This window comes from Streptomyces sp. NPDC012827 (assembly GCF_042900905.1).
In the GTDB taxonomy this organism is placed as follows: Bacteria; Actinomycetota; Actinomycetes; order Streptomycetales; family Streptomycetaceae; genus Streptomyces; species Streptomyces gulbargensis.
The window spans coordinates 112,073-223,201 of the sequence record NZ_JBIBBY010000011.1; the positions used below are offsets into that span (position 1 = coordinate 112,073).

Annotated in this window: 105 protein-coding genes, 1 tRNA gene and 1 pseudogene (1 of these 107 running past the window's edge); 57 read left to right on the plus strand and 50 right to left on the minus strand. The window is 73.9% G+C overall.

Annotated features, from left to right (window positions below; translation table 11 throughout):
- Nucleotides 1-474, plus strand: partial view of a tetratricopeptide repeat protein gene (locus ACFY60_RS23800; protein ID WP_388614956.1) — the final stretch only. The gene continues 2,781 nt to the left of window position 1, outside the view; the window shows 474 of its 3,255 coding nt (coding positions 2,782-3,255); its start codon lies off the left edge, out of view; it ends in the stop codon at nt 472-474.
- Nucleotides 475-697: 223 nt separating this feature from the next.
- Here ACFY60_RS23800 and ACFY60_RS23805 read toward each other — a convergent pair whose 3' ends face one another.
- Both ACFY60_RS23805 and ACFY60_RS23810 read right to left on the minus strand, forming a co-directional pair.
- Nucleotides 698-1,159: a GNAT family N-acetyltransferase gene (locus ACFY60_RS23805; protein ID WP_388615222.1), complete on the minus strand. Its 462-nt coding sequence runs from the start codon at nt 1,157-1,159 to the stop codon at nt 698-700.
- Nucleotides 1,160-1,362: 203 nt separating this feature from the next.
- Nucleotides 1,363-2,160, minus strand: a complete 798-nt coding sequence (locus ACFY60_RS23810) for a S1 family serine peptidase (RefSeq protein WP_388614953.1) — start codon at nt 2,158-2,160, stop codon at nt 1,363-1,365.
- A gap of 176 nt (nt 2,161-2,336) precedes the next feature.
- Here ACFY60_RS23810 and ACFY60_RS23815 point away from each other — a divergent pair, with 176 nt between their 5' ends.
- The 6 genes from ACFY60_RS23815 (at nt 2,337) to ACFY60_RS23840 (ending at nt 8,342) form a co-directional block, all read left to right on the plus strand.
- Nucleotides 2,337-3,173, plus strand: coding sequence for an inositol monophosphatase family protein (locus tag ACFY60_RS23815; protein ID WP_388614950.1), 837 nt, complete (start codon nt 2,337-2,339; stop codon nt 3,171-3,173).
- A 74-nt stretch (nt 3,174-3,247) separates the two neighbouring features.
- Nucleotides 3,248-4,660: a phytoene desaturase family protein gene (locus ACFY60_RS23820; RefSeq protein WP_388614947.1), complete on the plus strand. Its 1,413-nt coding sequence runs from the start codon at nt 3,248-3,250 to the stop codon at nt 4,658-4,660.
- 9 nt (nt 4,661-4,669) lie between these two features.
- Entirely contained in the window at nt 4,670-5,290 is a 621-nt protein-coding gene (locus ACFY60_RS23825; RefSeq protein WP_388614944.1) for an L-threonylcarbamoyladenylate synthase, read from the plus strand.
- 120 nt (nt 5,291-5,410) lie between these two features.
- Nucleotides 5,411-6,208 (plus strand): metallophosphoesterase, encoded by a 798-nt coding sequence (locus ACFY60_RS23830; protein ID WP_388615219.1) that lies wholly within the window; start codon nt 5,411-5,413, stop codon nt 6,206-6,208.
- An 88-nt stretch (nt 6,209-6,296) separates the two neighbouring features.
- Entirely contained in the window at nt 6,297-7,826 is a 1,530-nt protein-coding gene (locus ACFY60_RS23835; protein ID WP_388614942.1) for an AlkA N-terminal domain-containing protein, read from the plus strand.
- A gap of 9 nt (nt 7,827-7,835) precedes the next feature.
- On the plus strand, nt 7,836-8,342 hold the full coding sequence (locus ACFY60_RS23840; RefSeq protein ID WP_388614939.1) for a methylated-DNA--[protein]-cysteine S-methyltransferase: 507 nt from the start codon (nt 7,836-7,838) through the stop codon (nt 8,340-8,342).
- On the opposite strand, the gene ACFY60_RS23845 is transcribed toward ACFY60_RS23840, so the two are convergent.
- Nucleotides 8,339-9,055 (minus strand): NAD-dependent deacetylase, encoded by a 717-nt coding sequence (locus ACFY60_RS23845; protein ID WP_388614936.1) that lies wholly within the window; start codon nt 9,053-9,055, stop codon nt 8,339-8,341. The two genes, ACFY60_RS23840 and ACFY60_RS23845, sit on opposite strands and share 4 nt — an antisense overlap.
- A gap of 64 nt (nt 9,056-9,119) precedes the next feature.
- On the opposite strand from ACFY60_RS23845, the gene ACFY60_RS23850 reads away from it, so the two are divergent.
- Nucleotides 9,120-9,323: a DUF2191 domain-containing protein gene (locus tag ACFY60_RS23850; RefSeq protein ID WP_388614933.1), complete on the plus strand. Its 204-nt coding sequence runs from the start codon at nt 9,120-9,122 to the stop codon at nt 9,321-9,323.
- Between the two features lie 48 nt (nt 9,324-9,371).
- Here ACFY60_RS23850 and ACFY60_RS23855 read toward each other — a convergent pair whose 3' ends face one another.
- Nucleotides 9,372-9,872, minus strand: coding sequence for an NUDIX domain-containing protein (locus ACFY60_RS23855; RefSeq protein ID WP_388614931.1), 501 nt, complete (start codon nt 9,870-9,872; stop codon nt 9,372-9,374).
- Nucleotides 9,873-9,947: 75 nt separating this feature from the next.
- A complete protein-coding gene (locus ACFY60_RS23860) occupies nt 9,948-11,651 on the minus strand; it encodes a BCCT family transporter (protein ID WP_388614929.1) in 1,704 nt (567 codons plus the stop codon).
- A 112-nt stretch (nt 11,652-11,763) separates the two neighbouring features.
- Here ACFY60_RS23860 and ACFY60_RS23865 point away from each other — a divergent pair, with 112 nt between their 5' ends.
- On the plus strand, nt 11,764-12,915 hold the full coding sequence (locus ACFY60_RS23865; RefSeq protein WP_388614926.1) for a glycerate kinase: 1,152 nt from the start codon (nt 11,764-11,766) through the stop codon (nt 12,913-12,915).
- 64 nt (nt 12,916-12,979) lie between these two features.
- Here the strand turns inward: ACFY60_RS23865 and ACFY60_RS23870 are convergent, their stop codons facing one another.
- Entirely contained in the window at nt 12,980-13,366 is a 387-nt protein-coding gene (locus ACFY60_RS23870; protein WP_388614923.1) for a VOC family protein, read from the minus strand.
- A gap of 95 nt (nt 13,367-13,461) precedes the next feature.
- Nucleotides 13,462-14,661: a PucR family transcriptional regulator gene (locus ACFY60_RS23875; protein WP_388614921.1), complete on the minus strand. Its 1,200-nt coding sequence runs from the start codon at nt 14,659-14,661 to the stop codon at nt 13,462-13,464.
- Between the two features lie 207 nt (nt 14,662-14,868).
- On the opposite strand from ACFY60_RS23875, the gene ACFY60_RS23880 reads away from it, so the two are divergent.
- The 5 genes from ACFY60_RS23880 to ACFY60_RS23900 are packed head-to-tail and all read left to right on the plus strand — an operon-like array spanning nt 14,869 to nt 19,792.
- Nucleotides 14,869-15,726: an ABC transporter ATP-binding protein gene (locus tag ACFY60_RS23880; RefSeq protein ID WP_388614918.1), complete on the plus strand. Its 858-nt coding sequence runs from the start codon at nt 14,869-14,871 to the stop codon at nt 15,724-15,726.
- A complete protein-coding gene (locus ACFY60_RS23885; protein WP_388614916.1) occupies nt 15,723-16,580 on the plus strand; it encodes an ABC transporter ATP-binding protein in 858 nt (285 codons plus the stop codon). The genes ACFY60_RS23880 and ACFY60_RS23885 overlap by 4 nt, the downstream gene beginning before the upstream one ends.
- On the plus strand, nt 16,577-17,467 hold the full coding sequence (locus ACFY60_RS23890) for a branched-chain amino acid ABC transporter permease (RefSeq protein ID WP_388614913.1): 891 nt from the start codon (nt 16,577-16,579) through the stop codon (nt 17,465-17,467). The genes ACFY60_RS23885 and ACFY60_RS23890 overlap by 4 nt, the downstream gene beginning before the upstream one ends.
- On the plus strand, nt 17,460-18,527 hold the full coding sequence (locus ACFY60_RS23895; RefSeq protein ID WP_388614910.1) for a branched-chain amino acid ABC transporter permease: 1,068 nt from the start codon (nt 17,460-17,462) through the stop codon (nt 18,525-18,527). Before ACFY60_RS23890 ends, ACFY60_RS23895 begins: the two co-directional genes overlap by 8 nt.
- Nucleotides 18,524-19,792 carry an ABC transporter substrate-binding protein gene (locus tag ACFY60_RS23900; RefSeq protein WP_388614907.1) on the plus strand — a complete coding sequence of 423 codons (1,269 nt, stop codon included), beginning with the start codon at nt 18,524-18,526 and terminating at the stop codon, nt 19,790-19,792. Before ACFY60_RS23895 ends, ACFY60_RS23900 begins: the two co-directional genes overlap by 4 nt.
- A gap of 10 nt (nt 19,793-19,802) precedes the next feature.
- Here the strand turns inward: ACFY60_RS23900 and ACFY60_RS23905 are convergent, their stop codons facing one another.
- Nucleotides 19,803-20,639 (minus strand): NAD-dependent epimerase/dehydratase family protein, encoded by an 837-nt coding sequence (locus tag ACFY60_RS23905; protein ID WP_388614904.1) that lies wholly within the window; start codon nt 20,637-20,639, stop codon nt 19,803-19,805.
- A gap of 58 nt (nt 20,640-20,697) precedes the next feature.
- Between ACFY60_RS23905 and ACFY60_RS23910 the strand changes: the two genes are divergently transcribed.
- The gene (locus ACFY60_RS23910) at nt 20,698-21,705 is read left to right on the plus strand and encodes a GNAT family N-acetyltransferase (RefSeq protein ID WP_388614903.1); all 1,008 of its coding nucleotides are present in this window, start codon (nt 20,698-20,700) and stop codon (nt 21,703-21,705) included.
- Between the two features lie 71 nt (nt 21,706-21,776).
- On the opposite strand, the gene pssA is transcribed toward ACFY60_RS23910, so the two are convergent.
- From pssA to ACFY60_RS23955, 9 genes are all read right to left on the minus strand, one after another.
- Nucleotides 21,777-22,655: a CDP-diacylglycerol--serine O-phosphatidyltransferase gene (gene pssA / locus ACFY60_RS23915; RefSeq protein WP_388615216.1), complete on the minus strand. Its 879-nt coding sequence runs from the start codon at nt 22,653-22,655 to the stop codon at nt 21,777-21,779.
- Nucleotides 22,648-23,304, minus strand: a complete 657-nt coding sequence (locus ACFY60_RS23920) for a phosphatidylserine decarboxylase (protein ID WP_388614901.1) — start codon at nt 23,302-23,304, stop codon at nt 22,648-22,650. The genes pssA and ACFY60_RS23920 overlap by 8 nt, the downstream gene beginning before the upstream one ends.
- A gap of 170 nt (nt 23,305-23,474) precedes the next feature.
- The gene (locus ACFY60_RS23925) at nt 23,475-24,680 is read right to left on the minus strand and encodes an acyl-CoA dehydrogenase family protein (protein WP_309049888.1); all 1,206 of its coding nucleotides are present in this window, start codon (nt 24,678-24,680) and stop codon (nt 23,475-23,477) included.
- A 3-nt stretch (nt 24,681-24,683) separates the two neighbouring features.
- Nucleotides 24,684-25,196, minus strand: a complete 513-nt coding sequence (locus tag ACFY60_RS23930) for a MaoC family dehydratase (protein WP_086824721.1) — start codon at nt 25,194-25,196, stop codon at nt 24,684-24,686.
- A gap of 5 nt (nt 25,197-25,201) precedes the next feature.
- Nucleotides 25,202-26,176: an HpcH/HpaI aldolase/citrate lyase family protein gene (locus tag ACFY60_RS23935; protein WP_388614897.1), complete on the minus strand. Its 975-nt coding sequence runs from the start codon at nt 26,174-26,176 to the stop codon at nt 25,202-25,204.
- On the minus strand, nt 26,173-28,200 hold the full coding sequence (locus tag ACFY60_RS23940; RefSeq protein WP_388614894.1) for a protein meaA: 2,028 nt from the start codon (nt 28,198-28,200) through the stop codon (nt 26,173-26,175). The genes ACFY60_RS23935 and ACFY60_RS23940 overlap by 4 nt, the downstream gene beginning before the upstream one ends.
- Nucleotides 28,201-28,210: 10 nt before the next feature.
- The gene (gene ccrA, locus ACFY60_RS23945) at nt 28,211-29,548 is read right to left on the minus strand and encodes a crotonyl-CoA carboxylase/reductase (protein ID WP_388614892.1); all 1,338 of its coding nucleotides are present in this window, start codon (nt 29,546-29,548) and stop codon (nt 28,211-28,213) included.
- A 398-nt stretch (nt 29,549-29,946) separates the two neighbouring features.
- Nucleotides 29,947-30,771, minus strand: coding sequence for a TetR family transcriptional regulator (locus tag ACFY60_RS23950; protein ID WP_388614889.1), 825 nt, complete (start codon nt 30,769-30,771; stop codon nt 29,947-29,949).
- A gap of 112 nt (nt 30,772-30,883) precedes the next feature.
- On the minus strand, nt 30,884-32,665 hold the full coding sequence (locus ACFY60_RS23955) for a 3-hydroxyacyl-CoA dehydrogenase family protein (protein ID WP_388614886.1): 1,782 nt from the start codon (nt 32,663-32,665) through the stop codon (nt 30,884-30,886).
- Nucleotides 32,666-32,989: 324 nt separating this feature from the next.
- On the opposite strand from ACFY60_RS23955, the gene ACFY60_RS23960 reads away from it, so the two are divergent.
- Nucleotides 32,990-33,586 (plus strand): HEAT repeat domain-containing protein, encoded by a 597-nt coding sequence (locus ACFY60_RS23960; RefSeq protein ID WP_388614883.1) that lies wholly within the window; start codon nt 32,990-32,992, stop codon nt 33,584-33,586.
- Between the two features lie 19 nt (nt 33,587-33,605).
- Here ACFY60_RS23960 and ACFY60_RS23965 read toward each other — a convergent pair whose 3' ends face one another.
- From ACFY60_RS23965 to ACFY60_RS23975, 3 genes are all read right to left on the minus strand, one after another.
- Nucleotides 33,606-34,058 (minus strand): RidA family protein, encoded by a 453-nt coding sequence (locus ACFY60_RS23965; protein WP_388614880.1) that lies wholly within the window; start codon nt 34,056-34,058, stop codon nt 33,606-33,608.
- 119 nt (nt 34,059-34,177) lie between these two features.
- Nucleotides 34,178-35,887, minus strand: a complete 1,710-nt coding sequence (locus ACFY60_RS23970) for an alpha/beta hydrolase (protein WP_388614877.1) — start codon at nt 35,885-35,887, stop codon at nt 34,178-34,180.
- 81 nt (nt 35,888-35,968) lie between these two features.
- Nucleotides 35,969-37,012, minus strand: a complete 1,044-nt coding sequence (locus tag ACFY60_RS23975; protein ID WP_388614874.1) for an Rv2578c family radical SAM protein — start codon at nt 37,010-37,012, stop codon at nt 35,969-35,971.
- Between the two features lie 142 nt (nt 37,013-37,154).
- Between ACFY60_RS23975 and ACFY60_RS23980 the strand changes: the two genes are divergently transcribed.
- Together ACFY60_RS23980 and ACFY60_RS23985 are read left to right on the plus strand one after the other, a co-directional pair.
- Nucleotides 37,155-37,598 carry an SRPBCC family protein gene (locus tag ACFY60_RS23980; protein ID WP_388614871.1) on the plus strand — a complete coding sequence of 148 codons (444 nt, stop codon included), beginning with the start codon at nt 37,155-37,157 and terminating at the stop codon, nt 37,596-37,598.
- A gap of 268 nt (nt 37,599-37,866) precedes the next feature.
- Nucleotides 37,867-40,425, plus strand: a complete 2,559-nt coding sequence (locus ACFY60_RS23985; protein WP_388614867.1) for an MFS transporter — start codon at nt 37,867-37,869, stop codon at nt 40,423-40,425.
- A gap of 29 nt (nt 40,426-40,454) precedes the next feature.
- Here the strand turns inward: ACFY60_RS23985 and ACFY60_RS23990 are convergent, their stop codons facing one another.
- Nucleotides 40,455-41,669 carry a hypothetical protein gene (locus ACFY60_RS23990; RefSeq protein WP_388614864.1) on the minus strand — a complete coding sequence of 405 codons (1,215 nt, stop codon included), beginning with the start codon at nt 41,667-41,669 and terminating at the stop codon, nt 40,455-40,457.
- A 59-nt stretch (nt 41,670-41,728) separates the two neighbouring features.
- Between ACFY60_RS23990 and ACFY60_RS23995 the strand changes: the two genes are divergently transcribed.
- The 6 genes from ACFY60_RS23995 to ACFY60_RS24020 all read left to right on the plus strand — a co-directional run bounded on the left by ACFY60_RS23995 (nt 41,729) and on the right by ACFY60_RS24020 (nt 49,196).
- On the plus strand, nt 41,729-41,887 hold the full coding sequence (locus ACFY60_RS23995) for a hypothetical protein (protein WP_388614861.1): 159 nt from the start codon (nt 41,729-41,731) through the stop codon (nt 41,885-41,887).
- A 102-nt stretch (nt 41,888-41,989) separates the two neighbouring features.
- Entirely contained in the window at nt 41,990-42,823 is an 834-nt protein-coding gene (locus tag ACFY60_RS24000) for a M55 family metallopeptidase (protein ID WP_388614858.1), read from the plus strand.
- Nucleotides 42,816-44,150, plus strand: a complete 1,335-nt coding sequence (locus tag ACFY60_RS24005) for a M20/M25/M40 family metallo-hydrolase (protein ID WP_388614855.1) — start codon at nt 42,816-42,818, stop codon at nt 44,148-44,150. The genes ACFY60_RS24000 and ACFY60_RS24005 overlap by 8 nt, the downstream gene beginning before the upstream one ends.
- 100 nt (nt 44,151-44,250) lie before the next feature.
- Nucleotides 44,251-46,269 (plus strand): S9 family peptidase, encoded by a 2,019-nt coding sequence (locus ACFY60_RS24010; RefSeq protein ID WP_388615214.1) that lies wholly within the window; start codon nt 44,251-44,253, stop codon nt 46,267-46,269.
- Nucleotides 46,266-47,210 carry an LD-carboxypeptidase gene (locus ACFY60_RS24015; RefSeq protein ID WP_388614852.1) on the plus strand — a complete coding sequence of 315 codons (945 nt, stop codon included), beginning with the start codon at nt 46,266-46,268 and terminating at the stop codon, nt 47,208-47,210. The genes ACFY60_RS24010 and ACFY60_RS24015 overlap by 4 nt, the downstream gene beginning before the upstream one ends.
- Before the next feature lie 171 nt (nt 47,211-47,381).
- The gene (locus tag ACFY60_RS24020) at nt 47,382-49,196 is read left to right on the plus strand and encodes a CocE/NonD family hydrolase (RefSeq protein WP_388614849.1); all 1,815 of its coding nucleotides are present in this window, start codon (nt 47,382-47,384) and stop codon (nt 49,194-49,196) included.
- A gap of 76 nt (nt 49,197-49,272) precedes the next feature.
- On the opposite strand, the gene ACFY60_RS24025 is transcribed toward ACFY60_RS24020, so the two are convergent.
- On the minus strand, nt 49,273-50,361 hold the full coding sequence (locus tag ACFY60_RS24025) for an adenosine deaminase (protein WP_345284012.1): 1,089 nt from the start codon (nt 50,359-50,361) through the stop codon (nt 49,273-49,275).
- Between the two features lie 135 nt (nt 50,362-50,496).
- Nucleotides 50,497-51,255, minus strand: a complete 759-nt coding sequence (locus ACFY60_RS24030) for a GntR family transcriptional regulator (RefSeq protein ID WP_388614845.1) — start codon at nt 51,253-51,255, stop codon at nt 50,497-50,499.
- Nucleotides 51,256-51,372: 117 nt separating this feature from the next.
- On the opposite strand from ACFY60_RS24030, the gene ACFY60_RS24035 reads away from it, so the two are divergent.
- Nucleotides 51,373-51,918: a GNAT family N-acetyltransferase gene (locus tag ACFY60_RS24035; RefSeq protein ID WP_388614842.1), complete on the plus strand. Its 546-nt coding sequence runs from the start codon at nt 51,373-51,375 to the stop codon at nt 51,916-51,918.
- On the opposite strand, the gene ACFY60_RS24040 is transcribed toward ACFY60_RS24035, so the two are convergent.
- The 4 genes from ACFY60_RS24040 to ACFY60_RS24055 form a co-directional block, all read right to left on the minus strand.
- Nucleotides 51,902-52,234 carry a DUF6204 family protein gene (locus ACFY60_RS24040; protein ID WP_388614839.1) on the minus strand — a complete coding sequence of 111 codons (333 nt, stop codon included), beginning with the start codon at nt 52,232-52,234 and terminating at the stop codon, nt 51,902-51,904. The genes ACFY60_RS24035 and ACFY60_RS24040 overlap by 17 nt on opposite strands.
- 140 nt (nt 52,235-52,374) lie before the next feature.
- The gene (locus tag ACFY60_RS24045) at nt 52,375-53,211 is read right to left on the minus strand and encodes a class I SAM-dependent methyltransferase (RefSeq protein ID WP_388614836.1); all 837 of its coding nucleotides are present in this window, start codon (nt 53,209-53,211) and stop codon (nt 52,375-52,377) included.
- 93 nt (nt 53,212-53,304) lie between these two features.
- Entirely contained in the window at nt 53,305-53,823 is a 519-nt protein-coding gene (locus ACFY60_RS24050) for a GNAT family N-acetyltransferase (protein WP_388614833.1), read from the minus strand.
- Nucleotides 53,824-53,895: 72 nt separating this feature from the next.
- Nucleotides 53,896-55,050, minus strand: coding sequence for a serine hydrolase domain-containing protein (locus ACFY60_RS24055; protein WP_388614829.1), 1,155 nt, complete (start codon nt 55,048-55,050; stop codon nt 53,896-53,898).
- Between the two features lie 258 nt (nt 55,051-55,308).
- Here ACFY60_RS24055 and ACFY60_RS24060 point away from each other — a divergent pair, with 258 nt between their 5' ends.
- Both ACFY60_RS24060 and ACFY60_RS24065 read left to right on the plus strand, forming a co-directional pair.
- Nucleotides 55,309-56,541, plus strand: a complete 1,233-nt coding sequence (locus ACFY60_RS24060) for an aminotransferase class I/II-fold pyridoxal phosphate-dependent enzyme (RefSeq protein ID WP_388614826.1) — start codon at nt 55,309-55,311, stop codon at nt 56,539-56,541.
- Nucleotides 56,542-56,593: 52 nt separating this feature from the next.
- Entirely contained in the window at nt 56,594-57,652 is a 1,059-nt protein-coding gene (locus ACFY60_RS24065; protein ID WP_388614823.1) for an MBL fold metallo-hydrolase, read from the plus strand.
- Nucleotides 57,653-57,681: 29 nt separating this feature from the next.
- Here the strand turns inward: ACFY60_RS24065 and ACFY60_RS24070 are convergent, their stop codons facing one another.
- Nucleotides 57,682-58,314 carry a DedA family protein gene (locus tag ACFY60_RS24070; RefSeq protein ID WP_388614821.1) on the minus strand — a complete coding sequence of 211 codons (633 nt, stop codon included), beginning with the start codon at nt 58,312-58,314 and terminating at the stop codon, nt 57,682-57,684.
- A complete protein-coding gene (locus ACFY60_RS24075; protein ID WP_388614818.1) occupies nt 58,311-59,093 on the minus strand; it encodes an MBL fold metallo-hydrolase in 783 nt (260 codons plus the stop codon). Before ACFY60_RS24075 ends, ACFY60_RS24070 begins: the two co-directional genes overlap by 4 nt.
- Before the next feature lie 167 nt (nt 59,094-59,260).
- On the opposite strand from ACFY60_RS24075, the gene ACFY60_RS24080 reads away from it, so the two are divergent.
- The 4 genes from ACFY60_RS24080 to ACFY60_RS24095 all read left to right on the plus strand — a co-directional run bounded on the left by ACFY60_RS24080 (nt 59,261) and on the right by ACFY60_RS24095 (nt 63,975).
- Entirely contained in the window at nt 59,261-59,665 is a 405-nt protein-coding gene (locus ACFY60_RS24080) for a hypothetical protein (protein WP_309049728.1), read from the plus strand.
- A gap of 89 nt (nt 59,666-59,754) precedes the next feature.
- The gene (locus ACFY60_RS24085; protein WP_388614815.1) at nt 59,755-61,911 is read left to right on the plus strand and encodes an alkaline phosphatase family protein; all 2,157 of its coding nucleotides are present in this window, start codon (nt 59,755-59,757) and stop codon (nt 61,909-61,911) included.
- Nucleotides 61,912-61,975: 64 nt separating this feature from the next.
- Nucleotides 61,976-63,379, plus strand: coding sequence for an amino acid permease (locus ACFY60_RS24090; protein WP_388614812.1), 1,404 nt, complete (start codon nt 61,976-61,978; stop codon nt 63,377-63,379).
- 179 nt (nt 63,380-63,558) lie between these two features.
- Nucleotides 63,559-63,975 (plus strand): hypothetical protein, encoded by a 417-nt coding sequence (locus ACFY60_RS24095; protein WP_388614809.1) that lies wholly within the window; start codon nt 63,559-63,561, stop codon nt 63,973-63,975.
- Here ACFY60_RS24095 and ACFY60_RS24100 read toward each other — a convergent pair.
- Entirely contained in the window at nt 63,965-64,774 is an 810-nt protein-coding gene (locus tag ACFY60_RS24100) for a helix-turn-helix domain-containing protein (RefSeq protein ID WP_388614806.1), read from the minus strand. The two genes, ACFY60_RS24095 and ACFY60_RS24100, sit on opposite strands and share 11 nt — an antisense overlap.
- A gap of 91 nt (nt 64,775-64,865) precedes the next feature.
- Between ACFY60_RS24100 and ACFY60_RS24105 the strand changes: the two genes are divergently transcribed.
- The 4 genes from ACFY60_RS24105 to ACFY60_RS24120 all read left to right on the plus strand — a co-directional run bounded on the left by ACFY60_RS24105 (nt 64,866) and on the right by ACFY60_RS24120 (nt 68,738).
- Nucleotides 64,866-65,171: a 4a-hydroxytetrahydrobiopterin dehydratase gene (locus tag ACFY60_RS24105; RefSeq protein ID WP_388614803.1), complete on the plus strand. Its 306-nt coding sequence runs from the start codon at nt 64,866-64,868 to the stop codon at nt 65,169-65,171.
- A gap of 34 nt (nt 65,172-65,205) precedes the next feature.
- Complete coding sequence (locus ACFY60_RS24110; protein ID WP_388615211.1) at nt 65,206-65,940, plus strand: class I SAM-dependent methyltransferase; 735 nt, start codon at nt 65,206-65,208, stop codon at nt 65,938-65,940.
- A 173-nt stretch (nt 65,941-66,113) separates the two neighbouring features.
- Nucleotides 66,114-67,061, plus strand: coding sequence for a class I SAM-dependent methyltransferase (locus ACFY60_RS24115; protein WP_388614801.1), 948 nt, complete (start codon nt 66,114-66,116; stop codon nt 67,059-67,061).
- Nucleotides 67,062-67,529: 468 nt separating this feature from the next.
- Nucleotides 67,530-68,738, plus strand: a complete 1,209-nt coding sequence (locus tag ACFY60_RS24120; protein WP_388614799.1) for a cation:proton antiporter — start codon at nt 67,530-67,532, stop codon at nt 68,736-68,738.
- Nucleotides 68,739-68,799: 61 nt separating this feature from the next.
- On the opposite strand, the gene ACFY60_RS24125 is transcribed toward ACFY60_RS24120, so the two are convergent.
- From ACFY60_RS24125 to ACFY60_RS24135, 3 genes are all read right to left on the minus strand, one after another.
- Nucleotides 68,800-69,264 carry an RICIN domain-containing protein gene (locus ACFY60_RS24125; protein ID WP_388615208.1) on the minus strand — a complete coding sequence of 155 codons (465 nt, stop codon included), beginning with the start codon at nt 69,262-69,264 and terminating at the stop codon, nt 68,800-68,802.
- A gap of 176 nt (nt 69,265-69,440) precedes the next feature.
- Nucleotides 69,441-70,235, minus strand: a complete 795-nt coding sequence (locus ACFY60_RS24130; RefSeq protein ID WP_388615206.1) for an aldo/keto reductase — start codon at nt 70,233-70,235, stop codon at nt 69,441-69,443.
- A 196-nt stretch (nt 70,236-70,431) separates the two neighbouring features.
- Nucleotides 70,432-72,261, minus strand: a complete 1,830-nt coding sequence (locus ACFY60_RS24135; protein ID WP_388614798.1) for an AMP-dependent synthetase/ligase — start codon at nt 72,259-72,261, stop codon at nt 70,432-70,434.
- 429 nt (nt 72,262-72,690) lie between these two features.
- Here ACFY60_RS24135 and ACFY60_RS24140 point away from each other — a divergent pair, with 429 nt between their 5' ends.
- The 3 genes from ACFY60_RS24140 to ACFY60_RS24150 all read left to right on the plus strand — a co-directional run bounded on the left by ACFY60_RS24140 (nt 72,691) and on the right by ACFY60_RS24150 (nt 74,760).
- The gene (locus ACFY60_RS24140) at nt 72,691-73,725 is read left to right on the plus strand and encodes a bile acid:sodium symporter family protein (RefSeq protein ID WP_388615203.1); all 1,035 of its coding nucleotides are present in this window, start codon (nt 72,691-72,693) and stop codon (nt 73,723-73,725) included.
- A gap of 133 nt (nt 73,726-73,858) precedes the next feature.
- Nucleotides 73,859-74,380 carry an isochorismatase family protein gene (locus ACFY60_RS24145; RefSeq protein ID WP_388614795.1) on the plus strand — a complete coding sequence of 174 codons (522 nt, stop codon included), beginning with the start codon at nt 73,859-73,861 and terminating at the stop codon, nt 74,378-74,380.
- A complete protein-coding gene (locus ACFY60_RS24150; RefSeq protein WP_388614793.1) occupies nt 74,377-74,760 on the plus strand; it encodes a (2Fe-2S) ferredoxin domain-containing protein in 384 nt (127 codons plus the stop codon). The genes ACFY60_RS24145 and ACFY60_RS24150 overlap by 4 nt, the downstream gene beginning before the upstream one ends.
- Nucleotides 74,761-74,831: 71 nt before the next feature.
- On the opposite strand, the gene fdhD is transcribed toward ACFY60_RS24150, so the two are convergent.
- The gene (gene fdhD / locus ACFY60_RS24155) at nt 74,832-75,659 is read right to left on the minus strand and encodes a formate dehydrogenase accessory sulfurtransferase FdhD (protein ID WP_388614790.1); all 828 of its coding nucleotides are present in this window, start codon (nt 75,657-75,659) and stop codon (nt 74,832-74,834) included.
- 229 nt (nt 75,660-75,888) lie between these two features.
- Here fdhD and ACFY60_RS24160 point away from each other — a divergent pair, with 229 nt between their 5' ends.
- From ACFY60_RS24160 to ACFY60_RS24180, 5 genes are all read left to right on the plus strand, one after another.
- A complete protein-coding gene (locus tag ACFY60_RS24160; protein ID WP_388614787.1) occupies nt 75,889-76,833 on the plus strand; it encodes a beta-ketoacyl-ACP synthase III in 945 nt (314 codons plus the stop codon).
- A 145-nt stretch (nt 76,834-76,978) separates the two neighbouring features.
- Nucleotides 76,979-77,824 carry a hypothetical protein gene (locus ACFY60_RS24165; RefSeq protein ID WP_388614784.1) on the plus strand — a complete coding sequence of 282 codons (846 nt, stop codon included), beginning with the start codon at nt 76,979-76,981 and terminating at the stop codon, nt 77,822-77,824.
- Nucleotides 77,825-77,927: 103 nt separating this feature from the next.
- Nucleotides 77,928-78,611 (plus strand): class F sortase, encoded by a 684-nt coding sequence (locus tag ACFY60_RS24170; protein WP_388614781.1) that lies wholly within the window; start codon nt 77,928-77,930, stop codon nt 78,609-78,611.
- A 328-nt stretch (nt 78,612-78,939) separates the two neighbouring features.
- Nucleotides 78,940-79,027: transfer RNA gene (locus ACFY60_RS24175), tRNA-Leu, on the plus strand.
- A gap of 138 nt (nt 79,028-79,165) precedes the next feature.
- The gene (locus tag ACFY60_RS24180; RefSeq protein WP_388614779.1) at nt 79,166-79,831 is read left to right on the plus strand and encodes a hypothetical protein; all 666 of its coding nucleotides are present in this window, start codon (nt 79,166-79,168) and stop codon (nt 79,829-79,831) included.
- 12 nt (nt 79,832-79,843) lie between these two features.
- On the opposite strand, the pseudogene ACFY60_RS24185 reads toward ACFY60_RS24180, so the two are convergent.
- From ACFY60_RS24185 to ACFY60_RS24195, 3 genes and pseudogenes are all read right to left on the minus strand, one after another.
- A pseudogene (locus tag ACFY60_RS24185) lies at nt 79,844-80,553 on the minus strand (class I SAM-dependent methyltransferase).
- Nucleotides 80,554-80,562: 9 nt separating this feature from the next.
- Nucleotides 80,563-80,994, minus strand: coding sequence for a hypothetical protein (locus ACFY60_RS24190; protein WP_388614778.1), 432 nt, complete (start codon nt 80,992-80,994; stop codon nt 80,563-80,565).
- The gene (locus ACFY60_RS24195) at nt 80,988-81,419 is read right to left on the minus strand and encodes an ATP-binding protein (RefSeq protein WP_388615200.1); all 432 of its coding nucleotides are present in this window, start codon (nt 81,417-81,419) and stop codon (nt 80,988-80,990) included. Before ACFY60_RS24195 ends, ACFY60_RS24190 begins: the two co-directional genes overlap by 7 nt.
- Before the next feature lie 263 nt (nt 81,420-81,682).
- On the opposite strand from ACFY60_RS24195, the gene ACFY60_RS24200 reads away from it, so the two are divergent.
- The 3 genes from ACFY60_RS24200 to ACFY60_RS24210 all read left to right on the plus strand — a co-directional run bounded on the left by ACFY60_RS24200 (nt 81,683) and on the right by ACFY60_RS24210 (nt 83,683).
- On the plus strand, nt 81,683-82,555 hold the full coding sequence (locus tag ACFY60_RS24200; protein ID WP_388614776.1) for a helix-turn-helix domain-containing protein: 873 nt from the start codon (nt 81,683-81,685) through the stop codon (nt 82,553-82,555).
- Complete coding sequence (locus ACFY60_RS24205; RefSeq protein ID WP_030215754.1) at nt 82,556-82,792, plus strand: DUF397 domain-containing protein; 237 nt, start codon at nt 82,556-82,558, stop codon at nt 82,790-82,792. It begins immediately after the preceding gene.
- A gap of 72 nt (nt 82,793-82,864) precedes the next feature.
- Nucleotides 82,865-83,683 (plus strand): SAM-dependent methyltransferase, encoded by an 819-nt coding sequence (locus ACFY60_RS24210; RefSeq protein WP_388614774.1) that lies wholly within the window; start codon nt 82,865-82,867, stop codon nt 83,681-83,683.
- 61 nt (nt 83,684-83,744) lie between these two features.
- Here the strand turns inward: ACFY60_RS24210 and ACFY60_RS24215 are convergent, their stop codons facing one another.
- Entirely contained in the window at nt 83,745-85,640 is a 1,896-nt protein-coding gene (locus ACFY60_RS24215; protein WP_388614772.1) for a M64 family metallopeptidase, read from the minus strand.
- Nucleotides 85,641-85,751: 111 nt separating this feature from the next.
- A complete protein-coding gene (locus ACFY60_RS24220) occupies nt 85,752-87,098 on the minus strand; it encodes a 6-phospho-beta-glucosidase (RefSeq protein WP_388614770.1) in 1,347 nt (448 codons plus the stop codon).
- 113 nt (nt 87,099-87,211) lie between these two features.
- On the opposite strand from ACFY60_RS24220, the gene ACFY60_RS24225 reads away from it, so the two are divergent.
- Complete coding sequence (locus ACFY60_RS24225; protein WP_388614768.1) at nt 87,212-87,664, plus strand: YchJ family protein; 453 nt, start codon at nt 87,212-87,214, stop codon at nt 87,662-87,664.
- 106 nt (nt 87,665-87,770) lie between these two features.
- On the opposite strand, the gene ACFY60_RS24230 is transcribed toward ACFY60_RS24225, so the two are convergent.
- The 3 genes from ACFY60_RS24230 to ACFY60_RS24240 form a co-directional block, all read right to left on the minus strand.
- On the minus strand, nt 87,771-89,870 hold the full coding sequence (locus ACFY60_RS24230) for an MDR family MFS transporter (protein WP_388614766.1): 2,100 nt from the start codon (nt 89,868-89,870) through the stop codon (nt 87,771-87,773).
- Between the two features lie 114 nt (nt 89,871-89,984).
- A complete protein-coding gene (locus ACFY60_RS24235; protein WP_309053032.1) occupies nt 89,985-90,179 on the minus strand; it encodes a hypothetical protein in 195 nt (64 codons plus the stop codon).
- A gap of 498 nt (nt 90,180-90,677) precedes the next feature.
- Nucleotides 90,678-91,736, minus strand: coding sequence for an ATP-dependent DNA ligase (locus ACFY60_RS24240; protein WP_388614764.1), 1,059 nt, complete (start codon nt 91,734-91,736; stop codon nt 90,678-90,680).
- Nucleotides 91,737-91,788: 52 nt separating this feature from the next.
- Here ACFY60_RS24240 and ligD point away from each other — a divergent pair, with 52 nt between their 5' ends.
- Both ligD and ACFY60_RS24250 read left to right on the plus strand, forming a co-directional pair.
- Nucleotides 91,789-92,919: a non-homologous end-joining DNA ligase gene (ligD, locus tag ACFY60_RS24245; protein ID WP_388614763.1), complete on the plus strand. Its 1,131-nt coding sequence runs from the start codon at nt 91,789-91,791 to the stop codon at nt 92,917-92,919.
- A 121-nt stretch (nt 92,920-93,040) separates the two neighbouring features.
- On the plus strand, nt 93,041-93,952 hold the full coding sequence (locus ACFY60_RS24250) for an alpha/beta hydrolase (protein ID WP_388614760.1): 912 nt from the start codon (nt 93,041-93,043) through the stop codon (nt 93,950-93,952).
- Between the two features lie 104 nt (nt 93,953-94,056).
- Here ACFY60_RS24250 and ACFY60_RS24255 read toward each other — a convergent pair whose 3' ends face one another.
- Nucleotides 94,057-94,704 (minus strand): TetR/AcrR family transcriptional regulator, encoded by a 648-nt coding sequence (locus ACFY60_RS24255; RefSeq protein WP_388614758.1) that lies wholly within the window; start codon nt 94,702-94,704, stop codon nt 94,057-94,059.
- Nucleotides 94,705-94,830: 126 nt separating this feature from the next.
- Between ACFY60_RS24255 and ACFY60_RS24260 the strand changes: the two genes are divergently transcribed.
- On the plus strand, nt 94,831-95,088 hold the full coding sequence (locus ACFY60_RS24260) for a WhiB family transcriptional regulator (protein WP_388614755.1): 258 nt from the start codon (nt 94,831-94,833) through the stop codon (nt 95,086-95,088).
- Between the two features lie 62 nt (nt 95,089-95,150).
- On the opposite strand, the gene ACFY60_RS24265 is transcribed toward ACFY60_RS24260, so the two are convergent.
- The 3 genes from ACFY60_RS24265 to ACFY60_RS24275 form a co-directional block, all read right to left on the minus strand.
- Nucleotides 95,151-96,125 (minus strand): acyl-ACP desaturase, encoded by a 975-nt coding sequence (locus tag ACFY60_RS24265; protein ID WP_309054328.1) that lies wholly within the window; start codon nt 96,123-96,125, stop codon nt 95,151-95,153.
- Nucleotides 96,126-96,438: 313 nt separating this feature from the next.
- Nucleotides 96,439-98,085: an ABC-F family ATP-binding cassette domain-containing protein gene (locus ACFY60_RS24270; RefSeq protein WP_388614752.1), complete on the minus strand. Its 1,647-nt coding sequence runs from the start codon at nt 98,083-98,085 to the stop codon at nt 96,439-96,441.
- A 309-nt stretch (nt 98,086-98,394) separates the two neighbouring features.
- On the minus strand, nt 98,395-98,811 hold the full coding sequence (locus ACFY60_RS24275) for an SsgA family sporulation/cell division regulator (protein WP_388614750.1): 417 nt from the start codon (nt 98,809-98,811) through the stop codon (nt 98,395-98,397).
- A gap of 232 nt (nt 98,812-99,043) precedes the next feature.
- Here ACFY60_RS24275 and ACFY60_RS24280 point away from each other — a divergent pair, with 232 nt between their 5' ends.
- Nucleotides 99,044-100,144, plus strand: coding sequence for a WD40/YVTN/BNR-like repeat-containing protein (locus tag ACFY60_RS24280; RefSeq protein WP_388614747.1), 1,101 nt, complete (start codon nt 99,044-99,046; stop codon nt 100,142-100,144).
- On the opposite strand, the gene ACFY60_RS24285 is transcribed toward ACFY60_RS24280, so the two are convergent.
- Together ACFY60_RS24285 and ACFY60_RS24290 are read right to left on the minus strand one after the other, a co-directional pair.
- Nucleotides 100,141-101,124: an IS481 family transposase gene (locus tag ACFY60_RS24285; RefSeq protein ID WP_387793415.1), complete on the minus strand. Its 984-nt coding sequence runs from the start codon at nt 101,122-101,124 to the stop codon at nt 100,141-100,143. The two genes, ACFY60_RS24280 and ACFY60_RS24285, sit on opposite strands and share 4 nt — an antisense overlap.
- 190 nt (nt 101,125-101,314) lie before the next feature.
- The gene (locus ACFY60_RS24290; RefSeq protein ID WP_388616934.1) at nt 101,315-101,614 is read right to left on the minus strand and encodes a YciI family protein; all 300 of its coding nucleotides are present in this window, start codon (nt 101,612-101,614) and stop codon (nt 101,315-101,317) included.
- Between the two features lie 78 nt (nt 101,615-101,692).
- Between ACFY60_RS24290 and ACFY60_RS24295 the strand changes: the two genes are divergently transcribed.
- Both ACFY60_RS24295 and ACFY60_RS24300 read left to right on the plus strand, forming a co-directional pair.
- Nucleotides 101,693-102,397 carry an endonuclease V gene (locus ACFY60_RS24295; protein ID WP_388616937.1) on the plus strand — a complete coding sequence of 235 codons (705 nt, stop codon included), beginning with the start codon at nt 101,693-101,695 and terminating at the stop codon, nt 102,395-102,397.
- Nucleotides 102,398-102,401: 4 nt separating this feature from the next.
- Nucleotides 102,402-102,818 (plus strand): RidA family protein, encoded by a 417-nt coding sequence (locus tag ACFY60_RS24300; protein WP_388616939.1) that lies wholly within the window; start codon nt 102,402-102,404, stop codon nt 102,816-102,818.
- Nucleotides 102,819-102,917: 99 nt separating this feature from the next.
- On the opposite strand, the gene ACFY60_RS24305 is transcribed toward ACFY60_RS24300, so the two are convergent.
- Entirely contained in the window at nt 102,918-104,135 is a 1,218-nt protein-coding gene (locus ACFY60_RS24305; protein WP_389459349.1) for a saccharopine dehydrogenase family protein, read from the minus strand.
- A 400-nt stretch (nt 104,136-104,535) separates the two neighbouring features.
- On the opposite strand from ACFY60_RS24305, the gene ACFY60_RS24310 reads away from it, so the two are divergent.
- The 4 genes from ACFY60_RS24310 to ACFY60_RS24325 are packed head-to-tail and all read left to right on the plus strand — an operon-like array spanning nt 104,536 to nt 110,302.
- Entirely contained in the window at nt 104,536-105,681 is a 1,146-nt protein-coding gene (locus ACFY60_RS24310) for a CaiB/BaiF CoA transferase family protein (protein ID WP_388616945.1), read from the plus strand.
- Nucleotides 105,678-106,829, plus strand: coding sequence for an acyl-CoA dehydrogenase family protein (locus tag ACFY60_RS24315; RefSeq protein WP_388616948.1), 1,152 nt, complete (start codon nt 105,678-105,680; stop codon nt 106,827-106,829). The genes ACFY60_RS24310 and ACFY60_RS24315 overlap by 4 nt, the downstream gene beginning before the upstream one ends.
- A 45-nt stretch (nt 106,830-106,874) precedes the next feature.
- Complete coding sequence (locus ACFY60_RS24320) at nt 106,875-108,089, plus strand: acetyl-CoA C-acetyltransferase (RefSeq protein ID WP_388616951.1); 1,215 nt, start codon at nt 106,875-106,877, stop codon at nt 108,087-108,089.
- A 38-nt stretch (nt 108,090-108,127) separates the two neighbouring features.
- Nucleotides 108,128-110,302 carry a 3-hydroxyacyl-CoA dehydrogenase NAD-binding domain-containing protein gene (locus tag ACFY60_RS24325; protein WP_388616954.1) on the plus strand — a complete coding sequence of 725 codons (2,175 nt, stop codon included), beginning with the start codon at nt 108,128-108,130 and terminating at the stop codon, nt 110,300-110,302.
- Here the strand turns inward: ACFY60_RS24325 and ACFY60_RS24330 are convergent.
- Entirely contained in the window at nt 110,289-111,038 is a 750-nt protein-coding gene (locus tag ACFY60_RS24330) for a MerR family transcriptional regulator (RefSeq protein WP_388616957.1), read from the minus strand. The two genes, ACFY60_RS24325 and ACFY60_RS24330, sit on opposite strands and share 14 nt — an antisense overlap.
- Nucleotides 111,039-111,129: the final 91 nt, after the last annotated feature.

A 111,129-nucleotide genomic window follows, 5' to 3' on the forward strand; every position in this document is an offset into this window, starting at 1 on the left:
CAGGGCCCCTCCCACCCCGACACCCTCACCGTCCGCAACAGCCTCGCCGGATCGTACGGCGACACGGGCGATCTCCGCCGGGCCGTACGGCTCTACGAGGAGAACGCCACCGCGTGCGCGCGGGCCCTCGGCGACGATCACGCCCACACCCTCACCGCCCTCCACAATTTGGCCACCGCCCACGCCGGGGCGGGCGACTTCCACCGGGCCGTCCCCCTGCTCGGGCAGACCCTCGACCATCAGGAGAGGGTGCTGGGCCCGGCCCACCCCGACACGATCACCACCGGCCTGAGCATGGCGGGAGTCCTCCTGGAGGCCGGGATGAAGCGGGAGTCCCGCCGGCTGTACGAGGAGATCCTGACGACGTGTCTGCGCACGTACGGAGTCCAGCACCCCCTCACGCGCCGCGTGTACGCGCAGAGGGTGGCCGCCAGAAAGGCCGGGCGGAACCGGCGGAACCGGCGCACCCCCTAGGGGGAAGGCGGCTGACCCACGGCCGGCCTGACGGGCCCCTCGCTTCATGCTGCCGTACGTGACGAAGGAGAGCAGGACGAGCAGTCCCTCGCGCGCTACCTGCGCGAAGGGGCGGTCCTTGCTGCCGAAACCGCGCCGTGGCTACCAGGCACGAAAAACTCGCGGCCGGTACGGGGCGACCGGCCTCGTCACGGCCATCGACGAGCGGCTGTGACCGACCACGTCACGATGGCGCTGCGTAACAGCGGATGGCCACCGTCTGGTGCGGACTCCACTGCTGCTCGACCGTGGCCATCAGCTCCCAGCCCAGCCGCTCGTACAGGGCTGCCGCCGCGGTATCGGATGCGACGACGTCGAGCACCGGGTGCAGGCCACGACGCCGCGCTTCCTCCACTGCTCGGCCGATCAGCAGGGCACCGATCCGATGTCCCCTCGCCCGTGGGGCGACGAACAGCCTGCTGACCACGGCGGTCATACCCCGCGTCGTCCCGTTCCGCTCGCTCCACAACGTCGGGGCCACATCGTCTTCGCCGCCTTGCGACAAACTGACATGCCCGACCAGGCCGCCTTCGAGTTCGGCGACCCAGGAGCCCAGCAGGGGACCGTGTGACAGCCACTCGCCGGGCCGATCCGGCCAGTTCACCGGATAGCCGTCGCGCGCATGGACCTCCGCGAGGACCCGCACGCACTCCTCGACATCGCCCTCGGCCCTCTGCCGGACCCAGGGGCTCGGCCTCTCATCCGGCACCCCGGAACTCTCGATGTTCACTCGGGCATAGAAGCACAGGCCACGGAGTCACAACCAGTCACTTTTGATACAGGCCCCAGGGGACCGACGCCGCGCCTCCGGTGCGGGCGCCGAGGACGCGCGCCAGGTCCGGCCGGGCGTCAGGCGCTCGTCGCGCGCGCGATCCAGCCGAGGTGCGCGCGGACGCGGGTGTTCACGGCGGGCGTGCTGGTGGCGCAGCCCCGTCCGTACGAGACGAGGCCGACGAGAGTGGGGCGGCCGTCGCGGTCCCGGTGGACCAGCGGGCCGCCGGAGTCGTACACGCAGGCGTCCCGGCCCGGCGCGTAGGTGCAGATCTGGGCCGGTGTCAGGCCCGGAACGCCCCGCGCCGCGCACGTTTCGTTGTCCATCGTCTCCAGGGTCACGGTCCGCAGCACGGGGGAGGGGCCACCGCCGAACGAGGTCGTCCCCCAGCCGGCGACCTCGACCCGTGTCCGGTCGAAGGCGTCCGGCGCCGTGTGCGCCGGCAGCCGTACCGGGCGGACGCCCCGGTCGTGGCGGACCGGGCGGGTCAGCGTGATCACGGCGATGTCGTCGCGCTGGGTCTCCGGGTCGTACGCCGGGTGGCGCGCGAACCGGGCGGGCCGGGCGAGCACCGCGTACGGGGACTCCGTCCCGGTCTTCAGGTCGTGGTCGCCGAGCAGCACGGCGACCCGCCGGGGGTCACCGTAGGAACCGGTCAGGCAGTGCGCGGCCGTCAGGAGGTGGCGGTCGTCGACGAGCACCGCGCCGCAGAACGCCCGGCGTTCCTCGACGTCCACCAGCGCCGCGACGTACGGGTACGCGTGCGGCCGGGCCTCCCGGCCGCCGACGACGGCCCCCGCCGGGGCCGCGCCGAGCGGGGTGACGGTGAGGACCGCCCCCAGGAGTGAGGCCACGAGCCGTCCGGCCCCTCGCATGAGATCTCCCTACGGTCGACGCCGCATGTTCATGACGTCAACGAGACGCGGGGCGAGGGGTCACCCGTCCGTGGTTCTGGACTGATGTCCGGGGCGTCGCGCCCCGGGTGCCGGGAAGGACGGGGCCGGGCAAGGGCGCCATACCGGTTGTCGGTGGCCCGTGCTTAGCTGGACGCATGATCGAAGACTTCCTGGAGCACGTCCTCGCCGGCGGTACGACCGAGGTCGAGGAGGCGGTCCGCAAGGCGGCCGCCGCCGAGATCATGCCGCGCTTCCGGCAGCTCGCCACCCACGAGATCATCGAGAAGAACGGCCCGCACGACCTCGTCACGGTGGCGGACCGGGCGGCCGAGGCCGACCTGACCGCCTCGCTCACCGCGCTCCTGCCGGGCTCCGTCGTCGTCGGCGAGGAGGCCGTCCACGCCGACCCGGAGGTCTACGGGGCGCTGGCCGGGGACGCCCCCGTCTGGATCGTGGACCCCGTGGACGGCACCCGCCAGTTCGTCCACGGCGACCCGGCCTTCTGCACCCTCGTCGCCCTCGCGCGGCGCGGCGAGATCCTCGCCTCGTGGACCTTCGCGCCGGCCCTGGACGAGCTCGCGGTCGCGGTGCGCGGGCACGGCGCCACCCTCAACGGCCGGCGGATACGCTCCGGTTCGCCCGCCGCCGGTGCGGTCCTGGAGGTCGCCACCTCGCACCCCGACTACACCACCCCGGACCAGAAGCGGGCCCTCCTCGGACTCGACACCGACGGGGTGCGTCCGCGCCCCTGCGGCTCCGCCGGGCTCGAGTACCTGGCGGTGGCCCGGGGCGCGCTCGACGCGGTCGCCTTCTCCTGGGAGTACGCGTGGGACCACGCGGCCGGACTGCTGCTCGTCGCCGAGGCGGGCGGCGCGCACGCGACCCTCACCGGCGAGCCCTTCCGGATCGCCGGAGGCAACGCCCTGCCGTTCACGGCCGCCCGGGACGCGGCGACCGCCGAGCGGATCGGAGGGCTCCTCAGGGGTGCCTGAGGGGCGCGCGAGTCCCGGGAGCCCGCCGTCCTATCCTGAGAACCCTGGCCGCCGGCTGACGAAGGAGCCCGAAGGTGCCGTCGATGCTCGATGCCGTCGTCGTGGGGGCGGGGCCCAACGGACTGACCGCCGCCGTCGAACTCGCCCGCCGTGGCCACTCGGTCGCCGTCTTCGAGGCGAAGTCCACCGTCGGCGGCGGCTGCCGGACCGAGGAGCTCACCCTTCCCGGCTTCCGCCACGACCCGTGCGCCGCCGTGCACCCGCTGGGCGCCGGATCGCCGGTCTTCCGGACGATGCCGCTGGACCGGTACGGCCTGGAGTGGCTGCACCCCGAGCTGCCCATGGCCCACCCCTGGGACGACGGCACCGCCGCCGTCCTCGCCCGCTCCGTCGCCGAGACGGCCGCCTCCCTCGGTCCGCGTGACGCGGGCGCCTACCGGCGGCTCGTCACGCCCTTCCTCGCTCACTGGGACACCCTCGTACGGGACTTCATGCAGCTGCCGCTGACCGCGCTGCCCCGTGACCCGGTCGCCCTCGCCCGCTTCGGCCTCGCCGGACTGCCGCCGTCCACGTGGCTGATGCGCCGCTTCCGCGACGAGAAGGCCCGCGCGCTGTTCGCCGGACTCGTCGGCCACGTCATGGCCCCGCTCGGCGGACTCGCCACCGGAGCCGTCGGGCTGGTCTTCGCGCTCGCCGCCCACGCGGGCGGCTGGCCCCTGCCCCGGGGCGGCTCGCAGAGCATCTCCGACGCCCTCGCCGCGTATCTGAAGGACCTGGGCGGCGCCGTCCACACCGACTTCGAGGTCAAGCGCCTCGACGACCTGCCGCCCGCCCGCGCCTACGTCTTCGACACCTCGCCCACCGCCCTCGCCCGGATCGCCGGACTCGGCGGGTACTACGACCGCTACCGCTACGGCGCCGCCGCCTTCAAGATCGACTACGCGCTCGACGGTCCCGTGCCCTGGACCGCCGAGGCCCCGCGCCGCGCCGGCACGGTCCAGATCGGGCCCACCGCCGGCGAGATCGGCACCGCCCTGAACCAGGCCTCCTCCGGAACCGCCCCCGCCACCCCCTTCCTCATCACCGCGCAGCCCACCCTGGTCGACCCCGGCCGCGCGCCCGAGGGCAAGCACGTCTTCTGGGCCTACGGACACGTCCCGAACGGCTGGCGCGGCGACCTCACCGAGGCGATCGAGCGCCAGATCGAGCGCTTCGCCCCCGGCTTCCGCGACCGCGTCCTCGCCCGCGCCGTCGCCGCCCCGGCCGAACTCGCCGCCCGCAACGCCAACTACGTCGGCGGCGACATCGCCTGCGGCGCGGCCGGCGGCCTCCAGCTCCTCCTGCGCCCCACCCTGTCGCTCCGCCCTTACAGCACCCCCCACCCGGCGGTCTTCCTCTGCTCCTCCGCCACGCCGCCCGGCCCCGGCGTGCACGGCATGTCCGGGCACAACGCGGCGAAGGCGGTCTGGCGCCGGCTGCGAAAATAGACTGCGCCCATGGCCAAGTACCTCGACGTCCACCCCGAGAACCCCCAGCCGCGCGTCATCGACTCCGTCGTCGACACCATCCGGAAGGACGGGCTCCTCGCCTACCCGACGGACTCCTGCTACGCCCTGGGCAGCCGGGTCGGCAGTCACGACGGCATCACCCGCATCCGCGAGATCCGCCGCCTCGACGACCGCCACCACTTCACCCTCATGTGCGCGAACTTCTCCCAGCTGGGCCAGCTCGTGCACGTCGACAACAACGTCTTCCGGGCCGTCAAGTCCGCCACTCCCGGCGCCTACACCTTCATCCTGCCCGCGACCAAGGAGGTGCCGCGCCAGCTCCTCCATCCCAAGAAGAAGACGGTCGGGGTACGCATCCCGGACCACGTCGTCACCCAGACCCTGCTCGCCGCGCTCGGCGAACCGCTGCTCTCCAGCACCCTCCTGCTGCCCGACGAGGAGGAACCCCTGACGCAGGGCTGGGAGATCAAGGAGCGTCTCGACCACCAGGTGGACGTGGTGCTCGACTCGGGGGACTGCGGCACCGTCCCCACCACCGTGGTCGACTTCTCCGGCGGGGAACCCGAGATCCTCCGCGTCGGCGCGGGCGACCCCACCCGCTTCGAGTAGGCCTCCGGCGCGAGCGGCGCGGCGCTCCGGGCCACCCGCCGCCGGCCGGCCCTTACGGAACGGGCCGTGATCATTTACGGTCGGGCCGGCAACAGGAAGCGACCACCGGAGGCCGGTACCGTGATCGTCATCGCCCACGTCAGCGACGTCCACATCGACGAGGCGGAGCGGAGCGCCGCCCGTACCCGCGCCGTGCTCCGGTACCTGGAGGAGCTGCCGTACGACCTGGCGGCCGTCCTGGTCACCGGTGACATCACCGACAGCGGCACCCCCGCCGAGTACGCCGTCGCCCGCGCACTGCTGCGCTCCCGCCATCCCTTGCTCCTCTGCCCCGGCAACCACGACGACCGCGCCGCCTTCCGCGCCGCGCTGCCCGTCCCCGCTCCGGGCGCCGAGGCCGGCGCGACTCCCGCCGCCGCGCCCCGGGACCCGTACGCGCCCGTGAACCAGGTGCTGCGCGGCGACGGCTTCGTCGTCGCCCTCTGCGACAGCTCCGTCCCCGGCGAGCACCACGGCCTCCTGGAGGACGAGACCCTCACCTGGCTGGACGGCGTCCTCGCCGCCACGCCCCGCGAGACCCCCGTCCTCGTCGCCTTCCACCACCCGCCCGTACCGCTCCACACGCCGTACGTGGACGAGATCCGCCAGTTCGGCGAGGAGCGGCTCGCCGGACTCGCCGGCCGCCACCCCCACCTCACCGCCTTCCTCGCCGGCCACGCCCACACGGCGGCGGCCACCACCTTCGCCGGGCGCCCCCTCCTCGTCGCGCCCGGGGTCCACTCGGCGATCCGCCTCCCCTGGGAGCACCCGGACCCGGCCGACCCGCACCTCCACCTCGGCCTGCCGCCCGCCCTCGCCTTCCACGTCCTGGGCGGCGACGGCCGGCTGACCACCCACTACCGGACCGTGCCCGTCTGACGGGTCCTGCCGCTCCTCCCGGCCGGGCGCGGACGTCCCTGTCGTTTTTCTGCCAGCCCGGACGCCGCCGGTCCACGATCCTGGATCCATGCACACCGACACCGAGCGCTGCGTCCGGGCCGTCCAGTCGAAGGACGCCCGCTTCGACGGCGTGTTCTTCACCGCCGTCCGGACCACCCGCATCTACTGCCGGCCCAGCTGCCCGGTCGTGCCTCCCAAGCCCGAGAACATGGAGTTCCACCCGAGCGCCGCCTCCTGCCAGCGCGCCGGCTTCCGGGCCTGCAAGCGCTGCCGGCCCGACACCAGCCCCGGCTCCCCGGAGTGGAACGTCCGCGCCGACGCCGTCGCCCGCGCCATGCGGCTCATCCAGGACGGGGTGGTCGACCGGGAGGGCGTTCCCGGCCTCGCCCGCAGGCTCGGCTGGTCCACCCGCCAGATCGAACGCCAGCTCCTGGCCGAACTCGGCGCGGGACCCCTCGCCCTCGCCCGTGCCCAGCGGGCCCAGACGGCCCGCGTGCTCATCGAGACCACCGCCCTGCCCATGGGCGAGATCGCCTTCGCCGCCGGGTTCGCCTCCATCCGCACCTTCAACGACACCGTGCGCGAGGTGTTCGCCCTCACCCCCGGCGAGCTCCGCGCCCGCGCCGCCCGCCGGCCCGCCGACCCGGGACGCTCCCCGGGACCCGCCGGCACCGCGCCGGCGCCCGGCGTCATCAGCCTCCGCCTGCCGTTCCGCGCCCCGCTCGAACCCTCCAACCTCTTCGGCCACCTCGCCGCGACCGCCGTCCCCGGCGTGGAGGAGTGGCGCGACGGCGCCTACCGGCGCACCCTCCGCCTCCCGTACGGACACGGCATCGCCGCCCTGGCCCCCCGCCCCGGCCACATCGCCTGCCGGCTCTCCCTCACCGACCCGCGCGACCTCGCGCACGCCATCAGCCGCTGCCGCCGCCTCCTCGACCTCGACGCCGACCCGGTCGCCGTCGACGACCGGCTCCGCGCCGACCCCCTGCTCGCCCCGCTCGTGGACGCGGCGCCCGGCCGCCGCGTCCCCGGCACCGTCGACCCGGCCGAGTTCGCCGTCCGGGCCGTCCTCGGCCAGCAGGTCTCGACGGCCGCAGCCCGCACCCATGCCGCCCGGCTCGTCACCGCCCACGGCGTCCCCGTGGAGGACCCCGAGGGCGGACTCACCCACCTCTTCCCGGACCCCGAGGCGCTGGCCGCCCTCGACCCCGACGCCCTGGCCCTGCCGCGCAGCCGCCGGACCACCCTCCTCACCCTGGTGCGCGCCCTCGCCGACGGCAGCCTTCCGCTCGGACCCGCCCACGACCGCGAGGAGGCCCGCGCCCGGCTCCTCGCCCTGCCCGGATTCGGCCCCTGGACCACCGAGATCATCGCCATGCGGGCGCTCGGCGACCCCGACGCGTTCCTCGCCGGCGACCTCGGCGTCCGCCGCGCCGCCGCCGGCCTCGGCCTGCCCGCCACCCCCGCCGCGCTCACCGCCCGCGCCACCCACTGGCGGCCCTGGCGCGCCTACGCCGTCCAGTACCTCTGGGCCACCGACGACCATCCGATCAACCACCTGCCGGCGTCCCCCGCCACGCCCGCGACACCCGCCTGAGGACCCGCCATGCCCACCGTGCAGCACACCGTCGTGGACAGCCCCTACGAGCCGCTGACCCTCGTCGCCGTCGACGGCGTCCTCAGCCGCGTCCACATGACCGGCCAGCGCCACCGCCCGCCCGAGGAGACCTTCGGCGAGCCCGACCCGCGCCCCTTCGGCGAGGTGGTCCGCCAGCTGGACGCCTACTTCGCGGGCGACCTCACCGCCTTCGACCTGCCGCTCCGTCTGGACGGCACCCCGTTCCAGCGACGCGTCTGGAACGAACTGCTCCGCATCCCGTACGGGCAGACCCGGACGTACGGCGAACTCGCCGAGGCGCTCGGCACCCCCACCGCCTCCCGGGCCGTCGGCCTCGCCAACGGCAAGAACCCGGTGAGCATCATCGTCCCCTGCCACCGGGTGATCGGCGCGGGCGGCGGCCTCACCGGCTACGGCGGTGGCCTGGACCGCAAGCGCCGTCTCCTCGCCTTCGAAGCCGGCACCCTCCCGGCACCGCGGGACGCCCTGTTCTAACGCAGCCGCTCCAGGAGCGCCGGCAGGGCCGTCCCGATCGGCTCGCGGATCACCTCGGCGGCGAGCGGGTCGTACGGGGTGGGCTCGGCGTTCACGACGATCAGCCGGGCCCCGTGCTCGGCCGCCGTCCCCGCGAGGGAGGCGGCCGGCTGGACCTGCAGGCTCGAACCGACCGCGAGAAAGATCTCGGCCGCCTTGGCGACGGACACCGCCTCGGCGAGCAGCACCGGGTCGAGGCGCTGGCCGAACATCACCGTGGCCGACTTCAGGATCCCGCCGCAGGCCCGGCACGGCGGGTCCGCCTCGCCCGCCCGCACCCGGTCCAGCGCCTCCTCCATGGAGGACCGGGCACGGCAGGCCGTGCACACCACCGACCGGGCCGAACCGTGCAGTTCCAGCACCTTGCGGTCGGGAACCCCCGCCGCCTGGTGCAGTCCGTCGACGTTCTGCGTGAGCACCCGCAGCGCGTGGCCGCTCCGCTCGAACGCGGCGATCGCGAGGTGCGCCGCGTTCGGCCGGGCCTTCAGGACCGGCCCGTCCAGCCGCATCCGCCAGGCCCGTCGCCGGATCTCCGGATCGGCCATGTACGGCCCGTACGTCACCAGCCGCTCCGCCGCCGGGTCCTTGCGCCACAGCCCGTCGGGCCCCCGGTAGTCGGGAATGCCCGAGTCCGTGGAGACACCGGCGCCGGTGAGGATCGCGACCATCGTCATACCACCGACCCTAAGAAGTTCCCGCCCCTGCCGCGAGCGGGTTTCCCGGTGCTACGTTCCCCGCATGGCCAAGGTGAACATCGTGCTCGATGCCGGACTCGTCGTGGACGTCATGGTCCTTTCGGGCGTCGGCAACCCCCAGGACGCGGTCGAGGCGGTGGTCCGTGACTACGTGGCCCGCGGCCACCGCACCGAGGCCCGTACCGCCACCCGCGACGAGGCCCACCGCACCGGTGACCTCCTGCCGCCCGAGCCGCCGCAGGGCTGACGCGGCGGACGGGCGCGTACGGCGGGCCGGGGCCGAGGACCGGCAGGCTCAGGCGGTTGCGGCCGGGCGCCCGTCCACCAGTTCCGCCGGACCGGCGCGGCCGGACTCCAGGACGTCCAGGGCGGCGAGCACGCGCAGGCCCCGGCCGCCCGGCAGATGGGCGGGGATCTCGTCCCGCCCGATCAGCTTCCAGGAGAGCAGCTCGCCCTCCCGGACCCGGATGCGCGCGAGCCGCTCCCCGGACAGCACGCCGCCGTCGTAGACGTACGCCACGATCGGCGGGCGGTCGGTGCCGGGCACCCAGTCGACGGCGAGGAGCGCCCCCGGCTCCACGTCCAGGCCGATCTCCTCCGCCGCCTCCCGGCGCGCCGCCTGCCGGGGCGTCTCCCCGGCGTCGGACTCGATCGTGCCGCCGGGCAGGCTCCAGTGCGGGCGGTAGTCGGGCTCCACGACCAGCACGCGGCCCGCCGCGTCCCGCAGGAGGACCGCCGCGGCGGCCAGGACGCGGGGGAGACCCGCGAGGTACGTGGCGTAGTCGGTGGTGGTCACCCCGTCAGGGTAGCCGGAAGCGGCCCGCCCCGGCCGGTCTCCGCCCGGCGTCGCCGCCCCGCCCGGGCCCCCGTTTCAGCCCTCGCCCTCCGGCGGTTCGCCGTCGCGGCGGCCCCGCGCCAGGCGGCGCAGGCGGTGGTGCCGGGCGGGCGGCCCCTGCTCGGTCATCGCCTCGCCGACCAGCGTCCGCACCGCGTCCCGCAGACCGTGGAGGGCGTGGTGCCGGGCCGGTCCCGCGCCCGGGTCCTCCCGCAGCTCCTTCAGCAGCGCCACGCACAGCCCCAGCATCACCAGCACGAACGGCAGTGCCACCAGGATCGTCGCCGTCTGCAGCGAGTCGAGCCCGCCGACCACCAGCAGCACCGCCGCCACGGCGGCCATCAGCACGCCCCAGGTCACCACCAGCCAGGTCGGGGGATGCAGCGAGCCCCGGCTCGTCAGCGACCCCATCACCAGCGAGGCCGAGTCCGCGCTCGTGACGAAGTACGTCATCACGAGCACCATCGCCAGGACGGAGGTGACCGTGCCCAGCGGCAGCGCCTCCAGCATCGCGAACAGGGAGGCCTCCGCGCCGTCCTTCACCGCCGCCGCCAGATCCGCCGCGCCCGTCGACTCCAGCCGGATCGCCGTACCTCCCATCACGCAGAACCAGATCACCGTCGCCCCGGACGGCACGAGCAGCACGCCCATGAGGAACTCCCGGACGGTCCGCCCGCGGGAGATCCGGGCGATGAAGGTGCCCACGAACGGCGCCCAGGAGAGCCACCACGCCCAGTAGAAGATCGTCCACGCGCCCAGCCACTCGCGGTCGGTGAAGGCGCCCGTCCGGCTCGCCATGGGCAGCAGTTGGTGCAGATAGCCGCCGACGGAGGCCGGGATCGTGTCCAGGATGTGGACGGTCGGGCCCAGCAGGAAGACGAACAGCATCAGCCCGGCCGCGAGCACGATGTTGAGCGTGGACAACCACTTCACGCCCTTGTGCAGGCCGGAGAAGGCCGACAGGACGAAGGCCGCCGACAGGGCCGCGATGATGATCAGCTCGGTGGACGTGGACGCCGCCACGCCCATCGTCAGGTTCAGGCCCTCGGCCACCTGGAGCGCGCCGAGGCCGAGACTCGTCGCCGTGCCGAAGACGGTGGCGAAGACCGCGAGCAGGTCGATCGCCCTGCCCGGCCACGAGGCCGCCCGGCGCGCGCCGATCAGCGGCACGAACGCCGAACTCAGCTGGTTGCCCCGGCCCTTGCGGAAGCCCGCGTACGCGAGCGCGAGACCCGCGATGCCGTAGATCGCCCACGGCGTCAGCGTCCAGTGGAAGAAGGAGTACTCCATGGCGCTGAGCGCGGCGCTCCCCGTCCCGGCCGGGGCACCGCTCGCCGGCGGCGGGTCCAGGAAGTGCTGGAGCGGCTCCCCGACCCCGTAGAACATCAGACCGATGCCCATGCCGGCGCTGAACATCATCGCGATCCACGCGAGGTTCGTGAACTCCGGCTCGGAGTCGTCCGCGCCCAGCCGGATCCTGCCGAAGCGGCTCAGCGCGATCACCACGCACAGGACCAGGAACAGGTCCGCCGCGACCACGAACAGCCACGCGAAGTTGGCCAGGACCCAGCCGAGGGCCGCGGCCGAGGCGCTGTCGAAGGACCGCTCGCCGAGAGCGGCCCAGGCGACCGCCGCCGCGACCGCCGCGACCCCGATCCCGATGACCTTCCGGTCGGGCGCGGGACGTCCCCGCCGCCCCGCCGGCCCCCGCGGGCCCGGCTCGATCCGTTCCGTGCTCATGGGGCCCCACTATGGTCCGAGATATCGCGATATCCGGGGGTGGCACGCCGTCCGGCGGTACGGATAGGGTCGGCGACGGCGCGACTGCCTGTTCGAAAGCAAGGGATGCAAGGTGACGGACGGAGCAGCAACTCAGGTCGCTCACGTGCTCGTGGCGGCCGACAAGTTCAAGGGCTCGCTCACGGCCGTGCAGGTCGCGGAGCGGGTCACGGCGGGACTGCGGAGGGTCGTCCCCGACCTCGACGTGGTGACCCTGCCCGTGGCGGACGGCGGCGACGGTACGGTCGCGGCGGCGGTCGCGGCGGGTTTCGAGCGCCGTGAGACGACCGTGACCGGGCCCCTCGGCGAGCCCGTCACCGCGGCCTTCGCGCTGCGCGGCACGACCGCCGTGGTCGAGATGGCGGAGGCCTCCGGTCTCCAGCTCCTCCCGTCCGGGGTGTTCGCCCCGCTGACCGCCACCACCTACGGCTCCGGCGAACTCCTCCGCGCCGCCCTCGACGCCGGGGCCACCACCCTCGTCTTCGGTGTCGGCGGCAGCGCCACCACCGACGGCGGCGCCGGCATGCTGGCCGCCCTCGGCGCGCGCTTCCTCGACGCCTCCGGCGAACCGGTCGGACCCGGCGGCGCGCCGCTCGCCGACCTCGCCACCGCCGACCTCTCCGGTCTCGACCCCCGCTTCGCCGAGGTCGAACTGATCCTCGCCAGCGACGTCGACAACCCGCTGACCGGACCGAAGGGCGCCCCCGCCGTCTACGGCCCGCAGAAGGGCGCCTCCCCGGAGGACGTCCGCACCCTCGACGCGGCCCTCGCCCACTACGCGACCGTCCTGGAGAAGGCGATCGGCACCCGGGCGGCCGAGGCAGCCGTCGCCCCCGGCGCCGGCGGCGCGGGCGGCATCGGCTACGGCGCCCTCATCCTCGGCGCGAGCTTCCGCCCCGGCATCGAACTCATGCTGGAGGTCCTCGGCTTCGCACCCGCCCTGGAGAAGGCCACCCTGGTCATCACCGGAGAGGGCTCCCTCGACGAGCAGACCCTCCACGGCAAGGCCCCGGCGGGCGTCGCCGCGGCGGCCCGCGCCGCCGGCAAGGAGGTCGTCGCGGTCTGCGGACGGCTCGCCCTCGCCCCGGAGACCCTCGGCGCGGCCGGCATCCGCCGCGCCTACCCCCTCGCGGACCTGGAGCCCGACCCCGCCACCTCCATGGCGAACGCCGGCCCGCTCCTGGAGGACGTGGCGGCGGCGATCGCCCGCGACTTCCTCCTGTAGCGCGCCCCGCCGGTCCGTACGCGCCGCCCGCCGCGGGCACGGGTGCGGACCGGCGGCGCGGCCGCTACGCCTCCGCGTCCTGCGGGTACCAGCGCAGTTCCACCGTGTTGCCGTCCGGGTCCTTCACGTACACCGACTGCGCCGAGCCGCGGGCACCCCAGCGCGGGACGGGGCCCTCGACCACGTCGAAGGTGCCGGAGCCGATGACCTCCTGCCAGTCCAGGGGGTCCACCACCAGACAGATGTGGTCCACGTTGGACTCCCCGCGCGGGCGGGAGAACAGATCGATGACCGTGCTGTCGTCGATGCGCACCGACGGGAACGGCACCGTGCCGGCCCGCCATTCCTCCACCCGCTCGGGCGCGAGGCCCAGGGGGCCGGTGTAGAACGCGAGCGAACGCTCGACGTCGGTCACATTGAGCACCAGATGGTCGAAGGCCTTGACGCGCATGGGCATGTCACCTCGGGAAGGGATCACGACAGGACCCGGTGATCATGGTCACCGCGCGCCCGGCGGTCAAGGGCCGGCTCCGCGGGCGGCCCCGATCAGCCCTGCGCCGTCAGGCGGAACGCGTCCAGCGCCAGCGTCATCTCCGTCAGGTCCCGCGGCCGGGACAGCGATCTCGACGTCAGCTGCTCCAGGCGCCGCAGGCGGTTGAAGACCGTGTTCCGGTGGCAGTACAGCCGCCCCGCCGCCCGCCCCGCCGACCCCTCGCAGTCCAGCCACGCGTCCAGCGTCTCCAGCAGCACCGCCCGGTCGGCCGGGTCCAGTTCGAGCAGCCCGCCCAGCACCTCCGCGACCAGCAGCTGGGCCATCTCCGGCTGACCCACCACCAGCGCCCCCGCCATCCGGCGGTCCAGGCGGACCACCTCGCGGCTGCCGGGCGGACAGCTCCGCAGCGCCAGCTCGGCCAGCCGCCGGGCCCGGCCCAGCTCGGTCAGCCCGTCCACCACCGGGCTGATCCCGCCCGGCCCCGGGCACCGCCCGTCGAGCAGCTCCGACAGCGCGTCCAGCCCCGTACCGTCCGCGAACGCCACGACGCCCAGCTCGCAGTCGGCCCGCATCCGCCACAGGAACCGCACTCCGTCCCCCTGCACCTGCCGGTGGAACGGCTCCCGCTCCTCCCGCCGGTCGTAGCGCAGCACCACCACCGCGTACCGCCCCTGCTCCGGCAGGTCCAGGCCGGCCGCCGCCCGTGAGACCACCTCCGGGGAACGCTGGCCCTGCAGCAGGGCGTCCAGAAGCGCCTGCAACTGCTCGTCGGTGCGCCGCCGCAGCTCCGCCTCGGTCGCCCGGTACGCCTCCGACGCGGTGTCCGCCTGCGCGTCCACCGCCGACCACACCGTCGTCGCCGACTGCATCAGCGCCGCGAGCCGCGCCGCGTCCGCGCCCGCGCCCTCGATCAGCGCGTCCCACACCAGATGGCCGGCGTGCCGGTAGGCATGCACCACCAGCTCCAGCGGCATGCCCTGCTCGGCCCGTCGGCGGCCCATCTCCTCCGCGTGCTCCAGGTCGCGCCGGGGGGAGTTCCGCGGCGCCGAGATCATCTCGATCCCGATCCGCATCGCCTCGTGCGCCTCCTGCCAGTGCCGGTCGTACGGGAGGATCCGCCCGTAGGCGGGCTCGTACGCGTGCAGCTCCCTCAGGTGCTCGTCCACCAGTTCAGGCACCCGCTCCAGAAGCTCCGTGCACGCCTGCGCGAGCACCTTCCAGTCGTCGCCGGTCCGCCGTCTGCGCCGTCCCATGCCCGGAGGATGCCACCGCCCCGGCCCTCTCCGCACGCCCCTGACGCGCAGCGTTGTGCCGGTGCACAGCGCGTCGGCGCGCCCGCTGGTCACCGGCAGCGTTTCGGCCGCCGGACGTGGACGGGCGGTCCGGGCCGGTGCTGGGGTGAGCGCCACCGAAGCGGCCGGGAATCGCCCAGCGACAGGACGGCCGGGGAAAGGGGAACCATGCAAGGCACCGAACCCGCCCTCCAGGTCACGGACCTCACGGCGGGATACGGACCCGTGCACGCGCTGCGCCGGGTGTCGCTGACCGTGCCCGCCGGGGCCGTCGTCACGGTCCTCGGCGGCAACGGGGCCGGGAAGAGCACACTGCTGCGGGCGGTCTCGCGCACCCTGCGGTTCCACGGCGGCGCCGTGGTCTCCGGCACGGTGAGCTGCGGCGGCCGCCCGCTCGACGGGCTCCCGCCCGACCGGGTGGTGGCCGCGGGCGTCTCCCAGGTGCCCGAGGGCCGACAGGTCTTCGCCCGCATGACGGTCGAGGACAACCTGCGGGCCGGTGCGCTCGGCCGCCGCGCCGACCGGGCCGCGCGGGCCGCGGCCCTGCGGCGGGTCCACGCCCTCTTCCCCGTCCTCGCCGACCGCGCCCGGCAGCAGGCCGGACTGCTCTCCGGCGGCGAGCAGCAGATGCTCGCGGTCGGCCGCGCGCTCATGGCCCGGCCGGAGCTGCTGCTGCTCGACGAACCGTCGCTCGGGCTGGCCCCGCTGATGGCCGCCCGGATCGCGGACGCGATCCGGGAGATCAACGGCCAGGGCACGGCGGTCCTCCTGGTCGAGCAGAACGCGGCACTCGCCCTGCGGCTGGCCTCCCGCGCCTACGTCCTAGAGGTCGGCGAGGTCACCCTCGCGGGGCCGGCCGCCGAACTCGCCGCGTCCGACGAGGTCCGCCGCCGCTACCTGGGCGTGGTCGACGAGGACGCCGCCGCCGACGCGGCCCGCGCCCGCACCGAGCACCCGGCCCTGTCCCGCTGGGACCCCGCCGACCCCGGCCCCCGCCCCCGCGACCGCCGCCAGGAGACCCGATGAGCACCACCCCACCGCCGGCCCCCGGCCACGAGGACCCCGCTCGGGCCCCGGGCCACGAGGCCCCCGGCCATCAGGCGCCCGGCGTCCCCGCCCTCGTCGTCGAGGGCGTCACCGTCCGCTTCGCCGGACTCACCGCCCTCGACGACGTCGGCTTCACCGTCCGCCCCGGCACCGTCCACGCCCTCATCGGCCCCAATGGCGCCGGCAAGTCCACCTGCTTCAACGTGCTGTCCGGCGTCTACCGGGCCACCGCCGGCTCCGTACGGCTGGGCCCGCACGAGCTGACCGGCCTGCCCCCGCACCGCATCGCCGGCCTCGGCGTGGGCCGGATCTTCCAGAACCTGGCCCTGCCGCCACGGGCCACCGTCGAGGACAGCCTGATGCTCGGCCGCCACCGCCTCACCCGCACCGGCTTCCTCGCCGCCGGGCTCCGCCTGCCCTCCGCCGTCCGGGAGGAGGCCCGGCACCGCGCCCGGGTCCGCGAGATCGCCGCCTTCGTCGGCCTGACCGGCCGACTGGACCGGCCCGCCGGATCGCTCCCGTACGGACAGCAGAAACTCGCCGAACTCGCCCGCGCGCTCTGCATGGAACCGAAGCTGCTGCTCCTGGACGAACCCGTCGCCGGCATGACCGCCGACGAACGCCTCCGTACCGCCGCCGTCATCGCCGGCGCCCGCGACAGCCTCGGCATCTCGGTGCTGCTCGTGGAGCACGACATGGGTCTGGTGATGCGGCTCGCCGACTCCGTCACCGTCCTCGACTTCGGCCGCCGCATCGCCGACGGGTCCCCCGCCGACGTCCAGAACGACCCGGCGGTCGTCCGCGCCTACCTCGGAGAGGAGACCGCCGCGTGAGCACCTTCGCCGAATTCCTGATCAACGGCGTCTCGCTGGGCTCGATCTACGCCCTCATCGCCCTCGGCTTCGTGGTCATCTTCCGCGCCACCGAGGTCGTCAACTTCGCCCACGCCTCGCTGCTCCTGGCGGGCGGCTACGTCACCGCCGTCCTCCACGACGACCTCGGCTTCTGGTTCGCGCTCCTCGCCGGCGTCGCGGGCGCGGCCCTCGTCGGCGCGGCCGTCGAGTTCCTCGTCATGCGCCGTCACCGGGGCGGCGACCACAGCGTCCTCGCCATCGTCACGATCGGCGTCGACATCCTCCTCGCCACCGAGCTCACCCGCCGGATCGGCACCGACATCCTCGCCCTCGGCGACCCCTGGGGCGACGGCGTCGTCACCCTCGGGCCGGTCACCGTCGCCCAGACCCGCATCGCCGCGCTCCTCGCCGCCGCCCTGCTCATCACCGCCTTCCTCCTCGCCTTCCGGTACACCGCCTGGGGCGTCGCCATGCGGGCCGCCGCCGAGAACCAGGAGACCGCCGCCCTCATGGGCATCCGCCTCGGCCGGGTCTCGCTCGGCGCCTGGGCCGTGGCCGGGGCGCTCGCCGCCGTCGCCGCCCTCTTCCTCACCGTCTTCCCCACCCCCGGCCTGGAACGGGGCACCGCGCTCGCCGCCCTCAAGGCCTTCCCCGCCGCCATCCTCGGCGGCCTCGACTCCACCACCGGCGCGCTCGTCGGCGGCCTCCTCGTCGGCGTCACCGAGTCCCTCGCCACCGGCTACCAGAGCGACCTGGCCTTCCTCGGCAGGGGCATCGGTGACCTCGCCCCGTACCTCGTGATGGTCGTGGTGCTGCTGATCCGCCCCGCCGGACTGCTCGGCACGAAGGAGCTCGCCCGTGTCTGACCGCCTCCGCAACCTCCCGGCGAAGGTGTACGCGGGGGCCGCCGCCGTCCTCGTCCTCCTCGCCCTGCCCTTCTACCTGGACCGGTTCTGGCTCCAGGCCGGACTCTTCGCCATGGCCGCCGCCCTCGGCGCCGTCGGCATCAACCTCCTCACCGGCGCCACCGGCCAGCTCTCCATGGGCCACGCCTTCTTCCTCGCCGTCGGCGCCTACGGCTACTGCGCCCTCGCCGGGGACGGCGCCGACGGTCTCGCCGGCCTCGGCCTGCCCGGCTGGCTCGCCGCCGTCCTCGCCGTCGCCCTCGCGGGCCTCGCCGGCGGCGTCTTCAGCCCCATCGCCGGCCGGCTGCACGGCGCCTACCTGGGCATCGCGACCCTCGCCCTGATCTTCATCGGGCAGCACGTCCTCTTCAACGCCCACGACCTCACCGGCGGCTACAACGGCCGGGCCGTCCCCCCGCTCTCCCTCTTCGGCCTCACCTTCGACGACACCGAGCTCCTCGTCGCCCAGATCCCGTTCGGCGCGGTCGAGAAGCTCTGGTACCTCGGACTCGCCCTGCTCCTCGGCGGCGTCCTCTTCGCCCGCGGCGTGCTCCGCGGCCGCCCCGGGCGCGCCATGAACGCCATCCGCGACCACCGGATCGCCGCCGGCGTCCTCGGCATCCCCGTCGCCCGCCACCGCGCCGCCGTCTTCGTCCTCTCCTCCATGTACGCGGGCCTCGCCGGCGTCCTGCTCGCCCTCGTCTTCCAGCGCACCGTGCCCGAGTACTTCGGCATGGCGCTCTCCCTCGAATACCTGGCCATGATCGTCATCGGCGGTCTGGGGTCGGTCGCCGGCGCGGTCGCCGGAGGCGTCTTCGTCTCCCTGCTGCCGCAGCTCCTCAACCGGTACAGCGACGCCCTCCCCCTGGTCTCCGCCCCCGGGACGGGCGGGATCGCACCCGGGGAGGCCGCCCGCTATCTGTACGGCGCCGCCGTCGTCGCGGTGGTGCTCTTTCTGCCCGGGGGCCTGGTCCGGCTCGCCGCCCGGAAGTCCACCGAACCCTCAGGGGAGGCACGATGAACCACAGACGACCGGCCGTGCGCGGCCTTGCCGCCGCGCTCACCGCACTGATCGCCCTCACCGCCGCGAGCGGCTGCAGCTCCAAGGCGAAGACCGACGACGGGAAGCGGACCGGCGCGGGAGGGGTGAGGACCGGCGAGGGCGTCACCGACACCACCATCACGGTCGGCGCGCTCACCGACATGACCGGCGTGTACGCGACGCTCGGCAAGAGCGTCACCCAGGCCCAGCAGCTGTACGTGAAGCAGGTCAACGCCTCCGGCGGTATCTGCGGCCGGCAGCTTCAGCTCGCCGTCCGCGACCACGGCTACGACCCGCAGAAGGCGCTCGCCGCCTACACCGAACTGGAGCCGAAGGTCGCCGGTTACGCCCAGTTCATCGGCTCGCCCTTCGTCGCCGCCGTCAAGCCGCGCGTCGACACCATGGACCGCGCGGTCATCCTGCCGCAGGCCTGGTCGGCCTCGCTCCTGGGCTCGCCGTCCATCCGCACCATCGGCGCCACCTACGACGTCGAGACGATCAACGCCGTCGACTTCCTGGTCACCGAGAAGGGCCTGAAGGCGGGGGACCGGCTCGGGCACGTCTACTTCGAGGGCGACTACGGCGAGAACGCCCTCAAGGGCGCCAAGTTCGCCGCGGGGAAGGCCGGTCTCACCGTCGTCGAACAGAAGATCAAGCCCACCGACAACGACATGTCGGCGCAGGTCGCGGCGCTCAAGCAGGCCGGGGTGAAGGCCGTCGTCATCAGCGCCGGACCCCGCCAGGCCGCCTCTCTCGTCGGCGTCGCCGCAGCGACCGGCCTGCGCGTCCCGGTCGTCGGCAACAACTCCGCCTTCGCCCCCCAGCTCCTCGGCACCCAGGCCGGGCCCGCCCTGCGGTCGATGTACTGGTTCGCCACGCCGAGCCTGCCCATCGGCGCAGACACCCCGGTCGCGAGGAAACTCGCCGCCGACTACCGGGCCGCCCACCCCAAGGAGGGGCTCGACAACGGCGTGGTCGCCGGCTGGACCGCCGCGAGCGTCTTCGGCGAGGCCCTGAAGAAGGCCTGCGCGGCGAAGGACCTGACCCGGGACGGCATCGGGAAGGCCCTGCTGACCCTGAAGGACCACGACGCCGGATTCGGCATCGAGCACGACTTCACCGACCCCAAGGCCCCGTCCTCCCGGGAGTCCGTGATCATCCAGCCCGACCCGGCCGTCCCCGGCGGCATGCGCGCCGTCCGGCAGCCCTTCGTCTCGGAGGCCGCCCGCGCCTACACCCCCTGACCGCCCCCTCTCAGACCCCCTGGTCCGCGAAGCCCGTCCGCCAGGACGGGCGTTCCGGAGTCCACCCGAGCTCCCGCGCCCGGTCGTTGCGGGCACCCCGGGCCCAGGGCGCGCGGCCTCCGGACCGCTCCGGTGCCGGCACTCCGAGCGCCCCCGCCAGGACCGGCACCCAGTCGTGCCCGGCGGCCGGCTCGTCGTCGACCACGTTGTACGCCCCCGGGGGCCATGCCAGCGCCCGGACGGCCGCCCCGGCGGCGTCGGCCACGTGCAGGAAGGAGGTCACCGACCCGTCGGCCGCCGTACCGCCCAGGAACCGGGCCTCCCGGTCCCCGGCGAGCGCCGCCGCTACCGCGCCGCCCGGCGCGTACCAGGTGCCCGGCCCGTACAGCACCCCGTAACGCAGCACCACCGCCTCCGGGACCTCGGCGACGGCCGACTCGAGGGCCCGCACCCCGGCGACGACCCGGGCACGGGGCAGCTCCTCCGTCGGGTCCAGCGGCACCGACTCGTCGGCGGGGTCCTCACCCGGCGCGTACGCCCAGGCGATCGACTGGGCCACGATCCGGCGCACCCCGGCCGCGAGCGCCGCGTCCACCAGATTCCGGGTGCCCTCGACCCGTATCCGGTTGTTGGCGGCCCCGTCCGCCCCGGCCAGGCCGGTCAGCTGATGCACCACCACGTCCGGTGCCGCCCGGGCGACCGCCCGCCGGACCGCCGCCGCGTCCAGGACGTCCACCGGCCGCGTCCCACGCCGGGCCACCGGAACGACCTCGTGACCCGCTGCCTCCAGCCGGGGCACGAGCGCGCGCCCCACGGCGCCCGTGGCGCCCGCGACCAAGATCCTCATGGGGCCCAGCCTAAAGATCGTCATCTCCCGGTAACAACGCGGTGTGATCCTCGGGGGCATGAACACGACGATCGAGGAGAACCGCTCCCACCCGCACCTCCCGGGCCTGCTGGCCGCCTACCACCTGGCCAGTGAGGCGGAGAAGGGCACGTGCGTCACCACGGTCGCCGGGCTGCCGCCCGTCTACCGCACGGAGGCCGAGGACCCGGCGGCCGCCTTCGCGGCGGACACGGTCCTGCTCGCCACCCCGGCCGGCGACGACGCCCCCGGCGGCTGCGTCGTCCTCAAGGCCCCCCGGGACGGCCGGCCGCCCGAGATCAAACGGCTCTGGGTCGCCCCGGGCGCCCGCCGCAAAGGTCTCGCCCGGGCCCTGATGGACGAGGCGCTGCGCCGGGCCGCCGCCTCCGGCGCCGACGCCGTCCGCCTCACCGTCTGGGACTGGCGCGAGGAACCGCTCGCCCTGTACGAGACCCTCGGCTTCACGACCGTCCCCTCCTGGGACCCCAGGCCGGGACTGATCTGCCTGGAGAAGCGGCTCGCGCCGGAGGACCGGATCGAGCGGCTCACCCCGGACGGGGTCCGGGCCCGCACCGCCGGACTCGCCGCGCTCCTCGTGGACGCCGTCGACGGCGGCGCCTCCGTCGGGTTCCTGGCGCCCCTGGACCCCGACGAGGCGGCCGCCTGGTGGTCCCGCGCCGCCGAGGAGACGGCGGGGGGCGTACGGGACGTCTGGGCGGCCCACGACGGGGACGGGGACCTGACCGGCGCCGTCACCCTGGCCCGTACCACCACCGCCAACGGCCGGCACCGCGGCGAGATCGCCCGGCTCCTGGTCCACCGCGCCGCACGCGGCCGGGGCCTCGGACGCCGTCTGCTGGCCGCCGCGGAGGCACACGCCGCCGCCACCGGCCTCACCCTGCTGGTTCTGGACACCCAGTCCGGCAGCCCCGCCGAACGGCTCTACCGGAGCGCGGGCTGGACGGAGACCGGCACGATCCCCGACTACGCCGCCGACCCCGCCGGGGTCCTGCGCCCCACCACCCTCTTCCACAAGCGGCTGACCTGACGGGCCCGGCACGCGCAAGGGCCCCGGGAGGCTTCTCGCCTCCCGGGGCCCTTCGTCACGCCTGTGCCGCGCTACGGCAGCTGTGCGGCCTCCGCCTGCCGCGCCTCCCGGCTCTCACGCCGGTTGTCGCGGATGGTGTTCACCCTGCGGGCCGTCGCGAAGAGGGGGATCACGGCGCCCAGCACCACCTGGAGGGCGCAGCCGGCCTGCAGCAGGAACGCCCCGCCGGGGGCGTCGAACGCCCAGGCGGCCAGGAGCGCCATGGCGCCCACGATCCAGCTGAGCATCGCCACCGCGAGGACACCCCGCGGCTTCGGGTACTCGACCCGGCTCACCATCAGCCACGCCGTGCCGATGATCGCCAGCAGGGTCGGGATGAACGGCAGCTCGAGCAGGACGATGGAGACCACCGTCAGCGCGCCGAAGGGGCTCGGCATGCCCTGGAACATGCCGTCCTTCATCGTCACGCACGAGAACCGCGCGAGCCGGAGCACGACCGCCAGCAGCACCACGATCGCGGCCACCGCCGAGACCTTCTGGTGCGCGTCGTCCGCGACCATGCCGTACACGAGCACGAAGTACGCCGGGGCCAGACCGAAGCTGATCAGGTCCGACAGGTTGTCGAGCTCGGCGCCCATCGGCGAGCTGCGCAGCTTGCGTGCCACGAGCCCGTCGAAGAGGTCGAAGACCGCCGCGCAGAGCATCAGGATCACGGCGGTCGCGGCGGAGTGCCGCGCCATGCCGGTCTCGACACCGCTGCCGGTGAGGTGCGGGATCAGGATGCCGGTCGTCGTGAAGTAGACCGCCATGAAGCCGCAGGTGGCGTTACCGAGCGTGAGGGCGTCCGCTATGGACAGCCTCAGCGACAACGGCATCTCCTCGGCCTCTTCGGCCTCCGCCGCCTCGGCGTCGGCCACCCACTCGGCGGCGCGTGTGTCGGGATCAATCACGGTCAATGCGAGTCACCCCCGCGGTCGTGGTCTGGCCGACCTCGACGGCGACCTCGACACCCTCCGGGAGGTAGATGTCGACCCGCGAGCCGAAGCGGATCAGACCGATCCGGTCACCCTGCTCGACCTTCGTCCCCTGCGGGACGTACGGCACGATGCGCCGGGCCACGGCTCCCGCGATCTGCACCATCTCGATGTCGCCGAGCTCGGTGTCGAAGTGCCAGACAACGCGCTCGTTGTTCTCGCTCTCCTTGTTGAACGCCGGCACGAAACCGCCGGGGACGTGCTCCACGGACGTCACCGTGCCGGACAGCGGCGCGCGGTTGACATGGACGTTCAGCGGGCTCATGAAGATGGCGACCCGGGTCCGTCCGTCCTTCCACGGCATGATGCTCTGCACCACACCGTCGGCGGGGGAGATGACCCTGCCCTGCGCGATCTCGCGCTCGGGGTCGCGGAAGAACCACAGCATGCCGGCCGCGAGAGCGGTGGTCGGCACGGCGATGGCCGCGGCACGCCTCGACTTGCGCGCGCGCACGAGGCTGAGCGCCGCGGTGGCGACGGTCGGCAGGAGCCACGGCGATGCTCCGCGCGCGAGGCGTACGCCCGTGAGGCTGTCGCGGTGTGCAGAGGTTTGGCTGTGGGGCATGGATGACCTTCGTAGCGGATGATGCCGCGCGGGCAACGGGGGGACGGCGGCTTTCCGGCGATGCTATCGGTTGCGGGGCGCAACTGGGCAAGCCAGGAACAGAGTCGGCGGCCGGAAGACGAACACAGGGTGTGATCTTCTTCGCGGCCGAACCGACTCAAAAGCGACATTCAGCCCTGGAACCGGTACTCCTCGAGGAGCCGACGACCAATGATCATTTTCTGGATCTCGGCGGTACCTTCACCGATGAGCAGCATCGGCGCCTCACGGTAGAGACGCTCGATCTCGTACTCCTTCGAGAAGCCGTAACCGCCGTGAATGCGGAAGGCGTCCTCCACGACCTCTTTGCAGTACTCGGAGGCGAGGTACTTCGCCATCCCTGCCTCGAGGTCGTTTCGCTCCCCGGAGTCCTTTTTGCGAGCTGCGTTCACCATCATGGCATGCGCGGCCTCGACCTTGGTAGCCATTTCGGCCAGTTTGAACTGGATCGCCTGGTGCTGCGCGATCGGCTTGCCGAAGGTCTGGCGCTGCTGTGCGTACTGAACGCCCAGCTCGAACGCACGCTGAGCGACGCCACAGCCACGCGCCGCCACATTCACGCGGCCGACCTCGACCCCGTCCATCATCTGATAGAAGCCCCGGCCGGTGACCCCGCCCAGTACACGATTGGCCGGAATACGCAGCCCATCCATGATGAGCTCGGTGGTGTCGACCCCCTTGTACCCCATCTTGTCGATCTTCCCGGGGATGGTCAGGCCCGGGCGGACCTCGCCGAAGCCCGGCTCCTTCTCCACGAGGAAGGTCGTCATCGACTTGTGGGGGGCGGTGCCCTCCGGGTGTCCTTCGTCACTCCGGACCAGAACGGCGACCAGCGTGGACGTCCCGCCGTTCGTCAGCCACATCTTCTGACCGTTCAGGACGTACTCGTCGCCGTCCTTGACCGCCTTCGACGTGATGGCCGACACGTCCGAGCCGAGCCCCGGCTCCGACATCGAGAACGCGCCCCGCACCTCGCCGGCCGCCATCCGCGGAAGGAAGTGGTCCTTCTGCTCCTGGGTGCCGTGCTGCTTCAGCATGTACGCGACGATGAAGTGGGTGTTGATGATGCCGGAGACCGACATCCAGCCGCGGGCGATCTCCTCCACGCACAGCGCGTAGGTGAGCAGCGACTCGCCGAGGCCCCCGTACTCCTCGGGGATCATCAGACCGAAGACACCGAGCTCCTTGAGCCCGTCGACGATCTGCTGCGGGTACTCGTCGCGGTGCTCCAGCTCCGTCGCGACCGGGATGATCTCCTTGTCGACGAAGTCCCGGACGGTGGAGAGGATCTCCTGCTGCACGTCGGTCAGACCGTGGGTCTGGGCGAGTCGCGCCATGACTTACTTCCCCTGTTCCTTGAGCTCGGGGCGGCCGGGCTGCTCGCCGCCGCGCGCGTCGATGTACTCGGCGGTCGGAACCATGACCTTGCGGCGGAAGACGCACACCAGGGTGCCGTCCTGCTTGTAGCCCTTGGTCTCCACGTACACGATCCCGCGGTCGGACTTGGACTTCGAGGGCGTCTTGTCCAGGACCGTGGTCTCGCCGTAGATGGTGTCGCCGTGGAAGGTCGGCGCCACGTGACGCAGCGACTCGATCTCCAGGTTGGCGATGGCCTTGCCCGAGACGTCCGGCACGGACATGCCGAGCAGCAGCGAGTAGATGTAGTTGCCGACGACGACGTTCCGCTTGAAGTCGGTCGTGTTCTCCGCGTAGTTCACGTCCATGTGCAGCGGATGGTGGTTCATCGTCAGCAGGCAGAAGAGGTGGTCGTCGTACTCGGTGACCGTCTTCCCCGGCCAGTGCTTGTAGACAGCACCGACCTCGAACTCCTCGTAGGTACGTCCGAACTGCATGGGGCTCAGGCCTCCGGGATCTCGAACTTGCTGGTGCGCTGCATGCCGGCGGCACGGCCCTTGCCGGAGATGACCAGGGCCATCTTGCGGGAGGCCTCGTCGATCATCTCGTCGCCGAGCATCGCGGAGCCCTTCTTGCCGCCCGCTTCGGAGGTGTAGTAGTCGTACGCGTCGAGGATCAGCTCGGCGTGGTCGTAGTCCTCCTGCGAGGGCGAGAAGATCTCGTTCGCGGCGGCGACCTGGTCCGGGTGGAGCACCCACTTGCCGTCGAAGCCCAGGGCGGCGGCGCGCCGGGCCACGGCCCGGTAGCCCTCCTGGTTGCGGATCTGGAGGTAGGGGCCGTCGATCGCCTGGAGGTTGTTGGCCCGGGCGGCCATCAGGATGCTCATCAGGATGTGGTGGTAGGCGTCCGCCGGGTAGCCGGGCGGCTGCTCGCCGACGACCAGGGACTTCATGTTGATGGAGGCCATGAAGTCGGCCGGGCCGAAGATGATCGTCTCCACCCGCTGCGAGGCCTGCGCGATGGCGTTGACGTTGTTCAGGCCCTGCGCGTTCTCGATCTGCGCCTCGATGCCGATCTTGCCGACCTCGAAGCCCATCGTCTTCTCGATCTGGGTGAGCAGCAGGTCGAGCGCCACGATCTGCTGGGCGTCCTGGACCTTCGGCAGCATGATGCAGTCGAGGTTCTGGCCGGCGCCCTCGACGACGGTCACCACGTCGCGGTACGTCCAGTGGGTCGTCCAGTCGTTGACCCGGACCACCCGCGTCTTGCCGGTCCAGTCGCCCTCGTTGAGGAACTTCACGATGGTGTGGCGCGCCTCGGGCTTGGCCAGCGGGGCGCAGGCGTCCTCCAGGTCGAGGAAGACCTGGTCGGCGGCCAGGCCCTGGGCCTTCTCCAGGAAGCGCGGGTTGGAGCCGGGGACCGCGAGACAGGAACGGCGGGGGCGCAGCCGGTTCACGGGGGAGAGACTGCTGGTCATGCGGGGACCTCCAGGGGATCGAGCTTGTTCGCTTTCCGGATCTCGTCGACGATACGGCCGATGATCTCCGTGATGCCGAAGTCCTTCGGCGTGAAGACGGCGGCCACACCCGCCCGCTTCAGGTCGTCGGCGTCGCTGTTGGGGATGATGCCGCCGACGATGACCGGGATGTCCGGCGCGCCGGCCTCCCGGAGGCGGTCGAGGACGTCCGGGACCAGCTCGGCGTGCGAACCGGACAGGATCGACAGCCCGACGCAGTGCACGTCCTCCGCCAGGGCGGCGCTCACGATCTGCTCGGGCGTCAGCCGGATCCCCTGGTAGACCACCTCGAAGCCGGCGTCCCGCGCGCGCACCGCGATCTGCTCGGCCCCGTTGGAGTGTCCGTCGAGCCCCGGCTTGCCGACGAGCAGCCGCAGCCGCCCGGCCCCGAGGTCCCCGGCGGTCCGCGCCACCTTCTCGCGCACCAGGGCCAGCGGGGTGCCCTCCTCGGCCGTCACCGCGACCGGGGCGGAGGAGACGCCGGTGGGTGCCCGGTACTCGCCGAAGACCTCGCGCAGGGCCCCGGCCCACTCGCCGGTGGTCACCCCGGCGCGGGCGCACTCCAGGGTGGCCTCCATGAGGTTCTCGGTGCCCCGCGCCGCCTCCTTCAGGCGCTCCAGCGCCTTGCAGGGCCGAGGGTGGTTGAACGGCGGCTGGTAGCGGTTGTCGCGCCACTCCCCGAGGGAGGCGACGACCCGGGCCTCGACCGCCGGGTCGACCGTCATGATCGCCGTGTCCAGGTCGGCGGTGAGCGGGTTGGGCTCCGTCGACCGGAAGATGTTCACACCGACGATCTTCTCCTCGCCGGCCTCGATCCGGGCCCGCCGCTCGGCGTGCGAGGAGACCAGCTGCGACTTGAGGTAGCCGGACTCGACGGCCGCCATCGCGCCGCCCATCTCCTGGATCCGGTCGATCTCGGCCATGCACTCCTCGACCAGGGAGTCCACCTTGGCCTCGATGACGTGCGAACCGGCGAAGATGTCGTCGTACTCCAGCAGGTCGGACTCGTGGGCGAGCACCTGCTGGATGCGCAGCGACCACTGCTGGTCCCAGGGCCGGGGGAGGCCCAAAGCCTCGTTCCAGGCCGGGAGCTGCACGGCGCGGGCGCGGGCGTCCTTGGAGAGGGTGACGGCCAGCATCTCCAGGACGATCCGCTGGACGTTGTTCTCCGGCTGCGCCTCGGTCAGGCCGAGGGAGTTCACCTGGACGCCGTAGCGGAACCGGCGCTGCTTGGGGTCCTCGATGCCGTACCGCTCGCGGGTGATGCGGTCCCAGATGCGGCCGAAGGCGCGCATCTTGCACATCTCCTCGATGAACCGGACACCCGCGTTGACGAAGAACGAGATGCGGGCGACGACGTCGCCCTTGCGCTCCTCGGGGATCTGCCCGGAGGCGAAGACCGCGTCGAGCACGGCGATCGCGGTGGACATCGCGTAGGCGATCTCCTGGACCGGGGTGGCTCCCGCCTCCTGCAGGTGGTAGCTGCAGATGTTGATCGGGTTCCACTTGGGGATGTGGTTGACCGTGTACACGATCATGTCCGTCGTCAGGCGGAGCGAGGGTCCCGGCGGGAAGACGTGCGTCCCCCGGGACAGGTACTCCTTGACGATGTCGTTCTGGGTGGTGCCCTGGAGCCTGGTGATGTCCGCACCCTGCTCCTCGGCGACCACCTGATAGAGCGCCAGCAGCCACATGGCGGTGGCGTTGATGGTCATCGAGGTGTTCATCTGCTCCAGGGGGATGTCCTGGAACAGCCGGCGCATGTCACCGAGGTGCGAGACGGGGACGCCGACCCGGCCGACCTCGCCGCGGGCGAGGATGTGGTCGGGGTCGTAGCCCGTCTGCGTCGGCAGGTCGAAGGCGACCGACAGTCCGGTCTGGCCCTTCTCCAGATTGCGCCGGTACAGCTCGTTGGACGCCTCGGCGGTCGAGTGACCGGCGTACGTCCGCATGAGCCACGGCCGGTCCTTCTGGCGCTCAGTCATCTACGTGACCTCAGATGTTCCGGAAGCGGTTGATGGCGTCGATGTGCTGGGCCCGCAGTTCCTCGTTCCGCACGCCGAGGCCCTCCTCCGGGGCGAGCGCGAGGACGCCGACCTTGCCCTGGTGCAGGTTGCGGTGCACGTCGTAGGCGGCCTGGCCGGTCTCCTCCAGGGAGTAGACCTTGGAGAGGGTCGGATGGATCTTGCCCTTGGCGATCAGGCGGTTGGCCTCCCACGCCTCGCGGTAGTTGGCGAAGTGCGAGCCGATGATCCGCTTGAGCGACATCCACAGGTAGCGGTTGTCGTACTGGTGCATGTAGCCCGAGGTCGAGGCGCAGGTGGTGATGGTGCCGCCCTTGCGGGTGACGTACACGGAGGCGCCGAAGGTCTCGCGGCCCGGGTGCTCGAAGACGATGTCGATGTCCTCGCCTCCGGTCAGCTCGCGGATCTTGGAACCGAACCGCTTCCACTCGCGCGGGTCCTGGGTGTTCTCGTCCTTCCAGAACTTGTAGCCCTCGGCGTTGCGGTCGATGACCGCCTCGGCGCCCATGGACCGGCAGATGTCGGCCTTCTCGGGGGAGGAGACGACACAGATCGGGTTGGCGCCGCCGGCCAGGGCGAACTGGGTGGCGTACGAGCCGAGGCCGCCGCTCGCGCCCCAGATGAGGACGTTGTCGCCCTGCTTCATGCCGGCGCCGTTGCGGGAGACCAGCTGGCGGTAGGCGGTGGAGTTGACCAGACCGGGCGCCGCCGCCTCCTCCCAGCTCAGGTGGTCGGGCTTCGGCATCAGCTGGTTGGACTTGACGAGCGCGATCTCGGCGAGGCCGCCGAAGTTGGTCTCGAAGCCCCAGATGCGCTGCTCGGGGTCGAGCATCGTGTCGTTGTGGCCGTCCGAGGACTCCAGCTCGACGGAGAGGCAGTGCGCGACGACCTCGTCACCGGGCTTCCAGGAGTTGACGCCGGGGCCCGTGCGCAGGACGACGCCCGCGAGGTCGGAGCCGATGACGTGGTACGGCAGGTCGTGGCGCTTGGTGAGCTCGGAGAGCCGGCCGTAGCGCTCCAGGAAGCCGAAGGTCGAGACCGGCTCGAAGATCGAGGTCCAGACCGAGTTGTAGTTCACGGAGCTGGCCATGACGGCGACGAGCGCCTCACCCGGGCCGAGCTCGGGGAGCGGGACGTCGTCGAGGTGGAGCGACTTGCGGGGGTCCTTGTCCCGACTGGCGAGGCCGGCGAACATCTCCGCCTCGTCCTTGTGGACGGTCACGCCCCGGTACGACTCGGGGAGCTTGATGTTCGCGAAATCGGCGGACGTGGAGTCCGGCGACTGGATCGCGTCCAGGATTTCCTTCACGGTTGCCTCCGGCGGTGAGCGTCCGGGGGAGGACGCCTGAGGGGTTACGACGAGGGTGCTGCGATGGAGGTGTGCCGTCGGTTCGGCTGGGTGGTGCGGTGTGGCGGCGCTGGTGTGGAGCGCGAGGGTGCCTGTGACGCAGGCGTCCGGGCGCACGGGCCCGGGGGCCGGTGGGGACAGCCGGCGCACGAGGTGATCTCTGCGCGCCGGCCGCCCGGACAACATCAACGTATGGCACGCCGTGTCACGTGGCAAGGCACTGCGTGCCAACAATTTCACTCAGATGCGATCCGCCGGTCACCGATGAGCGATGATCGATCGAAAATCGCCCTGAGCTGCGCATATACGACGTGGGCCGCACCCGGAAACCGGGTGCGGCCCACGTCGTGGAGCGGTGTTCAGCCCTTGCCGAGGGCGTCCTGGATGGTGCGCATGACCTCGTCGAGCGGGGCGTCCGTACGGGCCACGGCGACGACCACGTCACCCCTGGCCGAGGCGCGCGCCGCCGGGGCCTGCGGTTCGTTCTGCGCGGAGGACGGGGCCGGCCGGCCCGCGCCTATGCCGCTGCCGAAGGTCTCGCGCACGATCGCGAAGGCGTGGTCGAGCTGCGCCTCCACGTCCCCCTGGCCGCCCGCCCGCAGCCAGCGCCGCAGCACGTGGTTGTGGGCCGTGACCACCGCCGAGGCGGCCACCTCCGCCAGCAGCGGGTCGTCGTTCCCGTCGTGGTGGTCGCGCTCGTCGAAGTGCCCCAGCAGATAGCGCGTGAACAGCCGCTCGTAGCGGGCCACCGAGGCGATCTCCCGCTCCCGCAGCGTCGGCACCTCGCGGGTGAGCCGGTAGCGCTCCACGGAGACCGCCGGAGAGCCGGCGTACATCTTCATGACTTCCTTGATGCCCCGGCACACGGTGTCGAGCGGGTGCTCGTGCGGCGGCGCCGCGTTCAGGACCGCCTCCGCCCGCACCAGCGTGTCGTCGTGGTCGGGGAAGATCGCCTCCTCCTTGGAACGGAAGTGGCGGAAGAAGGTCCGGCGGGCCACCCCGGCCGCCGCCGCGATCTCGTCGACCGTGGTGGCCTCGTACCCCTTCGTGGCGAAGAGTTCCATCGCCGCGGCCGCGAGCTCCCGGCGCATCTTGAGCCGCTGGGTGGCGGCGCGGGTGCCCGCCGCGCTCTCCTGAGCGTCGGACGGGGAGGTGGCACGGGGTGACTTCGCGGCCTTGGACATGTCCCGAACGTACTGCATCGGACGGGCCGTGTGCCCAGGTGGGGGCGGGGAACCCCCCGGAGCACCGGTGGTGCCCGGGGGGCTCAGCAGCCCTCCCCAGTGCCCGTACGCCTCAGCGTCGGGCATATTCGCGGAAGCCGCGCCCGGTCTTGCGGCCCAGGCAGCCGGCGGCCACCAGGTGCTCCAGGAGCGGGGCCGGGGCGAGGCCCGGCTCACGGAACTCGCGGTGCAGCACCCGCTCGATCGCCAGCGACACGTCCAGGCCGACCACGTCGAGCAGCTCGAACGGACCCATCGGGTACCCGCCGCCGAGCTTCATCGCGGCGTCGATGTCGTCCAGGGTGGCGTAGTGGTCCTGGACCATCTTGACCGCGTTGTTCAGGTACGGGAACAGCAGCGCGTTCACGATGAAACCGGCCCGGTCGCCGCAGTCCACCGGGTGCTTGCGGATCTTCGCGGTGACCTCGCGGACGGTCGCGTGGACCTCGTCGGAGGTCAGGACGGTCCGGACGATCTCGACCAGCTTCATCGCCGGGGCCGGGTTGAAGAAGTGCATCCCGATGACGTCCTGCGGACGGGAGGTGGCCCGCGCGCAGGCCACGACCGGCAGCGAGGAGGTCGTGGTGGCCAGCACCGCGCCCGGCTTGCAGATCTTGTCGAGCCGCCCGAACAGCTCCTGCTTGACCCCGAGGTCCTCGGCGACGGCCTCGACGGCGAGGTCGACCTCGGCGAAGGCGTCGAGCGAACCCGCCGGGGTGATGCGGGCCAACGTCTCGTCCCGGTCGCCGGCCGACATCCTGCCCTTGTCGACCGAGCGGGCCAGGGACTTCGCGATCCGCGCCTTGGCGGACTCCGCCTTCTCCGGGGAACGGGCCGCGAGGACGACTCCGTACCCGGCCTTGGCGAAGACCTCGGCGATCCCGGAGGCCATGGTGCCCGAGCCGGCCACGCCCACCGTGCGGACCTCGCGGCCGGCCGCGCCGGCGCCGGAGGCCACCGGGGTGAGCGCGTCGGGCACCACCTCGGACGAGCCCGGCGCCGCGTACGAGTAGAAGCCGCGTCCCGCCTTGCGGCCGGTCAGACCGGCCTCGGAGAGCTGCCGGAGAATGGGCGCCGGGGCGTGCAGCCGGTCGTGCGAGGAGGCGTACATGGCCTCCAGGACGGTACGGGCCGTGTCGATGCCGACCAGGTCGAGCAGCTCCAGCGGGCCCATCGGCAGGCCGCAGCCGAGCTTCATGGCCGCGTCGATGTCCTCGCGGGAGGCGTACTTCGCCTCGTACATGGCGGCCGCCTGGTTGAGGTAGCCGAACAGCAGCCCGTCCGCGATGAAACCGGCCCGGTCGCCCACGGCGACCGGCTCCTTGCCGAGGTCCTCGGCGAGCCGGGTGACGGCCTCGACGGCCCGGGGGTCGGTCAGGACCGACGAGACCACCTCGACCAGCTTCATCGCCTGGACCGGGGTGAAGAAGTGCAGGCCGATCACCCGCTCCGGGTGGGCCGAGTCGGCGGCGAGGCGGGTCACCGACAGCGCGTTGGTGCCGGTGGCCACGATCGCGTCCGGCCGGACGATGCCGTCCAGGGCCCGGACGACCTCCAGCTTCGTCTCGTACGACTCCGGCACGACCTCGATCACGAGGTCCGCCCCGGCCGCCGCCTGGAGGTCGGAGAAGGTACGGAAGCGGGCCAGGACGTCCTGCCGCTCCTCCTCCGTGATCCGCTCGCGGGCCACCGCGCGGGCCGTGGACGCCTCCAGGGCGGCGACGGCACGGGCGGCGGCGGTGTCACTGATGTCGATGCCGATGACCTCGCGGCCGGCCCGGGCGAGGACGTCGGCGATGCCCGAGCCCATGGTGCCGAGACCGACGACGGCGATGGTGGAGAGAGGGGTGTCCATCAGGGGACTCCAGGGAGGAAGAGTGACGACTGAAGGCAGTGGCGCGCGAAAGGGCGCAAAAAGCACACGGGCAGCGCCCGGAGAACGGGGGCGGGGCCCTGGTGAAAAGCGACGGACTCTGTCCCGGAGTCACGTCGAAACTGCCGAACCGACGAACAGTCCCGCACCTCGCGGCACGGAACCTCCCACCACGGCTGCGTCACCAGGCCGATGTGGGAAGCGCGGGGGGTGCCCCGCTCACCTGAGACTAACCGGCCGGTAACGAGCGCGCCAGTCCTGGGAAGTTGAGAAAGTGTGATCTGGATCGCGGATAGGCTCGCATTCATGGAAATCGCCGAGGATCCGGAATTCTGCTCGATGATCGATCGATTGCGCGACGAGATCGAGAACGACTCCGGAGAACTCCCGCCGGCATTCGCGGAACTCGCCGCCGCCCGCGATTGCGAAGAACTCCACCGCGTCCTCACCGCCCCCGGCGAACCCCTCTGGGCCCGCGAGATCGCCGCCGTCACCCTCGGGCTCTCCGGGGACCGGCGCGCCTTCGAGTCGCTGATCCTCTTCCTCAACCACCGGGACCCCGAGCGCTGCGTGACCGCCGCCCACGCCCTCGTCCGGCTCGGCGACCCGCGCACCGCCCGCGCGGCCGCCGCCCTCGCCACCAACGAACTCCGCGTCGCCTACGCCCTGGTGCCGGTCCGGCTCCTCGCCGGGCTGCGCGCCCCCGAGTCCGTCCCCGCCCTGATCACCGTCCTCGGGCGGCGGCTCGCTCCCGACGACCCGCACTGGCGGGTCGGCCTCGCCTGCGTCGAGGGCCTCGGCGCCCTCGGCGACCCCCGGGCCCGCCCCGCCCTGGAGGCGGCCCTGCCGCACCCCCGCCTCGGCCGCGAGGCCGAACGGTCCCTGGCCCGGCTCGCCCCCTGAGGACGGCCGGGCGCGAGGCTCAGCGCACCAGGCGGAGCTCCGCCCCCGTCCCGTCCGGCACCGCGGCGGGGCCCTCCGGCACCAGCGCGAACGCCTCGATCTCCACCAGCAGTTCGGGCCGGACGAGCGCGGAGACCTGCACGGCCGAACTCGCCGGCAGCGGCGCCCCGGCGAAGTGGGCGTCCCGCGCCTCCCGTACCGCCGGAAGGTGGGCCACGTCCGTGACGTAATAGGTCAGCTTCACCACGTCCCCGAAACCGGCACCGGCCGCCGCCAGGCAGCGCTCCAGGTTGGCGAAGACCTGACGTGCCTGGGCCACCGCGTCCCCCTCGCCCACCACGGCCCCGGACGCGTCCAGGGCGCACTGCCCCGATATCGCGACGAACCGGCCGGTGCCCCAGACGACGTGGCTGTACTGGGGGCTGGCGGCGAGGCCCTCGGGTGCGGGGACGTGGGTGAGGTGACTGGTCATGCCGGACATCCTCGCGCACGCCACCGACAGTGCCCGCCACCCGAGGGGGTGCGGGCACCGTCTGTGGCGAAGACCACGGCGTGCGGGCCGGGCGGGGGAGCCCCCGCCCGGCCGGGAGATCAGCGCACGTGGCCGAGGAGCGCGTGGAGGGCGGCCCCGGCGGCCTCGCCGGCCCGGCCGGTCCCCGCGGCCCCGCCGGCCGCCTCCCCGCGCACCGCCGTGCCCCGGGCTTCCGCGCCGGCCCGCTCCGGGACCACGCCCCGGGCCTGCTTCCCCGGTGCCTTCCCCGGGGTCCTGCCGGTCGCGGGGACGAACGCGGCCTCGGGTTCGGGCAGCGCCGCGCAGACCGCGTCCGCCTCCGCGCCGGCCTTGCCGCGCGGCACCGCGCCCGTGGCCAGGAAGGCGGCGAGGTGGCGGTCCACGCACGCGTTGCCGGCGAGCGACACGCCGTGGTTCCCGCCGCCGTCCTCCACCACCAGGCTCGAACCGCGCATCAGCCGGTGCAGGGCCGCGGCGCCCTCGTAGGGGGTCGCCGCGTCGTCCGTCGCCTGGAGGATGAGGACCGGCGGCACCTCGTCGTTGCGGACGTCCGGCGGGCTGAGCGGCTCCACCGGCCAGAACGCGCAGGGAGCGTTGTACCAGGCGTTGTTCCAGGTGGAGAACGGTGCCTTGGCGTGCACGTCCCAGTTGTCCTTGCGCCACACGCTCCAGTCGCGCGGCCAGGCCGCGTCCCGGCACTGCACGCTCGTGTAGACGGAGTAGCCGTTGTCGGCGGCGGCGTCGGACCTTCCGTACCGTTCGTACGCCGCCACGAGCGCCGCCGTGTCCCCGTCGTTGACGTACGCGGAGAAGGCGCTCGCCAGCCGGGGCCAGTAACCGTCGTAGTACCCGCCCGGCAGGAAGGTGTCCTCCAGCTCGCCCGGGCCCACCGTTCCGCCGGCCGGGCGCGCGGCCAGGTCCTCCCGCATCCGGTACCAGGCCGCCTCGACCGCGTCCGGGTCGGTGCCCAGCCGGTACACCGCGTCGTGCCGGGCCACCCAGGCCATGAAGGCCTTGTGGCGGGAGTCGAAGGCGACGTCCTGCGCGAGGTTGTCCTCGTACCAGACGCCCCGCGGGTCGACCACGGAGTCGAGGGCCATCCGCCGCACCCGGTCCGGGTACAGCCGCGCGTAGACCGCGCCCAGATAGCTGCCGTACGAGTAGCCGAGGTAGTTCAGGGCCGGGGCGCCCAGCGCGTGCCGGATGCGGTCCAGGTCACGGGCGGTGCTGACCGTGTCGATGTACGGCAGGACGTCGGCGTGCTTCTTCCCGCAGGCCGCGGCGAACTCCTGGGCCCGTTCCACCGAGGCCCGCTCGGCCGCCGCCCCGCGCGGCACCGAGTCGGGCCGTACGGGCGCGAAGTGACCGGGCCGGCAGTCGAGCGCCGGCTCGCTCCGGCCGACCCCGCGCGGATCGAAGCCGATCACGTCGTACTGGGCGGCGACCTCCGGGGGCAGCGAGGACGCGACGTGGCCGGCCATCCCGAGTCCGCTGCCGCCGGGCCCACCCGGGTTGACCAGGAGCGGCCCCTGGAAGGTCTTCGCCGTGTGCGGGACGCGGGTCAGGGCGAGGGTGACGGTCCGCCCCGCCGGGTCGTCGTGGTTCAGCGGCACCTTCAGGGAGGCGCACTGGAGCTTCGGAGAGGCCTTGGTGCCGCAGTCGGTCCAGACGAGCGGCGGCACGGGCCGGGGGGCCGGCCCGGCGGGGCCGGCGGCGGAGGCGGGCAGGACGGTGACCGTCCCGGCGACCATCGCTCCAGCGGCGATCAGCATTCCTGCGCGTGAGGTCATAGGGCGTGCGTGCCCCGCACGGGCCGCGACGGGACCCGCCCGGCCGAGAGTTGACCCGAAAGGAGGGCGAAAGGCGGGGGTTCAGAGCAGTGTCAGCTGTTCGGGCGCCCGCGCCGGAGCCGTCCCCGGAGGGTGGTTCTCCGGCCCGGAGATCCGCCGGGACGCGCCCCGGCCCGCCGGCCCGATGCCGAACTCGGCGGCGTACTCGTGCACCTGACGGGTGATCCGGCGCTGGTACCAGGTCGGCGCGTAGGCCCCGTCCCCGTACATCCGCTCGTACCGCCGCACGAGGCCGGGGTGGTGCCGGCCGAGCCACTCCATGAACCACTCGCGCGCGCCGGGGCGCAGATGGAGCACGAGGGGCGTGACGGAGGTGGCGCCGGACGCGGCGATGGCGCGGACGGTCTCCCGCAGCTGCTCGGGCCCGTCACCGAGGAAGGGCACCACGGGGGCCATGAGCACCCCGCAGCCGATGCCGTGCTCGCCGAGGGCGCGGACCACGTCGAGCCGGCGCTGCGGAGACGGGGTGCCCGGCTCGATCGTCCGCCACAGCTCCTGGTCGGTGAAGCCGACCGAGACCGAGACGCCGACCTCGGTGACCCGGGCCGCCTCGACCAGCAGGTCCAGGTCCCGCAGGATCAGGGTGCCCTTGGTGAGGATCGAGAAGGGGTTGGCCCGGTCGCGCAGGGCCGTGAGGATGCCGGGCATCAGGCGGTACCGGCCTTCCGCCCGCTGGTAGCAGTCGACGTTGGTGCCCATCGCGATGTGCGCCCCCTGCCAGCGCGGCGAGGCGAGCTGCCGGACGAGGAGCTCGGGGGCGTTCACCTTCACCACGATCTGCGAGTCGAAGCCGAGACCGGTGTCGAGGTCGAGATAGCTGTGCGTCCTGCGGGCGAAGCAGTAGACACAGGCGTGACTGCACCCGCGGTACGGGTTGACCGTCCATTCGAACGGCATGCGGGAGGCCCCGGGCACCCGGTTGAGGATCGAGCGGGCCCGCACCTCGTGGAAGGTGATGCCGCGGAACTCGGGCGTGTCGAACGTACGGGTGGTGACCGCGTCCGTACCGAACAGGGCGGTGTCGGCGGGAGCGGCGGGGGTGTCGCCCAGGTGGTCCCAGCGCATGGACGCCTCCTCGGGGGTGCGGGCCGGTCGTGGGCTCAGAATAGAACACATGTTCCCTTGATCGCCGCAACCCGGATTTCGCGCCCCGCAGGCCACGTGGTTCCCTGGGGTCCCCGAGGAATCACGAGCTGGAGGAAATGCGATGGCGCAGGTCGAGGCCACCACGGAACGGATCGTCGCCGCCGACGCGGAGACGGTGTTCGACGCGCTGGCGGACTACAGCGGCACGCGGGCGAAGCTGCTCCCCGAGCACTTCAGCGAGTACGAGGTACGGGAGGGCGGCGACGGCGAGGGCACGCTCGTCCACTGGAAGCTCCAGGCCACGAGCAAGCGCGTCCGCGACTGCCTCCTTGAGGTCACCGAGCCGACCGACGGCCAGCTCGTCGAGAAGGACCGCAACTCCTCCATGGTCACCACCTGGGTCGTCACCCCCGCCGGGGAGGGCAAGTCCCGGGTCGTGGTCACCACCGTCTGGAACGGCGCCGGAGGCATTGGCGGCTTCTTCGAGCGGACCTTCGCGCCCAAGGGGCTGGCCCGGATCTACGACGCCGTGCTCGCCCGCCTCGCCGAGGAGACCGAGAAGTAACGCCCCGGGCGTTCCCCTGTACGGGTGGATTCTCCGCGCCCCCGTGCCCCTGCCGTACGCGCATAGGGGGCGCGGAGCACGCGGCAAACGCGCTGATGAGCGCCCAAGTGCGCGGGGGCGCAAGGGCGTTCGCCGCGTCGCTCCCCATCGTCCGCCGCCCCCGCCCGACTTGCTCCCGCTTCGCGCCCGATGCGAAGAATGGCCCGGCGCAGAGGCCGTGACGAGCAGGGACCGTGACGGCCGCAGGCCGTGACGAGGGGAGCAGCGCGTGGGCGGGATCACGACGGCGAAGAACGTCGGGGGCACGGGGGAGCCGGCCGGGACCACCGCGCTCGCGGACACGGAACCGCTCCTCACGGGCGCCCCCGCCGCGCGCGACACCGGCGAGGACACGGCCCCCGCCACCGGCCGCCCCGCCGGTGGCCCGCCCGGCGGCCCCCCGCACCCCACCGGCCCCGAGCCCGCCCTCGACCCCCGCCGGGTCCGGCTCGTCTTCTGCGGCCTCATGCTCGCGCTGCTCCTCGCCGCGCTGGAGCAGATGATCGTCGCCACCGCCCTGCCCCGCATCGTCGGCGAACTCCAGGGCCTGGACCGGATGTCCTGGGCGATCACCGCCTACCTGCTGACCTCCACCATCGGCCTGCCGGTCTACGGCAAGCTCGGCGACCTCCTCGGCCGCAAGAGCGTCTTCCTCTTCGCCATCGTCGTCTTCGTCATCGGCTCAGGTCTCGCCGGCTGGTCACGCACCATGGACGAACTGATCGCCTTCCGCGCCCTGCAGGGCGTCGGCGCCGGCGGCCTGATGATCGGCGTGCAGGCGATCATCGCCGACATCGTTCCCGCCCGGGAGCGCGGCCGGTACATGGGGCTCATCGGCGCCGCCTTCGGCCTCGCCTCCGTCGCCGGCCCGCTGCTCGGCGGCTTCTTCACCGACCACGTCTCCTGGCGGTGGTGCTTCTACTTCAACGTGCCCTTCGGACTCCTCACCCTCGCCGTCGTCGCCACGGTCCTCAAGCTGCCGAAACCGACCGCCCGCGCCCGCTTCGACGTCCTCGGCACCCTGCTGCTCGCCGCCGCCTCCACCTGCCTCGTCCTGCTGACCAGCTGGGGCGGCACCGAGTACGCCTGGGACTCCCGCGTCATCATCGGCCTCGGCTGCGGCGCCGCCGGAACCGCCCTCCTCTTCCTGGTCGTCGAGCACTTCGCGCCCGAACCCCTCATCCCCCTGCGCCTGTTCCGCGACTCCGTCTTCACCGTCACCGGTCTCGTCGGCGCCGTCATCGGCATCGCCCTCTTCGGCGCCGCCAGCTACCTGCCCACCTTCCTCCAGATGGTCGAGGGCGCCACCGCCACCGAGTCCGGGCTGCTGATGCTCCCCCTGATGGGCGGCATCGTCCTCGCCTCCGTCGTCTCCGGCCAGCTGATCACCCGTACGGGGCGCTACAAGATCTACCCGCTCGCCGGCGGCGCCGTCTCCGTCCTCGGCATGTGGCTGCTCTCCCGCATGGACGCGGACACCCCGCGCCTCACGCACAGCCTGTGGCAGGCCGTCCTCGGCACCGGCATCGGCCTGGTCATGCCGGTCCTGATCCTCGCCGTCCAGAACTCCGTCCGCCCCACCGACCTCGGCACCGCCACCAGCGCCCACAACTACTTCCGCCAGATCGGCGGCAGCGTCGGCGCCGCCGTCTTCGGCACCCTCTTCGCCTCCCGGCTCGACGACGCCCTCGGCGACCGACTCGCCGCCCTCCCCGCCCCGGCCGGCGCCGCCGGACTCCCGCCCGCCGAGTCGATCACCCCGCAGACGGTCCACACCCTGCCGCCCGCCCTGCGCGACGCCTACATCCAGGCGTACGCGGAGGCGATGCCGCGGATCTTCCTCTACCTCGTGCCGGTCCTCGTACTCGGCCTCGTCCTCGCCTTCTTCCTCAAGGAGAAACCGCTGGTGTCCCACCACAGCCCCGCCACCGAGGCCCGCACCGACTCCTTCGCCGACACCGCGGCCCAGGCGGTCCCGCCCGCCCGGCACGCCGCGCCCCCGGCCGGCCACGCCGCCCCGCCCCCGCACTCCGGCGTCCCCGTCTGCGGCGCCGTCCAGCACCACGACGGCAGCCGCGTGCCCCGGGCCGCGCTCACCCTCATCGACGTGCAGGGCCGCCAGATCGGGCGCGGGGCGAGCGGCGAGGACGGCCGGTACGCGCTGAGCGTCCCCGGCCCCGGCCCGTACGTGCTGATCGCCGCCGCCGGCGGCCACCAGCCGCAGGCCGTCTCCGTGACCGTCGGCGACCGGCCGGTCGAACTCGACGTGGTCCTCGGTGGCGCGGGCCGGCTCGCCGGCACCGTCCTCACCGCCGACGGCACCCCCGTCCGGGACGCGGCCGTCACCCTCACCGACGTGCGCGGGGAGGTCGTCGCCTCCACCCGCAGCGGACGCGAGGGCGGCTACGTCATCGGCGAACTGGTCGCCGGCGAGTACACCCTCGCCGCCAGCGCCCCCGCCTTCCGGCCCGCCGCCCTCCCGGTGAGCGTGCAGTCCTCCCGTGAGACCCGCCAGGACATCGAACTGGCCGGCGGGGCGGTGCTGCGCGGCACGGTACGGGCCGGCGGCGGGCGTCCCGTCGAGGACGCCCGCGTGACCCTGCTCGACGCGGCCGGGAACGTCGTCGACACCCTCACCACCGGCCCCGACGGCACCTTCCGCTTCGTCGACCTGTCCTCGGGCGAGTACACGGTCATCGCCGCCGGCTACCCGCCGGTCGCCACCGTCCTCCAGGTGGCCGGCGGCGGCCGCACGGAGCGCGACCTCCAGCTCGGCCACCACGACTGAGCCGGGCGGCCCGGGGGACCGGCGCCGGGTCAGGAGGAGGCGGTCGTCGCCCTGCGCAGCGCGCTGATGCAGGAGCCGATCGCCTCCTGGAGCGCTTCGAGGCGCTGGAGCATGTCCTCCTCGTAGATGTCCTCCTCCATCACCTCGTCCAGGGTCAGTTCCTCGAAGACCTTCGTCGCCTTCTGGAGGCTGTTGTAGAAGCGGGTCCTGCGCTCCTGGACCCGCAGCGCCGGGTCCTCCTCGACCGCCTTCGCCACCAGGCCCCGGACCGCCTCGTACGCCTCACCGGCCCACTCGCCCGCCTCCTCGGAGTCGTCCAGCTCGTCGAGGAGGGACAGGTGCCGCTCGGCCTCGGCACGCAGCTCCGCCGGGGCCTCCACGGTCTGCCCGGCGGGGGTCCTGACCCGGCCGTTCTCCGCGATCTGGCGGACGTAGGCGATGCGGTCGGCCGCCTTCGCCTCGTGCGCGACCGCCTTCTTCAGGTCCTCGGTGGTGGCGATGGCCCGGGCCAGCTCCGTCTGGAGGGCCGGGTCCTCCTTCATGCGGTCGAGCAGGGCCCCGCACGCGGCCTCGGCCGTCCCGGGGTCGGCCAGGATCGCGGCCCGCAGCGCGGTCGGGTTCTCCGCGACCTCCAGGGCCTTGGTCGGCCGGATGCCCTCCGCCTCGGCCGCCGCGCTGATGGCCTGGCCGCGCACAGAGGAGGCGCTGTTGCGGGAGGTGTAGTAGGAGAGCCAGACGTCCGCGTCGGGCAGCTCCACGTCCTCGCCGGGCACCAGGACCTCGAACTGCGGCACCAGGCCGTCGTCGGCCGCCATGTCCCATGCCTTGTAGTGGCGCATGACCCGCTCCGGCGAACAGCCGGCGAGGGCGGCGAAGGCCTTCGCCGACACCTTCGCCCGCGCGGTGCCCTCGGCGGCCTGCCCGCCCGGCCGCACACTGCGGGCCACCTTGAGCGCGAACGTCCAGCCACCGGTCCGGGCGTAGACCCCGAAGTCGCGGGCGTCCTGGACGACCACGGGGTCGGCGTCGGAGCCGGCGTCGGGGGCGGCATCGGGGGTGGTTTCCACGGCGGGGCCGGCGTCGGGATCGGTTTCCCCGGCGGGGCCGGCGCCGGTGGCGGCGCCGTCGCCCCGGGCCTCCGGCACCCAGAACTCCGGCTCCTCCGCCACGGCGGCGGAATCGGCGGCGAGGTCGGGCGACGGAGCCGCGGGGGCGGCGTCGGACGGGTCGAGGGCGATGGTCACCGAGAGCGCTCCGGAAGGGTCGGGTACGACAACTGCGGCCGACAGCCTATACGTACCTCTTGAAGCTCTTTCGTCCGATTCGAGCCATCAGCCGTCGAAAACCGCTGGCGCGTCACACCGCCGTCGTCACCTTCACCGGACCGCCGCCGGAGGAACGGGCCGCCGCGGCGCTGCGACGCCTCGCCGAGGCCGACCCCCGCACCCTCGCCGACCGCTGACGGGGCACCGTACCGCCGTCCCGGTGAACACCACAGGTCCAGGCCAACGACGGTTTTCCACAGGGGTGGTGGGGGCGGGGGGCGACGCGTACGGTGCCAGGCATGAAGATCCTCATCAGCGCCGACATGGAGGGCGCGACCGGCGTGACCTGGCCCGCCGACGTGCTGCCCGGCACGCCCCAGTGGGAGCGCTGCCGGTCGATGTTCACCTCCGACGTGAACGCGGCCGCGCTCGGCTTCTTCGACGGCGGCGCCGACGAGGTCCTCGTCAACGAAGCGCACTGGACCATGCGGAACCTCCTCCTGGAGCGGCTCGACGAGCGGGTCGAGATGCTCACCGGACGGCACAAGGCGCTCTCCATGGTGGAGGGCGTGCAGCGGGGGGACGTCGACGGCATCGCCTTCGTCGGCTACCACACCGGCGCCGGCACCGAGGGCGTCCTCGCCCACACCTACCTCGCCAACTCGATCACCGGGGTCTGGCTCGACGGCGAGCGGGCCGGCGAGGGCCTGCTCAACGCGCGGGTGGTCGCCGAGTTCGGCGTGCCGGTCGTGCTCGTCACCGGCGACGACCTGACCTGCGAGGACGCCCTCGGGTACGCGCCGGAGGCCCACAAGGTCGCCGTCAAGGATTACGTCTCGCGGTACGCGGCGGTGTGCCGCACGCCGGCCCGTACGGCCGCCGACATCCGGGCCGCGGCGAAAGAGGCCACCGCGCTCGCCGTGCGGCACGAACCCGTGGCGGGCGGGCCGTTCACGGTGGAGGTGGAGTTCGACGCCGAGCACCTCGGTGCCGCCGCCACGGTGGTTCCCGGCGTCGTGCGGAGCGGCGAGCGGCGCGTCGCCTACACCGGGGGGACGATGTACGAGGCAATTCGCACGTTCAAGGCGGTCACGACCATCGTCTCGGCCGCGGTGGAGGAGCAGTATGGCTGAGCAGCTCCCAGGACCGGACGCGGCGGCGCTCGACGAGGTGGTCACCTTCACCTCCGAGCTCATCCGCGTCGACACCACCAACCGGGGCGGCGGTGACTGCCGCGAGCGCCCCGCCGCCGAGTACGTGGCCGAGCGGCTCGCCGCGGCCGGCATCGAACCCACCCTCCTGGAGCGCACCCCCGGCCGCACCAACGTGGTCGCCCGCATTCCCGGCACCGACCCCTCCGCCGAGGCGCTGCTCGTCCACGGTCACCTGGACGTCGTCCCCGCCGAGCCCGCCGACTGGACCGTCCACCCCTTCTCCGGGGAGGTCCGCGACGGAGTGGTGTGGGGGCGCGGCGCCGTCGACATGAAGAACATGGACGCGATGGTGCTGGCCGTCGTCCGCTCCTGGGCCCGGCGCGGCGTCCGCCCGCGCCGCGACATCGTCCTCGCCTACACGGCCGACGAGGAGGACAGCGCCGAGGACGGTTCCGGCTTCCTCGCCGACCGGCACGCCGCCCTCTTCGAGGGCTGCACCGAGGGCATCAGCGAATCCGGGGCGTTCAGCTTCCATCCCCAGCCGGGTACGACCCTCTATCCGATCGCGGCGGGGGAGCGGGGCACCGCCTGGCTCAAGCTGACCGCCGAGGGGCGCGCGGGCCACGGCTCCAAGGTGAACGGGGAGAACGCGGTGACCCGGCTCGCCGCCGCCGTCGCCCGGATCGGCGCGCACACCTGGCCGGTCCGGCTCACCACGACCGTCCGCGCCGCCCTCACCGAACTCGCCGCCCTGTACGGCATCGACGTCGACACGGCCGACCCGGACCTCGACGTCGACCCGCTGCTCGACAAACTGGGTCCGGCCGCCGCCCTCGTGGAGGCGACCGTCCGCAACAGCGCCAACCCGACGATGCTGGAGGCCGGGTACAAGGTCAACGTCGTCCCGGGCCAGGCCGTGGCCTACGTGGACGGGCGGACGCTGCCGGGCGGCGAGGAGGAGTTCACCACGACGATGGACCGGCTCACCGGGCCCGGCGTCCGCTGGGAGTTCCACCACCGGGAGGTGCCGCTCGAGGCGCCGGTGGACTCGCCGACCTTCGCCAAGCTCCGGGCCGCCGTCGAGCGCTTCGACCCCGACGGGCACGTGGTGCCCTTCACCATGTCCGGCGGCACCGACGCCAAGCAGTTCTCCCGGCTGGGCATCACCGGTTACGGCTTCTCGCCGCTCAGACTCCCACCGGGCCTCGACTACGGAGCCCTGTTCCACGGCGTGGACGAACGGGTCCCGGTGGACGCCCTCCACTTCGGCGTCCGCGTGCTCGACCACTATCTGACATCGGCCTAGGCCGGAAAGCGGGGAAGCGGGAATGAGGACCGTGACCGGGGGAGGGACCGGCGTGAGCGGAGGAGCGACGGACACGGGCGACCGTGCCGGAGGCGGGCCGGTGAACGGGGACGGGCCGGCGAAGACGGAGGCGCCGTACGGGACCTGGCCCTCGCCGGTCGGGGCCGCGCTGGCCGCCGCGCACGACGGGCGGCCCGAGTACCTCGGAACCGTGGGCGAGGAGTTGTGGTGGACGGCGCCGCGTCCCGCCGAAGACGGCCGGCGGGCCCTCGTCCGGCGCCGGGCCGACGGCACGGAGGACTGCGTGCTGCCCGCACCCTGGAACGTCCGCAGCCGGGTGATCGAGTACGGGGGACGGCCCTGGGCCGCCGCCGGCCGGCCCGGCGCGGGGCCGCTCGTGGTCTTCAGCCACTTCCCCGACCAGCGCCTGTACGTGTACGAGCCGGACGCCGGCACCGGTGCGCCGCCCCGGCCGCTCACCCCCCTCTCCGCCGTCGGCGGCGGACTGCGCTGGGTGGACCCCGTCCTGCGTCCCGAACGGGGAGAGGTGTGGTGCGTCCTGGAGGAGTTCACCGGACCCGCCCCGACCGACGTCCGCCGGGTGATCGCGGCCGTCCCCCTGGACGGTTCGGCCGCGGAGGACCGCCGGGCCGTGCGCGAACTGTCCGACGGGCGGCACCGTTTCGTCACCGGCCCCCGTCTCTCGCCCGACGGGCGCAGAGCGGCCTGGCTCGCCTGGGACCACCCCCGGATGCCCTGGGACGGCACCGAGGTCGTGCTCGCCGAGGTCACCCCCGCCGGCACCTTCGACGGGGCCAGGACCGTCGCCGGCGGACCGGGGGAGTCGATCGCCCAGATCGACTGGGACGCCTCGGGCCGGCTGCTCCTCGCCGGTGACCGCACCGGCTGGTGGAACCTGTACCGCGCGGCGCCCCGCCCCGACGGGACCCTCGGCGCACCGGAACCGCTCTGCCCGCGGGAGGAGGAGTTCGCAGGGCCCCTCTGGAAGATCGGGCTGAACTGGTTCCAGCCCCTGGACAACGGCCTGATCGCCGTCGTCCACGGCAAGGGCGCCACCGCCCTCGGCATACTCGACCCCGAGACCGGCACCCTGGTCGACGCCGTCGGCCCCTGGACCGAGTGGGCCTCCACCCTCACAGCCCACGGCACCCGGGTCACCGGCGTCGCCGCGGGACCGCGCCGCTCCTACGAGATCGTCGAACTCGACACCTGCACCGGCCGCTCCCGGGTGGTCGCGGCCGCCCACACCGACGCCGTCGACCCGGCCTACCTCACGGAGCCGGCCGTCCGCACCTTCACCGGCCCGGACGGCCGCGAGATCCACGCCCACCTCCACCCGCCGCACCACCCCGGGCACACGGGCCCGGCCGGCACCCCGCCGCCCTACGTGATCTGGGCCCACGGCGGACCCACCGGGCACGCCCCGCTCGTCCTGGACCTGGAGATCGCCTACTTCACCTCGCGTGGCATCGGCGTCGCCGAGGTCAACTACGGCGGCTCCACCGGCTACGGCCGGGCGTACCGGGAACGGCTGCGGGAGCGGTGGGGCGTCGTGGACGTCGAGGACTGCGCCGCCGTCGCCACGGCCCTCGCCGACGAGGGCACCGCGGACCGCGCCCGGCTCGCCATCCGCGGCGGCAGCGCCGGAGGCTGGACGGCGGCCGCCTCCCTCGTCCTCACCGACGTCTACGCCTGCGGCACGATCCTCTTCCCCGTCCTCGACCTGCGCGCCTGGGCCACCGGCGAGACCCACGACTTCGAGTCCCAGTACCTCCACGGCCTGGTCGGCCCACTGGACCAGGTGCCCGAGCGGTACGACGCCCGCTCACCGGCGGCGCACGTCGACCGCCTCACCAGCCCGTTCCTGCTGCTCCAGGGGCTCGACGACGTCATCTGCCCGCCCGCGCAGGCCGAGCGCTTCCTGGCCCGCACGGCCGGCCGGGGCGTTCCGCACGCCTACCTCACCTTCGAGGGGGAGGGCCACGGCTTCCGCCGGGCCGACACGCTGGTCCGCGCACTGGAGGCCGAACTCGCCCTCTACGCCCGGATCTTCGGCTTCAGCCGGACCGACGTGCCGGACCTGGAGCTGCGCACATGACCGCCCCCGCCCCCGTGACGGCGCTCGCCCGGCCCGCCCGTCTGCGGGCGGGGGACCGGGTGGCCGTCGTCGCCCCCAGCGGGCCGGTCCCCGAGGAGCGTCTCCGGGCCGGCCTCGCCGTCCTGCGCGGCTGGGGCCTGGAACCGGTCGTCGCCCCGCACGTCCTCGACACCCACCCGGCCCTCGGGTACCTGGCGGGTGCCGACCGGGACCGCGCCCGCGACCTGACGGAGGCGTACCGCGACCCGTCGGTCGCCGGGGTGATCTGCGCCCGCGGCGGGTACGGCGCCCAGCGCATGGCCGACCTGGTCGACTGGCGGGCGATCCGCGAGGCCGGACCCAAGGTCTTCGTCGGCTACAGCGACGTCACCGTCCTGCACGAGGCCTTCGCCGTCCGTGCCGGATTCGCCACCCTGCACGGCCCCATGGTCGCCGCCACCACCTTCCTGCGGGACCCCCGCACCCAGGAGTCCCTGCGCGCCACTCTCCTCGAGCCGGAAACCGTCCGCGTCCTGGGCCTTCGCACGGCCCGGGCCCTGGTGCCCGGCCGCGCGCGGGGCGTGACGCTCGGCGGCTGCGTCAGCCTCCTCGCGGCCGGCCTCGGCACCCCCGGCGGCCGGCCCTCGGCGCGCGGCGGGCTGCTGCTCCTGGAGGACATCGGGGAGGAGCCGTACCGGCTGGACCGGATCCTCACCCAACTGCTCCGTTCCGGTTGGCTGGACGGGGTGTCGGGCATCGGGCTCGGATCCTGGGAGGAGTGCGGCCCCTACGAGCAGGTGCGGGCGGTGCTGGCCGACCGGCTCGGTGGCCTCGGCGTCCCGGTGGTGGAGGAGATGGGCTTCGGACACAGCGGGACGGCGCTCACCGTGCCGCTGGGGCTTCCGGCGGTGCTCGACGCGGAGGCGGCGACGCTCACCCTGGACGTCCCGGCCCTCCTCTGACGGGCCCCGGGCGTCCCCTTGCCGGGCGACCGTCGCTGAATTCCCGTCAACAACCTGTGCCGGAAGCGTTGACGGCCTCATGACACGTGTCCCACCATGGGCGCCGACCCGGTACCTACCGGTCGGTACGCCGATCGGACGCCAGGTGCCGTTCCCCGTGTGGAGGTCTCCGTGCGCCGTGCCGTCCCCCGATCCCGCAAGGCCCTCGCGTGGGTGGTCGGTGCGACCGCCCTGGCCGCGCCCCTCGCCCTCGCCGCACCCGCGGGCGCGGCCGTACCCGGCGCCCGCGCCACCACCGGCGCCACGGCGGCGACGGTCGCCGAGCCGGCCCCGTACACCGTCACCCCTCTCCGTTTCACCGTCCGCGCCGGGGACCGGAACTGCGCGGTCGACGCCGACCTGTACCGGCCCGCCGGTGTGGACGCCGCCAGCCCCGCGCCCGCCGTGCTCGCCACCAACGGCTTCGGCGGCGGCAAGCGCGACGGCTCCACCGACGCCATCGGCAAGGCCTTCGCCGCGCGCGGTTACGTGAGCCTCGTCTACTCCGGGCTCGGCTTCGGCGCCTCCGGCTGCCTCATCTCCCTCGACGACCCCGAGATCGACGGCCGCGCGGCCGCCCGCCTCGTCGACTTCCTCGCCGGTACCCGCGCCGCCGACGACGGGACCCGCGTCGACTACGTCCTGAAGGACGGCGCGGACGACCCGCGCGTCGGCATGGTCGGCGGCTCCTACGGCGGTGCCGTCCAGCTCGCCGCCGCCTCCGTCGACCGCCGACTCGACGCCCTCGTCCCGCTCATCACCTGGCACGACCTCGCCCACTCCCTCGCCCCGAACGCCGCCGACCGCGACACCCCCGGCGTCTTCAAATGGCAGTGGGCCAATGGCTTCTACCTCATCGGCGAGGGCCAGCCGCTCCTCGCGCCCTCCCTCGACCCCAGTAGGATCAACACGCTCGGCTGCCTCCACTTCGTCACCGAGGCCTGCGAGACCGTACGGCTGCTCAACTCGGGCCGCTACCCGGCGGCGGAGACCGGGAAGATGCTCGCCTTCGCCCGGCGCGTCTCCCCGGTCTCGTACCTCGACCGCGTGCACGCCCCGACCCTCCTCGTCCAGGGCAAGGCCGACAGCCTCTTCACCCTCAACGAGGCCACGGCCACCTACGAGCGGCTCAGGAAGCGCGGCGTCGAGACCCGGATGATCTGGCAGTCCACCGGGCACAGCGGTGGCGGCGCGCCCGGGGAACTCGACCTGGGGGCGCCCGAGAACTCGTACGTGGGACGGCGCGTCCTCGCCTGGTTCGACCGGCATCTGCGCCGTGATCCCACCGCCGGTCCCGGGCCGGCCTTCGCCTACCACCGTGCCTGGGCGAGCGGTTACGGGACCGCGGACCGGGTCCCGGACGCGGGCCAGGAGCTGTACCTCTCCGGTGACGGCGCGCTGGTGGACAGCCGGGCGAAGGTCACGCACGGGGCACGCCGGTACGTGAACGGGCTCCTGCCCACGAGCCACTCGGAGTCCTCGCTCGCCGGTCTCGCCGGGCTGCCCGACCCCCGGCCCTACGACCTGCCGGGCACCCACCTCGGCTGGACCAGCGCCCCGCTCGCCGGTCCCGTCGACCTCGTCGGCGCACCCCGCGCCACCCTGAAGGTCGTCTCCCCGGCGGCCGAACGCGTCCAGCACTCCGGCGACGCCGCCGACAAGCTCGTCCTCTTCGCCAAGCTCTACGACGTGGCCCCCGACGGTACGACCACCCTGGTCAACCGGCTGGTCGCGCCGGTCAGGGTGCCGGACGTCACCCGTCCGTTCACCGTCGAACTGCCCGCCGTCGCCCACCGCTACGAGGCCGGACACCGGCTGCGGTTCGTCGTCGCGGCGAGCGACACCGCCTACACCGGCAACCGGGGCATCAAGCCGGTGACGATCGTCAGCGCCCCCGAGGACACCGGCGTCCTGCGCCTTCCGCTGACCGGCGGCCGGGTCGGCTGAGCCGGACGCGCCGCGCCGCCCGGTCCCCCGAGGGACCGGGCGGCACGGCGCGTGCAGGTCGTCTGCGTCCGGGCGCCTACAGCGCCGCGTACCCCGGGCGCACGACCTCGTCGATCAGCCGCTGCCGCTCCGGCAGCGGCAGGAACGCGGCCTCCAGCGCGGCGACCGTGAACTCCTCGAAGACCTCGGGGCCGTACCCGAAGGCGTCCACCATGTGCTGGAACTCCTCGCTCATGGTGGTGCCGGAGACGAGACGGTTGTCGGTGTTCAGGGTGATCCGGAAACCGAGTCGGCGCAGCTCGTCGATCGGGTGCGAGGCGTAGTCCTTCGCCGCGCCCGTCTGGAGGTTGGAGGTCGGGCAGACCTCCAGGGCGATCCGGTTGTCCCGCACGTACGCGGCGAGCCGGCCCAGCGTGCCGTCCTCGGCGATGTCGTCGGTGATCCGCACGCCGTGGCCGATCCGCTCGGAGCCGCAGACCTGCACGGCCTCGTGGATCGACTCGGCGCCGACGGCCTCGCCCGCGTGGATCGTGTAGTGGCAGTTCTCCCGCTTCAGGTGCTGGAAGGCGGGCAGGTGGCGGGCCGGCGGATTGCCGATCTCACCGCCGGCGATGTCGAAACCGGCCACACCGTTGTCCCGGTGGGCGACCGTGAGCCGGGCGATCTCCAGGGAGCGGTCGGTGTGGCGCATGCCGGTGAGCAGCGTGCGGACGGTGATCCGGCCGCCGGCGCGGCGCTCGCCCTCGCGGAAGCCCTCGTTGACCGCTTCGACGACCTCGTCCAGGGTCAGGCCGCCCTCCAGGTGCTGCTCGGGGGCGTAGCGGACCTCGGCGTAGACGACCCCGTCGGCCGCCAGGTCCTCGGCGCACTCGGCCGCGACGCGGAACAGCGCCTCGCGGGTCTGCATCACCGCGCAGGTGTGGGCGAACGTCTCCAGGTAGCGCTCCAGCGAACCGGAGTCGGCCGCGTCCCGGAACCAGACCGCCAGCTCGGCCGGGTCCTCGGTGGGCAGCGCGGTGTAGCCGCACGCGCGGGCCAGTTCGACGATGGTGGCGGGACGCAGCCCGCCGTCGAGGTGGTCGTGGAGAACGGCCTTCGGGGCGCGCCGGATCCACTCGGAGACGGAGGCGCCGACAGGCGTGGCAGGGTTGTCAGACAAGTGCATGGCCGGGAAGTGTACGGCACGGGGCCGGGCGGCCGCTGTGACACCGGCGACAGCGGCCCACCGCGGGGTGTCCGGCGGCTCATCGGCGCCTCCCGGACACGGGGACCGCGCCCTCGGCCGGCCCCGGCGGCGCGGTCAGTGGGAGTGCAGCACCGGCAGCGCGGGCGCGCCGGTCGGCAGCATGTGCTTGGCGGCGAGGACGGGTGTCTCCCCGACCCGTACGACCTGCGTGACCAGGACGGCGGGGGTGTCACCCGGGCGCCCCAGCTGTTCCCCGCGCCGGCGGCCCAGCAGGGTGGCCGTGATGCCGCTGTGCGCGCTCAGGGCCGTCTCGCGGGAGGCGTCGATCAGGACCGCCAGCATGGAGACGGCCGCCGCCCCCGGCTCCCCGTCGACCGCACGCAGGGCCCGCGCGAACGCGGGATGAACCGCGTCGAGCACCTCGTCCGCGGCCGCCCACTCGTGGCTCAGCGCCGCCGCCACCCCCTCCCCGGTGAGGACCGACTCCCAGAACCGCAGCTCCGCCCGCGCGGGTGCGTGCAGGTGCTGGGTGGTGAAGTCGGTGGGTTCCTCGACCGTCCGCAGCAGGGCCCGCACGCGCAGCGGTTCACCCGCTCCGATCAGCCCCTCCAGCGGCTGCACCTGCTCGAAGCCGCGCCGGGGCGGCCGGGCGTTGACCGTGCGGCCGACCCCGCGCCGTACCGTGAGGAGTCCGTCCTCCTGGAGGAGCAGCAGCGCCTCGCGCAGGGCGGGCCGGCTCACCCCGAGCTCGGCGGCGAGCTTCGGCTCGGACGGCAGCGTGGAGCCGGGCGGGTAGGTGCCGTCGTGCACCGCGTCCGCGATCCGCTCGTAGAGCGCCACGACCGGCCGCCGCCGCTGCCCGCTGCCCGCCACGGCTCCTCCTCGGTTCCTGATCCCGTCCGTCCGGGACCACGGTAGTCGGCGAAAGCTGTCTGACAAGTTCACGTGGCTCGCACCGCGCGCCGGGCGTCCCGTCGTTACCCTGGGCCCATGTCCGACGACGATCTTGAGCGCTACCTGGCCTCGGGCCCCCGGGTGGGACTGCGGCCCTTCACGGCCGAGGACGCCGAGGAGTTCACCACCCGGGCGGAGGAGAGCCGGGAGCTGCACCGCCCGTGGCTGTTCCCGCCCCGTACCACGGAGGCGTACGCCGCCTACGCGGGCGCGCTGACCGACGACCCGGCCCGTGCCGGATTCCTGGTGTGCGAGCACGCCGAAGGGGGTGCCATCGCCGGTTTCGTCAACATCAACAACATCGTGCGGGGCGCCTTCCGCAGCGGCGCCCTCGGTTACGGCGCCTTCGCGCACGCCGCCGGGCGCGGCCTGCTCACCGAGGCGCTCGGACTGCTCCTCGCCTACGCCTTCGGGCCGATGGAGCTGCACCGCCTGGAGGCCAACATCCAGCCCGGCAACACCGCCTCGCGCGCCCTGGTCCGCCGGGCCGGCTTCCGCCTCGAAGGGTTCTCGCCGGCGATGCTGTTCATCGACGGGGCCTGGCGGGACCACGAGCGCTGGGCGATCACCGCTTGTAGTTGATCTTCATCGTGTCGAGGTCGGTCACCGTCGACCGCAGCCCCTTGTACCCGTGCCCCAGCTCCCGCAGGGCCCGTTCCGCCCGCTCCTCCGCGAGGGCGCCGGCCATCTCCTCGCCGTCCTCCGCGTCCGAGACCACGACGACCCGGTACGAGAAGTGCTTGAGCGTCCGGTCGTAGGCGAGCGACCCCTCCTCGCTGAACCGCATCGCGCTCAGCCCGTGCGCGTCCGCCTCGGCGAGCAGCCGGGCCCGGCCCTCCTCGGACAGCTCGTCGAACGTGCCGCGCACGATGACCCGGTAGGTGTGCTGGGTGCCCATGCCTCGTACTCCCTGTGCTCATGGGGGCGGTGGGCGCCGTCATGGCGCGCCGACCGGCCACCCTACGGCGCCCTCCACCGTCCCGCCCGGCAATATTCCGGCGCCCGGCCGCCGGCCCGGGCCGGCGGCCCGCCCCCCGCTCAGGAGACGCGGCAGAGGATCTCGCCGTGCGGCACCATGAACCAGGCGTCCTCATCGGCGCCCCACTCCCGCCAGGCTCCGGCGACGGCGGCCAGCTCGCCGGCCGTGGCATGGCCGCCGCCCACCGCCAGGCCGGCGTAGTCCGAGGAGGTCGTGCGGTCCGCCCACAGACCGCTCCACCACTCCCGCTCACCGGGCGTGCTGAAGCACCAGGCGGACGCGGTGGCGGTCACCTCGGTGAAACCGGCCCGCCGGGCCCAGGAGACCAGGCGCCGCCCGGCGTCGGGCTCGCCGCCGTTGGCCCGCGCGACCCGGTGGTAGAGCGCCAGCCAGTCGTCCAGGCCAGGAAGTTCGGGGTACCAGGCGAAGGAGCGGTAGTCGCTGTCCCGGGCGGCGACCACACCGCCCGGCCGGCAGACCCGGCGCATCTCGCCCAGGGCCCGTACCGGATCACCCACGTGCTGGAGCACCTGATGGGCGTGGACGACGTCGAAGGAGTCGTCCGGGAAATCCAGGGCGTGGACGTCGGCGACGGCGAACACCACGTTGTCCAGGCCCCGTTCGCCGGCGACGGCGCGGGCCTTCGCGAGGACGTCCCCGGCCGCGTCGACGGCCGTGACCCGCCCGGGCGCCACCAGTGCGGCCAGGTCGGCGGTGATGGTCCCGGGCCCGCAGCCCACGTCGAGGACGTCCAGCCCCGCGCGCAGTTCGGGCAGCAGATGGGCGGCGGAGTTGGCGGCGGTCCGCCAGGTGTGCGAGCGCAGGACCGACTCGTGATGACCGTGGGTGTAGACGGCGGTCTCCCGGGGGGCGGACGGCTCGGAGGCGTGCGGCATGGAAGCGACTCCCTCGGATGCGGTGCGTGCCCTCACCGTACGCACGTACGGCCGTATGGTGAGACCCCCGTCTTGCCATACGGACCGGGCGGATCACTCCGACAGGTGCCGTGCGTAGCGGAGTTCGTCGAGGAGCACGCCTCCCGTCTCCTCCCGGGCCACGGCCCCGTCCGCCCGCCAGCCCGCCGCCTCGTAGAACCGCCGGGCCCGCTCGTTCCCGGCGAACACCCACAGCAGGGCCGTACGGAACCCGTCGTCGAGGAGCCGCTCCACGGAGGCCTCCGTCAGCCGCCGCCCCAGGCCCGTGCCCCACGCCTCCGGCAGGGTGTACAGGGCGGCGAGTTCGGCCGTGGTCGCCGGGTCGAGGTCCCCGCCCGGCCACGGCCGCAGGCAGGAGAACCCGAGCAGCCGCCCGCCCGGACCGGGGGCGACCAGGACGGTCGGCCCGTCCGGCGCCCTCAGCCGCGCCTCCCACCACGCGGCCCGCTCGGTCACGTCGAGCGAGTCGAGGAACTCCGGGGGCAGCAGCGCCGCGTAGGCGGCGCGCCACGAGCCGACGTGCACGGCGGCGATGCCCGCCGCGTCCTCGGGGGACGCCTCACGTATCGTCATGCGGCATTCTGGCCCCGCCCGCCCCGCCCCCGCAGGGAAACGACGGCAGCGGGACGGACGGAGCCGGCGGGCCTACGGCCGGTCCTCGCACAGGGCCGTGGTGAGGGTCTTGTACATGGCCGTCGCCGGGGCGCCGTTGAGCTGGGCGTTCGTGATGCCGGAGGCGTACCGCCCGTCCTCGGTCACCAGGGTCTCCGAGTAGTAGCCCGGCACACCGCCGTCGTGGCCCCAGGCGCCGCCGCCGCAGGGCAGGGGCAGCTTCAGGAGCCCCAGGCCGTAGCCGGGGTCCGCCGGGGTGCCGCCCGGGGTCAGGGGAACGGTCCGGGTCATCTCGGCGAGGCTCGCGGCCCGGAGCGCGCGGCCGTCGAAGAGGGCCCGGTAGAACGTGGTGAGATCCCGGGTGGTGGAGATGATCGCGCCCGAACCGTGGAACAGCGACGGCTCGTGGGAGCGCGTGACGTCCGTCCACCAGAAGAAGCCGCCGACCCGCACGCCCGCATGCCCGTGGATCAGCGGCGCCGGCACCACCCGGTCGCCGGGGGCCGGGAAGACCGTGTCGCCCAGGCCGAGGGGCGTGATCACCAGGTCGGTGACGGCCCGGTGCAGGGGCGCTCCGGTGAGCTTCTCCACCAGCATGCCCAGGATCTCGTAGTTGCCGTTCGAGTAGGCCCAGGTGGTGCCCGGCGCGGCCACCGAGGGCTCCCGCAGGGCCTCCTTCACCAGCGCGGCGAGCGTGTACGTGCCGTCGGCGCCCGCCTGCGGCGTGAGGACGCCGTCACGGGGGATGCCGCTGGTGTGCTGGAGCAGGTGCCGCACGGTGATCCGGGTGCCGTCGTGGCCGTTGCCCGTGACCACGCCGGGCAGGTGCCGCTCGATCGGGTCGTCGAGCGTGAGGCCGCCCCGCTCGGCGAGCTTCAGCACGGCGACGGCGAGGAAGGTCTTCGACTGGCTGCCGACCCGGAAGTGCTCGTCCGGCGCGAGGGAGTCCGCGGTGTGCAGGGTCGCCGTGCCGGAGGAGAGGTGCCAGGAACCGGCGGGCCCGCCCGCGAGGACGCCCGCGCCCGGGCCGCCGTTGGCGTTGAGCTCCTTGAGCGCGGCGAGGGTGGCGGCGTGGTCGCCGGACACCCCGGCGCGGGACTCGGCGTGGGCCGCCGCGGGCGCGGCGGCGAGCAGGGCGCCCGCGAGGGCGAGAACGAGGGTGAGACCCGGCTTGCGGCGTAAGGACATCGGGACGCTCCAAGAGGGGAGAGGGGAAAGGGCGGGGAGGCACGCGTACGGAGGCGGCCCGGCTCCCGTATCCGCGCCGCCCACCCTTTCTAGAGAACCCTTCTAGAAGGCGGCTTGAGAAGGGGGCCTCGGGCCCGGGATGCCCGCGTGCGTCCCTCCCCGGCCCCTCCTGGGGCGGCGAATCCGCCCGAACCTCCGTATAAAGGGCACGGGGGGTGCCTGCCCGGCGCCCCCGTGTGCGCTCAGGAGGTACGGGACATGGGGCGGACGGCTCCGGAGGGCCGCGGGCCGGTGCGGTACGGGCCCCCCGCACCGGACACCGGCCTGCCCGTCCTCCCCTCCCTGGCCGCCCTCGTGGCCGCGGCCGCCGGACGGCCCGCCCCCGAACCGCCCGGCGGCGGGCCCGTCCTGCGCGAGGCCGCGGCCGGCTACTGGTGGCGGCGCGGGCTGCGGACCCACGCCGAGGACGTCGTCGCCGCCCCCGGCGCCCCCGCCCTCCTCCTGGCTCTCCTCGCGGCCCACGGCGGCGACCTGCTGCTGCCCCGGCCCTGCCCCGCCTGGTGGACCCCGCAGGCACGGCTCCTCGGGCGGCCCGCCTACCACGTGCCCACCTCCGCCGAATGCGGCGGCGTCCCCGACCCGTACGCCCTCCTGGAGACGGTCCGGCGGGTCCGTGCCGAGGGCGGCCACCCCCGCCTGCTGCTCCTCTCGGTCGCCGACGACCCCACCGGCACCGTCCCCCCGCCCGAACTGGTCCGCGAGGCCTGTGAGGCGGCCGTCGCCGAGGGCCTGCACGTCGTCAGCGACGAGACCTGGCGCGACACCCTCCACCGGCCCCACGGGACCGTCCTCCTCAGCCCCGCCGAGATGTGCCCCGACGACGTCACCGTCCTCACCGACCTCGCCGGCGCCCTCGCCCCGGCCGCCTGGCCGTGCGCCGTGGCCCGCTTCCCGCCCACCGCCCCCTCCCGCGCCGACCGCTGGGCCGACCGCAGAGCCCGCGTCCTCGACGTCCTCACCGCCCTCGGCGCCGTCGTCCCCGGGCCCGTCGCCCCCGCCGCCGCCCACGCCCTCGACGAACCCGGGGAGGTCACCGAACGCGCCCGGCGGGCCGCCACCGTCCACGGGCTGCTCGCCGCCGCCGCGCACCGCGCCGTCCTCGCCGCCGGCGCCCTCGCCAGGCCCCCGCAGGCCGGCCGCCACCTCTACGCCGATCTCGGCCCCCTGCGGACCGGCCTCGCCGCCCGGGGTGTCACCGACTCCCTGGAGCTGGAGGACCACCTCACCGCCCGCCTCGGCGCCACCGTCCCCGGCGGCCACCGCTTCGGCGACGAACTCGGCGCCCTGCGCGTGCGGTGCGACACCGGCATGTTCCTGGGCGCCACGGGAAACGAGCGGGACGAGACCTTCGTGTCGCCGGACCCCGTCGCCGTCCCCCATGTGGCCCGTGCGCTCACGGAGTTCGCCACCGCCCTGGAGGAACTCCACTGACCCGCCCGCCGACCCCGCCCACCCCGCCGCCGCGCAGAACGGAGCCCCGCCGATGACCGAACGGACGGCACGCCCCGCCCGGGCCACCGAGGTCCCGGGCGGCCCCACCCCCACGGCCGGCTCCTCCGGGGCCGTCGCCCCCGGCGGCGGGCTCCAGCCCGTCGGGCGGCTGCGCCAGGACTGGCCCCGCACCTTCGCCGACCGGCTCACCGCCCCCCTGCCCGGCGTCCGCGCCTTCGCGCGACTCGCCCGCGAGGGCGCCGTCCGGCCCCGCCCCGAAGGGCTCCGCGACATCCCGCTGCTGCCCTTCGAGCCCGGCCCGCTCCCCGAGGCGGGCCCCGGCACCGTCGCCGTCACCTGGGTGGGCCACGCGAGCTGGGTCGTCCGCATCGGCGGCCTGACGGTCCTCACCGACCCCGTGTGGTCCCGGCGCATCCTCGGCACCCCGGCCCGGATCACGCCCGTCGGCGTCCGCTGGGAGGACCTGCCGCCCGTCGACGCCGTCGTCATCAGCCACAACCACTTCGACCACCTCGACGCCCCCACCCTCAGGCGCCTGCCCCGTGACACCCCCGTCCTCGTCCCGGCCGGCCTCGGACGCTGGTTCTCCCGCCGCGGCTTCGTCCGCGTCACCGAGCTCGACTGGTGGGAGGCGGCCGAACTCGACGGCGTGCGCTTCGACTTCGTCCCCGCCCACCACTGGTCCAAGCGGACCCTCCTCGACACCTGCCGCACCCTGTGGGGCGGCTGGGTCCTGACCGACCGGGCCGGCCACCGCGTGTACTTCGCGGGCGACACCGGATACGGCCACTGGTTCGCCGAGATCGGCCGCCGCCACCCCGGGATCGACCTGGCGCTCCTCCCGATCGGGGCCTACGACCCGCGCTGGTGGCTCAGCGACGTGCACACCGACCCGGAGGAGGCCGTCCGCGCGCACCAGGACCTCGGCGCCCGCCGGATGGCCCCCATGCACTGGGCCACCTTCGTCCTCTCCTCCGAACCCGTCCTCGAACCGCTCACCCGCGTCAGGGCCGCCTGGGAACGCGCCGGACTGCCCCGCGAGGACCTCTGGGACCTGCCGGTCGGCGGCTCCCGCGTCCTCGTGCCGTGACCCGCCCGGCCGCTGCCCTCGCTCGTCCGTCAGGCGTCGCCCCGCGCGCCCCGGACCCGGCGCCACACCGCGGGGGCCCCGCTGATCAGCAGGGCCAGGGCGACCGCCGCCACCACGCCCTGCCACGGCTCGGGGAAGAGGGAGCCGCCGAGGACCCCGATCAGCTGGTACGTCGCCGCCCACGCCAGACAGGCCACCAGGTCGCCCCGGACGAACCGGCGCAGCGGCGTCCCGCCCAGCAGGCACGCCAGCATCACCGGGATCCGCCCGGCCGGCACGAGACGGGACAGCACGAGCACCGGGACCTGGTGGGTGTCCAGCCGTTCCCGGGCCCGTGCCAGCCGCTCCGGGGTGACCCGCCCGCGCAGCGAGGCCAGCCACCGGGAGCCGTTGCGGGAACGGATCCCGCGCTGTCCGAGCCAGTACAGCGCCGCGTCCCCGAGACAGGCGGCGAGGGAGGCCACCAGGAAGACGAACAGCGGCGAGAACGGGGACGTCTGGTGGAAGGCCACCACCGCCGCCGAGCTGACCAGAGCCCCCGTCGGCACCACCGGCACCAGGGCCCCGAGCGCCACCAGCAGGAAGAGGGTGGGGTAACCGACCGCCTGCTGCGTCGACTCCGGCGGCAGCTCGCCCACCGCCGCCACCAGCCCGTCGATCACCGGGCGACCTCCGGCCGCACCCGCTCGCCGTGGTCCGGCAGATGCACCGTCACCTTCGGCGCCCGGCGCGCCGCCAGCCGGACGAACTCCCCTCCGGGGGCGTGGAACTCGTGGGGCCGGAGCCCGTCGAGCCCGATCGGCCAGTACGTTCCGTAGTGCACGGGCACCGCCGCCGCGGGGGAGAGGGCGGCGAGCGCCTCGGCGGCCCGCCCCGCGTCCAGATGGCCGTGGCCGAGGTACGGGCCCCAGCCGCCCACCGGGAGCAGCGCCACGTCCACCGGGCCCACCGCCTCCGCCATGTCGTCGAACAGACCGGTGTCGCCCGCGAAGTAGGTGCGGGCCTCGCCGTCCACCACGTACCCGAGCGCGGGGGAGCGGTGCGGCCCGAACGGCAGCCGCCGCCCGTCGTGGAGCGCCGGCACCGCCCGTACCGTCACGCCCTCCACCACCACCTCGTCGCCGGCCGCCACCTCCGTCAGGCGCAGCCCTCGCGACCGGGCGAGCCGGCGCAGACCGGGTACGGCGGCGGGCGCGCCGCGCGGCACGACGAGCCGCGTCCCGGGCGCGAGCCGGGCGAGCGACGGCAGGTGCAGGTGGTCCGCGTGCAGGTGCGAGACGAGGACGGCCTCGGCGGCCGCGGCCTCCGGCGGTGGCAGCGCCCCGCGCCGCCGCCGCAGGTGCGCGAGGCGCCGCGCGAACAGCGGATCGGTGAGGAAACGGACCCCGGAGTCCTCGACCGTGCAGGTCGCGTGGCCCCACCAGGTGATCTCCACCGGCACGCCGCCCTTCCCTCGTCGCGGGCCCGCCGCCGGGAGCGGCGCCACGGGCCTTGTGCCACGAGGGTAGAGCGGTCGGGTGCCGGGGCGCCGCCCCCCACCGTGCCCGCTCGCCCACGACGGTGTCCGGAGGATGTCCGGGGGGTCGTCCGCCGCAGTAGGGTCGGGTCATGGACGACGTTCGGGTGGCGGCGATCGCCAGCCTCACCCCGCTCGAGGAGCTGGACAGCGACCCCTTCCTGGTGGACACGCGGAGCCAGCACGCGATGTGCGCCCGCTGGGCCGACGACCGGGGATATGTGCTCGCCAGCCAGCTGCTCTGCTACGGCATCCGCCCCGACCACGCGGAGCTCTGGTCGGACGTGGAGTCCGGCGCGGTCGATCTCTTCGTCGCCGCGAGCGAACGGGTCCTGGCCCGCGCGCTGACCTCCGTGGCGGGCTTCCGCGCGGAGTGCGCCCGCCGGGGCGTCCGGGTCGAGACGGTCGGACTTGACGAACCCGTGTACGACGCGGCGGCCAAGGCAGGGGTGCACCGGCGGCTGTCCATGCCCACGGCCGGGTACGACGGCTGCTGACGTCCCGCTTCCCGTCCCGTCCCGGGTGGTGTGCCACGCTGGGGGGCAGGAACAGGACGAAAGGGAGACCGGCGAAAGGCGAACCGGGCGTGGGTGACGGGCGATGGGGTGGCGCCGGCCGCTGGCGGACCGCGGGTCGCGCCGTGGCGCGGATCGTCGTGGTGTGGGCGGTGTCGACCCTCACCATGCTGCTCCTGGCCGGGCTGCTGCCGGACTTCCAGCTCCAGTCCACCGACGGCGACAGCCTCACCAGGACCGCGCTCACGGCGGCCTGGGGCGCCGGAGCCTTCGGTCTGCTCGGAGCGCTCGTCTGGCCGCTGGCCGTCCGGGCGCTGCTGCTGGTGCCCGCCCTCGTCCTCGGCCTCCTCGGCTTCTTCCTCAACGGCTCGCTGCTGCTCGTGGCGCTCTGGCTCATCCCCGACGGGCGCGGCGCCGCCGATCCGGAGACGGCGGTGGTGGTCGCCGCCGTCATGTCCGCGGTCGCCTCGGCCACCGCCACCGGCCTCGCCGTCCGCGACGACGAGGCCTACCGGCGGCGGCTCTACCGGCTCACCGGCCGCACCCGCCCCCGGGACCCGCGCTCCACCCCGGCGCCCGACGCCGGCACCGTCTTCCTCCAGCTCGACGGCGTCGGGTACGACGTGCTGCGGGACGCCGTCGCCGACGGCCTCATGCCGACCGTCGCCGGCTGGCTCGCCGCGGGCCACCGGCTCATCCCCTGGCGCACCGACTGGTCCAGCCAGACCGGCGCCAGCCAGCTCGGCATCCTGCACGGCTCGAACCACGACGTGCCCGCCTTCCGCTGGTACGAGAAGGACACCGGCCGGCTCATGGTGTCCAACCGCCCGGCGAGCGCCGTGGAGCTCCAGCGCCGGGCCGTGCGCCGCACCGGTGACGGGGGACTGCTCACCCTGGACGGCGCCTCCCGGGGCAACCTCTTCAGCGGCGGGGCCGACCAGGTCGCCCTGGTCCTGTCGACGGCCGCCCGGCGCGGCCCGCGCAACCGCTCGCGGGCCGGGTACTTCGCCTACTTCTCCGATCCGGCCAACGCCGTCCGCACGGCCGGTTCGTTCGCGGCCGAGTGCGTCCGCGAGATGTACCAGTCCGCCCGGGCCCGGCTGCGGCGCGAGACGCCGAGGGTGTCGCGCGGCGGCGCCTACCCCTTCCTCCGGGCCTTCGCCACGGTCGTGGAGCGGGACGTCGTGGTGGCGGCGGTGATGGGCGACGTGCTGGCCGGGCGCACCTGCGTGTACGCCGACCTCGTGGCGTACGACGAGGTGGCGCACCACTCGGGCCCGCAGGGCCGGGACACCGACCAGGTGCTGCGCCGTCTCGACCGGGCGATCGGGCTGATCGCGACCGTCGCCGAGCACGCGCCCCGCCCCTACCGGATCGTGCTCCTCTCCGACCACGGCCAGAGTCCGGGGGAGACCTTCGAGTCGGCGTACGGGCTGACCCTGAAGGATCTCGTACGGGCCGGGTGCGGGCTGCCGGTGCCGCGCCGCGTCCGGCGCACGCGCAGCGGCTCCGAGGCGAGGGACGCGGCCGAGGAGGCGCTGCGCGGCGCCCTGCACCGGCCGGTGGAGGAGGGGGAGGAGAAGGAGCGGGAGCGGGAGCTGCCCGCCCGGCCGTCCGAGCCGGTGGTGCTGGCCTCCGGCAACCTGGGGCTGATCTCCTTCCCCGACGTGCCGCACCGGATGACCCGGGAGGAGATCGAGCGGCGCCATCCGGCGCTGCTGCGCACCCTCGCGCACCACCCGGGCGTCGGCTTCCTCCTCGTGGCGAGCGCGGAGCACGGTTCGGTGGTGCTCGCCGGGGACGGGGTGGAGGTCCCGGTCGCCGAGCTGACGGACGACGGGCCGCTCGCGGTCTTCGGGCCGGGCGCGGCCGCGGCGGTGCGCCGGACGGACGGCTTCCCGCACGTCGCGGACATCATGGTCAACTCGATGTACGACCCGGCGACCGGGACCGTGCACGCCTTCGAGGAGCAGATCGGTTCCCACGGCGGCCTCGGCGGCGCGCAGTCCCGTGCCTTCCTGCTGTCGCCGCCCGAGCTGTCGCCGCCGGTCGCGGAGGGGGAGGAGCTGGTGGGCGCGGAGCGGGTGCACCGGGTGCTGCGGCGCTGGCTGCGGGAGTGCGCGGGGCCGCAGGTACCGCTGCCGCCCGTAGAGGATTCACGGTCCGAAACTGAAGCGGAGCAACTTCTTCCGGTTGACGGGGTGGTCGCGCCGGACAAAAACCAGTGATTTGGACGCCTGTTCGCCGTATCGGACGATGGTCCGGATTGCACGACGGAAGGCGCACCACCCCATGAGCACGGCCACCACCACCCCCCGGCGCACGACGGAACAGCCGCCCGCGGCCGACCGGCACACCCGGCGGTTCGGACTCCCCGTCGCCACCGCCCTGGTCATGGGCAACATCATCGGTGGCGGCATCTTCCTGCTGCCCGCCTCCGTCGCCCCGCACGGCACGATCAGCCTCGTCGCCTTCGGCATCCTCACCCTCGGCGCGCTCGCCCTCGCCCTCGTCTTCGGCCGCCTCGCCCACCGCCACCCGCTGACGGGCGGCCCGTACGTCTACGCCCGCGAGGCCTTCGGCGACTTCGCCGGATTCCTCGCCGCCTGGTCGTACTGGATCACCGCCTGGGTCTCCAACGCCGCGCTCGCCGTCGCCGCCGTCGGCTACCTCGACGCCCTCGTGCCGCTGCACGACGCGAAACCCGCCACCATCGGCGCCGCGCTCCTCATCCAGTGGCTGCCCGCCGTCGCCAACCTCGCCGGCACCCGCTACGTCGGCGCCGTCCAGCTCGTCGCGACCGTCCTGAAGTTCGTACCGCTGCTGCTGGTCGCCGTCGGAGGGTTCTTCTTCTTCGACAGTGCCAACCTCGGCCCCTTCCGGGGCGACGCCGACGGCAGCGCCGCCGGGGCCGTCACCGCCGCCGCCGCGATCCTCCTCTTCAGCTACCTCGGCGTCGAGTCCGCCGCCGTCAGCGCCGGCGAGGTCCGCGACCCGCGCCGCAACGTCGGCCGCGCCACCGTCCTCGGCACCCTCGGCGCCGCCGCCCTCTACCTGCTCACGACGGTCTCCGTCTTCGGCACCGTCCCGCACGAGCGGCTCGTCGAGTCCAGCGCCCCCTTCACCGACTCCGTCAACCTCATGTTCGGCGGCACCTGGGGCGGGGCCGCCGTCGCCTGCATGGCCCTCGTCTCGATGGTCGGCGCGCTCAACGGCTGGACGCTGCTCAGCGCCCAGACCCCGTACGCCGCCGCCCGCGACGGACTGTTCCCCCAGGTCTTCACCGTCAAGCGCCGGGGCGTCCCGACCGTCGGCGTCCTCGTCACCGTGGTCCTCGCCTCGCTCCTGACCGTGTACAACTACACGGTCGGCACCGAGGGCGTCTTCGAGACGCTGGTCCTCGTCACCACCTTCACCGCCACCGTCCCCTACCTCCTCTCCACCGCGGCCCAGCTCTACTTCCTGCTCTCCGGGCAGGCCGAGCGGGTGCACCGCGCCCGCCTGGTGCGGGACGCCGTCCTCGCGCTCGCCGCCTTCGGCTTCTCCCTCTGGCTCGTCGCGGGTTCCGGCTACGCCGCCGTCTACCAGGGTGTGCTGTTCCTCTTCGCCGGCGTCCTCGTCCACGCCGTCATGTCCGCCCGCAAGCGGCGCGCGGCGACCGCCGCGGGGACGGCGGATCCGGTTCCGCTGCCGTAGCGGGGCCCGGCGGACGCGGCACGGGCCGGCACCCCGGTCCGCCGGCGGCATTACCTCCGGCGTCATCGACCCCCGGCGGGCCGCGCGGCATGCTCGCAGACACCGGAACCCGGGCGGCGCACTCCGCCCGGGCTCCGGCTCACCGCCCCGCGAACGTCCCCTCTGGAGAGTGATCCGCCATGTCCCAGGCCCTGCTCGCCGGTCTCGCCCGCACCACCCGGCCGCACTCCGCGCTGCGCCGCTTCCTCGCCCTCGACGCCGTGGTCACCGGGGCCAACGGGCTGGCCTACCTGGCCGCCTCGGGGCCGCTCGGCGAACTCCTCGGCGTGGACGCCGCGCTGCTGTTCGAACTCGGCGTGTTCCTCACCCTGTTCGCCGCGGCCGTCGGCGCGCTCGCGACCCGCCCGCAGCCCCCGGCCCTCGCCGTCAAACTGGTCGTCGACGCCAACGTCCTCTGGGCCGTCCTCAGCGTCGTCGCCCTCGTCGCCTGGCTGGAGCCGACCACCGCCGGTGCCCTGTGGACGCCCGTGCAGGCGGCCACCGTCGCCGGCTTCGCCGCCCTCCAGTGGACCGCCCTGCGGGCGGTCAGCCGCTGAGGGACCGCAGATACGCGACCGTCGCCGGGTCGGCCGGGAGGAACGTCTCGATGGCCAGCTCGGCGACCGTCACGTCCATCGGGGTGTTGAAGGTCGAGATGGACGACACGAAGGACAGGACCTGCCCGTCGTGCTCGATCCGCAGCGGCAGCGCGAAGTACGGGTACGGCTCCGGGTCCGGCCGGTCGTCCGCGTCACCGGTGCCCTCCGGCAGCGGATAGGCCGCGACCTCCTCGTACAGCGCGCGCAGCGGCTCCGAACGCACCAGCGCGATCTGCCGCTCCATCTGCGCCAGGAGATGACCGCGCCACTCCCGCAGGTTCCGGATGCGGGGGGCGAGGCCCTCCGGGTGGAGGGTGATCCGCATGGCGTTCGCCGGCTGCGCCACGAGGTGCTCCGGCAGCCCGTCGAGGAGCAGACCGATGCCCCGGTTGGCCGCCACCACGGTGTACGAGCCGTCCACCACCAGTGCCGGATAGGGGTCGTAGCCCTCCAGGAGCCGCTCGATGCCCTCCCGCAGCGTCTCGAGGTGCGGCGCGTCGAGCGGCGATTCCGTGTACCGGGGGGCGTACCCCGCCGCCAGGAGCAGCGCGTTGCGTTCCCGTACCGGTACGTCCAGATGCTCCGCGAGCTTGAGGATCATCTCCTCGCTCGGCCGGGAACGGCCCGTCTCCACGAAGGAGATGTGCCGGGCCGAGGAGTCCGCGCGCAGCGCCAGCTCCAGCTGGCTCAACCGCCGCCGCTCGCGCCATCCGCGCAGCAGCGGCCCCACTCCCGTGTCGCTCACGACGGTTGTCATGGGCAGACGGTATCCCAGAGGGGGACCCGGGTACCTTCCTTCCTGGACCGCTGTCCGCCGCCCGCGCCGCCCGACCGGAGGGAGCACCGCCGTGCCCACACAGCCGCTGTCGCAGAAGGAGATCGAGGACCGCCTGCGGGAGCTCCCCGGCTGGGCCGTCGAGCACGACCGCCTCCTGCGCACCTACCGGCTCGCCGACCACTTCGCCGCGACCGCGCTCGTCGTCCACGTGGCCCAGATCCAGCAGGAACTGGACCACCACTCCGACCTCACCCTCGGCTACGACACCGTCGCGGTCTCCGTCCACACCCACTCCGCCGGCGGCGTCCTCACCGAGAAGGACTTCACCCTCGCCGAGCGCGTCCAGGGCATCGCCCCGGGCCACGGCGCCACCTGACGGGCCGTAGGATCCGGTGTCCATGGGGGACACGGTGCTGGACTACGAGGCCGAGGCGGCGCACTACGACGAGACGCGCGGCGGGGTGCCGCGCGCGGAAGCCGCCGCCGCGGCCGTGCTCCGGCTCCTCCCGGCCGGCACCCGCACCCTGCTCGACCTCGCCTGCGGCACCGGCCTCGTCACCGAGCGCCTCCCCCGCCCCGGCCTGCGCGTGTACGGGGCCGACGCCGCCCACGCGATGCTGCGGGTGGCCGGGGCGCGCCTGCCGGGACGGGCCGTCCGCGCCGACGCCCGGCGGCTGCCGCTGCCCGACGCCTGTCTGGACGCCGTCTGCGCCGTCTGGCTCCTGCACCTCGTCCCGTACGCCGAGGAGATCGTCGCCGAGGCCGCCCGGGTGCTCCGCCCCGGTGGCGTCCTGATCGCGACCGTCGACAAGGACGCCGCCCACGACGTCGGCAGCGACATCGACGCGCTCCTGCGCCCCCACCGGGCGACCGGGTCCGCCTCCGACGACTCCGCGCGCCTCACCCGGCACGCCGCCGCCCACGGCCTCGACCCCGCGCCCGGCACCCGTTTCACCGGCCACGGCCAGGGCGCCACCCCCCGCGGCACGGCGAACCGGCTGCGGCGCGGCAACTACGCCTCCTGGTACCGCGGCGACGCCACGGACACCGAGCGCCTCACGGCCGCCCTCGCCGCCCTCCCGGACCAGGACCGGCCCCGCCCGGAGCCCCGCTACCCGCTGGCCGCCTACGTCCGGCGCGGCTGACCGCCCGTACGGCGCGGACGTGCCGCCCCGGCACCGCCGACGGCCCGGCCGGTGACGGAGGCCCGGGTCCTGATCGTGACCCCGGCCCCGAGGGCGGCTCGAAACGACGGCGTCCGTTTGCCGTAACAGCAAGATTTCTCGCGCTGCGGGAGCATCCCCACCACCCTGGAGCCATGAGTCAGCACTCCGCATCCCACGCCCCGCAGACCTCCACCGCCACCCACGCCCCGGACCACGCGCACGGCCACGGGCACACCCACGCCCACGGGCCCGAGGGCGGTCAGCCGGACTGGAACGCCCTCGCGCCGCTCCTGGTGGCCGAGGCCGAGATTGCGAGCCCCGCCTACGCCGAAGCGGCCGCCTGGCTCGGCACGCTCGGCACCGTCCACGGCGTGCGCCGGGTCCTCGACGTCGGCAGCGGCCCCGGTGTCGTCACCACCCTGCTCGCCGAGGCCTTCCCCGCCGCCGAGGCCGTCGCCGTCGACGCGAGCCCCGAACTCCTGGAGCGGGCCCGCGTCCGGGCCGAGGCCCGGGGACTCGGCGCCCGCGTGAGCACCCTGCGGGCCGAGCTCCCCGAGGACCTCACCCGCCTCGGCGAGGCCGACCTGATCTGGGCGGGCAACTCCCTGCACCACCTCGGCGACCAGCGGGCGGCGCTCACCGCGTTCGCCGGGCTGCTGCGCCCCGGCGGCCTGGTCGCCCTGGTGGAAGGCGGCCTCCCGCCCCGCCACCTCCCGCGCGACCTGGGCTTCGGCCGCCCGGGCCTGGAGGCACGGCTCGACGCCCTGAACGCCGACCGGTTCGCCCGGATGCGCGCCGAGCTGCCGGGCGCCAAGGGCGAGACGGAGGACTGGCGGGCCCTCCTCAGCGCCGCCGGCCTGACGCCCGCCGGTACCCGCACCTTCCTCACCGACGCCCCGGCCCCCGTGTCCCCGGTCGTCCGCGAACTGGCGGTCACCACCTTCACCCGCCTGCGGGAAGCCCTCGGCCCCTCGCTCGACGCCGAGGACCGCGCGACCCTCGACCGCCTCCTCGACCCCGCCGACAACCGGTCCCTCCACCACCGCCCGGACGTCTTCCACCTGACCGCCCGCACCGTCCACACCGCCCGCAAGGGATAGCCGGCGCCCGGTCCGTTCCTGTCCTCCAGCCCGCGGGCCCCTGCCCCGGCGACCCGATCGGCCGACTCCCGCACGCGTGCCGGTCCGGCGTGCCCTTGGATGGTCCTCATGGATGGCTGCACACCACGGACAGCGGCGCGAATGCGGGGCGGCCGCCGGGCCGGGGCGGGGTGACCGGTGACCGCGGCACGGAATCCCCGCCAGCCACCGCCGGGAACGCCGGGCCGGCAGCGCCCAGGTCCGCGCGGTGGCGACGGCGGTGCTCGGCCTGCCGCTGTGCGGAGCGGTCCGGACGGCGCTCCTGCTGGGCGGCGGCGCGCACGGATGGATGCCCCCTGGCGGTGGGCGTGGCGGTGGTCGCACACCTCGCCGCCTCGGCGGCCGCCTCCCGGGCCCTGAGGGCGCGGCACACCGGGGCCGCTCCCGCCGCATCGGAGCGACCGACCCGACCGACCCGTAGGGAAGCCGATGTTCCATCCCGGCACGCTGGTGCTGATCATGGCGGCGGCCACGCTTGCCCCGCTCCTCGCGGACGCGGCGGCCCGCCGTGTCCGCGTCCCGCTGGTCATCTTCGAGATCGCCCTCGGCATCCTCGTCGGTCCGCACGCCCTCGGCTGGGCCCACTCCGACGAGGTCCTGAGCACGCTGTCGGAGCTCGGCCTCGCCATGCTGATCTTTCTCGCCGGGTACGAGATCGACTTCGCCTCCGTCCGCGGTCCCCTCCTGCGGCGGGCCACGTCGGCCTGGCTGATCTCCCTCGCACTCGGCATCGGACTCGCGTTCCCGCTCACGGACGGCGGCACCACGACGGCGTTCGTCATCGGCACCGCGCTGACGAGCACGGCACTCGGCACGGTCCTGCCGATCCTGCGCGACCAGGGCGAGCTGCGCGGCCGTTTCGGGACCGTGATGTCGGTGTTCGGGGCCGTCGGAGAGTTCGGGCCCATCCTCGCGATGGCGCTGCTGCTGAGCGGGCGCAGGCCGGCCGAGTCCTCGGCGCTGCTGGCAGGGTTCGCGGTCGTCGGAGCCCTGGCCGTCCGGTGGGCGCTGCGGCCCCGGCCCCCGTGGTTCTCCCGTCTGGTCGACACCACTCTGCACAGCAGCGGGCAGTTCGCGGTGCGCTTCGTGATGCTGCTGCTCGCGGGCATGCTCGGTCTCGCGCACGTGTTCGGCCTCGACATCCTCCTCGGCGCATTCGCCGCCGGGGTCCTGACGAGGCTCGTGCTGCGCGGCGCGTCGCCCCGGCACGGCGAGGAGGTCATGGGCAGGGTGGAGGCACTGGGGTTCGGCTTCCTCGTGCCTCTGTTCTACGTGGTCACCGGCATCGAGTTCGACCTGGAGGCCCTGCTGGACGGTGGGCGGGAGCTCCTCCTGCTGCCCGTGTTCCTGCTGCTCTTCCTGCTCGTACGCGGCGGGCCCGCGTACCTGCTCGCCCCCCGGGACCTGGGCCCCGGAGGCAGACCCGCGCTCGCCCTGTACGCGTCGACCTGCCTGCCGCTCGTCGCGGCCCTCACCGCCATCGGCGTCGACCAGAAGGTCCTCGCCACCGACACGGCCGCCGCGCTGGTGGGGGCGGCCATGCTCTCCGTCCTGCTGCTGCCGCTCGCGGCAACGACATGGCGGGGGCGCGGTCGCAGCCGGCCGTCGCGGTCACCGGCGGAGGCGGAGACCTGGTGACAGGGCCGCGCGGCACGGCGGCCCGCCGGCGTACGGGGGACGGACCCGCCCCCCGTACGCGTCAGGACACCGGCTCCAGCCGCCACCACTGGAAGGGGGAGTCGGTGTCCTCCCACTGCCGGATGTCGGCCCCCTCCTCCTTCGACTCGTCGGCCACCTCCAGGAGCAGCCCGCTGATGAAGCTCACCAGCGTGACCGTGCCCGGCGACTGGAGGTCCTGCTCGATGATCCACTCCTGGGCGCCGAAGTTGTTCGCCCTCCACTGCTGGATGCGGGCGCCGTTCTCCGTCGAGGCGTTGGCGACGTCGAGCCGCTTCCCGCTCGCCGCGTTCACCAGGTGGTACAGGCCCCCGCCGTTCGGGACCTGGCTGACGTGCCAGTGCTGGCCGGGCGTGCCCTTCTCGGCGCCCTGCTGCACCTTGGCGCCACCGCGCGACGACCCCTTGTACACCTCCAGGAGCAGCCCGCTGGCCACGTTCCGCACCCGGTAGAGCCCCTCCTCGACCGGCCCCGGGGAGCCGTTCACCGTACCCACTGCTTCTCCACCCCTCCTCAGGTACGAACCGGCCGCGAACCGGTGCGACCGGTGCCGGCCGCACGACAGGTGCGACCGTACGGCGCGCCGTCCCCGCGACCGGGCCCGACGCGCCCGACCCCGGGGGCGCCGTGCGCGCCCCCGGGGTCGTCCCGCTGTGCCCTGTCTCAGGCGCCGAAGTCGAACACGGCCGGGTCCGGGCCCAGGCGCCGGCCCTCGTCCAGCGCGGCGATCGCGGCCAGGTCCTCGGCGTCCAGCTCGAAGTCGAAGACGTCGATGTTCTCGCGGATGCGCGAGGGCGTCACCGACTTCGGGATCACCACGTTCCCGAGCTGGAGGTGCCAGCGCAGCACCACCTGGGCCGGTGTCCTGTCGTGCTTCCGGGCGACGGCGACGATGGCCGGCACCTCCAGGAGCCCCTGGCCCTGGCCGAGCGGCGACCACGCCTCGGTCGCGATGCCGTGCCGGGCGTGCGCCTCCCGCGCGGCCGCCTGCGACAGCTGCGGGTGGAGCTCGATCTGGTTGACGGCCGGCACGACCGAGGTCTCCGCGATCAGCCGCTCCAGATGCTCGGGAAGGAAGTTCGACACGCCGATCGACCGGGCGCGTCCGTCGGCCTGGATCTTCTCGAAGGCGCGGTACGTGTCGACGTACGCGTCCTTCGACGGCACCGGCCAGTGGATGAGGTACAGGTCGACGTAGTCGAGCCCCAGCTTCTCCAGGGAGGCGTCGAAGGCGCGCAGCGTCGAGTCGTAGCCCTGCTCGCTGTTCCACAGCTTCGTGGTCACGAAGAGTTCCTCGCGGGGGATCCCGGAGGAGGCGAGGGCACGGCCCGTGCCCCGCTCGTTCTCGTAGATCGCGGCCGTGTCGATCGACCGGTAGCCGGCCTCCAGGGCGGTGGACACGGCCGTCGCCGCCTCGTCGTCCGGCACCTGCCAGACACCGAAGCCGAGCTGCGGCATCGCCACGCCGTTGTTCAGGGTGACCGAGGGGACCTTGCTGTCCGTGCTCACGTGGATGGGATCCTTACGTCGTCGCGTTCGTACGAAGGGGTACGCCTTCGCGTACCCCCACAGCGTGAACGATCATCCCCGCCTCCGCATTCCGCACCGCCGGACCGCGCCCCGTCGCGCGGGGGACCTGATCCGGCGGCCGGACTCAGCGGTAGAGCGCCTCGACCTCCGCCGCGTAGGCCGTCTCGATCGCCCGGCGCTTCAGCTTCAGGGAGGGCGTGAGCAGGCCGTGCTCCTCGCTGAAGGGGTGTGCCAGGATCCGGAAGGTCCGGATGGACTCCGCCTGCGAGACCAGCGTGTTCGCGGCCACCACCCCACGGCGTATCTCCGTCTCCAGGGCCGGGTCGCGCACCAGCTCGGCCGGCGGCAGCGGCGGCCGGCCCTGCATGGCGAGCCAGTGCTCCACCGCCTCCTGGTCGAGCGTGACCAGGGCGGCGATGTACGGGCGGTCGTTGCCGACGACGATGCACTGGGCGATCAGCGGGTGGGCGCGCACCCGCTCCTCGAGGGCGGTGGGGGCGACGCTCTTGCCGCCCGAGGTCACCAGGATCTCCTTCTTGCGGCCCGTGATCGTCAGATAGCCGTCCTCGTCGAGCGCGCCCAGGTCACCGGTGGCGAGCCAGCCGTCGTTCAGCACGGCGGCCGTCTCCCCGGGGGCGTTGAGATAGCCGGAGAAGACCTGTCCGCCGTGCACCCACACCTCCCCGTCCGCGGCGATGTGCACCGTCGTGCCGGGGATCGGCTGCCCGACCGTGCCGTACTTGACCCGGCCCGGCGGGTTCGCGGTGGCCGCCGCCGTCGTCTCCGTCAGGCCGTACCCCTCGAAGACCGTGACCCCCGCGCCGGCGAAGAACAGTCCCGTGCGGCGGTCCATCGCCGAGCCGCCCGACATCGCGTGCCGGATCCGCCCGCCCAGCACCTCGCGGACCCTGGCGTACACCGTCCTGTCGAAGAACTGGTGCTGCACGCGCAGCGCGGCCGACGGCCCGGGGCCGAGGCCGAACGCCTTGTGCTCCAGCGCCTCGGCGTAGCGGACGGCCACCTCCACGGCCTTCTCGAAGGGGGCTCCCCTCCCCTCCCGTTCGGCCCTGCGGCGGGCCGCGTCGACGATCTTCTCGAAGACGTACGGGACGGCGAGGACGAAGCTCGGCCGGAACGCGGCCAGGTCCGGCAGCAGCTCGGCGGCGGCCATCACCGGCTGGTGGCCGAGCTTCACCCCGCCGCGTACCGCCGCCACCTCCACCATCCGGCCGAAGACGTGCGCCAGCGGGAGGAAGAGCAGGGTGGACGCCTGGTCGCCCGGCCGGGAGCGGAAGACCGGCTCCCAGCGGCCGATCAGCATGTCGGACTCGACCATGAAGTTGGCGTGGGTCAGGACGCAGCCCTTGGGCGGCCCCGTCGTGCCCGACGTGTAGACGACGGTGGCCACCGATTCGGGGGTGACCGCGCGCCGGTGGCGCTGCACCACGTCCTCGCCGATCCCGGCGCCCGCGGCGGTCAGCTCCGCGACCGCGCCCTCGCCCGCGTCCAGCTGCCACAGCCGCTGGAGCCGGGGCAGCCGGTCCACCACGGAACCGATCGTCATGGCGTGGTCCTCGTGCTCCACCACGCAGGCGGTGACCCCGGCGTCGTGCAGCATCCAGAAGACCTGCTCGGCGGAGGAGGTCGGATAGACGGGGACGGGCTGCGCGCCCAGCGTCCACAGGGCGAAGTCGAACAGCGTCCACTCGTAGCGGGTCCGGGACATGATCGCCACCCGGTCCCCGAACCGCACGCCCTGCGCGATCAGACCCTTCGCCAGCCCCAGGACCTCGTCGCGGAACCGCGCCGCCGTCACGTCCCGCCAGCGGCCGTCCGGGCCCTTGCGGGCGAGCGCCACGTGCTCGGGAGCCTCCTCGGCGCGGCGGAACACGGTGTCCGCCAGGCCGCCGGTCCGTACGGCCGCCTCGACGGGCGGCACGGTGAACTCACGCACTGACCTGCTCCTCCCTCGACGGCTCGGTGGCTGAAAGGGGCCGTTGTCGCTCTCCGTACGGCGCGGGTGACGGTACCCCACGGGCCTGCCCCGTGGGAGGGGCTTCACCAAGCCGGGACCTTGCCCGTTGCGCCAGGTCAGGCCGGGTGAGGGGACAAGTCTCGGACCGCCCGCGGAGGTTGCCGACCACCCGGTACGTCCGCCGGTGCCGAATCTCCACGGAATCCGTACCGGCCGCGCACGCCCCGGCCACCGCGCCGGCGGGGTCCGCCGGGCCGGCCCCGGGTCCCGGCGGGACGGCCGGCCGCAGCGTTCCGCCGCCGGTACCGGAGGATGGGGGACGTGACGACCCGCGACACCCCGAGCAGCACCCCGACCGCCCCCGGGCCCGAGGGCGCCCCCGGCACGGCCGGATCCGCGCGTACGGACGTGGCCGGCTCCCCGGGTGCGGCCGGATCCCCGGCCCCGTCCCGTGCCCGCCGACCGTTGCCCTCCTGGCTGCCGGTCGACGGCTACGTCCTCGCCCTGCTCGCCACCGTGGGACTCGCCGCGCTCCTGCCGGCCTCCGGCACCGCCGCCACCGTCGCCCAGGGAGCCTCCTCCGCGGCCGTCGCCTTCCTCTTCTTCCTCTACGGGGCCCGCCTCTCGACCCGGGAGGCACTCGACGGCCTGCGCCACTGGCGGCTCCACCTCACCGTCCTCGCCTGCACCTTCCTCCTCTTCCCGCTCCTCGGGCTCGCCGCCCGGGGCCTCGTCCCCGCGGTCCTCACCCCGCCGCTGTACACGGGCTTCCTCTTCCTCTGCCTGGTGCCCTCCACCATCCAGTCCTCCATCGCCTTCACCTCGATCGCCCGGGGAAACGTCCCGGCGGCGATCTGCGCCGGCTCCTTCTCGTCCCTCGCCGGCATCGTCCTCACCCCGCTGCTCGCGGCGGCGCTCCTCGGCGGCAGCACCGGCGGTCTCTCGGCCGACTCCCTGCTCACGATCGTGCTCCAGCTGCTCGCGCCGTTCGTGGCCGGGCAGCTCCTGCGCCGCTGGATCGGCGGCTTCGTCCTGCGGCACAAGAAGGTGCTGGGGCTCGTCGACCGGGGGTCGATCCTCCTCGTCGTCTACACCGCTTTCAGCCAAGGAATGGTCGCCGGCGTCTGGCGGCTCGTGACCCCGGCGCGGGTGGGGCTGCTCCTCGCCGCCGAGGCCGTCCTGCTGGCGGTCATGCTCGCCCTCACCTGGTACGGCGCGAAACGGCTGGGCTTCGGGCGGGCCGACCGCGTCGCCATCCAGTTCGCCGGGTCCAAGAAGAGCCTGGCGGCCGGGCTCCCCATGGCGAGCGTCCTCTTCGGCGCTCAGGCCTCGCTCGCCGTCCTGCCGCTGATGCTGTACCACCAGACGCAACTGATCGTCTGCGCCGTCGTGGCCCGTCGCCGCGCCCGCGACCCGGAGGCCGCGGACCACGCGGGGCCGTGATCGGGAAGCCCCGCGCTCCGGCCCCCGGCGCCCGGCGGCCCCGGAGGTGCGCCCCGGAGCCCCGGACGTCCCGTCGGCCGGATCACACCCCCGCCCACCCCCCGGTGATCATCCGGGCCGCTACGGTGCTCCCATGCCCGCACTCGATCCCGGCCGCACCGCGCTCGTCCTCGTCGACCTGATGGAGCGCCTCGTCGCGCTGCCCCTCGCCCCCCGCCCCGGTACGGAGGTGGTCTCGGCCGCCGGCCGCCTCGCCGACGCCTTCCGGACCGCCGGCGCGCCCGTAATCCACCTCCGGGCCGAGCGGCCGAACGTCGACCGCCAGCCGCCCGGCAGCGGACTGGTGGCCGAACTCGTCCGCGAGGACGAGCCCGTCGTCGTCAAGCGCACCATCGGCGGCTTCCAGGACACCGGCCTCCACGAGCTGCTCTCCGGACTCGGCACCACCACCCTCGTCCTCGGCGGCGTCGCCACCAACCTCGGCGTCGAGTCCACCGCCCGCGCGGCCTGCGACCACGGCTACGACCTCGTCTTCGCCGAGGACGCCATGTCCGCCCTCACCGCCGACGAGCACCGGGCCTCGGTCGACCTCGACTTCCCCCGCCTCGGCACGGTCGCCGCCGTCTCCGCGATCACCCTGGACGGCCCCGCGTGAGCCGCGTCCCGATACGGTACGGGGCCCGCCCCTGCTCCCTCGTCGTCTGCCGCGGCTGCTGCTGCGGAGACGCCCGCAAGAACCCCGGCACCGACCACGCCGGACAGCTGGCCCGGCTCCGCGAGGCGGCCGCGGCCTCCGGCGGCCGGCTCGCCGTCCGCACCAGTGACTGCCTCGGCCCCTGCGCCCAGGGCAACATCGTCGTGGTGCAGCCCTCCACCGAGGGCCGGCGGCGCGGCGGCCGGGCCGCGTGGGTCGGCTTCACCCTGGACGACGACTCCCTCGACGCCATCCTCGCCTGGACCGAGGCCGGCGGCCCCGGCATCGCCCCGCCCCCGCCCGCGCTCACCCTCCAGATGGTCGACCCGGCGAAGAACTGACCGTCCCGGCCGCGGCCTGCCTCCCGGGCGCACCGCTCCGGGAGGCGGCGCGGCACCGAACCGCCCCGGCGTCACAGCACGACGCGGTGCTCTCCCGCGTACACGTTCATGTCCGGGCCGCGCAGGAAGCCCACCAGCGTCATCCCCGCCTCCGCCGCCAGGTCCACGGCCAGCGACGACGGCGCCGACACCGCGGCCAGCACCGGGATCCCCGCCATGACCGCCTTCTGCGCCAGTTCGAACGAGGCCCGCCCCGACACCAGCAGCACCGCCCGCTCCAGCGGCAGGCGCCCCTCCCGCAGCGCGCGCCCCACCAGCTTGTCCACCGCGTTGTGCCGGCCCACGTCCTCCCGGACGTCGAGCAGCTCGCCGTCCTCCGAGAACAGCGCCGCCGCGTGCAGTCCGCCGGTCGAGTCGAAGACGCGCTGTGCCTCCCGCAGCCGCCCCGGCAGCGCCGACAGCAGCTCCGGCGTCAGCCGCAGCGGGGGAGCGTCCGCGATCGGGAAACGGGCCGTGGTCCGTACCGCGTCCAGGCTGGCCTTGCCGCACAGGCCGCACGAGGAGGTCGTGTAGACGTTCCGCTCCAGGGTGATCTCCGGGATCACGACCTCGGGGGCGGCCCGCACGTCCACCACGTTGTACGTGTTCCCGCCGTCGTCCCTCGCCCCGGCGCAGTACGCGACGTTCCGCACGTCGGAGGCCGCTGCCAGCACGCCCTCACTGACCAGGAAGCCCACCGCGAGGGCGAAGTCGTCACCCGGCGTACGCATGGTGATCGCGATCGGACGGCCGTTCAGCCGGATCTCCAGCGGCTCCTCGGCCACCAGCGTGTCCGGCCGGGTGTTCACCGCCCCGCCCCGGATCCGTACGACCCGCCGCCGCTCCGTGACCCGTCCCATGCACCGCACCCACTTCGCTCACGCCGACCCGACCGGCCCATTCTCCCTCCCGCCCGGCCCACCGCGCCGGAACCTTTCTTCCCGTGCGGGGCCGCCCCCACCGCAGGCCTTGTCACGGTCGGCCAAGCGATGTGAAGGAATCTTGGCGGATCACGTGCCCGGTTACCCACCGGTCGCTGGCGAGACTGGGGGGTCCTGCCGACGAACGACTCACCGAGGGGGTCCCGGTATGACGGGCACTCGCATCACCGGGCTCGGGCACTACCAGCCCGCCAAGGTGCTCACCAACCACGACCTCGAACGACTGGTCGACACCGACGACGCCTGGATCACCAGCCGCGTCGGCATCCGCACCCGGCACGTCGCCGGCCCCGAGGAGCCCGTCGACGAGCTCGCCGCCCACGCCGCGGGCAAGGCGCTCGCCCACGCCGGACTCACGCCCGCCGACATCGACCTGGTCCTCGTCGCCACCTCCACCGCCGTCGACCGCTCGCCCAACACCGCCGCCCGCGTCGCCGCCCGCCTCGGCATGACCTCCCCGGCCACCATGGACCTCAACGTCGTCTGCGCCGGCTTCACCCACGCCCTCGCCACCGCGGACCACGCCGTACGCGCCGGGGCCGCCCGCCGCGCCCTGGTCGTCGGCGCCGACAAGATGACCGAGGTCACCGACTGGACCGACCGCACCACCTGCGTCCTCGTCGGCGACGGCGCGGGGGCCGCCGTCGTCGAGGCGACCGACACCGACACCGGCGCGATCGGGCCCGTGCTGTGGGGCTCCGTCCCCGAGATGGGCCACGCCGTCCGCATCGAGGGCACCCCGCCGCGCTTCGCCCAGGAGGGCCAGACCGTCTACCGGTGGGCCACGCAGCGGCTTCCCGCCCTCGCCCGCGAGGTGTGCGCCCGCACCGGCATCGCCCCGGAGGACCTCGCCGGTGTCGTGCTGCACCAGGCCAACCTGCGCATCATCGAGCCGCTCGCCGCCAAGATCGGTGCGGTCAACGCGGTCGTGGCACGGGACGTCGTCGACTCCGGCAACACCTCCGCCGCCTCCATCCCGCTCGCCCTCGCCAAGCTCGTCGAGCGCGGCGAGCTGCCCTCCGGCTCGCCGGTCCTCCTCTTCGGCTTCGGCGGCAACCTCTCGTACGCCGGTCAGGTGGTCCGCGTCCCCTGACCTCCGGCGGACCACCCCGTTCGGCGGAGCCCGGTGGCGGCTCGCCGGGGCCCCGCCTAGCTTCGATCGCGGCGAGGGTCGCACCGGACTCCTCGGCCGCGGAACGGCTCCGCGCCCGCGACCCCCGCGTGACCCGGAGGTCCCCATGCGCGCGATACGTGTCCGTGCGGCCGCTTCCGCCACCCTGCTCGCCGCCCTGTCCCTCGGCCTCGCGGCACCGGCGGCCCTCGCCGGCGAGGGCGACGCGGCGGGCGCCGCAGTGGGAGCGGGCGCCGCCGGGGGCGATCGCGCGGTCCCGGGGCCGGCCGACACCGTGGCAGCGACACCCCCCGGAAGCCCCGGTGACAACGTGGACGCCACCGCCGGTACGGCCCCCGCGCACCCGGTCGGCCCGCTTCCGGTGGAACCCCCGGCGTCCCCGGATTCCCCGCCGTCCTCGGATTTCCCGGCACCCGTCGACCCCCTCGCTCCGGCGGACGCGTCCGAACCGGTGGACCCGGCCGATCCGGTGCCTCCGGCCCCGCTCGGTCACGGCGGGGACGGTGGCGACGGCGGGCAGCAGCACGGGATCACCTCCTTCGGCTTCTCCGTCACCCCGGCGACGGTGGCGCCCGGTGGCACCGTCACCCTCACCGCCGAGGGCTGCGAGGCGCCGTCCGTGACCGTCACCTCCGGAATCTTCGACACCGTGACGCTCACCGGGGGCCGCCCCGGCACCGCGACCGTCGACGCCGACGCGAAGGCCGGTGCGCGGTACGAGATCGCCTTCGACTGCAAGGGCGAGCGGGGCACCACCACCCTCACCCTCGCCTCCGGCTCGTCCGCGAGCCGGCCCCCCGGGGCCCACAAGGGCGTCAAGGCCGGATTCGGCGACGCCCGCTCCACCGGCCTCGGAGTCACCGAACTGGTCAGCGGCACCGTCCTCATCGCCGGCGCGCTCGCCGCCGCCGTCGTCCTGATCCGCCGGCGCGGCGCGGACGGCGGGGCCTGAGGAACGGCCCCTGGCCGACGGACGGCCCCTCCGCCCCGGTGTGACGAGGTCCGGGGCGGAGGGGCGCCACCCGCCGTCAGCGCGGGTACGAGGAGGAGGACGGGTGCGGGACACACCGGAACCGGACGGAGCCGCCGGCCTGCCCCACCGGCACGGCGCCTGGGGTCTGGTCGCCGTGGCGCTCCTCGTCGGGGTGCACCTGGTGCGCGGCGGCGCGGCGGAGCTGCGGACCGACGCCCCTCCGCAGCCCCTCGCCGCCTCGGCGCCGGACGCGGCCGGGGCCCGCGCCCCCGCCCCGTACGCCGCCGGCCCGCTGCCCGCCTCACCGCCGGTCCGGGTGCGGGTCCCGGCGCTCCGGGTCGACGCGCCGGTGACCGCCGTGGGCCTGGACGCGGAAGGCTGGATCGAGGCGCCGCCCCCGGAGGAGGAGAGGACGGCCGGCTGGTTCACCGGTGCCGTCACCCCGGGTGAGCGCGGCACCGCCGTCGTCGTCGGCCATGTCGACACCCCGCGGGGCAGGGCGGTCTTCCACGGTCTCGGCGCCCTCACCCGGGGCCGGCGCGTGGAGGTCCTCCGCCGGGACGGCCGGACCGCCGTGTTCACCGTGCACGGGGTGGAGGTGGTGCCGAAGGACGACTTCCCGGCGGCCCGGGTGTACGGCGACACCGGCGTCCCGGAACTCCGCCTGATCACCTGCGGCGGAACGTTCACCCCGGCGACCGGCTACACCGGCAACGTCGTCGTCTCCGCCCGCCTGACCGCCGTCCGCGGCGCGACGGCGACCTGACGTATTCCGGCCGGGCCATTGGCCTGGACCGCACCCCGGTTGTCAGGGTGGCTTCACGGAGCCGGCGTCGGGGGGCGTCGGGCTCCCCTCCCCCTTCCAGCGGCACGCCTCCGACGTGCGCTTCTCCCGGATTCCCGGCCTTGGCCGCCACCGTCCGCGCACGAGCCGACGCACGTGGTGGATCACGCCCGGACAATTCGCCCAGATCCCCGTCGGTGCCCCCGCCACCCCCGCTGACCACGGAAAACGCTGGTGAAAGGCGCCCCGAACCCCTGGTAGAGTTATCCATGTCGCCGCGGGGGAAACCCCGAAGGCGGCGAGACACCTAGTCCGGGTGGCGGAATGGCAGACGCGCTAGCTTGAGGTGCTAGTGCCCTTTATCGGGCGTGGGGGTTCAAGTCCCCCCTCGGACACCAGGTCAAGAGGCCGGTCGATCGCACTGATCGACCGGCCTCTCGCGTTCCCTCCGCGACGGCGGGTCCCGGGTGCGCGGTCCGATGGGCCGCCCTACGCTGAGGGGATCACGCGTCCCGTACGAGGGGCGGAGGCACGGCATGACCGACGACGACACCTCACGGTGGCCGCCCCGCCGCGGCGGACCTCCCGCCGGCCCGCCCTCGGGGCCCCTGAACGCCCCGGCTCCGCCGCCCCCGCGCCGCCGGCCGGCGCTGCTTCCCGTTCTGGCCGGGCTGCTCGCCCTCGCCGTCGCCCTGGTGGGTGTGCTCGCGGGGACCGGCGTCCTGGGCGGCCGGGATTCCGGAGGGGGGCCGCCGCCGGGCGGCACCTCCGTGTCCGCGCCGCCGCCCCGGACGACCGCCGCCGGCGCGCTCGGATTCGGCCGGACGCAGCGGCACGCGGACGGGGTGGAGGTCACCGTGTCGGCGCCCACCCGGTTCACGCCGTCCTCCGCCGCGGCCGGACACACCGCCGGCCATGTGGCGGTGACCGTGGAGATCACGGTCACCAACGGGTCGGACGCCCGGCTGGAGCTCGCGACCGTACAGGTGCGCGGCCGTGACGGCGCCGGGCGGGAGGCGTCGCGGGTCTTCGACGCCGGGCCGGACCTCGGCCTCGGACTCACCGGGACCCTGCTGCCGGGTCGCCGGGCCGTCGCCGCTCATGGCTTCGACCTGCCGCCCCGGGCCGCGGGCGTGCTCGACGTCGAGGTGACCGTGGGGTTCGACCGGGAGGCCGGCGTGTGGAGCGGCCCCGTGCCCTGACGGGCGCGCCTTTCAGTTCTTGCGCGCCACGACGAGCCGGCACCGCGGGCTGCCGTCCTCGCGCCGTCCGAGGTCCTCGACGGCGACGAGGGACACGTCGAAGCCGGCGGCCTCCAGGCGGGCCCGTACCTCGGGGAGGCGGAAGGTGCGGTAGTACATCACGAAGGGCGGGCGCCACAGCGCGTTCCGCACCCGCATCACGGCGTCGAAACCCCACAGGGCCCAGTAGAGGCCGGAACCCACGGCGGGCGGCGCACCGACCGGGAAGGCGAAGGTGCCGCCGGGGCGCAGGACGCTGTGGACCTGGCGGAAGAGCGCCTGCTGCTCGTCGGGCAGGAAGTGGCCGAAGGCGCCGAAACTGACGGCGAGGTCGAAGGCCGGGCCGAAGGGCAGGGCGAGGGCGTCGGCGCGGACGAGCGTGGCCCCGGGACGGGCGCGGCGGGCCTCGGCGAGCATCCCGGCGCTGAAGTCGACGCCCGTGACCCGGCCCGCGCAGACCGAGCGGAGCACACCGAGCCCGGCGCCCGTACCGCAGCAGACGTCGAGACCCGCGTCGAAGGGACCGAGTTCCTCCAGGGTCCGGGAGACGGCGGTCAGGAGCCGGTCGGGGGTGCGGAAGGGGGTGGCGTCGAATTTCCCGGCCAGCAGGTCGTAGCCGTCTCGACCGAGGAGAGCGCCTGGACGGCCAGTTCGCGGAGGGTGGGACCCTGCGGGGAGAACATGGGCCGAGCCTATGCGCTCCCGGCGCGGACGGGGGCCGACCAGGCGGGCGCGATGCCGGTGAGCTGGCAGACCAGCAGGTAGAGGGGGATCGGCGGGGTGTACGGGGAGTCGCCGTCGGGCCGGTGGATGAGGCGGGGGCGCCGGTCGGGGATCTCGGCGCCGGGTGCGTAACAGGCGGGCAGCGGCCAGGTCAGGTCCGCGTCCGAGCCGGCGGGGACGAGCCACCACCACCAGTCGCTGTCCGCGTAGACGCACCCCTTGGCGGGAAGCCGGGAGAGGATCTTGAAGCCGAAGCGGGCGGGGACGCCGACGGCGTCGCGGCCGAGCCCGGCGCGCAGCCCGTCGGGGACGGTCAGCCGGGTGCCGCCGAGCGGTCCGGCACCGGGGCCGTCCGGGTCGGGGGACTTGCGGGCGCGGGGCACGAGGAGGGACCTCAGCACGGTTCCCCCATGCCGTGGGCGAGCTCCGCCCAGACGGTCTGGGCGGTGCCGTGCCCGGTGCGCTCGGCGCCCCACGAGGTGGCGAGCGCGTCGACGATGAGCAGGCCGCGGCCGCGTTCCTCCGCACCGCAGTCGCGTATGCGCGGGCCCGCCGGGCCGCCCTCGTCCCGTACGGCTATCCGCAGGGTCTCCTCGCCCTCGCGCAGTTCACAGACGACACGGCCGCTGGCGGTGTGGACGACGGCGTTGGTGACGAGTTCGGAGACGATGAGGGCGACCGTGTCGCGTATGTCGGGGCCGCAGCCCCACAGGATCAGGCGCTCCTCGGCGAGCCGGCGGGCGCGGGCCACCGAGGCGGTGCGGGCGGGCAGTTCGAAGGCGAAGCGGCGGTCGGCGTCGGTGCGTGGCTGCGGGCGCGGGGCCATGACACGAGGGCTCATGAGACCTGAGGGCTGCGCGTTACCAGAAGCCACGACCGGTTCCTCACAACAGTGGGCAGGAGTGCCGTACGGCGCTGACACCGGCGCGCGCGAGCGCAGGGCGGCAGCGTGTACCGGTTCACCGGAACACTGTCCTCCTGCCGCAGACACTTGGCAAGTGGCACTCTGAAAATTGCAGAGTGCGCTGTTCTCTCTGTCCCGCCTTCGTGGCACACTCGACGCACACAGCGCGTCGGGGAGGTCTGAGAGTGAGCGAGCCGCGGTCCGCCCCGACGGTCGGGCAGGTCGTGCTCGGCAGGCGCCTGCAGGATCTGCGGGAGCGGGCCGGCATGAAGCGCGAGGAGGCCGCGAGGATCCTCCGCGTGGCCCCGGCCACCGTGCGCCGCATGGAGACGGCCGAGGTCGCGCTGAAGATCCCGTACGTCCAGCTGCTGCTGAAGGCGTACGGGGTCACGGACTCCGAGGCGGAGGGCTTCGTCGCCCTCGCGGAGGAGGCCAACCTCCCCGGCTGGTGGCAGCGGTTCCACGACGTGCTGCCCGGCTGGTTCTCCATGTACGTCAGCCTGGAGGGGGCCGCGAGCCTCATCCGGGAGTACGAACCCCAGTTCGTCCCCGGTCTGTTGCAGACCGAGGGGTACGCCCGCGCCATTCTGCGCAGCGGGGCGGTCGGCGCGAGGAACGCCGAGGACACCGAGGAGCTCGAACGCCACGTCGCCCTGCGGATGGAGCGCCAGTCCCTGCTGACCAGGGAGGACGCCCCCAAGTTCTGGGTGATCATGGACGAGACGGTGTTCCGCCGACCGGTCGGTGACGGGCCCGAGGTGATGCGCGCCCAGATCGACCGGCTGCTCGACGTCTCCGAGTGGCCGCACGTCACCCTGCAGATCGCGGAGTTCGCGTCCGGCCACCACCCCGGCACGTACGGTCCCTTCGTCCTCTTCCGCTTCGCCGTGCCCGAACTCCCGGACATGGTCTACAGCGAGTACCTCACCGGCGCCGTCTACCTCGACGCGCGCCCCGAGGTGGCGGCCCACCTGGAGGTCATGGACCGCATGGCGGCGCAGGCCGCGTCTGTACCACGCACGAAGGAGATCCTCCGGGACCTCCGCAAGGAGCTGTGAATGGATCGCATATACAACGGCATGCCCGCCGCCGAGCTCGGCGCCGAGGGCTGGCACAAGCCCTGGAGCGGAGGGAACGGGGGCAACTGCGTGGAGGCCATGAAGCTGGCCGACGGCAGAGTCGCCGTGCGACAGTCCGCAGACCCCGAAGGACCGGCGCTCATCTACACCCACGGAGAGATCGAGGCCTTCATCCGGGGCGCGAAATCCGGCCAGGCCGACTTCCTGCTCACCTGACCCTTCCGTCCCGCCCCTACCATCGCGTAACTCTTGTAGCAGCGCCACCCGTTCGTTTCCCCAGGAGAGCCGATGAGCCAGGACCCCGCACCGTCGCGGAGCGAGACACGCATCGACACCAGCAAGCCGCACCCGGCGCGCATGTACGACTGGTTCCTGGGCGGGAAGGACAACTACCCGGTCGACGAGGAGATGGCCCGCCAGCTCCTCACGGTCGACGCCCGCGGGCGGGACATGGCCCGGGTCAACCGTGCCTTCATGCACCGTGCCATCCGCTGGCTCAGCGCCGCCGGTGTCCGCCAGTACCTGGACATCGGCACCGGCATCCCCACCGAGCCCAACCTGCACCAGATCGCGCAGGAGGCGGCCCCCGAGTCCCGCGTCGTCTACTGCGACAACGACCCGATCGTGCTGGCGCACGCGGCCGCCCTGCTGCGCTCGACCCCCGAAGGGGCCACCGAGTACATCCAGGCGGACGCCCGCGAGCCCGAGGTCATCCTCGAACGGGCCGGCAAAGTCCTGGACTTCGACCGGCCCATCGCCCTGTCGATGCTCGCCCTGCTGCACTTCGTGGGGGACGAGGACGGCGCCTACGAACTGGTCTCCAAGATCGTCGACAAGCTCGCGCCCGGCAGCTACCTGGTGCTCTCCCACGTCACCGGCGACTTCGACCCCGAGGGCGCGGTCAAGGCCAGCGCCCTGTACAAGGCGCGCGGCCTGACCCTGCGGCCCCGCTCGCGCGACGAGCTGGCCGCGTTCTTCGAGGGCCTCGAACTGGTCGACCCCGGGGTCTCCCTCACCGCCGACTGGCACCCCGAGCTGGGTGAACCGGTCCCGGTGCAGGGCGACGACCCGATCCCCGGCTGGGCCGGCGTGGCCCGCAAGCCCTGATCGGCACCCGTGACGCCGGGCGAGGGCCCGTGGACCCGGACGGTCCACGGGCCCCCGCCGTTCACCGCCCCGGTTCGACCAGCGTCACCCGGAAGGAGCGGGGCCGGCTCACGTTGCCCGCGGCGTCGATCGTCCGGTACTCCACGGTGTGCGTGCCGAGGTCGGGCGTCGCGTCGTCCCACGGCACCGCCCGGCTCCGCCCCAGCTTCCCGTACACGAGGCCGTCGATCACCGTGCCGCCCGGAGTGAAGAGGAACGGCGCCCGCGCGTCCGTCGGCCAGCCGTAGTACGTGTACCAGCCGTCGCCGTCCACCCGGAACTGGCTGACGACCGCGCCCTCCTGGTCGTCCCGGGCCGTCAGCCGCATCGTGAACGGCCCGTCGTACACGTACTCTACGGGGCTGCCCGGGCGCCGGACCGTACGCAGCGGAGCCGACAGCTCGTACGCGGCCGCGGCCGGCCGGGCGTCGACCGTCCAGCGCAGCTGCTCGCGCGTGCCCGGGATGCCGGCCGTCAACGTGTACGTGCCCGGCGCGAGCGCCAGCTTCCGCAGGTCGAGGGCGCGGTCGTCGGGCCCGGTCGGGACCGGCCGGCCGTCGAGCCGCCAGCGCACCTTCGGCACGCGGTCCACGGGGTGGGTGGTCTCCGCGTGGACGACCGTCCGGGCGCCCACCGGCGCGCCGGTGGGCGTGTGCCCGGTGAAGGCGGGCGCGACCGCCGCCGGGGTCGTGACGAGCGAGGGGTCCACGGTCCACGTCACCGTCCGGGTGAGCGCCGGCGAGGCGCGTACGGCCGGGTCGCGGACGAACGGCGTCGGGTCCGTCACGGTCGCCGTCAGCGTGTGCGCGCCGGGGGAGAGGGCCCACTTCCGCAGGTCGACCGTGCGCGCGCCCCCGGTCGGCAGGGTCCGCCCGTCGAGCCGCCAGGTCACCGAGAGGGCGCCGCCCACCGGGTGGAGGGTGTCGACCCACACGGTGCGGTCCGCGCCGATCGGGGCCGTGCTCGGCGTGTGGTCCTGGACCAGGTTCACCTTCGCGGAGATCGCCCGCACCATCACCTCGCGCTCCACCTGGTCGAAGGCGTACCCGAGGGTCTTCATCAGGGAGTGGCGGGACGGCCGCCACACCCCCCTCGTGCTGTAGAGGCCGCCCTCGTACCGGCCGATGACCCCGCCGGACTCGCTCTCCTCGCCGAGCCAGCGCCACCACTTGGCCCGCCGCTCCCGCATCTGCGCCTCCGTCAGCAGCGTGTGGTGGGCGGAGGCGGGCTCCTCACCGTCGTAGGCGCCCCCGGGCACACCCCGGGCGTAGTAGTCGTACTCGTCCTGGAGACCGCCGAGCGAATGGCCGATCTCGTGCGGGGTGATGAGCGCCGACAGCGCGTTGCCGCCGGACGCGGTGGCATAACCGCCGCCCGCGCCACCGTAGGTGGAGCTGTGGGCGAGGGCGACGATCTGCCGGTTGGCGCGGCCCGTGCCGGGGACCAGATCCGCGAGCGCCCCCGCCCTCGCGCCGTCGACGGTCAGCAGCCGCTGCACGCTGCCGGGGTCGCACCCGCCCCAGAAGCCCATGTCCAGCACGGTGTCACGGTCCGGGGAGCCGAGCCGCGGATCGCAGTCCACGCCCGAGTCCTCCGACGGCGACTCGACCGCCCACACGTTGACGTACGAGCGGTAGGAGGCGAACGGCTCGATGCTCCACAGGGTGCTGAGGTGCCGCTCCAGGTCGGCCCGGAAGACCGGCATTTCGTCGGCGGTGTAACCGTCGCCGAGGAAGACGAGGTTGAACCTCTTCTCGGCCGGACCCGTGGTCTGCACGGGGACGACGACGGGTCCCCCGGCGACCGCCGGTGTCCGGGCGGCGGCCGCCCCCGTGCCCGTCAGCCCCGCCGCCAGCAGACAGCCGACGGCCAGCCGGGCCACTCCTCGTCGCACGCGCGTGCGTCGCAGTCCAGTCATGGGGCGCGAGCCTAGGACGCGGCCCCGGCCGCGTAAAGACGTTCACCGGCCGTACGGCGGGAAGCGACCGGGCCGTCGAGGGGCGGTCACGGGGACGGGCTCGGGCCGCCGTCAGGTGCTCCGCAGGTACGCCAGACCGGGGTGTGCCTCCAGGTACCCGTCCAGGAGCCGCCGGGCCACCCCCACCGAGTCGACCAGGGGATGCAGCGCGAACGCCCGCACGGCCGCCGCCCGCGAACCGCTCTCCGCCGCCGCCAGCACCTCCCGCTCCACGGCCTTGACCGCCGTCACCAGGCCGGCGGCGTGGTCCGGGAGCGGCGCCACGGCCACCGGGTGAGCGCCGTTCGCGTCGACGAAGCACGGCACCTCGATCACCGCGTCCGCGTCGAGCCCGGGGAGCGTCGTCCCGTTGCGCACGTTGAGGATCAGCGTGGCGCGCTCGTCGCGGGCGACGGCCCGCATGAGGGCGAGCGCCACCTTCTCGTAGCCGCCCGACTCCAGGTCCTCCCCGGCCCGCCCGCCGGCCCCGGCGGCCTCCCGGTTGGCCGCCATGTACGTCGCCTCGCGGTCCGCCAGCGTGCGGTGCCAGGCCTCGAGCGCCGGCGTCCCCGGCCGGGCCGCCTCCTCGTAGAAGCGCGCCTGCTGGTCTCGCAGGTAGGCGCCCCGGGTGCGTGCGGCGGACCGGTAGGCCCGCACCGCCTCCCGGTTGAAGTAGTAGTAGTGCAGGTACTCGTTGGGGATCGCGCCGAGCGAGCGCAGCCACTCGGGCCCGAACAGCTTCCCCTCCTCGAAGGAGCCCAGGGCCTCCTCGTCGGCCAGCAGCCGGGGCAGCTGGTCCCGGCCGCCGACGCGCAGCCCGCGCAGCCACCCGAGATGGTTGAGGCCCACGTAGTCGATCCACGCCTCGTCCGGGTCGGCGCCGAGCACCCGGGCGACCCGGCGGCCGAGCCCGACCGGGGAGTCGCAGATGCCGACGACCCGGCCGCCGAGGATCCGGGACATCGCCTCGGTGACCAGGCCGGCCGGGTTGGTGAAGTTGATGACCCAGGCGTCGGGGGCGAGTTCGGCGATCCGCCGGGCGACGCGCACGGCGACGGGCACCGTCCGCAGGCCGTACGCGATCCCGCCCGCCCCCACGGTCTCCTGCCCGAGGACCCCCTCGGCCAGGGCGATCCGCTCGTCGGCCGCCCGCCCCTCCAGGCCGCCCACCCGGATCGCGGAGAACACGAAGTCGGCCCCGCGCAGCGCCTCGTCCAGATCGGTCGTGGCCGTCACGGCCGGCGCGTCCGGCACCCCCGCACCCTGCTCGGCGAGGACCCGGGCGATCGCCGAGAGCCGCGCCGCGTCGAGGTCGTACAGGGTGACGTGGGTGACCCGTCCCGCGGCGTGGTCGCCGAGGAGGGCGCCGTACACCAGCGGCACCCGGAATCCGCCGCCTCCGAGAATCGTCAGTCTCATGCCCGTACGCTACTCGGGCCCCTCGCGGGGGCCGTCCGGTCCGCTCCGGGCGTCCACGGAGTCGTCCACCTGCCGGCCGGGGGCGCCGCGTGCCGGTGGGGGAGAATGACGGCATGTCCCGACGCAAGACCCGTCCCCGTACGACACGCCCCGCGGCCCCCGCGGCCCCCGCCGTGACCTCCGCGTCCCCCTGCCCCTGCGGGCGCGACGCCGCGTACGGGTCGTGCTGCGGCCGGTTCCACGACGGCACGGCGGGCGCGGCGCCCACCGCCGAACTGCTCATGCGCTCCCGCTACAGCGCCTTCGTGGTGCGGGACGAGGGCTACCTGCTGCGCACCTGGGCGCCGGGTACCCGCCCCGCCGGGGTCGACTTCGACCCCTCCCTGCGCTGGACGGGCCTGGAGATCCGGGAGACCTCCGACGGAACCGCCTTCCACCAGCAGGGCACCGTCACCTTCGTGGCCCGGTACGTCCACGACGGCGAGCCGGGCGCGCTCCACGAGCGGAGCCGGTTCGCGCGCCACGAGGGGGCGTGGGTGTACGTCGACGGCGAGTTCCTGGCGTGACCGGGGACCCGGGCCCGGGCGCGCACGGGCCGGGCCTCAGCGCCGGGTGGTGAGGCCCGCGTCGGCCACGGTCAGCGCCGGGCGGTGAGGACCGCGTCGGCCAGGGTCAGCGCCGGGCGGTGAGGACCGCGCCGGACGGGCGTCCGGCCGGGCGACCGGCGGAAAGGTCCTCGGCGACGACCTTCTTGGCGATGGCGTCCGTCGCCGCCCGCAGCTCCGGCCCGCTGGGCCGGCCGCGCTCCTTCTCCAGGCGGTCGGCGAGCCAGTCGCCCCACGCGCGGGTGATGACCGCCGCCTCCCGCTCGCCGGCCGGGGTGTGCGACAGCAGGTTGCCGTCCCGGGTGAGGAAGCCCTCGTCGACCATCCGGTCGAAGACCGGAAGCAGCACCTCCGGCGGGACGCGCCGCCGGGCCGCGACGAGCCCGAGGCTCGCGTGCCCGACGGTCCGGGTGAGGAGTTCCACCTGCATCACCGCCCACGCCCCCGCGGTGTCGAGCCGGGTGTCCGAGGCGGCGACGATCCGCCGGGCGGTGTCGAGGTCGGTGCGGCGCAGGATCCGGCCGACGGCCAGTTCGAGCAGTTTCGCCGAGTCGCCGCCGGTGGTGGGGGAGGCGAAGCCCTCGCCCATGTCGGGTGCGGCGGCGCGGACCGAGTCGCGCAGCGTGACCTGCTTGAGGAACAGCGCGACCACGAGGCCGACGGCGGCGACCGGCACCGTCCAGAGGAAGACGGTCTGCAGAGTGTCGGCGTAGGCTCCGACGACCGGCGCGGCCACGTCCGGAGGCAGTCCGTGGACCCCGGCCGGGCTCTGCGCGGCCCGCGCGACGGCCGCCGGGTCGAGTCCCGCGCCGGCCCCGAGGGCGGAGGCCTCCCGGACGCCGGCCGACAGATCCGTCCTCAGGGAGTTGGCGTAGAGGGTGCCGAAGACGGCGGTCCCGAAGGAGCTGCCGAGGGTGCGGAAGAAGGTCACGCCGGAGGTGGCGGTCCCGAGGTCGGCGTACTCCACGGTGTTCTGCACGGCGATGGTCAGCACCTGCATGCACAGGCCGATCCCGGCTCCCAGCACGAACATGTACAGGGATTCCAGCCAGGTGCCCGTCGCCGGCCCCATCAGGGAGAGCAGGTAGAGCCCGACTCCCATGACCAGGCAGCCGGCGATCGGGAAGATCCGGTACCGCCCGGTGCGGCTGACTACGTTGCCGCTGAAGACGGAGGCGATGAGCAGGCCGACGACCATGGGCAGGGTGCGGATGCCCGAGGTGGTGGCCGAGTCACCGTCGACGTACTGGAGGTAGGTCGGCAGGAAGGTCATCGCGCCGAGCATGGCGAAGCCGACCACGAAGCTGAGGACGGAGCAGACGGTGAAGACGGGATTCCGGAACAGCCGCATGGGCAGCATCGGTTCGGCCGCCCGGATCTCGGCCAGGCAGAACAGGGCGAGGGCGATCAGGCCTCCGGCGAACAGCCCGATGACGACGCCGGAACCCCACGCGTACTCGTTGCCGCCCCAGCTCGTCGCCAGGATGAGGGCGCTGGAGCCGGCGGCGACGAGCGCGATCCCCGCGTAGTCGATCACCGGGCGGCGCACGGAGCGCACGGAGGGGATGGTCCGCGCGGCGGCCAGGACCACCAGGATCGCGAGCGGCACGTTCACGTAGAACGCCCAGCGCCAGCTGAGGTGGTCGGTGAAGAGGCCGCCGAGCAGCGGCCCGATGACGGTGGAGACCCCGAAGACGGCTCCGATGGCACCCTGGTACTTGCCGCGCTCCCGGAGCGGGATCACATCGGCGATGAGCGCCATGGAGGTGACCATCAGGCCGCCGGCGCCGATGCCCTGGAGACCCCGCCAGACGATCAGCATGGTCATGTCGGTCGCGAGACCGCAGAGGAACGAGCCGGTGATGAAGACGACCGCCGAGATCTGAAAGATCACCTTGCGGCCGAAGAGGTCGCCGAACTTGCCGACCAGGACGGTCGCGACCGTCTCGGCGAGGAGGTAGGAGGTGACCACCCACGACATGTGGGCGGCGCCGCCGAGGTCCGAGACGATCGTGGGCAGGGCCGTGCCGACGATCGTCTGGTCGAGAGCGGCGAGCAGGACGCCCAGCATGATCGTGCCGAAGACGATGGTGCGGCGGCGGCCGTCGAGCACCGGTGGTGCGGTGGCGGCCGGGGGCGCGGGCGCTGCGTCGCTGGTCGTGGTCACTCTCGCAGCCTCACACCGCCCCCGCCCGCGTGCATGCGGGGGACGGCCGACCGGTGTACGCGGCGGGGCGGCGGTTCCCGCCCGCCGACGGGGTGTCAGGCGCCCGCCGTCGGCTCAGCGGGTGACGGGCAGTTGGGGGTGGTGCTTGGCGAGGATCTTGTTCGCGCGGGCCAGGGCGGCGAGGGCGTGCTCCCGGTCCGCCCGGTCCTCCGCGCAGAGCGGCCCGCGGAACCGGTGCACCTCACGCACCGCGCAGTCCGCGTCGAACTCCGCCTGGAGCACGTGCAGCGGCAGACAGGACCCGATCATCGCGGCCACACGGTCGGGGATCGGGACGGGTACGAGGGGGGAGGGGGTGGCGATCACGGGTCAGTCCTAGTCGGTCCGGGAGCGGTACGGAAGGTGTCTCACCTCCATACGTACCGGATCGCGGTCCGGGTTCCGGTACGGGGACGTCACCGGCCCGCGACGGGACGGCCCCGCTCCGGCGGGCCCGGCGGGGCCCCGTGCGACGACCCGGCGGCGGGGGCGCGCCGGCACGGTGATCGCGGACGGGGACGTTCCCGCAGGTGCGGGGCGGGGCGGCGCCGGGAGGGGCCCGGACGGGCTTCCGGAGCCGGGCGGTTGTCCCTCGAACCCGCGTACGTGACAGGGCTGTTGGGGATCATGCGCACCCGGCGGCGAATGTGAAGCATCTCACGCTCTAGCGTCCACCCGTCCGGCCCTCCGGCACCGACCGAAGGCCCCGGCGCGGGCGCGAGTGTGGGGGAGTCCTCCGGCCCCTTCCGGGGAGCGGCGCACCGGCTCCTACCCGAAGACCTCCGACAGGTCGTACGAGACCGGCTCCTCCAGCTGCGCGTAGCCGCAGGACTCCGGGGTGCGGTCCGGGCGCCACCGCTTGAACTGCGCGGTGTGCCGGAAGCGGTCGCCCTCCATGTGGTCGTACCCCACCTCGCAGACCCGCTCCGGCCGCAGCGCCACCCACGACAGGTCCTTCTTGCCGGACCAGCGGCTCGGCGCCCCCGGGAGGCGCGCCCCCTCGTGGGCCGCCTCGTCGGTCCACGCCGCCCACGGGTGCCCGGTCGGCGGATCCATGCGCAGCGGTTCCAGCTCCTCCACGAGCTGGGCGCGCCGGGCGGCGGTGAAGGCCGCGCAGACCCCGACGTGCTGGAGGGTGCCGCCGTCGTCGTACAGGCCGAGCAGCAGCGAGCCGACCACCGGGCCGCTCTTGTGGAAGCGGTAGCCGGCCACGACCACGTCGGCGGTCCGCTCGTGCTTGATCTTGTACATCAGGCGGACGTCCGGCCGGTACGGCAGGTCGAGGGGCTTCGCGATCACCCCGTCCAGACCCGCGCCCTCGTACCGCTCGAACCAGTGGGCCGCGAGCGCGGCGTCCCGGGTGGCCGGGGCCAGGTGCACGGGCGCGCCGATCCCGTCGAACATCCGCTCAAGAGCGGTGCGCCGCGCGTGCAGCGGGGCGTCGAGGAGGGACTCGTCCCCGAGGGCGAGCAGGTCGAAGGCGACGAACCGGGCCGGGGTGGTTTCGGCGAGCATGCGGACCCGGGAGGCGGCCGGATGGATCCGCTCGGTGAGCCGGTCGAAATCCAGCCGGCCGTCGTGCTCGATCACGATCTCCCCGTCGACCACGCAGCGCTCCGGCAACCGGTCCGCCAGCGCCTCGGCCAGTTCCGGGAAGTAGCGGGTGAGCGGCTTGCCGGTGCGGCTGCCGATGACGAGTTCGGGCCCGTCGCGGTGGACGATCGCCCGGAAGCCGTCCCACTTCGCCTCGTACTGCATCCCGGGCGGGATCTTCTTGACGGACTTGGCGAGCATCGGTTTCACGGGCGGCATCACCGGCAGATCCATGAGGCGATTGTCCGGTATGCGGGACTTGTGCGCGCGGCCTAGGCTGGCCCGCATGGCAGGCAAGGCGGCAGCGGTGGAACTCGAAGTCGGCGACCGGACCGTGCGGGTCTCCAACCCGGACAAGGTGTACTTCCCCGAACCCGGCTACACCAAGCTGGACATGGTCCGTTACTACCTGGCCGTCGGGGAGGGCATCACCCGTGCCCTGCGGGACCGCCCGACGACCCTGGAGCGCTACCCCGACGGAGTGACGGGTGAGTCGTTCTTCCAGAAGCGCGCGCCCCGGAACATGCCCGACTGGATCCCGACCGCCCACATCACCTTCCCGAGCGGCCGCTCCGCCGACGAGCTGTGCCCGACCGAACCCGCGGCCGTGATCTGGGCGGCCAACCTCGGCGCCGTCACCTTCCACCCCTGGCCGGTACGGCGCGACGACACCGACCACCCCGACGAGCTGCGCCTCGACCTCGATCCCCAACCCGGCACGGACTTCGCCGACGCGGTCCGCGCCGCCCACGAACTGCGCGCCGTCCTCGACGAGCACGGCCTGCGCGGCTGGCCGAAGACCTCCGGCGGCCGGGGGCTGCACGTCTTCGTACCCATCGCGCCCCGGTGGACCTTCACCCAGGTCAGAAGGGCGGCCATCGCCTGTGGCCGCGAGCTGGAGCGGCGGATGCCGGAGCGGGTGACCACCCGCTGGTGGAAGGAGGAGCGGGGCTCGCGGATCTTCGTGGACTACAACCAGACCGCCCGGGACCGCACCATCGCCTCCGCCTACTCCGTGCGGCCCCGGGCGCACGCCCCGGTCTCGGCGCCGCTGCGCTGGGAGGAGATCGGCGAGGTGGCTCCCGAGGACTTCGACATCCGCACGATGCCGGTCCGCTACGCGGAGGTCGGCGACGTCCACGCGGACATGGACGCGGAGCGGTTCGGCCTCGAATCGCTCCTGGAACTGGCCCGGCGGGACGAGGCGGAGCACGGGCTCGGGGACCTGCCCTATCCGCCGGAGTACCCGAAGATGCCGGGCGAGCCGAAACGGGTGCAGCCGAGCCGCGCGAAGAAGGCGGTGGCGAAGAAGACGGCGGTGACGACAGAGACGGCCGTGACGAAGGAGACGGGGGAGAAGCCGGCGGTGAAGAAGGCGGCCGTGCGGAAGGGGCGCTCGGAGGGCGGGGCGGAGTGAGACGTGCGGGCGGGGCGGTGCCTTCCGGGTGGGTGCCGTCCCGCCGTGCCCTCGGCCATAAAACAACACGAACGGTCGTGCTAGCATTTTCCCGCATCCAGGCCGACCGAGGAGATCCGGCATGTACCCGATGGCTCCGCTCGTCCGTACCGTGCTCAACACCGCCGCCCGCGCCGCCCCGGGCCCCGCCGGCCGCTCGGCCTTCCACCTCTTCGTCCGCCCGCTCGGCCGTGCGGCCCTCCGCCCCGTCGAACGCGACCTGTTCGCCACGGCCCGTACCGGGCGGCTGCGGGTACGCGGCAAGGAAGCCGTCACCTACGCGTGGGGGGACGGCCACCGGCCCGTCCTGCTCGTCCACGGCTGGTCCTCGCGCGCCTCCCGGCTCACCGCCTTCGCCGAGGAGCTGCTCGCGCGGGGTCACAGCCCGGTCGCCTTCGACGTCCCCGGCCACGGCGCGGCCCCCGGCAGGGCCAGCAACATCCTTGAATACCGCGACGTCATCCGGGAGCTGCACGAGCGGCACGGAGGTTTCGACGCGGTCCTCGCGCACTCCTTCGGCGTCCTCGCCTCCCTCTTCGCCCTGCGGGACGGCCTGCGCGCCGACCGCTTCGTCGGCCTGGGCGGGGTCGGCTCCTTCGACCTGCTCACGGACGCCTTCCGACGGGGCCTCGGCGTGGACGAGCGGGTGATGCTGCGGATGCGTGAGCACGTCGAGCGGCACCTGGCGCCCGAAGAGCCGGGCATCTGGGACCGCTTCGGCGCCGACCGCGCCCCCGCCGCGCTCGACGGCCCCGTCCTGTTCTTCCACGACGAGGGCGACGACATGGTCCCGCTCGCCCACGCCCGGCTGCTCGCCCGCGTCCACGGCGACCGGGCACGGCTCGTGATCACCCGGGGGCTCGGCCACCGCCGCATCCTGACCGACCCGTCGGTGATCGCCGAGGCGGTCGCGTTCCTCACCGGCGACGAGAGCGGCCACGGGCTCCCCTCCCCGGACCGGACCGCCACGCCGCTGGACGCGGGCGCCGTCTGACCGGCGGAGTGATGCGGCTCCGGTCGCGCGGAGCCGGTCCGGTCCGACGCGGCGGGGCTCCCCGGCCGGGGCCCGCCCTGGCGTTCGCGGGGGCCGTACGGGTCCTACGGGGCGTCGAGTGCCGCCCGGCCGCGGGCCGTGGCCTCCGACCGCAGGCGGGCCGTGATGCCGCGCTCGGCACGGTCGTACGCGGAGGTCTCGCTCAGCAGCACGGACCGGGCGTTGGCCGCTTCCATGAGGGCGATGATCTCGAAGGCGAGCTGCTCGACGTCCGTACCGGCGGCGAACTCGCCCGCAGCGCAGGCCTCGGCGATCGCGCCCTCCATGTACGCGGACCAGTCGAGCCGGGCCCGGGCGATCGCGTCGTGGACGGGGCCGGGGCGCGCGTCGAACTCCGCCGAGGCGGCGTAGAAGAAGCAGCCCCCCGTGAACACCCGCTCCGAGGAGTACGCGAGCCAGGCCCGGCACAGCTCGCGCACCCGGCGGGCGCCCGGCGGCACGTCGGCGAGGGGCTTCACCACGCGTTCGGCGAAGACCGCGGCGGCGGCCCTGACCGTCGCGAGCTGCAGTTCCTCCTTGGAGCCGAAGAGCGCGAACACCCCGCTCTTGCTCAGCTTCAGCTCGGTCGCGATCCGCCCCAGGGAGAGGCCTTCGAGCCCCTCGACCGAGGCGATGTCCACGGTGCGGCCGAGCACCAGGCGCCGCGTCTGATTGCCGCGCTCGACGCGCCCGTCCGTCCTGGTGCCGCTCATGGCCCCCATCGTACTGAACGCACGACCGTGCGGACATCTTCCGGACGCGCCGGAACCGGCCGCCGCGCCCACGCCATTGATCGAACGTTGATGGCGTGTTTACGAGGGTCCGGCACGGTGAAAGGCATGCAGATGACCGACACCGATGTGCTGACGGACCCCGACCTCTCCTGGCGCGAGAACGCCCTGTGCGCCCAGGCCGGACCGGAGTTCTTCTTCCCCGCCCCGGGTTCGTCGACCCGTGAGGCGAAGCAGCTCTGCGGCGCGTGCGAGGGGCGCCTCGCGTGCCTGGAGTACGCCCTCGCCCACGACGAGCGGTTCGGGGTGTGGGGCGGACTCTCGGAGAAGGAGCGCGTGCGGCTCAAGCGGCAGCAGCGCCGCTGACCCGCCGCGCGTTCGCGCGGCGGCGCCGGACCCGGCCGGCGCCGTGGGCCGTGCGGGCGGGCTCAGCCGGCGGCGCGGGCGGCCAGGCGGGCCTTGCGGGCGGCGAGCCGCTCGTCGAACTTGCTCGCCTCGCTGTCCAGGCCGTTCATGTACAGGCCCAGCTCCTCCTGGGCGCGCAGACCGTCCGGGCCGAGCCCCTCGATCTGGAGCACCTTGAGGAAGCGCAGGACGGGCTGGAGCACGTCGTCGTGGTGGATGCGCAGGTTGTAGATCTCGCCGATCGCCATCTGGGCCGCGGCGCGCTCGAAGCCCGGCATGCCGTGCCCCGGCATGCGGAAGTTGACCACGACGTCCCGCACGGCCTGCATCGTCAGGTCCGGGGCGATCTCGAAGGCCGCGCCCAGCAGGTTGCGGTAGAAGATCATGTGCAGGTTCTCGTCGAGGGCGATGCGTGCCAGCATCCGGTCGCAGACCGGGTCGCCGGACTGGTGCCCGGTGTTGCGGTGCGAGATGCGGGTCGCGAGCTCCTGGAACGCGACGTACGCCACCGAGTGCAGCATCGAGTGCCGGTTGTCGGACTCGAAGCCCTCGCTCATGTGCGCCATCCGGAACTGCTCCAGCTTGTCCGGGTCCACGGCGCGCGAGGCGAGCAGGTAGTCGCGCATCACGATGCCGTGCCGGCCCTCCTCCGCGGTCCAGCGGTGCACCCAGGTGCCCCAGGCGCCGTCACGGCCGAAGAGGGTCGCGATCTCGTGGTGGTAGCTGGGCAGGTTGTCCTCGGTCAGCAGGTTGACGACGAGGGCGATCCGGCCGATGTCGGTGACCTTGGACTGCGCGGGCTCCCAGGCCTCGCCGTCCTCGAAGAATCCGGGGAAGTTCCGGGCGTCGGACCACGGCACGTACTCGTGCGGCATCCAGTCCTTCGTGACCTGCAGGTGGCGGTTGAGCTCCTTCTCCACCACCTCCTCCAAGGCGTAGAGCAGCCGCGCGTCGGTCCACTCTGTCGAACTGCCGAGATGGGGAGAGGTGAGCGTCAAGGGAACTCCTGGGGACGGAGGGGAAGGACATACAGATCTACCTACGGCTTCGTAGGTTACGAAACCGTAGGTTAAGGCCCCGTAAGGCCCCGGCCAAGCCCGTCCCTGCGATGTCCGGTTACGTTCCGTTATGTTCGCTGCTGGCGCGGGTCACCGGAGACGCAGGTCACGTCGCCGTCCCCCGCTCCTCCCATCCGGAACCCACTACTCACCGCAGGCAACCGGCCCCGGCGCCCTCGCTGCCTCCGGGACCGCCGCGCCGGCCGGCCCCATGCCCTTGTGCCCGGATGTCCCTTCGGTCACTCCCCGCTCCTCAGGGGCGGTCCGCCGCGCCCAGGGCGCCCACGGCCTCGGCCGTCGTCGGCCGCAGCTCGCCGTCGAGCAGCAGCCAGCGCGTGATCCCCAGCGACTCCAGGAACGCCAGGTCGTGACTGGCCACGATCAGCGCCCCCTCGTACGCGTCGAGAGCCGCCGTCAGCTTCCGTACCGACGCCAGGTCCAGGTTGTTCGTCGGCTCGTCCAGCATCAGCAGCTGAGGAGCCGGCTCCGCCAGGAGCAGTGCCGCGAGCGTCGCCCGGAACCGCTCCCCGCCCGACAGGGTGCCCACCGCCCGGTCCGCCCGGCCGCCCCGGAACAGGAACCGCGCGAGCCGCGCCCTGATCGCGTGGGGCATCGCCGCCGGAGCGAACCGCGCCACGTTCTCCACGACGCTCAGACCGTCGTCCAGCACGTCGAGCCGCTGCGGCAGGAACCGGAGCGGCACCCGCGCCGCCACCTCGCCCGACACCGGCGTCAACTCGCCCGCGATCGTCCGCAACAGGGTCGTCTTGCCCGCCCCGTTCCGGCCGATCAGCGCGATGCGCTCCGGCCCCCGCAGCTCGAACGCGCCGGCGACCCGGGGCCCGTACCGCAGCTCCAGGTCGCGCAGCAGCAGCACCTCCCGTCCCGCCGGCACCGAGGTGTACGGCAGTTCGACCCGGATCTCGTCGTCGTCCCGTACCGCCTCCACGGCCGTGTCCAACCGCTCCCGCGCCTCCGCCAGCCGGTCCGCGTGCAGCGTCCGGTGCTTGCCGGCCGAGACCTGGGCGGCGTTCCGCCGGGTGTTCGCCACGACCTTCGGCACGACCTTGTTCTCGAAACTCTTCTGCGCGTACCGCCTGCGCCGCGCCAACTTCATGTGCGCGTCCGCCAGTTCACGCTTCTGTCGCCGGACGTCGGCCTCGGCCACGCGGACCATCCGCTCCGCCGCCTCCTGCTCGGCCGCGAGCGCCTCCTGGTACACGGACCAGGGGCCGCCGTACCAGGTCACCGCGCCGTCCCTGAGATCGGCGATCCGGTCGACCCGCTCCAGGAGTTCACGGTCGTGACTGACCACGACGAGGACACCGGACCAGCTCTCCACCGCCTCGTACAGACGCGAACGGGCGTACAGATCGAGGTTGTTGGTCGGCTCGTCGAGCAGCAGTACATCGGGCCGGGCGAGCAGCAGGGCGGCCAGGCGCAGCAGCACCGACTCACCGCCCGAGACCTCCCCGACCGTCCGGTCCAGGCCGATGTGGCCGAGTCCGAGCTGGTCGAGTGTGGCCAGGGCCCGCTCCTCGACGTCCCAGTCGTCGCCGAGCGCCGCGAAGTGCTCCTCCGCAGGATCACCGGCCTCGATGGCGTGCAGGGCGGCCCGTTCGCCGGCGATGCCGAGGATCTCGTCGACCCGGCGCGTGGTGTCCAGGACCAGGTTCTGCGGCAGATGACCGAGCGCACCGGTCACGCGCACCGCCCCGGAGGAGGGCGTGAGCTCCCCGGCCAGCAGCTTCAGCAGGGTCGACTTGCCCGAGCCGTTGAGTCCGACGAGCCCGGTGCGGCCGGGGCCGACCGTGAGCCGCAGGTCGTCGAAGACCCGCGTCCCGTCCGGCCAGGAGAAGGAGAGGGACGTGCAGGTGAGAAAAGTGGGGTGATGTGCCATGGAGGTCTCCCGGTCACGCGAGCGTGGGCTGGATGCGACGCGTGAGACACCGGGGCGCGGGCGGAGGAAGGGATCCGGCTCGTACGCCGAGGTCGAGAACGGCACACACGGCACGAAGGGCACGCGCGGCACGGTGTCTCGCAACCTCAGACGGACAAGGGACCGGTCTCCTCCCGGCAGACATCAGGTACGGGAACGACGGTAGGGCCCCGCCGGAGGGGCGGCAATCGAATTACGGCCGGACGGCGCGGGGCGGTCCTCCGGGACGGCTCGGGGGCATCTCCGGGGTGGCTGGGGCCTCCCGGAGATTCAGGGGCGGTCCTCCAGGAGTTCCGTGAGGTCCTGGTCCCAGTCCAGGTACTGGTGCTCCCGGCCGGCCGGCACCAGATGCTGGGAACGCTCCAGGAACCGGCGCAGCTCCGAGGTGCGGACGTGGACCATCGCGACCCCTTCCGGGGCGTGGAACTCGACGACCGTGCGGTCGTAGCCGTACGGCCGCAGCCGGACGTCCCCGTCCCCGGCCGGCCGCTCGACCCCCTGCGCGAGGAGCTCGCGCGCGAAGGCCCAGGAGACCTCGACCCCCTCCAGGGTCGCCGGCGGAGGGAAGGCCATGCTCACCGCGTACGGGTCCTCGCGGTCGTAGCGCAGAGTGGCGGGAACGGTCTCCATCCGGGGAACGGATGCGACCAGACGGGCCTGGACGGCCTGCTCGATGACGGCGGACACGACGGGCTCCTCTCAACCGGGCTCGGATCCTGTGCGTCTCCCCGACACCAGGCCACCTGACACCTGAGAAGACGGCCGGGAGGGCCGGAACGTGCACTGGGGTCGCGCGTGAGCTACGTCACCGCCCCGCCCCACCACTCGCGTCGCCGTTGTGCGACCCGACCGGCGACCGCTCTCCGTCCGGGGAGGCGCTCTGGACGGCGGTCCGGCGGTGCCGCTAGCTTCCGGCGGCATGACGTCCATGGGGAAGACGAGACGAATGATGTCGCTGGGCCTCGCCGGGGCGGCGCTCGCGCTGTGCCTGGGCGGTACGGCGCGGGCCGGGGAGACCCCCGCGGCCGCGACGGCCGGCTGGGAGCTGACGCCGACCGGCACCGACGCCCGGTTCCGGGGCCTCGCGGCGGTCGACCGGCGCACCGCCTGGGCGGCGGGCTCCCGGGGGACCGTGCTGCGCACCACCGACGGCGGACGGAGCTGGCGGAACGTTTCCCCGGCGGGGGCCGCCGAGCTGGAGTTCCGCGACGTGGAGGCCTTCGACGCCCGGCGGGCCGTCGTCCTCGCCATCGGGGAGGGCGAGGCCTCCCGCGTGCTGCGCACCGACGACGGCGGCGCCACCTGGACCGAGTCCTTCCGCAACACCGATCCGCGCGCCTTCTACGACTGCATGACCTTCTTCGACCACCGCCACGGACTCGCCATGAGCGACCCCGTCGACGGCAGGTACCGCATCCTCTCCACCGGTGACGGTGGCCGCACCTGGGAGGTGCTCCCCACGACCGGCATGCCGGCCGCGCTCCCGGGAGAGGCCGGCTTCGCCGCGAGCGGCCAGTGCCTCGTCACGGCCGGCCCCCGCGACGTGTGGCTCGCCACCGGCGGCGGCGCCACCGCCCGGGTCCTGCACTCCGGCGACCGGGGCCTCACCTGGACCGCCACCGACACCCCCGTTCCCGCCGGTGACCCCGCGCGGGGCGTCTTCGCACTCGCCTTCCGCGACCGCGCCCACGGCATCGCCGTCGGCGGCGACTACCGCAAGGACCAGCCCTCGCCCCGCGCCGCCGCCGTCACCGACGACGGCGGACGCACCTGGCGGCCCGCCGCCACGCCGCCGCCCGCCTACCGCTCCGGCGTCGCCTGGCTCCCGCACAGCACCCGCGCCGCCCTGGCCGTCGGCCCGACCGGCACGGACCTCACCATCGACGGCGGCCGCACCTGGCGGACCGTCGACACCGGTTCGTACGACACCGTGGACTGCACGCGCGACGGCGCCTGCTGGGCCTCGGGCGAGAAGGGCCGCGTCGCCCGGCTCGCGCGGAACGCTCCGGGCACTCCCTAGGTGTATTGAGCCGCAGGGTTGTTGACGCGGGTGATGGGTGGGTGTCCGTTGAGTGCGGTGTGGCAGCGGTGGTGGTTGTAGGTGTGGAGGAAGTCTGCCAGGGCTTCGGTGCGCTCGGTGTTCGAGGTGTAGGGCCTCAGGTAGGCCCATTCGTCGAGGAGGGTGCGGTTGAAGCGTTCGACCTTGCCGTTGGTCTGCGGTCGGTAGGGGCGGATCTTCTTGTGGGCGATTCCGGCTGCGGTGAGGGTCTGGGTGAAAAGCTTGGATTTGTAGCAGGCGCCGTTGTCGGTCAGGACGCGTTCGACGGTGATGCCGTGTGCGTTGAAGAACGCGTTGGCGCGTTGCCAGAAGGCGATGGCGGTGTGCTGGCGTTCGTCGGGCAGGACCTCGCTGTAGGCCAGGCGGGAGTGGTCGTCGACGGCCGAGTGGATGTAGCTGTAGCCGATCACCGGCGCGCAGTTCTTGCGTGCGGTGGTGGTGGCCTGGCGATTACGGTCGCCGGCGGTCCTGCCGACGGTTCGCCAGCCGCCGCCGTCGGGGATGTTGCCGAGCTTTTTGATGTCGACGTGGACCAGTTCGCCGGGTCGGGCCCGTTCGTAGCGTCGGATCGGTTCGCCGGTGGGCCGGTCGAGCCAGGCGAGGCGGTTCAGGTTGTGCCGGCGAAGGATGCGGTGGACGGTCGAGGCGGGAAGGCCCAGGATCGGGCCGATCCGGGCGGGGCCGAGCTTGCGCTCGGAACGCAGGCGGCAGACCCGGGCCTCCAGGGCGGCGGAGGTCCGGTGCGGTGTCGTGCGGGGCCGGCTGGAACGGTCGTGCAGGCCCGCGTCGCCCTCACTCCGCCAGCGGCGGACCCATTTGTGGGCAGTGGGACGGGATATCCCCATCTCCGCGGCAACATGCGCGACGGGACGGCCCGCCAGGACACGTTCGACCAGTATCCGCCTGCCGTGAACGGTCAGCCGGGCATTACGGTGGGGCACGAAGACCTCCGTGCGGTGAGTTCCTAGACAGCTCCCACCACACCGGAGGTCTTCGCCATGATCAAGACCAAACCAGTGTCAACAACGCTCGTGAGCAATACACCTAGGCCGTGTCTTTTGGATCAGGCGCCGCTCCCCCGGCAAGATCCGAAAGACACGGCCTAGGTCCTGGGGAGACCCCGGGGCACCCTTACGAAGGCAGGCGCTCCCGGTAGGCGGAGAGGTCCCCGGCCGTCTTGGTCGCGTAGAACTCCGTGATCCGGTAGGCGCAGACGCCCTCCACGCTGAACGGGTCGGCCGCCGCGATCTTCTCGATCTCCGCGCGGTCGACCCCGGCGGCGAGGATGACCCCGCCGTCGCGCGGGTTCTTCCGGCCCGACGCGATGAACACGCCCGCCGCGTACTGCTCGTCCAGCCAGGCGACGTGTGCGTCGAGCAGCGCGTCCACCCGCTCGACGGGCGCGGTGTAGGTCAATTCCAGTACGAACATGCGGGCCAGGCTACCCGCGCCCGCCGGCCGCCGGTCCGGGGCGGGGGAGCGGGGGCGGGCCGTAGGGTGGGCCGCATCATGACGATCAACGACATTCCGGCGGGCGGGCCCGCCGACGAGGACGCCGCGCGGAAGGTCCAGCGGGAACTGCGCGAGCGGCTCGTGCTCGACGAGGAGGGCCCGGCCGTCGGTACCGGCCACGTCACCGGGCTCGACGTGGCCTACGACGACGAGCGGGACCTGGTCGCCGCGGCCGCCGTCGTGCTCGACGCGCGCACCCTGGAGGTGGTGGAACGGGCCACGGCCGTCGGTCGCGTCTCCTTCCCCTACGTCCCCGGCCTCCTCGCCTTCCGGGAGATCCCCACCGTCCTGGCCGCGCTCGACACCCTGACCGCCGACCCCGGCCTCCTCGTCTGCGACGGATACGGCCTCGCCCACCCCCGGCGCTTCGGCCTCGCGAGCCACCTCGGAGTGCTGACCGGCCGGCCCTCCATCGGCGTCGCGAAGAACCCCTTCACCTTCAGTTACGAGCAACCCGGCGGCGCCCGGGGCGACTTCGCGCCGCTGCTGGCCGACGGCGAGGAGGTCGGGCGGGCCCTGCGCACCCAGGCCGGGATCAAACCGGTCTTCGTCTCGGTCGGGCACCGCGTCTCCCTGACCAACGCCTGCGCCCACGCCCTCCACCTCAGCCCCCGCTACCGCGTCCCGGAGACGACCCGGCACGCCGACGCCCTCTGCCGCCGTGCCCTCAAGGAGGCTCTCGCTGCCCGTCCGGGAGGATGAGCCCATGGACACGCAGAAGAATCGAGGACGTCAACTGGTCGGCTCCGGCTCGCCGCTGGAGCCCGGGATCGGGTTCTCCCGTGCCGTCCGCACCGGCGCGCACGTGGCCGTCGCCGGCACGGCGCCGCTCGCCGAGGACGGTACGACCGTGGGCCCGGGCGACGTCTACGCCCAGACCGTCCGGTGCCTGGACATCGCCGAGGCCGCGCTCCGCGAGGCGGGCGCCCGCCTGGAGGACGTGGTGCGCACCCGCGTCCTGCTGACCGACGCGGACCGCTGGCGCGAGGCGGCCCGCGCCCACGGCGAACGCTTCACCGACATCCGCCCGGCCTGCACGTTCGTGGAGGTCTCGCGGTTCATCGACCCGGAGTGGCTCGTCGAGATCGAGGTCGACGCGGTGGTGCCGCCGGCGGAGGCCTGAGCCCGGCGCCGGCGTCAACACCCCGGCAGCGGCGGGCCGTCGGCGCGCGGGGCCCCCGGAAACGGCCCCGCGCCCGACGCCCCGGCGTCCCCGCGCCGGTTACTCGCGATGGGCCACCCGGAAGCGGATGCCCGCCGCCTGGAGGCGCTCGATCAGGGCGTCGCCCATCGCCGTCGCCGTCGTGACCTGGCCGGCGGTCCTCGGGAGGGGATCGAGTGCCAGGCAGAGGGCGGACTCGGCCAGCATCCTGGCCGTCTCGTCGTAGCCGGGGTCCCCGCCCGAGACCTCGGTGAACACGCGGCGGCCGCCTCCCTCGCCGACGAAGCGGACCGTGAACCAGCTGCGGGCGCGCCGTTCCGCGGACGGCCCCCGGCCCGGCGCGTAACGGGACATCAGCCAGCGCCGCACGGGCGGGAGTTGGGCCGCTGTGACGCCGAGGGCCACGGCCGCCGTGCCACCGAGGGCCACGGGGAGCGACCGGACGGACGCGTAATGGCGGTAGCGGAAGTCCGGCCCGTACCGTTCGAGCGAGGCCGCCGAGCGGGCCACGACCCGCGGGTCCAGGGTCGGCAGGGGCAGTGCCCAGGTGCCCGTCTCGGGGCTGAACCGGGGGCCGCCCAGCGGGGCGCGGGCGCGCCGGCCGACGAGCCTCGGTTCGTACAGGCGCCGCTCGCGGGCGGCCCGCAGGATCTGCCGCCCACGGCCGAAGGCGGTGAGCGCGGAGGCGAAGGTGCCCCCCGAGAAGGCGGCCCCCGCCCGGACGAAGCCGTCGACGCGCAGCGGCACCCCCTCGGGCAGCTGCCGCACGGTGAAGTGGACGCCGAGGTCGTGCGGGACCGAGTCGAAGCCGCAGGCGTGCACGATCCGGGCCCCGGTCTCCCGGGCGCGGGCGTCGTGGCGGACGTACATCCGGTCGACGAACTCCGCCTCGCCGGTGAGGTCCAGGTAGTCGGTGCCGGCCTCCGCGCAGGCGGCGACCAGCTCCTCGCCGTACCAGACGTACGGGCCCACGGTGGTCGCCACCACCCGCGCCGAGCGGGCGAGTTCGCGCAGCGACCCGGGGTCGGCGGAGTCCGCGACGACGAGCGGCAGCCCGGCGCAGTGCGGCCACCGGGCGGCCAGCCGGTCGCGCAGCGCCGCCAGACGGCCGGCGCTGCGGCCCGCGAGGGCCCAGCGGCACCCGGCCGGCGCGTGTTCGGCCAGGTACGCGGCGGTCAGCTCGCCCACGAACCCGGTCGCCCCGAAGAGCACCACGTCGTAGGGCCGCGCCCCGCGATCCGCCCCCGTACCGTCGCCCGCCCCCGGGGCCTCGTCCACCTCGGGGGCCCGGTCCGCCTCCGGGGCCTCGTCGGCCGGGCGCCCCGCACCACTCCCCGCACCCGCGCCGCCCGCACCCGCTCCGTCCCCCGCACCCGCGCCTGAGCCGGTCCCCGGCGGAACCGGCGTCCGTCCCGTTTTGGCCACCGCCTCGCCGGCCCCGTCCGCCGGGCCCACCGCCCCGGCCCCGTCGCGCCCCGCCCCTGTCGTCATCCGGCCCCTCGCCTTCCCCTGCGGCGCGCCCGCGCGCATGCCGTCGGCGGAGGATAGCGGAAGCGGCCCCCCGCTCCACCGCCGGGATTTTCCAAGCGCTTGCTCGGCCGGGGGGCTTGTGCCGAGTGGAACACGTTCCTAGCATCCTCGGTGTTACATCATTGCTGTCACACACTCTGGGGGCCCGATGAGCACGACGCACTCCGCCCGGAACGGCCCGCTCACCGGGGTCCGGGTGGTCGAACTCGCCGGCATCGGCCCGGGCCCCTTCGCCGCGATGCTCCTCGCCGACCTCGGGGCCGACGTCGTCCGCGTCGACCGCCCCGGCGGCGCCGGCCTCGGCATCGACCCCGCCCACGACCTCACCAACCGCAACAAACGCTCCGTCCTGGTCGACCTCAAGGCCGGGGACGGCCCCGCCACCGTGCTGGACCTGGTCGCACGCGCCGACATCCTCGTGGAGGGCTACCGGCCCGGCGTCGCCGAGCGCCTCGGCGTCGGCCCGGAGGCCTGCCTCGCCCGCAACCCGCGGCTCGTCTACGGCCGGATGACCGGCTGGGGCCAGGACGGGCCGCTCGCCCCCACCGCCGGACACGACATCGGCTACATCGCCCTCACCGGCACCCTCGGCATGATCGGCCCCGACCCCGACGGGCCGCCCACCGTCCCCGCCAACCTCGTCGGCGACTACGCGGGCGGTTCCCTCTACCTCGTCGTCGGAGTGCTCGCCGCCCTCCAGCACGCCCGCGCCCACGGCGAGGGCCAGGTCGTCGACGCCGCCATCGTGGACGGCGCCTCCCACCTCACCACCATGATCCACGCGATGCTCGCCGCCGGCGGCTGGCAGGACCGCAGGGGCGTCAACCTCCTCGACGGCGGCTGCCCCTTCTACGGCGTGTACGAGACCTCCGACGGCGGCCACATGGCGGTCGGCGCCCTGGAGGAGCGGTTCTACGACGAGTTCGTCCGTCTGCTCGGCCTCCCGCGGACCGCCCCGCCGCGCGGCGACCTCGCCCGCTGGCCGGAGCTCCGCGAGGCCGTCGCCGCGCGCTTCCGGAGCCGTACCCGCGAGGAGTGGACGGCCGTCTTCGACGGCAGCGACGCCTGCGTGGCCCCCGTGCTCTCCCTGCGCGAGGCCCCCGCCCACCCGCACCTCGCCGCCCGCGGCACCTTCGCCGAGCACGCCGGCACCGTCCAGCCGGCGCCCGCGCCCCGCTTCTCCGCCACCCCCGGCACCCTTCGCACGGGCCCGGCCCTGCCCGGTGCCGACACCGCCGAGGTCGCCCGCGACTGGGCCGTACCCTCCCTGCACCCCCAGGAGACTTCCGCATGAAGCGCACGCTCTGGACCGAGGACCACGAGGCCTTCCGGGCGACCGTCCGCACCTTCCTGGAGAAGGAGGTGCTGCCCCACTACGACCGCTGGGAGAAGGACGGCATCGTCTCCCGCGACGTCTGGCGGGCCGCCGGGCGGCAGGGGCTCCTCGGCCTCGCCGTGGACGAGGAGTACGGAGGCGGCGGCACCCGCGACTTCCGCTACGGCGCCGTCCTCGCCGAGGAGTTCACCCGCGCGGGCGCCCCCGGGCTCGCCATCGGCCTGCACAACGACATCATCGGCCCCTACCTCACCTCCCTCGCCACCGAGGAGCAGAAGCGGCGCTGGCTGCCCGGCTTCTGCTCCGGCGAGATCATCACCGCCGTCGCCATGACCGAGCCGGGCGCCGGCTCCGACCTCCAGGGCATCCGCACCACCGCGGAGGACCACGGCGACCACTGGATCCTCAACGGCTCCAAGACGTTCATCTCCAACGGCATCCTCGCCGACCTGGTGATCGTCGTCGCCCGCACCACCCCCGAGGGCGGTGCCCACGGCCTCTCGCTCCTCGTCGTCGAGCGCGGCATGGAAGGCTTCGAACGCGGCCGCAACCTCGACAAGATCGGCCAGAAGGCGCAGGACACCGCCGAACTCTTCTTCCGCGACGTCCGCGTCCCCAAGGAGAACCTCCTCGGGGAGCTCAACGGCGCCTTCGTCCACCTCATGACCAACCTCGCCCAGGAGCGGCTCGCGATCGCCGTCGCCGGCATCGCCGGCGCCGAACACCTCCTGGAGATCACCACCCGGTACGTCAAGGAGCGCGAGGCCTTCGGCCGGCCGCTGGCCCGGCTCCAGCACGTCCGTTTCGAGATCGCCGAGATGGCCACCGAGTGCGCCGTCACCCGCGCCTTCGTGGACCGCTGCATCGAGGAGCACGCCGACCCGGAAGGCCTCGGCCTCGACCCCGTCCACGCGTCCATGGCCAAGTGGTGGGCGACCGAACTCCAGAAGCGGGTGGCCGACCGCTGTCTGCAACTGCACGGAGGGTACGGCTACATGAGCGAATTCCCGGTGGCCCGCGCCTTCACCGACGGCCGGATCCAGACCATCTACGGCGGCACGACCGAGATCATGAAGGAGATCATCGGCCGCTCCCTCCTCGGCTGACCGCCCCCGCATTCCTCGAAGAACCCTCCTCGCGAAAGGCTTCCCGTGAGCACCGAAGCGTACGTGTACGACGCGATCCGCACCCCGCGCGGACGCGGCAAGGCCAACGGCTCCCTGCACGGCACCAAGCCCATCGACCTGGTCGTCGGCCTCATCCGGGAGATCCAGGCCCGCCACCCCGGCCTCGACCCGGCCGCCGTCGACGACATCGTCCTCGGTGTCGTCGGGCCCGTCGGCGACCAGGGCTCCGACATCGCCCGCATCGCCGCCATCGCCGCGGGCCTGCCCGAGACGGTCGCCGGTGTCCAGGAGAACCGCTTCTGCGCCTCCGGCCTCGAAGCGGTCAACATGGCGGCCATGAAGGTCCGTTCCGGCTGGGAGGACCTGGTCCTCGCCGGCGGTGTCGAGTCCATGTCCCGCGTCCCGATGGCCTCCGACGGCGGCGCCTGGTTCGCCGACCCGATGACCAACCTGGAGACCAACTTCGTCCCGCAGGGCATCGGCGCCGACCTCATCGCCACCATCGAGGGCTTCACCCGCCGCGACGTCGACGAGTACGCCGCCCTCTCCCAGGAGCGCGCCGCCACCGCCTGGAAGGACGGCCGCTTCGCCCGCTCCGTCGTCCCCGTCAAGGACCGCGCCGGCCTCACCGTCCTCGACCACGACGAGCACCTGCGCCCCGGCACCACCGCCGACTCCCTGGCCAAGCTGAAGCCGTCCTTCGCGGACATCGGCGAGCTGGGCGGCTTCGACGCGGTGGCCCTGCAGAAGTACCACTGGGTCGAGGCGATCGACCACGTCCACCACGCCGGCAACTCCTCCGGCATCGTCGACGGCGCCGCCCTCGTCGCCATCGGCTCCCGCGAGGTCGGCGAGCGGTACGGGCTCACGCCGCGCGCCCGGATCGTCTCGGCCGCCGTCTCCGGCTCCGAGCCGACCATCATGCTCACCGGCCCCGCCCCCGCCACCCGCAAGGCCCTCGCCAAGGCCGGCCTCACCATCGACGACATCGACCTGGTCGAGATCAACGAGGCCTTCGCGGCCGTCGTCCTCCGCTTCGTCAAGGACATGGGCATCCCGCTGGACAAGGTCAACGTCAACGGCGGTGCCATCGCCCTCGGCCACCCGCTCGGCGCCACCGGCGCGATGATCCTCGGCACCCTCGTCGACGAGCTGGAGCGCCAGGACAAGCGCTACGGCCTCGCCACCCTCTGTGTGGGCGGCGGCATGGGCATCGCCACCGTCGTCGAGCGCGTCTGACCGTCCCGTCCGAACCCTCTAACGGAGAAGCAGCAGTCATGAGCGAGAGCACCACCATCCGCTGGGAGCAGGACGAGACCGGCATCGTCACCCTCGTCCTGGACGACCCCGACCAGTCCGCCAACACCATGAACCGGGCCTTCCGGGCCTCCCTCGCCGCCGTCGCCGACCGCGTCGAGGCGGAGAAGGACTCCATCCGCGGCATCATCTACACCTCCGCCAAGAAGACCTTCTTCGCGGGCGGCGACCTCAAGGACATGATCCAGGCCGGCCCCGGGCACGCCCAGGACATCTTCGACGCCGCCATGGAGATGAAGCGGGCCCTGCGCCGCATCGAGACCCTCGGCAAGCCCGTCGTCGCCGCGATCAACGGCGCCGCGCTCGGCGGCGGCTACGAGATCGCCCTCGCCTCCCACCACCGCGTCGCCCTCGACACCTCCGGCTCCAAGATCGGCCTGCCCGAGGTCACGCTCGGCCTGCTCCCCGGCGGCGGCGGCGTCGCCCGCACCGTACGCCTCATGGGCATCACCGACGCCCTCCTCAAGGTGCTGCTCCAGGGCACCCAGTACAACCCGAAGCGCGCCCTCGACAACGGGCTCGTGCACGAGCTGGCCGCCACCCACGAGGAGATGATGGCCAAGGCCATCGCCTTCATCGACGCCCACCCGGAGTCCCGCCAGCCCTGGGACGTCCCCGGCTACAAGATCCCCGGCGGCACCCCGTCCAACCCGAAGTTCGCGGCCAACCTGCCGGCTTTCCCGGCCAACCTGCGCAAGCAGCTGAACGGCGCCCCCTACCCGGCCCCGCGCAACATCATGGCCGCCGCCGTCGAGGGCTCCCAGGTCGACTTCGAGACCGCGCAGGTCATCGAGTCCCGGTACTTCACCGAGCTGGTCACCGGACAGACCGCGAAGAACATGATCCATGCGTTCTTCTTCGACCTCCAGGCCGTGAACTCCGGCGCCAGCCGCCCCAAGGACGTCGAACGGCGCCAGGTCCGCAAGGTCGCCGTTCTCGGCGCCGGCATGATGGGCGCCGGCATCGCCTACTCCTGCGCCCGCGCCGGCATCGAGGTCGTCCTCAAGGACGTCTCCGCCGAGTCCGCCGCCAAGGGCAAGGCGTACTCCGAGAAGCTCTGCGCCAAGGCCGTCTCCCGGGGCCGCACCACCCAGGAGAAGGCCGACGCCCTCCTCGCCCGCATCACGCCCACCGCCGAGGCCGCCGACCTCGCCGGTTGCGACGCCGTCATCGAGGCCGTCTTCGAGGACACCGCCCTCAAGCACAAGGTCTTCCAGGAGATCCAGGAGATCGTCGCCCCCGACGCGCTGCTGTGCTCCAACACCTCCACCCTGCCGATCACCGTCCTCGCGGAGGGCGTGGAGCGCCAGGCCGACTTCATCGGCCTGCACTTCTTCTCGCCGGTCGACAAGATGCCCTTGGTCGAGATCATCAAGGGCGAGCGGACCGGCGACGAGGCCCTCGCCCGCGCCTTCGACCTGGTCCGGCAGATCAACAAGACCCCGATCGTCGTCAACGACTCGCGCGGCTTCTTCACCTCCCGCGTCATCGGCCACTTCATCAACGAGGGCGTGGCCATGGTCGGCGAGGGCATCGAGCCCGCCTCCGTCGAGCAGGCCGCCGCCCAGGCCGGCTACCCGGCGAAGGTCCTCTCCCTCATGGACGAGCTGACCCTCACCCTGCCGCGCAAGATCCGCAACGAGACCAGGAAGGCCGTCGAGGAGGCGGGCGGCACCTGGAGCACGCACCCGGGCGAGGCCGTCATCGACCGCATGGTCGACGAGTTCGGCCGCCCGGGCCGCAGCGGCGGCGCCGGATTCTACGAGTACGGGGAGGACGGCAGGCGGGGCCGCCTGTGGCCGGGCCTGCGCGAGCACTTCGGCAAGCCGGGGTACGAGATCCCGTTCCGCGACATGCAGGAGCGGATGCTGTTCGCCGAGGCGCTGGACACCGTCCGGCTCCTGGAGGAGGGCGTCCTGACCTCGGTCGCCGACGCCAACATCGGCTCCGTCATGGGGATCGGCTTCCCCGCCTGGACCGGCGGCGTGCTCCAGTACATCAACGGTTACGAGGGAGGCCTCCCCGGCTTCGTCGCCCGCGCGCGCGAGCTGGCGGAGACCTACGGCGAGCGTTTCGCCCCGCCGGCCCTCCTCATCGAGAAGGCGGACCGGGGCGAGGTCTTCACCGACTCCTGAACGCCGTCCTCAGCTCCTCGCTGAGCGAGCGCTGGAAGGCGGTGACGAGGGCCTGGATCACCATCGGCTGCATGTGCGCCGAGAGCGACTTCATCGCGGTCAGGTGGTCCGGGTCCTCGCCGCTCTCCCGGTACGGGTTCCACACCTGCTCCTGGAAGAGGCGGGCCAGCTCCTGGGCGGCGGCCCGCGCGTGCGCCAGGAGCACGGTGCGGGAGGCGAGGATCGTCTCGTGGTCGATCGGCACGTCGAGCAGCTCCACGCCGAGCCGCAGCAGTGCGCCGTCGAGCCGGAAGGTGTCGGCCTCCGCCGTGCGGTCCAGCACGCCCATCGCGGCCAGCCGGTCCACGTCCCGGTCGGTCAGCTCCCGCCCGGCACGCCGCTCCAGCTCCCGCCGCGTGATGGACTCCGCGGACTCCGGCGCCCACGACGCCACCAGGGCCCGGTGCACCGCCAGGTCCCGGGCGCTGAGGTCGGGCGGCAGCTGCTCCAGGTACCGTTCGATGGCCGCGAGGGTCATGCCCTGCCGCTGGAGCTCCTCGATCAGCGCGAGCCGAGACAGGTGCTCCGGCCCGTAGCGCCCGACCCGCCGCGGCCCGATCACGGGCGGAGGCAGCAGCCCCCGCGTCCCGTAGAACCGCACGGTCCGCACGGTCACCCCGGCGCGCGCGGCCAGCTCGTCCACGGTGTACCCGGCCGCCACCCCCGGCTGCCCGCCCCCACCCTGCTCGCCGCCCATCGAGGTGCCTCACTTCCCGCTCACCCGGACCACCCGGCCCGCCTGACTTCAACAGTATTGCTGTCGCACCAGTGCTGTAAAAGACTGCGGC

Excerpts from the sequence above, each read along its gene's own strand:
- ACFY60_RS23825 (WP_388614944.1), top strand. The coding sequence starts at position 4,670 with ATGGCCAAGTACCTCGACGTCCACCCCGAGAACCCCCAGCCGCGCGTC.
- ACFY60_RS24115 (WP_388614801.1), top strand. The coding sequence starts at position 66,114 with ATGAGTCAGCACTCCGCATCCCACGCCCCGCAGACCTCCACCGCCACC.
- ACFY60_RS24300 (WP_388616939.1), top strand. The coding sequence starts at position 102,402 with ATGGACACGCAGAAGAATCGAGGACGTCAACTGGTCGGCTCCGGCTCG.
- ACFY60_RS23840 (WP_388614939.1), top strand. The coding sequence starts at position 7,836 with ATGCCCACCGTGCAGCACACCGTCGTGGACAGCCCCTACGAGCCGCTG.
- ACFY60_RS23860 (WP_388614929.1), bottom strand. The coding sequence starts at position 11,651 with ATGAGCACGGAACGGATCGAGCCGGGCCCGCGGGGGCCGGCGGGGCGG.
- ACFY60_RS23835 (WP_388614942.1), top strand. The coding sequence starts at position 6,297 with ATGCACACCGACACCGAGCGCTGCGTCCGGGCCGTCCAGTCGAAGGAC.
- ACFY60_RS23975 (WP_388614874.1), bottom strand. The coding sequence starts at position 37,012 with ATGCGCTGGGACCACCTGGGCGACACCCCCGCCGCTCCCGCCGACACC.
- ACFY60_RS24160 (WP_388614787.1), top strand. The coding sequence starts at position 75,889 with ATGACGGGCACTCGCATCACCGGGCTCGGGCACTACCAGCCCGCCAAG.
- ACFY60_RS24090 (WP_388614812.1), top strand. The coding sequence starts at position 61,976 with ATGAGCACGGCCACCACCACCCCCCGGCGCACGACGGAACAGCCGCCC.
- ACFY60_RS24205 (WP_030215754.1), top strand. The coding sequence starts at position 82,556 with ATGGATCGCATATACAACGGCATGCCCGCCGCCGAGCTCGGCGCCGAG.
- ACFY60_RS23815 (WP_388614950.1), top strand. The coding sequence starts at position 2,337 with ATGATCGAAGACTTCCTGGAGCACGTCCTCGCCGGCGGTACGACCGAG.
- ACFY60_RS23970 (WP_388614877.1), bottom strand. The coding sequence starts at position 35,887 with ATGACCTCACGCGCAGGAATGCTGATCGCCGCTGGAGCGATGGTCGCC.
- ACFY60_RS23930 (WP_086824721.1), bottom strand. The coding sequence starts at position 25,196 with ATGCAGTTCGGACGTACCTACGAGGAGTTCGAGGTCGGTGCTGTCTAC.
- ACFY60_RS24165 (WP_388614784.1), top strand. The coding sequence starts at position 76,979 with ATGCGCGCGATACGTGTCCGTGCGGCCGCTTCCGCCACCCTGCTCGCC.
- ACFY60_RS24120 (WP_388614799.1), top strand. The coding sequence starts at position 67,530 with ATGTTCCATCCCGGCACGCTGGTGCTGATCATGGCGGCGGCCACGCTT.
- ACFY60_RS23910 (WP_388614903.1), top strand. The coding sequence starts at position 20,698 with ATGAACACGACGATCGAGGAGAACCGCTCCCACCCGCACCTCCCGGGC.
- ACFY60_RS23925 (WP_309049888.1), bottom strand. The coding sequence starts at position 24,680 with ATGGCGCGACTCGCCCAGACCCACGGTCTGACCGACGTGCAGCAGGAG.
- ACFY60_RS24225 (WP_388614768.1), top strand. The coding sequence starts at position 87,212 with ATGTCCCGACGCAAGACCCGTCCCCGTACGACACGCCCCGCGGCCCCC.
- ACFY60_RS24325 (WP_388616954.1), top strand. The coding sequence starts at position 108,128 with ATGAGCGAGAGCACCACCATCCGCTGGGAGCAGGACGAGACCGGCATC.
- ACFY60_RS24065 (WP_388614823.1), top strand. The coding sequence starts at position 56,594 with ATGACCGAACGGACGGCACGCCCCGCCCGGGCCACCGAGGTCCCGGGC.
- ACFY60_RS23940 (WP_388614894.1), bottom strand. The coding sequence starts at position 28,200 with ATGACTGAGCGCCAGAAGGACCGGCCGTGGCTCATGCGGACGTACGCC.
- ACFY60_RS24330 (WP_388616957.1), bottom strand. The coding sequence starts at position 111,038 with ATGGGCGGCGAGCAGGGTGGGGGCGGGCAGCCGGGGGTGGCGGCCGGG.
- ACFY60_RS24025 (WP_345284012.1), bottom strand. The coding sequence starts at position 50,361 with ATGCACTTGTCTGACAACCCTGCCACGCCTGTCGGCGCCTCCGTCTCC.
- ACFY60_RS24210 (WP_388614774.1), top strand. The coding sequence starts at position 82,865 with ATGAGCCAGGACCCCGCACCGTCGCGGAGCGAGACACGCATCGACACC.
- ACFY60_RS23870 (WP_388614923.1), bottom strand. The coding sequence starts at position 13,366 with ATGCGCGTCAAGGCCTTCGACCATCTGGTGCTCAATGTGACCGACGTC.
- ACFY60_RS24095 (WP_388614809.1), top strand. The coding sequence starts at position 63,559 with ATGTCCCAGGCCCTGCTCGCCGGTCTCGCCCGCACCACCCGGCCGCAC.
- ACFY60_RS24235 (WP_309053032.1), bottom strand. The coding sequence starts at position 90,179 with ATGATCGGGTCCTGTCTGCCGCTGCACGTGCTCCAGGCGGAGTTCGAC.
- ACFY60_RS24050 (WP_388614833.1), bottom strand. The coding sequence starts at position 53,823 with ATGACGATACGTGAGGCGTCCCCCGAGGACGCGGCGGGCATCGCCGCC.
- ACFY60_RS24295 (WP_388616937.1), top strand. The coding sequence starts at position 101,693 with ATGACGATCAACGACATTCCGGCGGGCGGGCCCGCCGACGAGGACGCC.
- ACFY60_RS23920 (WP_388614901.1), bottom strand. The coding sequence starts at position 23,304 with ATGCCCCACAGCCAAACCTCTGCACACCGCGACAGCCTCACGGGCGTA.
- ACFY60_RS24290 (WP_388616934.1), bottom strand. The coding sequence starts at position 101,614 with ATGTTCGTACTGGAATTGACCTACACCGCGCCCGTCGAGCGGGTGGAC.
- ACFY60_RS24220 (WP_388614770.1), bottom strand. The coding sequence starts at position 87,098 with ATGAGACTGACGATTCTCGGAGGCGGCGGATTCCGGGTGCCGCTGGTG.
- ACFY60_RS24260 (WP_388614755.1), top strand. The coding sequence starts at position 94,831 with ATGCAGATGACCGACACCGATGTGCTGACGGACCCCGACCTCTCCTGG.
- ACFY60_RS24130 (WP_388615206.1), bottom strand. The coding sequence starts at position 70,235 with ATGCCGCAGCTCGGCTTCGGTGTCTGGCAGGTGCCGGACGACGAGGCG.
- ligD (WP_388614763.1), top strand. The coding sequence starts at position 91,789 with ATGGCAGGCAAGGCGGCAGCGGTGGAACTCGAAGTCGGCGACCGGACC.
- ACFY60_RS23965 (WP_388614880.1), bottom strand. The coding sequence starts at position 34,058 with ATGACCAGTCACCTCACCCACGTCCCCGCACCCGAGGGCCTCGCCGCC.
- ACFY60_RS23935 (WP_388614897.1), bottom strand. The coding sequence starts at position 26,176 with ATGACCAGCAGTCTCTCCCCCGTGAACCGGCTGCGCCCCCGCCGTTCC.
- ACFY60_RS23875 (WP_388614921.1), bottom strand. The coding sequence starts at position 14,661 with ATGGGACGGCGCAGACGGCGGACCGGCGACGACTGGAAGGTGCTCGCG.
- ACFY60_RS23900 (WP_388614907.1), top strand. The coding sequence starts at position 18,524 with ATGAACCACAGACGACCGGCCGTGCGCGGCCTTGCCGCCGCGCTCACC.
- ACFY60_RS24280 (WP_388614747.1), top strand. The coding sequence starts at position 99,044 with ATGACGTCCATGGGGAAGACGAGACGAATGATGTCGCTGGGCCTCGCC.
- ACFY60_RS24270 (WP_388614752.1), bottom strand. The coding sequence starts at position 98,085 with ATGGCACATCACCCCACTTTTCTCACCTGCACGTCCCTCTCCTTCTCC.
- ACFY60_RS23980 (WP_388614871.1), top strand. The coding sequence starts at position 37,155 with ATGGCGCAGGTCGAGGCCACCACGGAACGGATCGTCGCCGCCGACGCG.
- ACFY60_RS24080 (WP_309049728.1), top strand. The coding sequence starts at position 59,261 with ATGGACGACGTTCGGGTGGCGGCGATCGCCAGCCTCACCCCGCTCGAG.
- fdhD (WP_388614790.1), bottom strand. The coding sequence starts at position 75,659 with ATGGGACGGGTCACGGAGCGGCGGCGGGTCGTACGGATCCGGGGCGGG.
- ACFY60_RS24195 (WP_388615200.1), bottom strand. The coding sequence starts at position 81,419 with ATGGCCCCGCGCCCGCAGCCACGCACCGACGCCGACCGCCGCTTCGCC.
- ACFY60_RS24045 (WP_388614836.1), bottom strand. The coding sequence starts at position 53,211 with ATGCCGCACGCCTCCGAGCCGTCCGCCCCCCGGGAGACCGCCGTCTAC.
- ACFY60_RS24015 (WP_388614852.1), top strand. The coding sequence starts at position 46,266 with ATGACCGCCCCCGCCCCCGTGACGGCGCTCGCCCGGCCCGCCCGTCTG.
- ACFY60_RS24310 (WP_388616945.1), top strand. The coding sequence starts at position 104,536 with ATGAGCACGACGCACTCCGCCCGGAACGGCCCGCTCACCGGGGTCCGG.
- ACFY60_RS24145 (WP_388614795.1), top strand. The coding sequence starts at position 73,859 with ATGCCCGCACTCGATCCCGGCCGCACCGCGCTCGTCCTCGTCGACCTG.
- ACFY60_RS24100 (WP_388614806.1), bottom strand. The coding sequence starts at position 64,774 with ATGACAACCGTCGTGAGCGACACGGGAGTGGGGCCGCTGCTGCGCGGA.
- ACFY60_RS23960 (WP_388614883.1), top strand. The coding sequence starts at position 32,990 with ATGGAAATCGCCGAGGATCCGGAATTCTGCTCGATGATCGATCGATTG.
- ACFY60_RS23955 (WP_388614886.1), bottom strand. The coding sequence starts at position 32,665 with ATGGACACCCCTCTCTCCACCATCGCCGTCGTCGGTCTCGGCACCATG.
- ACFY60_RS24180 (WP_388614779.1), top strand. The coding sequence starts at position 79,166 with ATGACCGACGACGACACCTCACGGTGGCCGCCCCGCCGCGGCGGACCT.
- ACFY60_RS24315 (WP_388616948.1), top strand. The coding sequence starts at position 105,678 with ATGAAGCGCACGCTCTGGACCGAGGACCACGAGGCCTTCCGGGCGACC.
- ACFY60_RS23810 (WP_388614953.1), bottom strand. The coding sequence starts at position 2,160 with ATGCGAGGGGCCGGACGGCTCGTGGCCTCACTCCTGGGGGCGGTCCTC.
- ACFY60_RS24005 (WP_388614855.1), top strand. The coding sequence starts at position 42,816 with ATGGCTGAGCAGCTCCCAGGACCGGACGCGGCGGCGCTCGACGAGGTG.
- ACFY60_RS23885 (WP_388614916.1), top strand. The coding sequence starts at position 15,723 with ATGAGCACCACCCCACCGCCGGCCCCCGGCCACGAGGACCCCGCTCGG.
- ACFY60_RS24240 (WP_388614764.1), bottom strand. The coding sequence starts at position 91,736 with ATGGATCTGCCGGTGATGCCGCCCGTGAAACCGATGCTCGCCAAGTCC.
- ACFY60_RS24060 (WP_388614826.1), top strand. The coding sequence starts at position 55,309 with ATGGGGCGGACGGCTCCGGAGGGCCGCGGGCCGGTGCGGTACGGGCCC.
- ACFY60_RS24255 (WP_388614758.1), bottom strand. The coding sequence starts at position 94,704 with ATGAGCGGCACCAGGACGGACGGGCGCGTCGAGCGCGGCAATCAGACG.
- ACFY60_RS23850 (WP_388614933.1), top strand. The coding sequence starts at position 9,120 with ATGGCCAAGGTGAACATCGTGCTCGATGCCGGACTCGTCGTGGACGTC.
- ACFY60_RS24040 (WP_388614839.1), bottom strand. The coding sequence starts at position 52,234 with ATGGGCACCCAGCACACCTACCGGGTCATCGTGCGCGGCACGTTCGAC.
- ACFY60_RS24000 (WP_388614858.1), top strand. The coding sequence starts at position 41,990 with ATGAAGATCCTCATCAGCGCCGACATGGAGGGCGCGACCGGCGTGACC.
- ACFY60_RS24055 (WP_388614829.1), bottom strand. The coding sequence starts at position 55,050 with ATGTCCTTACGCCGCAAGCCGGGTCTCACCCTCGTTCTCGCCCTCGCG.
- ACFY60_RS24215 (WP_388614772.1), bottom strand. The coding sequence starts at position 85,640 with ATGACTGGACTGCGACGCACGCGCGTGCGACGAGGAGTGGCCCGGCTG.
- ACFY60_RS24035 (WP_388614842.1), top strand. The coding sequence starts at position 51,373 with ATGTCCGACGACGATCTTGAGCGCTACCTGGCCTCGGGCCCCCGGGTG.
- ACFY60_RS23845 (WP_388614936.1), bottom strand. The coding sequence starts at position 9,055 with ATGACGATGGTCGCGATCCTCACCGGCGCCGGTGTCTCCACGGACTCG.
- ACFY60_RS24250 (WP_388614760.1), top strand. The coding sequence starts at position 93,041 with ATGTACCCGATGGCTCCGCTCGTCCGTACCGTGCTCAACACCGCCGCC.
- ACFY60_RS23905 (WP_388614904.1), bottom strand. The coding sequence starts at position 20,639 with ATGAGGATCTTGGTCGCGGGCGCCACGGGCGCCGTGGGGCGCGCGCTC.
- ACFY60_RS23950 (WP_388614889.1), bottom strand. The coding sequence starts at position 30,771 with ATGTCCAAGGCCGCGAAGTCACCCCGTGCCACCTCCCCGTCCGACGCT.
- ACFY60_RS23880 (WP_388614918.1), top strand. The coding sequence starts at position 14,869 with ATGCAAGGCACCGAACCCGCCCTCCAGGTCACGGACCTCACGGCGGGA.